A 111,016-nucleotide genomic window follows, 5' to 3' on the forward strand; every position below is an offset into this window, starting at 1 on the left:
TCCGCCAAAGTCTCGTTCGAACAACCTATCCCTGGCGGGATAAGAGGTTCAGCAGGACTCTGCCGCCCACGTTTCTCTTTCTTCAATATTCAATTTTCAAAGAACAGACACCGCAGACGCAGTGTCGTGGCCCGTTTCGCTTTTGGCTCCGGGGCCGTCCGAGTGTCGCTTACGCGGCTCTCTTGAATCTCACAACGGGCAGGCTTAGAAGCAAACTCCTTCGTCGCCAGCGGCGTGCCGCCCTCGTTGGTGAGGCGTATATAGTCGCCACCTTCAACAACTGTCAACAGCCATCTCAAAGTTTTTGAACTTTTTGCGACAGAAATCTCGGGCCCGGTCTGTTGATAGCCGGCTGCCCTTGGGGAACAGCGACAACGCCGGACGGGTGACCACGAAGGAGCCCTATTGCCGCCGCATTGCCGTTCGACACCGAAGCCAACGAAAGCGGCACCGCGCCGACGGCGCAGCGCCTCTTTCAAGAGCCTCATACAGGGGTGCGCGATGAGCCTTGCAGAGAAGGTGAACCGCCCCTCTTTATAGAGCGCCCTATACAAGAGAAGTGCGCGAGGGGAATTCGACCGGGGCGTAGGCTTCGTTGACTTCACCGGCCATGACAGGCAAATGTCACGGCCATAACAAAAGCGACAAGCCGTTCCGCCCGGGGAAGAAGCAGCCTTTCTGGATGCCAGACACGGAAGATGTCATAGCCGAACTCGGCAACGAGCCGCCGCTTATCGCGGACGGCCGCAGCGGCCCGCCCGACCGGCGCGAGGTTTCCGCACGCTGGCTGTCAGGCACCTTCCTCACCGGCGTGACCTCAAGCGTGCTGATGGGGGTGGCACTGTTCGCTGCCCTTGACGGACGTCAGCAATTGGCGACGCCACCCGAGATTGCGGAACTGATCAATCTTGCCGGCAATGGCGATTCCGGCGAGGTGGCCAAGACGACAAGGCTGGTGGCGCCGCGTCAGATCGCCAAGGCCAAGGACCGCCGTCGGATGGAAGTGTCGATGGTGACCAAGGTCGGCGACCGTGACGTCATCCACACCATGCCTTTCGTGCAGATCAAGATGGCGCTTGCCGCCGGCCACACCACCAGCCGCCCCTACCCGCCTTTCGACCCGATGCAGGTGTTCGGCAACGACGGCGACGACAGTGCTGCGCAGCCGGCGACAGCCTCGGCCGCTTCCGGCCAGATCTACGGCGCCAAGGTCGAAAGCGAAATGAGCCTGAAGACCGTCGATTTCCCGGTCGATACGGCGGCTTTCGACGAAAAGAGCGACCTCTCCGCCGACGAGGTGGAAAAGGTGGTGCGCGAAGCCGGCACCGACCTCAGCGATGGCGCCGTGCAGGTCGCGTCACTCCATTATGTCGACCCGCAGCGGTTCGGCGACGCCTTTGCCGAGAGCATGGCCGGCTCCTATGATGTCAAGATCGTGCCGGAGAACGTCTCGGTGGCGCCACGCGCCGCCGCCGACGATCAGGCGCCGGCTTTCGCCGAGGAAATCATTCCCTTCACCAAGGATCTCGACATTACCGAGGCCTTTGCCGATTCGGGCTATACGGGAGAAGACGCCACCGGCATGGCCGAAGCGATCGCCAAGCTGTTGAACGCGACGGCGCTCAAGGCCGGAACTGTGCTGCGTGTCGGTCTCGAGGTGCATGGCGACGCCGCCAAGGTCGTGCGCACCAGCGTCTACGACCGAACGCAGCACATCGTCACCATCGCGCTCGACGATCGCGGCCAGTATGTGCCGGCGCAGGAGCCGGATCCGAACCCCGAATTACTGACGGCGTTCGACGACTCACCGCCCGTGGTGGTGCGCGGAAATTTGCCGAACATCTATGACGGCATCTACCGCGCCGCTTATTCCTATGGCATGTCGAAAAAGATGACCCAGCAACTGGTCAAGCTGCTGGCATCCGGCGTCGACTTCCAGTCGCGACTCAATCCGGCGGATCGCCTCGAAGTCTTGTTCTCGCAGCCGGACGGCGACGACCAAGCGTCCGACGAGTCCGAACTGCTTTATGTCTCATCGACCTTCGGTGGGCAAACGCGCAACTTCTACCGGTTTCAGATGCAGGACGGTAGCGCGGACTATTTCGACGAGGACGGCAGCAGCGCCGAGCAGTTCCTACTGCGCAACCCACTGCCAAACGGGAGATTTACCTCCGGGTTTGGTGCGCGCAGGCATCCTATCCTCGGCTATGTCCGCATGCACACAGGTACGGACTGGGCCGCCCCGATCGGATCGCCGATCATCGCCGCCGGCAATGGCGTCGTCGAGAAGGCGGGCTGGGCCGGCGGCTATGGCAAACAGATCATCATTCGTCATGCCAATGGCTACGAGACGTCCTACAATCACCAGAGCGCCTTTGCCAAAGGTATCGAAGAAGGCGTGCGCGTTCGCCAGGGCCAGGTCATTGGTTATCTCGGCCAGACCGGCCTCTCCACCGGTCCGCATCTCCATTACGAGCTGATCGTCAACGGCACCAAAGTCGATTCGATGCGTGTCAGGCTGCCAGTCGGCAAAGTGCTGAAGGGCGATGATCTCGTCGCCTTCAAGCGCGAACGCGAGCGTATCGACGATCTGCTGAAGCAGGAAGACAGTGACTCGCTGAAGGTTGCGAGCGCCAAGATCGACGGCTGATTCGCTGATTTTCAGCCTTGCGGATTTTCCACACGCCGCGGCCATGGCAGCCACTGACCGGAAATGGTCGTCCACGCGATGACTGCCGAAAGCAGGCAGAGCAGCGCCGTCACCGAAGAGACGGCGGAAAACGCCGCGTCGCCGGCGGCGAGCCTCGCCGCATCGACTGCCGGCGCCAGCCCAGCCATCGCCGGTTCGCCAAAGCCTGGCACGCCGGGCGTCGCATTCCCATCGAGTGCTTTCGCGTAGACCCAGGCCGCAAGCGAGCCCATCGCTGCCACCGCGATCAGGCCGCCGATGCGCGAGACAGCATTGTTTATGCCGGAGGCAGCACCCGTATCCTTGTCTTCCACGGCCGTCATGATCGCGGTCGACAGTGGCGACACGACCAGCGCCATGCCAAGCCCCATCAGCCCCATCAGCGGAAATGTTCCCGTCCAGAAATTGTGGATGCCGGCATGGGTGAGCAAGGCAAGTCCTGCAAAGGCGAAAGCCACGACAAGGCTGCCGAAGGCGATCGGAAAGCGCGGCCCGATCCGGTCGGACAACTGGCCGACGGGCCTCGACAAAAGTGCCATCGATGCCGACAGCGGCAGGAAGATGAAGCCGACCTCGGCCGTGCTCAGTCCCCAGCCGGCGATCAGCAGCATCGGCAGATAGAAAAGATTGGCCGACAGCGCGAAATAGAGGAAGAACGTCGCGGCATTGGCGCCGGCGAAAGCGCCCACGCGAAACAGCGACAGATCGATCATCGGCTCGCGCTGCCAAAGCTCGAAGGCGATGAAGACAGCGAGCAGCACGGCGCCAACGGCAATGCTCGGCCCCGACAAATGGCCCTCGCCGCTGGCGCTCATCGAGGTCAGCCCGTAGGCGAGCGCGCCGAAGGCCAATGTCGCCAGTGCGGCACCGCCGAGATCCAGGCTGCGTTTTTCCGTCGGCGCATCGGCCGGGATCTTGGCCAGCAGTAGGTAGATCGAGATCAGGCCGAGCGGCAGGTTGACCGCGAAGATCGCCCGCCAGATGCCGTCACCGAATGCCGACAGCACGAAACCACCAAGCACCGGGCCAAGTGCCGTGGTCAGCGCCGAAGCCGCGGCCCAGATGCCGATGGCGCGGCCGCGCTCTTTTTTCGGATAGGCCTTGGCGATGATGGCGAGGCTGCCCGGCACCATGATCGCCGCACCAATGCCCTGCAGCGCGCGAAATGCGATCAGCACCACCGCATTCGGCGCCAGCGCACAGGCAAGCGAGGCGACAATGAACAGCGCAATGCCTGCCACGAAGGCGCGGCGCAGACCGAATCGATCGCCGGCGGCGCCCCCGGCAAGGATCAGTGCCGAGAGCGTCAAAGCATAGGCATTGGAAATCCACTGCGCCTGCGCCAGGTTGGCACCAAGGTTGACGCGAATCGCCGGCATGGCGATGGCCAGGATCGAACCGTCGATGAAACCGAGCGCCGAGGCCAGGATCGCCGCAATCAGCACGAATCGCCGTTGCGATGGCGGACAGAACGTGCCGTTGGTGGCCGGACTGGTCAGCGGAACGGCGGCGGCTTCGCTTGGTGAATGCATGGAACCTTGCTTAGACCGCAGGCGTGTTGGCAACAACCGGCCAGTGGCTTGCTGTCCTTGAAACCAGCCATATGGCCAGGACTGCGCCTGTCCGGATGCACAAGGCGGCAGTCATGCTAGGTTCTGGCTAGCTTTCTGGAAAATTGCAGAGGGGGGAAAAGTCGATGAAGCGGCCACTTGAAGCATCGGCGGAGGGACGCGGCCGTATCGTCGGTATCACCGACGGCGTGTTCGCCATCGCCCTCACTCTGATCGTCCTCGAAATCAGGGTGCCGGCGCACGAGGCGATCCATTCGGAGCGCGATCTGCTTGCCGCGATCGCGGCACTGGCACCACGCTTCCTGACCTATGCCTTGAGCTTCCTGACGCTGACCATCTTCTGGTTCGGCCAACAGGCGCAGCATGGGCTGATCGCCAAATCCGACCGGCGGCTTGCGACGCTGAACCTCTGCTTTCTCGCCTTCATTGCCTTGCTGCCGTTCTCGACCGATCTGTTGGCCGACTTCCTCGAGTTCAGAACCGCGATGCTGGTCTACTGGCTCAACCTGCTGATGCTCGGCGTCACGCTGTTCGCCAGCTGGCGCTATGCGGAGAAAAACGGCTTCCTGGCAGAGGATGTCGACGCGGAAACCAGCCGCACGGTCTATCTGCGCATCGTCAAGGCGCAGATCCTGTGGGCGGTCGGCGCGGCACTGTGCCTGATCACGCCGTTACTCAGCGTCGGATTTATCCTGGTGGTGCAACTGGTCTATGCGGTAACCCCTGGCGCGAAGTGGGTGCGCAGGATCATCGGCTGAGCGTTTCGGAGCGCTGCTTCAGCTTCAGTCGACGAACTCCACCGTCACGCCCGGCGAGACCAGCTTGGCCAGTTCGCGCGCATCCCAGTTGGTCAGGCGCACGCAGCCATGGCTTTCTGTTTTGCCGATCTTCGACGGATCCGGCGTGCCGTGGATGCCGTAGGTCGGCTTGTCCAGAGCGATCCACACCGAGCCGACCGGACCGTTCGGACCTGGCGGAATCGTCAGGACCTTGTCGTTTTGACCCTGCTTGAAATTGATGCTGGGGTTGTAGGTGTAGTTCGGATCGAGAGCGACGCGCGATACAGCGTGTATGCCGGACGGTGACGGTGTATCCGCAGACCCGATGGTTGCGGGATAGGCCGCCACCAGCTTGTCGCCCGCATCATACGCGAAGACCTCTTTCCTGCCCTTGTCGGCGACGATACGGGCAACCGGCGTCGAGACCAGTTTGCCGAAATTGGCGACCTTGATGGTCGTACCGGGACGATTGAAGTTGGCGTCCGGGTTGAGCGCCTTGAGGTAGTTCTCGTCCATGTGGAAGCGCTCCGCGAGCGCCTCGGTCACCGACGTATAGCCCATGCGGTCGAGCTGCGCCTTCTGGCTGTAGTCTTCCGGGATCGAGGCGACATAGGGACCGGCCGCATCCTCCGGGGTGATGGTGTAATTGGCGAAGGCATCGCCGCCAGACTGCGCAAGAGCCGCCTGGATGCCGACCGCATCGGTCGACCGCAGATTGCTGCCAGTGATCTGGTTGTAGGCGGCGAGCGCCTTGTCGACATTCGAACCGAAACGCCCATCGATGACGCCAGGCGAAGCGCCACCCCGGTCGAGCAGCACCTGCAGCGCCGCGACATCCTGACGTGCTCCCAGCGAAAGCGCCGGCTCGACGGTCGACTTGCCCCCAGTCGTTGGCGGCAGTCCCGCCTGCTCGGAGGGAGACGCCGGCTGGGCAGGGTCAATCGAGGCCTCGTTCAGCGGCTGGCGTTTGATCGTGCCCGGCTCTGTCGACTGCGGCGCATCGGGATAATTGTTGTCGTAGCTGCCGTCGTCCTGCGGTGGCGGCGGATAAGCTTCCACGGAATTGTCGCTGTTAGGATCATATTCGTCCGCCGGCGGCGGGATGACCCGGCCTTCTTCTTCCAACTGCTTGCGACGGAACCGCGCCATGTCTTGCGGATCGTCGAGATAGTAGCGGTCATTGTCATCGGGGACGCGGCCCAGTTCGCGCAGCCGTGTCTCGCGACGCAGCGCGCGCCGGTCGAGCCGCGTCTGCGGCGGCTGGATAGCGATGACCTTGCCGGTATCGGCATCGACGATGACGCGGTTGCCCCTGGCGTCGTAATAGATGTCGAGATTGCCGTCCTGGGCGACGAGGATGCCGCCATCGTCGGCAGCGCGGGCAACCCGTGGTGCGCTGTCCTGCGTCGGCGCGCCGAGCGCGCCAGAGGACAAAAGCCCGCCGGCGAGTACCGAAAGGGTGAAGATCGTGCGCAGCATGGTGGCCAAACTCTCCGGTCCGTAATTGCCGCCGCCCGGCAGTGTCCCTGTACGGCGAACCCCTTCGCCAGCAAACCAGTTCACCACCATATGGTTCCAATATGAACCGGGCATGAAGATGGCGGTTTCCCGGCGCCTCGATGAATATCAGCTAGCTTGCGGCAAGTCCCAGCTCCCTGCGCGCCTGCTTCGTCAGCTTCAGGGCAACAAGGCGATGGCTCTCGCGCAGATAGTCCTTCAGCGCGTCATCATCCATGCTCTGGCTTGTCTGACGCTGGATCCATTTCATGCCGCGCGAAGCAAGATAGGGTGCCGGCCGCAAGCCCGGCTGCTCCTTGAGCACGTCATAGGCGATGTCGGAACATTTGAAGGTGACGAAGAGCTGCTGGCCCTGGTCCCAGCCGCCGATCGCAAAGACTTTGGCCCCGACCTTCCAGACATGAGCGCCGCCCCATTGGACGACGTGGTTTGTCGAAGGCAGCGAAGCGCAGAAGCTGTTGTAGTCGTCCAGCGTCATCCGCGCCCCCGCTTGTATGAAAGGCCGCGCGTCCAGGCTGGACGCGCGGCGTTGGATCAGGCTGCCGCCTCGGCCGCCACAATCGTCGGCTTCGAGCGGAAGTTCAGCCGGTCGGAACCGGCTGTCACCTTGACGGTCGAGCCGTCGAGGATGTCGCCGAGCAGGATCTTCTCCGCCAGCGGGTCCTGCAGTTCCTTCTGCATCACCCGCTTCAGCGGCCGTGCGCCATAGGCCGGGTCGTAACCCTTGGCCGCCAGCCAGTCGATCGCCTCCTGGTCCAGCGACAGCGTGATCTTGCGATCGGTCAGCAGGCTTTCCAGCCGCTTGAGCTGGATCTCGACGATGCGGCCCATATCCTGCCGGCGCAGCCGGTGAAACAGGATCACCTCGTCGACGCGGTTGAGGAACTCCGGCCGGAACGAGGCCTTGACGACATTCATCACCTCGTCACGGACCTGATCGACATCCTGGTCCTCGCCGAGATTGACGAGATATTCCGCGCCAAGGTTCGACGTCATGATTATCAGCGTGTTGCGGAAGTCGACCGTGCGGCCCTGGCCGTCGGTCAGGCGGCCGTCGTCGAGCACCTGCAGCAGCACGTTGAACACGTCCGGATGCGCCTTCTCGATCTCGTCGAACAGCACAACCTGATAAGGCCTGCGCCGCACCGCTTCGGTCAGAGCGCCGCCCTCCTCATAGCCGACATAGCCGGGAGGTGCACCGATCAGCCGGGCGACCGAGTGCTTCTCCATGAACTCCGACATGTCGATGCGCACCATGGCGCTCTCGTCATCGAACAGGAAACTGGCAAGCGCCTTGGTCAGTTCGGTCTTGCCGACGCCTGTCGGTCCGAGGAACATGAACGAGCCGATCGGCCGGTTCGGATCCTGCAGGCCCGCACGCGCCCGCCGCACGGCCTTCGAGACAGCTTGCACCGCCTCGCCCTGGCCGACGACGCGCTTGCCGATCTCGTCTTCCATCCGCAACAGCTTGTCGCGCTCGCCCTGCAGCATCTTGTCGACCGGAATGCCGGTCCAGCGCGAGACGATATGGGCGACATGGTCGGGAGTGACGACCTCTTCGACCATGCCGGCCTTGCCGTCCTGGGCTTCGGCTTCCTTCAGCTTCTTTTCCAGTTCCGGGATCTTGCCATAGGCAAGCTCGCCGGCGCGCTGGAACTCACCCTTGCGCTGAGCAATGGCAAGCTCATTGCGCGCCTCGTCGAGCTGCTTCTTCAGATCGGCGGCAAGCCCGAGCTTCTGCTTCTCGGCCTGCCACTTTGTGGTGATCTCGGTCGATTCCTCCTCGAGCCCGGCGAGTTCCTTTTCCAGGCGGACGAGCCGATCCTTCGACGCATCGTCTGTCTCGACCTTCAGCGCCTCGCGTTCGATCTTGAGCTGCATGATGCGGCGATCGATCTCGTCGAGTGCCTCGGGCTTGGAATCGACCTGCATGCGCAGCCGCGAGGCGGCTTCGTCGACGAGATCGATCGCCTTGTCCGGCAGGAAGCGGTCGGCGATGTAGCGGTTGGACAGCGTCGCCGCCGCCACCAGCGCCGAATCCGAGATGCGCACCTTGTGGTGCTGTTCGTATTTTTCCTTCAGGCCACGCAGGATCGAGACGGTGTCTTCCACCGTCGGCTCATCGACGAACACCGGCTGGAAGCGGCGGGCAAGGGCCGCATCCTTCTCGACATGCTTGCGATATTCATCAAGCGTTGTGGCGCCAACGCAGTGCAGTTCACCGCGCGCCAATGCCGGCTTCAACAGGTTCGACGCATCCATGGCGCCATCCGCCTTGCCGGCACCGACCAGCGTGTGCATCTCGTCGATGAACAGGATGATGTTGCCGTCGGCCGAGGTGACTTCGGAGAGTACGGCCTTCAGCCGTTCCTCGAACTCGCCGCGGTATTTGGCGCCGGCAATCAGCGCGCCCATGTCGAGCGCCATCAATTGCTTGTCCTTCAACGATTCCGGCACGTCTCCATTGACGATGCGCAGCGCGAGGCCTTCGGCGATCGCCGTCTTGCCGACGCCCGGTTCGCCGATCAGCACCGGATTGTTCTTGGTGCGGCGCGACAGCACCTGGATGGTGCGGCGGATCTCGTCGTCACGGCCGATAACCGGATCGAGCTTGCCGGCGCGGGCATCCGCGGTCAGGTCACGTGCATATTTCTTCAACGCGTCGTAGCCCTGTTCGGCGCTCGCCGAATCGGCGGTGCGGCCTTTGCGGACATCGTTGATGACCTGGTTGAGCGCCTGCGCGGTGACCCCGGCCTTGGCCAGGATGTCGGCGGTCTTGGCCGATTTTTCCATGGCGAGCGCCTGCAAGAGCCGCTCGACGGTGACAAAGCTGTCGCCGGCCTTCTTGGCCAGCTCTTCGGCGGTCGAAAACACCTTGGCCAGCGGCTGCGCCAGATAGAGCTGGCCGTTGCCGCCTTCGACCTTGGGCATCGCTTCGAGCGCCGTTTCGACGCCAAGCTTGACGTCGCGGACGTTGCCGCCGGCACGTTCGATCAGCGACGCGGCAAGACCCTCGTCGTCGTCGACGAGCACTTTCAGGATGTGTTCGGGTGTGAACTGCTGGTGGTTGCGGGAGAGCGCCATGGTCTGCGCGGACTGGATGAAGCCGCGCACGCGCTCCGAGTATTTCTCAAGGTTCATATCTGTCTCCTTCCATCACCGGCCCGCTTTGCGGCACCGGATCCGATTGCGGTGACGGACCCGCCCATTCGAGCCGGGTCCAGTTCAGCCGAGATATGGTGCATAGGCCATGCTGTCTCAAGACGCCTTGATGTCGGTCAACGCACAATATTCCATCGCGGCACAAAACGAAAACAGCGGAGATTTCTCTCCGCCGTCCGATATCCTGAAATGTCGTTCGATCAGTTGTCGATGTCGACTTTGACCGGTTCGGCATTGCCGCCGTCGGCCGGGGCCACAGCCACCTCGCCGGCATCGGCACCGGAATTGACATTGTCGCTGCCGCTGTCGACCTGATCGGCACTGACGCGCGGACGGCGCGGGCGCCGCGGGCGACGGGCAGCACCGCTTTCGGCGGCCGCCTCATTGAGCTCGGCCTGGGCGGCAAGACCTGCCGGCGACAGGTTCTCGAACAGCGGAGCCGGCTCGGCTGTCACGACGGATTCGGTCGATTCGGCCGGCGAAGCGGCTTCGACCTGGGTCGGGGCCTCGTTGCGTTGCGGCTGGCCGCCTTGCTCGGCGGACGAGCCATAGTCGCGCTGGCCATTCTGGCCGTAGCCGCCATTGGGGCGACGATCGCGATGGCGCCCATTGTTGTCGCGGCCGCCATTGTTGCGCCCGCCATTGTCACGCCCGCTATTGCCATCACGATTGTCGCGGCCGTTTTCCCGGTTGAGCGCGACCTCGGCCGGCATGCCTTCGATGACCGGCTGCGGCCCGGCGCCATGGTTGATCACCGGTACCTGGGCATCGGAAATAGTGTTGCCGCTGTTGCCGGCATTGTCGAACTCGTCGCGATCCTCGTCGCCGTCATCGTCGAAATCATCGCGATTCTGTTGCGTGTTCTGGATCGGCATCTGCGCCTGCGCGGCTGCGATGATGCGATTGTAGTGTTCTGCGTGCTGGAGATAGTTCTCCGCCATGACCCGGTCGCCGGAGCTATGCGCATCACGGGCCAAGGTGGCATATTTTTCGGCGATCTGCTGAGCCGAACCGCGGATCTTCACGTCCGGGCCGTTGCTCTCGTAGTTGCGCGTCAGGGGATTTGGTCCCTTGCGGTTGTTGTTGTTATTGTTGTTATTGCCACCGCCGCCGCCATTATTGTTGCGACCGCGCATGCGCCTGTTCTGCTGTTGTGGCCTCATCAAACTCTCTTCATTTTGAAATTTTCGAAAACTCTTCACGAACGGAGGCGCTCATGCAGCCAGCCGCTTCGTTTCTTCACCGGCGTTCGCCCGCATCAATTGCGTTGGCGCCACGTGCCATCCTGTTCCGGTTACATCACTTGCCGGACGATTCCCGCACGAAGCTTGGGCATCGTTTGCGCAAGAAGGCAGCTATTTCCAAGGAAGACCGAATCGCTAAGAGCACTGCCTGCTTCGTCTCATCCGGTTAAGGCGACCCTAGCCGCATTCCCCGGCATTGCCAAGCGCTTTTTTTGCACTGCGTCAAGGCTTTGTCCTTTTAAAGACAAGAACCCTGTCGTTTCCGCCAAGGTCCTGAAATGCACCGCCCGGCAGGTAGCCGGCTACGACGAATATTTCCAAGACCTCGTTGTGCTGCGTGTGGCCGATCTCGACCGCAATCCTGCCTTCAGCTTCCAAAAACCTTGCCGCCTCCGCGGCGATGATCCTGTAGGGGTTCAGACCGTCCTCGCCACCATCCAAGGCCAGGCGCGGATCGAAATTGCGGACTTCGTCCTGCAGATTTCCAATGTCTTCAGACGGTATATAGGGAGGGTTTGCGGCAATTACATGGTACCGGCCGGAAACTTTTTCGAACCAGTCCGACTGGAGCGCCGTGAACCGACCTGCAAGGTCCAGTTGCCTTGCATTGCGGGTCGCCGTCGCCAGTGCGCCCGCGGACATATCGACCCCGGTGGCGATCGCTGCCGGCACTGCGCTGAGCAGCGCCAGCGCAATGGCGCCGGTGCCGGTGCCAAGATCGAGGATGCGGCATTCGCCTTCCCGCACGGCCACTGCCCTGACGAAAGGTAGCATCGCCTCGACCAGCGTTTCGGTATCCGGCCGCGGCTCCAGCGTTTCCGGCGACAGCGACAGGCGCAAACCATAGAATTCACGATAGCCGAGGATGCGATGCACCGGCTCGCCGCCGGCGCGCCGTCTCAAGGCATCAACAATTGCCGCAATGGCGCTTCCGTCGATCTTGCGGTTGGGATCGGCAATCGCCTGCGTGCGCGTCGTGCCGGAAAAATGTTCGACGATCAGCCTTGCATCGAGCGCCGGATCGTCGACGGCGGCAGCGGCGAGCCGAGCCTGCGCCTGCCGCAGCAGCGGCCCCAGCGCCTCGGGCAGTCGATCAGCCATCGATGCCGATGTCGGCGAGCAGCTTCGACTGGTGATCGGCGATCAGCGCGTCGATCACTTCATCGAGTTCGCCCATCATCACCCGGTCGAGCTTGTACAGCGTCAGGTTGATGCGGTGGTCGGTGACGCGGCCTTGCGGGAAATTATAGGTACGGATGCGCTCGGACCGGTCGCCGGAGCCGACCTGCGACTTGCGCGATTCGGAGCGCTCCTCATCCGCCTTGCTGCGCTCGAGGTCATAGAGGCGGGCGCGCAGGATCTGCATGGCCTTGGCGCGATTCTGGTGCTGCGACTTTTCCGCCTGCACCACCATGATACCGGTCGGCAGATGGGTGATGCGGACAGCCGAATCAGTGGTGTTGACGTGCTGGCCGCCCGAGCCGGAGGCGCGCATGGTGTCGATGCGGATGTCCTCTGCCCTGATGTCGATGTCGACCTCTTCGGCTTCCGGTAGCACGGCGACCGTAGCGGCCGAAGTGTGGATGCGCCCGCTCGCCTCGGTCGCCGGCACGCGCTGCACCCGGTGCACGCCGGATTCGAATTTCAGATGCGCAAAGACGCCCTTGCCCGAGATCGTGGCGATGATTTCCTTGTAGCCGCCGGCATCGCCATCGCTGGCCGACACCGTCTCGAAACGCCAGCCGCGTTCGGCGGCGTAGCGCTCATACATGCGAAACAGGTCGCCGGCGAAAAGCGCGGCTTCGTCGCCGCCGGTGCCGGCGCGGATTTCGAGAATGGCGTTCTTGTCGTCGGCGGCATCCTTGGGCAGCAACAGTATCTGGATGTCCTTCTGCAGCGCCTCGATGCGCTCCTCGACCTCCGGCAGGTCGGCCTCCGCCAGCGCCCGCATTTCGGCATCGGTACCCTTGTCGGCAAGCATGGCTTCAAGATCGGCCTGCTCATGCTCGGCCGAGCGCAGCGCCCTGACCTTGGCCACCATGTCCTGGATCTCGGCATACTCCGACGCCATCCGCACATAGGCTTCCGGCGCCGGGCCAGCCGACATCTGCGCTTCGAGCATCTCGAAACGCTTGACGACTTGATCCATACGATCGCGGGGCAAATTGACCATGATAAGGGTGCTACAATGGGATCGAACGGTCGTCGGCAAAGGCCTGCAGCAGCGCCCGCATCGGCAGCCCCTGCGCTGGCGCCATCAGATTGTCTTTGAAGAACGCCTCCAACTCATCCAGCGGCAGTTCCGTCAGCATCGCCTTGACCGGGCCGATCGAGGCCGGCGACATCGAGATCGAGCGGAAGCCAAGACCGATCAGCGCCATCGCCGAGATCGGCTTGCCAGCGAGTTCGCCGCACAGGGTTACCGGCGTGTGGTTGCGGATGCCGGCATCGGCGATCTGCTTCAGGACGCGCAGGAACGGCGCCGACAGCGTATCGAACCGGTTGGCCAATTGCGTGTTGCCGCGGTCGACGGCCATGACGAACTGGAACAGATCGTTCGAACCGACCGAGACGAAGTCGACCGCTTTCATCAATTCGTCGAGCTGGAACAGTAGCGACGGCACTTCCAGCATCGCGCCCAGCTTGAGGCTGGTCGGCAGGTGATGGGCAAAGCGCGACAGATGCCTGACCTCGCGGTCGATGATCTCGCGCGCCTGGGCGATCTCGCCAAGCTCGGTCACCATCGGCAGCATCAGCTTGAGTTCACGTCCGCCACTGGCCTTGAGCAAGGCGCGGATCTGGGTGCGCAGCAGGCCTGGCCGGTCAAGCGTCAGGCGGATCGCCCGCCATCCGAGCGCCGGGTTCTCCTCCTGGATCGCACCCTTGAAATAAGGCAGCACCTTGTCGCCGCCGATATCGATGGTTCGGAAGGTAACCGGCTTGCCGCGCGCCGCCTCGAGCACGTCGCGGTAAAGCTTTTCCTGGGCCTCGGCGCGGGGAAATGTCGAGGCGACCATGAACTGCAGTTCGGTCCGGAACAGGCCGATGCCGGCGGCACCTGCCTCGGCCAGCTGCGGCAGGTCGACGGCAAGACCGGCATTCATCAACAAGTCGACCTGGACACCGTCCCTGGTCGTCGACGGCTTCTTGCGCAGCTCGCGATAAACCTCTTGCCGGCGCGCCCGGAAACGCACCTTTTCGGCATAGGCGGCTTCGAGGTCGGACTGCGGCCGCAAATGGATCACGCCCTCTTCGCCGTCGACGATGATGGCATCGCCGTTTTCCGCCATGGAAACGGCGCCCTTCATCTGGCCGGCGACAGGTATGCCCATGGCGCGCGCGACGATGACGACGTGGCTGGTGGCAGCACCGTCCTCGAGCACCAGCCCGCGCATCTTGTCGCGGGGATAGTCGAGCAACTCCGCGGCACCCATCGAGCGGGCGACGATGATGGCGTCCTTCGGCAGCGACGCCGCGACATCTTCCGGCCCGCGCCCCATCAGCTGGCGCAGCAGCCGGTTGGCGAGGTCGTCGAAATCGCTCATCCGCTCGCGCAGATAGGGATCGGTCATGTGCAGCATGCGGGCACGCATGTCGCTCTGCACCTTTTCCACAGCCGCCTCCGCCGTCAGGCCGTTGCGGATCGCCTCTTCCAGCCGGCGCACCCAGCCGCGGTCGTTGGCAAACATGCGATAGGCTTCCAGAACCTGGCGATGCTCGCCCTCGAAGGCGACGTCGCGGCGCTCCAGCATGTCGTCGATGGAGAGCCGGAGCGAGCCGAGCGAGGTCTCGAGCCGGCGGACCTCTTCCTCGCTGTCCTCGTTGAACAAATTGGTGACGACGATGCGCGGCTCGTGCAGCACGACATGGCCAAGCCCGACGCCGTCGTTGAAGGACAGGCCGGTGAAACTGACCGGACGGCGCAAGTCGAGTTCGAGGCCCGGCCGGGTCAGCCGCGCCAGATCGCCGGTGGCGATCATCTCGGCGATGACCATCGCCGTGGTTTCCAGCGCCTCGACCTCGTCGTCTCGGTAATGGCGCATCGTCTTGTTCTGCACGACCAGCACGCCCAGCGTGCGCCCTGCCCGCAGCACCGGCACGCCAAGGAAGGAATTGTAGATCTCTTCCCCGGTCTCCGGCAGGTAGGCGAAGGCCGGGTGTTCCTGGGCGTTGGAAAGGTTGAGCGGCCGCGCGCTGGCCGCGATCGTGCCGACCAGGCCTTGCCCCAGCCGCAGTTGCGCCAGGTGGACGGCGTTCGGGTTCAAACCTTCGGTGGCGTAGAGTTCGAGCACCGAATCGGCGCGCAGCACGTAGAGCGAGCAGACTTCGGCGACCATGTTGGAGGCGATGTCGCGCACGATCCGGTCAAGCCGCTCCTGCGGCTCCAGCGGCTCCTGCATGAGCTCGCGGAGCCGTTTCAGCAAAACGCGCGGGCCACTGGCCTGATCACGCATCGCGGCTTCTTCTCCAATGGGCATTCTGCCCGCCGCAGTTTCCACTGCGACCGGCGCACACGCAACAACTCAAATCGTTCTCGCTACTGCTTATCCAGACCGTAGACGGAATGCAAAGTACGAACCGCAAGTTCAGTGTACGGACCGTCGATCAGTATCGAAATCTTGATTTCGGAGGTCGTGATGGCGCGAATATTGATCGAACGGTCGGCCAGCGCCTTGAAAGCGGTCGCGGCGACGCCGGCATGGCTCCTCATGCCGATGCCGATGACCGAAACCTTCGACATGCCGGCTTCCGATTGCACGACATCGTAGCCGATCGAGGCTTTCAGCCGCTCGAGCACGGCAAGCGCCTTGTCGACATCGCCTGACGGCACGGTGAAGGTCATGTCGGTGAACTTGCCGTCCTCGGAAATGTTCTGGACGATCATGTCGACGTTGATGTTGGCCTCGGCCAGCGGCCCGAAGATGCCGGCGGCGACGCCCGGCCGGTCGCCGACACGGCGCAGCGAAATCTGCGCTTCGTCCTTGGCATAGGCAATTCCGGTGACGACCTGCTGTTCCACGATCTCTTCCTCGTCGCAAATGAGCGTTCCGGGCGGATTGAGCAAATCCCCCATTCCGGGCGCATCGGGATCGTCGAAGGACGACCGCACGAAGGTACGCACCCTGTGCACCATGGCAAGCTCGACCGAACGCACCTGCAGAACCTTGGCGCCAAGCGAGGCCATTTCAAGCATTTCCTCGAACGAAATCTTGGCCAGCCGCCGCGCCTTCGGCTCGATGCGCGGATCGGTGGTGTAGACCCCGTCGACGTCGGTGTAGATGTCGCAACGATCGGCCTTGACCGCTGCAGCGATCGCCACCGCGCTGGTGTCGGAACCGCCGCGGCCAAGGGTGGCGATGCGATTGTCCGGGCCGATGCCCTGGAAGCCGGCGACCACTGCCACCTGGCCCTCGCCGAAACGCTTGATCAGGAAGGCGCCGTCGATGTCGAGGATGCGCGCCGCGCCGTGGGCATTGTCGGTCTTGATCGGGATCTGCCAGCCCTGCCAGGAACGGGCATGCACGCCCATGTTCTGCAAGGTGATCGCCAGAAGGCCGGCGGTGACCTGCTCGCCGGAAGCGACGACTGCATCATATTCGCGTGCGTCGTGCATCGGCGAGGCTTCACGCGTCCAGCCGACCAGTTCATTGGTCTTGCCGGCCATCGCCGAGACGACCACCGCCACCTCATGGCCGGCGTCGACTTCGCGTTTGACGTGACGCGCCACATTGCGGATGCGGGCGATGTCGGCGACGGAGGTTCCGCCGAATTTCATCACGATGCGCGCCATGGAAGCGAAATGCCTTTGACTGAAGCCGGACCCAACCCAAAAGCGGAATCCCGAAAAGCGGAAGGCCAGCTGATGCCGGCCGCTGAATGCGCGGCCTCCTTAGCCAAATGATGAAGCTTTCGCAAGGCTGGCGGCGGATTGCCTGCTTCAACAAGGTGGCATATTGCGTTCCGCCCCGCCGCCGCTTACGAAATGCTGCCCGCGGGAATTCCCATTTGGTTCGGCATAACAGATGATTGCTCGTCTTCGACGCGCCACCCGATGGCAATCGCTCCCGCTTTTCATCGGCTTCGCGATGCTGGCGCTGATCGTCGGCACGCGCGCCGTGCTGGTCGAGGGCCAGCGGGCCAATCGTGCCGCCGCGCGTGAGACAATCGAATATCAGGAACTGCTTTCCGGGCTGCTTACACTGGCGCAGGATGCCGAGGGCGGCCAGCGCGGCTACCTGCTGACCGGCGAGAAATCCTACCTCGAACCCTATCGGAAGGCCGTCGAGGCAATCCCGGGGCAACTCGCCCGCATCGACACCATGACAGCCTCGGACGACCAGCTCGCCCCGCAGGTCAGTCACATCAAGGATGCGCTTGCGCAAAAGCAGGCGGAGCTGTCCGAAACGATCGCCCTCTATGACAAGGGTGACGCGGCGAAGGCGCTGGAGATGGTCCGCAGCGGCCAGGGCAAGGCCGCCATGGACGAGATCCGGGCCAGCATGGATACGATCCGGCGCATCGGCGCCGCCGCCGTCGCCGAGCGTGACGAGCACACGGACCAGGTCGAGACCTGGCTGCGCATCGGCTCGCTGGCGGCGCTGCTGGCGATCTTTCTGCTCGGCACCTTCACCATTCGCGAATCCCGCCGCCGCTACCGCGAGGTGGCCGTCGCCCAGGATGAGCTGACGCGCAAGAACATCGCGCTCGGCAATGAGATCCAGACACGCGAAAAGGCTGAATCCCAGATCCGCCAGATGCAGAAGATGGAGGCAGTCGGTCAGCTGACAGGCGGTATCGCCCACGACTTCAACAATATGCTGGCGGTGATCATCAGCGCCATGAACCTCGCCCAGCGCAAGCTGGAGCGCGGCGAGCACGACATCGCGAAATTCATCGAAGCGGCGATCGACGCGGCAAACCGGGCGGCAAATCTGACGGCCAGGCTGCTCGCCTTCTCGCGCCAGCAGCCGCTGGCGCCGCAGATCGTCGATACCAACCGCCTGCTGACTGGAATGTCCGACCTGCTTCGGCGGGCGCTCGGCGAAACCATCCGCATCGAAACCGTGCTGGCGGGAGGCTTGTGGAAGACGCATGCCGACCCGAGCCAGATCGAGAACGCCATTCTCAACCTTGCCGTCAACGCGCGCGACGCCATGGCCGACGACGGCAAGCTGACCATCGAGACCGCCAACAGCCACCTCGACGACAGCTACGCAGCCACCCATGCCGAGGTCAAAGCCGGCCAGTATGTGATGGTCGCCGTCAGCGACACCGGGTCGGGCATGGCGCCCGACACCATGGCCAAGGCCTTCGAGCCCTTTTTCACCACCAAGCCGGTCAACAAGGGCACGGGCCTGGGGCTGAGCCAGGTGTACGGCTTCGTCAAACAGTCCGGCGGCCACGTCAAGATCTATTCCGAGCCCGGCGAAGGCACGACCATCAAGATCTATTTGCCGCGATTCTTCGGACAGGAGGAGGTTGCCATGCCCACGGGGCGAGGCGACAACCCCACGGCTCCGGTCACCGAAACCATCCTTGTCGTAGAGGACGATGCACGCGTGCGTGCTTCAACCACGGATGCCCTACGCGAACTCGGCTACACCGTCATCCATGTCGGCAGCGGCCAGGAAGCGCTGCAGGCGCTGGCCGAAAACCCCGGCATCGCCCTTCTGTTCACCGATATCGTCATGCCGGTGATGAACGGCCGCAAGCTTGCGGAGGAAGCGGTCGCCCGCATGCCGCAGCTGAAGGTGATCTTTACCACGGGCTTCACCAGGAACGCCGTGGTCCACAACGGCGTGCTCGACCACGACGTGCACTTCCTGGCCAAGCCGTTCACCATCGAGCAACTGGCGGCGAAACTACGCGACGTACTCGACACGAAGTGGCCCGGACCGGAATGATCCTGTCGTGATCGATGACGGCGACCTGTCCGGACGCAACCGCGTTTCTGGCTGGGTGCGGCAGCGGGACGCCGGACCTCAAGCCAGGGTTTTGCTCGCCTTGGCCTGGTGACGGTCGGCATGGGCCTTGCCCAGCCCGACGACGACGCGGTCGCGCCCGTCCGCCTTTGCCTGATAGAGCGCGCGGTCCGCGGCGTTGACGATCTCCGCCCAGGAGGCGCCAAGCTCCGGAAAGGCAGCCACCCCGAATGACGCGGTGATGGTGCCAAGCGTGCGGCCGCGATGAGCGAGGTGAAGCTGCTTGATCGCTTTTCGCAGCGCTTCCGCGCGCTCGGCGCCGTGCGCCAGCGACGTTGCCGGCATCATCAGGGCGAATTCCTCGCCGCCATAGCGCGACACCACGTCACTTTCCCTGGCGTGGTCGAGCAGCGTGGCGGCGACCTGCTTGAGGACGAGATCGCCGGCTTCGTGGCCGAACGTGTCGTTGAACTGCTTGAAATGATCGACATCGAGCATGATCATCGCCAGGGGCTGTTCTGCACGCTCCATGCGCCTCAGTTCGCGACTGCTTGTTTCCTCGAGATAGCGCCGGTTGTAGAGCCCGGTGTTGGGATCACGGATCGATTGTTGCCGCAGCGTTTCGCGCAGGCGCAAATTGGCGAGAGCCAAGGCCAGCGTATCGACGACGCCGCGCAGGATCTGCTGCCGCTCGGCCAGCCAATCCGGCTTGTCGGCGGCGTCTGGTTCGCACAGATGCACGATGCCGAGCGTCTCTCCCTGTGCCGCCAGAGGCATGCAGACATAACCGCGGCCGCCATTCTCGGTGATGTGGTTGCAGCGTGGTGTCAGCATGCCGGGGCCGGCAACATGCTCCTGGCCGCGCCGCAGCGCCCAGCAATCTTCCGGCGCAAATTGGCCAACGCTCGAACGGACCGCGCCCCAATGCGCCATCTCCTCGACCAGATTGCGCGAGGCGCTGGTGAGGTGAACGGTTCCGCTCAATCCGCCAAAGAAGTCGGGCATGGCCGACCCGACGACGGAGAACGCCTCCTGGAAGGTGACGCAAGCCTGAAGCAGCTCGCCGAGTTTGACCAGGCGGGTGGTTGCCTGCGACGTCTCCTTCAGTTCGCGGTTCAGCGTCGCCAGTTCCTCGGCGCGATCGCTGACCGCCCGCTCGGCGCTGCGCAACTCTGCGATGTCGCTCAACGTCAGCACGATGCCGCCATCGGCGCGATTGAGCGGATTGCAGCTCGCAATGACCGGCAGGTGCGATCCATCGGGCTTCGCCAGCCGCACCTCGGCCTGATGCCGGCGGCCCGTGGTCAGCGCCAGTTCGATCGGGGACGTACCCTGCGCCAGCCTGTTTCCCGACAATCCCCTTATGTCGAGGACCGACGGCCAGTCCTGCCCCTCGATCTTGTCGTTGCGCAACCCGATGATCTCAGCGGCTGCCGGATTGACCGAGACGATCCGGCCCTTGCCGTCGATGACAGCAATGCCCTCGGCAACGGTACGGACGATATCCTCGATATAGGCCTTCTGCTCGACGAGCTGCCCACGCGAGGCTTCGAGCTCGGATGCCATCTGGTCGAACCCTTGCGCCAATTGGCCGAACTCATCATTGGAGGTGTTGCCGATTCGCGCCCCGGCGTCGCCGCGCGCCAGCGATTCGATGCCGCGGTTGAGGCCGGACAGACCGGCGCCAAAGCCGCGCAGCAAAAGGAAGGCCGAGATCGCCGAGATCAGCACGGCGGCTGCGGTGCTCAGACCGACAAGCCAAAGCATGTTGTTGGTGCGCTGTTGGGCGGCGCGCAGCAGCGGCGTGTATTCGAACAGGACCGCGCCGACGATCTTGCCCGGGGCATCCTTGATCGGCACCGCGACAAGATTGATCGCCTCTGACACGTCGGCGCTGCTTTCAACGAAGTCGCGCGGCTCGCCGTCATCGAGCGTACGGCCGACTTCGTTGCCGCGATCATGCTCGAACACGGTTCCGACGTTTTGTTCCTCACCCGGGATATCGGCCAGGATGATCTTGCCGCGATCGACCACGACGAGGTCACGTTTCGAGCCGCTATGCTGCGAAGTGACGAATTCACGCAGTGCCTCGGGTCTCTCGAACAACGGACGTGGCGTATCGGCAGTCTTGAAGGCGATCGTCGCCGCCAGTTGCCGTGCAACACTTGTCGCCTCAGCCAATGCCGCGGATCTGGTCAGCGACATCTGGGAGACTATTGCAATACCGCCCACCAGGCCGATCAAGACCGCTGCGCTCAGCAAAGTAGCGATAATCTGGGTCTTGATCCGCACCAAGCCATCCGATTCTAGGAAAGGCAATCTATATGCCGAATCCCGCTCGTGCTTCAGGAAACCGCCAACCTCGTAAATTTCATGTTAAGGAAGCCCTATCAACCACCGTCGCTGGGACAGACACCCTGCACCCAGGGATGCTGGGTCAGCCTGGCTGTGCGACGGCTCTCCACAGGCCGGGATAATCGACAACGAAACCGTGCGGCGACACGTCGAGGACCTCGTCATAGCCGAACATGGGCGCGGCATAGGCATAGCGGACCGTGTCGAGACGCCAGTAGGTCTGATCGAGGCGCACCAGCCTGAGTTCGGGGAAGGTCAGTTAGGCGGCCGGGGCGGGCGTCGCCTCCCCAATGCCGAGGTCGAACCGACGGATCGCCAGCAGGTTCGATGCCGGCGTGAAGCCAAGATCGACGTCGACAAGCCCCGCGACGCCCTGCTGGACTTCGCCGTTCAGCATCCACCGGCCGCTGGACCCTCGTTCGATCGCGTAGTGCAGCTCGCGCGAGCCGAAAAGCCGTCGACCCGCGCCGATCGTGTGCGCCAGCCAGCCTCGCAAATCACCTCATAGGCAAGGCAGCATGGCTGGCCGTCATGGACGAAGATCGCCTGTCCTTGAGGCTCTGCCCGCCGTCGGTCGGCGAAAGCAGGCAGGCGTCGTGGCCTTCCACGTCCAGCCGGCGCCAAAGGATGGAAGCCGTCATCGGTGTAATCGTCCACTCCCTCGACGTCAAAACGATGCCACTCCTTCGCCTGCCCGGCCAATTGTGTTTCACCCGCGGCACCCGCAACTGACATGCCCTGACAGAATGCATCGCCCTGGCGGAAGGGGAAAATTGTTGCCTTGACATTCGCCGCCCCACGCCCGACTTCCTAGCACTTGAGGAGACAACCGATGCCAGAGCCCCGACGATCGACGATCGATGCCGGAGAAGTGGAACGCTTTTCCGCTCTTGCCGCCGAATGGTGGAACCCGAACGGCAAGTTTCGCCCGCTGCACAAGTTCAATCCGGTCCGGCTCTCCTATATCCGCGACCAGATAGCGACACGCTTCGGCCGCGACCCGCGCGCGGCACGGCCTTTCGAGGGCCTGCGCATTCTCGACATCGGCTGCGGCGGCGGGCTTTTGTGCGAGCCGATGGCGCGGCTTGGCGCCGAGGTGGTCGGAGCGGATGCCTCCGAAACGAACATCGAAGTGGCGAAGCTGCACGCGGCCGAGGGCAATGTGAGCGTCGATTATCGCGCAACGACGGCCGAGGACCTGGCCGATGCCGGTGAGAAATTCGACGTCATCCTCAACATGGAAGTGGTCGAGCACGTCGCCGACATCGACCTGTTCGTCGCCAAATGCGGCGAAATGGTCCGGCCCGGCGGCATCATGTTCGTGGCCACCATCAACCGCACGCTGAAGGCGCTCGGACTGGCCATCATCGGCGCCGAATATGTGCTGCGCTGGCTGCCGCGCGGCACCCACCAGTTCGGCAAGCTGGTGCGCCCGGAAGAACTCGAAAAGGCGCTTGGCGGCGCCGGCTTGAGCATCATCGACCGCACCGGCGTCACGTACAATCCGCTTGCCGACCGCTGGGCGCGCTCCAAGGACATGGACGTCAACTACATGGTGCTGGCGGAAAAAGGCTCGGTCTGATCCACCGGACGCGCAGGAACGTCGTTTGCAGGCCGGCATCACCTGAATATCAGCACATCCTAGGCGTCGAGCGGCCTGTAACCGCCCCGCCAGTAGATTAGCGCCTGCCCGGCATCGTGGGTGCGCACGGCCTCGACCGTGCCGATGACGATGGAATGCGTGCCGCGATCGATCATCTCGTCGAGGCTGCAGTCGAAGGCAGCCACCGCGTCGCAAAGCAATGAAGCTCCGGTCTTCAGCGTCATCCATTCAGCACCCTCGTAGCGGTCCTTGCCCTTGATGCCGCCAAAACCGGAAAACCGCTCGGCCACGCGCTGATGCTGGGGTCCGAGCGAATTGACGCCGAAATGCCGGTAGCGTTCGATCAACGGCCAGGTCGACGACGACCGGTTGACGCAGGCGATCACCTTGGGAGGCTCGGCCGACAGCGAGACGACCGAAATGACCACCAGGCCGGAGCGATCCTCGCCGACACCTGCAGTGATGACGCTGACATTGCCGACGATCAGCCGCATCGCGGCTCGAAAATCCGCAACGCCGACAGGAGTTCCCTCCGGAACCTTTGGTTCAGTCATGGCTGGCTCCTCGATGTCCCGGAAGCGGAAACGGCTTTCGGAAAAGACCACGCTCAAACAAGAAGATAAAGCGAATCCAGAGACAAATTCAGGTGAACCCGCGCCGGCGGCCATGGCGGCCGGCATGACCCATGCCACTCAGCCGAGGCCGCTTACGCTTTCTGGCTTTGTGCCTTGGTGGTGATGAAGACGCCGGCCGTGATGATGACCGCGCCAGCCCAGGTCAGCAGCTGATAATGTTCGCCAAGGAAGACCGTGCCGGCGAACAGCCCGACCGCCGCTGCCACATAGCCGATCTGGCTGAGATAGACGGGGCCACCGACCGACTGCAGGCGGAAGAAGAAGGCGAACATCGCCGACGCCGACGCGGCCTGGGCGACGACGACCAACGGCACGCCGCCGAGGAGTGCGAAGGTCCCGGCGCCGAACAGAGCGAGAATGCCAACAAACAGCATCGCCGCCGACGCCAGGTGGCTGCCAACTGCAAGCTCGATCGGACCGGTGCCTTCCGGCCAGTCCACCGTGCGGTAGATGTTGCCGGCGGCAAGGCTGACCGGGATGAGCAGGCCCATCACCACCCACAACAAATCGGCCGGCTGGCCGGCCTCGCCGCGCGTCACCGCCACCATGACCGCGCCGACGAAGCCGACGGCGATGCCGGCGATGCCCAGCATGTTGGGACGCCGGACACGCAACACGATCGAGAACACCAGCGTGATGACAGGCGACAGCGTGAACATGATGCCGGTGTAGCCGGCGCCGAGATGCGGAATGGCCGAGAACATCATCAGGTTCGGGACGGCATAGGACACCGCCGCGGTGATGAAGAAATAGCGCAATTTGTGCGCGGTGAGCCGGATGCGCTGGCCGCGCAGCAGCAGGGCGAACAGCAGCACGCCGCCGGCGCCGAGCGAGATGACGAAGGCCCAGACCATGGCCGGCACACCGGCAGCCGTGGCGAGCTTGCCGAACGGCAGCGTCAGGCCGAGCAGGCCACCGGTGATCACCAGCAGGCCGAGCGCCGAATCCCAGAGAAATTTCATCATCGAGCCCCGTCGTGCGCGGCCCTTGGCCGGCATTGCATCTTGAGGTAAGATAATGGAAAGATTCTTAACGTCAAGATATATGATGGTGAGGCAGTTGGACAGAGCAGCAAGAGCGATCGAGCAATGGAAGCGGGAGCGGCCGGATCTGGATGTCTCGCCGATGGCGGTGCTCGGGCGGCTGAACGAGGCCGCCTCGCTGATCGCCCGCGAGCGCCTCGCTCCGCTCTTTGCCCGGTACGGGCTGCAGTCCGGGGAGTTCGACGTGCTGGCGACGCTGCGCCGCGCGGGATCACCCTACGCGTTGACGCCGACCGCTCTCTATGAAGCGACGATGGTGACGTCGGGCGCCATGACCAACCGGCTCGACCGGCTCGAAACGTCCGGATTGATCCTGCGCGGGCCGCACCCCAACGATCGGCGCGGCATTGTCGTGCGGCTGACCGAAAAGGGTCTCGCGCTGATCGACGAGGCTGTCAGCGCCCACGTTGCCAACGAGCATCAGATCCTCGCGAGCCTGACGCCGTCGGAACGGGAAACGCTGTCACGGCTGCTTGAGAAATTGATCGGGAGCGTGAGCTAGAAGCTCAGTGGCGGTCGTCCGGAAACACCGGAATCGGCATGAACTCGACGCCGTCCTCGGCAAGGCTCTTGGCCTCGTCCAGCGTCGCCTCGCCATAGATGCCGCGCGCGTCGCTTTCGCCGAAATGGATCTTGCGCGCTTCCTCGGCAAACTTGTCGCCGACATAGTCGGCATTCTCGCGCACCTTCTCGGCCATCGCCTTGAGCTGCGCCAGGGCCTGCTTCTGCGCTTCGCCCATGGCGAGCGCTATCGTCTCCTGCTTGCGCGCCGTGGACACGGCCGGCGCCATCAGGGCCTTTTGCACCTTGTGCGAACCGCAGGTCGGGCAATCGACGAAACCGCGCTTCTTCTGGGTGTCGAAATCCTCGTTGCTCCGAAACCAGCCCTCGAATTCGTGGTCATGCTCGCAAATCAGGGCAAACCGGATCAAGAGGCCGCACCCCTGAGACGCGGCGCCTCGCCCACGCCGGCATTGACGGCGAAATCCCGCGCATTCTTGAGATTGGGGATCTTCTTGCGCGCCGCGGCCGACTGCGCCGGATCGATCTCGGCAACGATCACCGCCGGCTCGTCATGCGCGGCTTCGGCGATGATGCGGCCCCACGGGTCGACGATCAGCGAATGGCCATAGGTCTCGCGGCCGTCCTCATGCAGGCCGCCTTGCGCGGCGGCAACGACATAGGCGCCGTTCTCGATGGCGCGTGCCCTGAGCAGCACGTGCCAGTGCGCCTCGCCCGTCTGGCGGGTGAAGGCGGCGGGCACGGAAAGCAGGTCGGCGCCGGCCAGCGCCTCGGCGCGGAACAATTGCGGAAAGCGCAGATCGTAGCAAACGGCGAATCCCAGTTTCGCGCCTGCGATCTCGGTCACGACAGCCTCGGTGCCCGGCTCGTAGGCGGCGGATTCGCGCCAGCTCTCGCCATTGTCGAGATCGACGTCGAACATGTGGATCTTGTCATAGGTGGCGAGCGTGGCGCCGTCCGGGCCGAACAGCAGCGCCCTGTTGGCGAGCTTGCCGTCGGCGCGCAGGATGGCGGTCGAGCCGATATGCAGGAAGACGCCAAGCTCGCTTGCCAGTTTGCGCGCGGTCGCGACGACGATATCCTTGTCCTCGGAGGTGAAGGAGGCGGCACGCGCCTCCTTGTCGCGAATCAGCGCCCCTGTCATTTCCGGCGTCTGGATGTAGGTCGCACCTTGGCCGGCGGCTTCACGCACCAGCCGTTCGAGATCGACAGCGTTGCGGTCGGGGCTCTCGCCTGAACGCATCTGGATCGCAGCGGCCTTGAAAACACCCATCGTCATATCCCCTCAAATCGTTGCGCCGTTGGCGAGCATCTTATCGAGCCGGCCTTCGGCCTCCAGCTCGTGGAGGTCATCGCAGCCGCCGACATGCGTATCGCCGATGAAAATCTGCGGAAAGGTCGCGCGGCCGTGAGCGCGGGAAATCATTTCCTGGCGCAGTTCGGGCGAGAAGGAGGCGTCGTGCTCGGTAAAGGCGACGCCCTTGCGCTCGAGCAGCCGCTTGGCTGCCGTGCAATAGCCGCACATCATGCGGGTGTAGATGGTGACATCGGCCATGACGAATTTCCGCTGTTCGTTGCCGACTTATATAGTCGCGGACTCGTCCGCCCGAAAGTCCCCCGGCAACACACGGGCGAAGGTCAGCACGTCGACGGCACCGGCGCCACCTCTTTTCAGCGCCTTGGTTGCCGCCCGAACGGTGGCGCCCGTGGTGTAGACGTCGTCGATCAAAAGCACCCTGCGGCCGGCAATCTCGATCTCCGCCTCGGCAGGCACGCGAAAGGCGGCCCGCACATTCTCCTCGCGCTCCTGCCTCTCCAGCCCAACCTGCTGGCGGGTGAGTTTGACGCGCCGCACCGCCGAAGGCGCGAAGGGCAATTGGCTGAGCACGGAGACCGCCCTCGCCAGTTCCGCCGACTGGTTGAAGCGCCGCCTGAAAAAGCGCCGCCAGTGCAGCGGCACCGGCACCACCACATCCGCCTCGGCGATGAGGTCGGCGCCGGCGCGCACCATCCAGCGCGCCATCCATGGCGCGAGATCCGTGCGATCCTGGTATTTCAATCCTTGCACCATCTGGCGGGCGACGCCGGAATAGGCGACGGCGGCCCGCGCCCGCTCGAAGGGCGGCGGATCGGCGATCGCCTCGGCGGATAGAAAGCCCTCGCCCATATGGTGGGTGAACGGCGTGCCCATCACCGGACACCATGGCCGTTCCAGCAGCCGCAACTTCGGCCAGCAGCCGCCACACAGGACGCCGGGTTGCGAGACATGCCGGCGGCAGCCGGCGCAGACCGGCGGAAACAGGATGCGCGCCGGCCAGCCGAGGGCCGATCGGGCCAGGCTCTTGATCTCGATGGGCTTGATCTTGGGCATCGGATCGGCCACGTGGTTGGTCCTGCGCGCCACTATATGAACAATCTCAGAGCGTGGACAAACAAGGATTTGCCCGTTGCTGCCGATAATGGATATTTCGCTTTGGCTGGCGCACAAGCGGCGCGCGCTCGCCCATCCCGTTGACGGTGCCGATTTCCTCATGCGCCGCACGGCCGAGGACCTTGCCGATCGACTGGCTGCCGTCGAGCGCCGGTTCGGCAAGGCCGCGGTGCTGTTTTGCCAGACGGCGGCGGCAGCCGAAATGCTCGCCGAGAGCGGCAAGGTCGCCGACATTGTCCGCGTCGAGACGGACCCGGCTTTCCTGAATGGGAGCGCCGGCTTGATCGCACCACTCGAAACCGTGCCGTTCGAACCGGAAAGCCTCGATCTGGCGGTCTCCCTTCTGTCGCTGCAGGCGATGAACGACATCCCCGGCATGCTGATCCAGATCCGCCGCGCGCTGCGGCCGGACGGGCTTTTCCTCGGCGCCTTTGCAGGCGCCGGGACGCTTTTCGAGTTGCGCGAAAGCCTGCTTGCGGCCGAGACCGAGCTCTATGGCGGCGCCAGCCCGCGTGTCATCCCGTTCACCGACGTGCGCGATGCCGGTGCGCTTCTGCAGCGTGCCGGTCTCGCCCTGCCGGTCGCCGATGTCGAGACGGTGACGGTGCGTTATGCCAGCCTGTTCAGCCTGATTGCGGATCTGCGGGCCATGGGCGAAACCAGTGCGCTCACCGAGCGCAGCCGGCGGCCGGGCTCGCGCAAGCTGTTTGCCCGCGCGGCGGAAATCTACGCCGAGCGGTTTTCCGACCCCGATGGCCGCGTGAGGGCAAGTTTCTCGATCGTCTGGATGTCCGGCTGGGCGCCCGACGCATCGCAGCAAAAGCCGCTGAAGCCCGGGTCGGCCAAGGTCTCGCTGAAGACAATACTGGAGGCTCCCGACGGGCAGTGAACCGGCCCGCAGGCGCGGACGGCTACCTCAGGGCCCGAGGGCGTTGACAAGCCTGCTGGTATTGTCGCTGAACAGCCAGGTGATTGCGTTGAAAACCTGGCTGATGCCGCCAATGATGGTCAACGACAGTACACCGATGATCAGGGCATATTCGACAGCCGTGGCGCCGGTCTCGTCCTTCAGAAAACGAAGCAGCACTGCATTCATGACCTAAACCCCTCTGGCCAGAACCTTACCGCCGATCTGTTAAGAAAGGTTAACGGCAAAGGCTTAACAGGCGGTGAAACCGCCGCCCTTGTCGAATCTCTTAACCATGTCAGCAGTCGCCGCTGCTTCTGCCATTGGACCTGATGATGCAGACCGAACTGGGCTCCGGCTGCAGCACACTGCGGCGCACCGTATAGGTTTCGCGATGGCTGACCGAGCCGGTGGCCGTCATGTCGAGCCCGCTGGCAAAATCGTCGCGGGCCGACAGCGAGCGTGTCTGGCTGTCGAGGAAAGGCGCGGCGATCAGCGCCAGCGCCACCGCGGCCGAACCGAACAGAAGCGTGATGCGCAAGATGCCCATGCCCGCGTCGGCGGCGCGAAAGGCGCGATCGGGCCGGATCGAGTCCCAATCCCTGTCCAGGTTCATTCTATCGCTCCCCAGCGAATCGGCGGCACGGCCACGAAACGACCATGCTTCACTTTTTCACGGCGAGATAAATCTTCCATTAACGCTGACTGATACAGCGCTTCGACACGGCAGGCGGAAGGCGTCCCTAGAGGAGATCGATCAGGAACGGGATCAGCGGCGCGTCCGCCGGCGGCATCGGATAGTCGCGCATCTGCTTTGGCCGCACCCATTTCAGCGCCTGCCCCTCCCTGGGTTGGGCGATACCGCGGAAGCGGCGGCAGATGAACAGCGGCATAAGCAGGTGGAAATCGTCATAGGAATGACTGGCGAAGGTGAGCGGCGCAAGGCAGGGAATGTCGGTCTCGATGCCGATTTCCTCGTGCAGTTCGCGGATGATGCATTGTTCCGGCGTCTCGCTGGGCTCGACCTTGCCACCGGGAAATTCCCACAGGCCGGCAAGTTGCTTGCCCTCGGGGCGCTGTGCCAGCAGCACCCGGCCATCGGCATCGACCAGCGCACAGGCGGCGACCAGCAGCAGGCGCTTGCCGGCGATCGTCACATCACTCATGCCCAATTTCACTCCTGAACAGGCGGCCGGCGATAGTGGTAGCGATAGACCTCGTCGAAGCCGAGCGATCGATAGAGTGCCAGCGCGGGCACATTGCCGGCCTCGACCTGCAGCCAGGCTTCGCGAGCGCCACGCAGCCGCGCCCATTTCAGCGCCGACAGGATCAGGTTGCGGCCGTGGCCCTTGTTGCGCGCCGACTTGTCGGTGGCGATCTCGAACAGGCCGGCAAGATCGCCATCGTGCACGCAGATCAGCGTCGCCAGCGGCTCGGCTCCGTCTTCGAGCGCGAACAGCCCGGCCTCGGGCTGGATGGCGCCGATGATCTCCGATAGGCCGGGTCGCAGCGATACGTCCGAACCGCTGACCTTGAGCGACGCGCCGATGAAGCGGCTGATGTCCTTCAGCGGGATCTGGTCCATGGCGGCATCGAGTTGCGCGTCGGCCAGCGGCAGCCGCATCACCAGCGACTCGTCGAATCGGCTCCAGCCCTCGCGGTCGAGATGACTGGCGAGACTGGGACCCGACAGCGGCGACATGCGGAATGTCAGCGGCCTGCCATAGGCATCGAAACGGCGGCTGGCACGGCCGATGCGGTCGGCGATATGCTGGGTGTCACCGGGATCGAGAGGATTGACCGAATTCAACCGCTTGGCCGGATGGCCGGCGGTCAGCCGCACCACCCAGGTGCCGTCATAGTGGACGGCCGCTGCTGGCCAGGCGCGAAAGCCGGCCGCCTCGTAGCGGCGGACGATCGCGAGCATGCTTGCCGGATGCCTGGAAGCCAAAGCCATCAGCTCCGATAGTCGCCATTGATGGCGACATATTCCTTGGTGAGATCGCAGGTCCACACCGTCGCCTTGCCGCGGCCGATGCCGATGTCGGCGAGGATGCGGATGTCGTCGCGCCTCATATAGGCCGACGTCGCTTCCTCCGAATAGCCGGGGTCGCGCTCGCCCTCATGCGCCAGCCGGTTGTCGCCGAACCAGATCGACAGCCGGTCGCGGTCGGCGGGCTCGCCGGCCTTGCCGACCGCCATGACGACACGGCCCCAATTGGCGTCCTCGCCGGCGACCGCTGTCTTGACCAGCGGCGAATTGGCGATCGACAGCGCGATGCGCTTGGCCGACCGTGCCGATTTTGCGCCGGTGACCGTGACTTCGACCTGCTTGCGGGCGCCCTCGCCGTCGCGCACGACTTGCAGCGCCAGCGATTTCAGCACCTTGCCGAGCGCCCGGCGGAACGCGCCGAGGCGCGCATCCTTGGCGTCGGTTATCTCTGGCGCACCGCGCTTTGCGGCCTTGCCGGTGGCGAAGATCAGCAGCGTGTCGCTGGTCGAGGTGTCGCTGTCGACGGTGACCGCGTTGAAGGTCTTGGCCGTGCCGCGCGACAACAGGTCCTGCAGGACGGGTGCGGCGATCGGCGCGTCGGTGGCGATGAAGGACAGCATCGTTGCCATGTCGGGCGCGATCATGCCGGCGCCCTTGGAGATGCCGTTGATGGTGACGTCGGTGTCGCCGAGCTTGACGATTGCGGTCGCGACTTTCGGATAGGTATCCGTGGTCATGATCGCCTTTGCCGCTTCGGTCCACAAATCAGGCTTGCCGTTGCTGACCAGTCCGGCCAGCAGATGGCTGAACTTGCCGGTGTCGAGCGGCTCGCCGATGACGCCGGTCGAAGCCAGGAAAACCTCGCTCGCCTTGCAGCCGGCGGCTTTGGCCGCGGCTTCGCCCGTCAGCGCGGTGGACTCGCGGCCCTTCTTGCCGGTGAAGGCGTTGGCGTTGCCGGAATTGACGACCAGCACCCGCGCCTTGCCGGCGCCGAGATTCTGCCGGCAGAAATCGACCGGCGCCGAGGGACACTTCGATTTCGTGAACACGCCGGCGACCGCGGTGCCTTCATCGAACACCATGGTCAGCAGGTCGGTGCGGTTCTTGTATTTTATCCCCGCCTCGGCGGTGGCGATACGCACCCCCTCGATGGCCGGCATCTTGGGGTATTTCTTCGGCGCAAGCGGCGAAATCGTCGTGGACATGGGGACCTCGGGCGGGAAAATCGCAAGGGAAGGCCGGTTTGCCCGATACGACGCGCGGGCGCAAGGGCGTTTTCGCTTGTCGCCAGGGGCGGAAACCCAATCGGAATTAAGCCTGCATTTCAAATCCGTTGGCATCGCGCGGGCCGATGACGTTATGATCTCCCCAATGGGCAGGCTTGCGATCCTCGCATGGGCGTTTCTGGGACTTTTGCTGCTGAGCGCCGATGCCCAGCCGCAGCGGCGCGTGGCGCTTGTCATCGGCAACGGCACCTATGCCGAAGCCGGTACGCTGGCCAATCCGGTCAACGACGCACTCGACATCGCCGACAAGCTGCGCGCCATCGGCTTTGAGGTCATTGAAGGCAATGATCTCGGCAAGCGCGAGCTGGAACGCAGCATCGGCGCGTTCTCCGATGCGCTCGAAGGCGCCGGTGTCGGGCTTTTCTACTATGCCGGCCACGGCTTGCAGGTCGAGGGGCGCAATTACATCGTGCCGGTCGACGCCAGGCTCGACATGCCGGTCAAGCTCCAACTCGAGGCCGTGCCGATCGACGAGGTTCTCGACATCATGGAACAGCAGACCAAGGTCAGCCTGGTGTTTCTCGATGCCTGCCGCAACAATCCGTTTGCCCGCAGCCTGAGCCGCACCGCCACCACGCGCTCGGCGACGGCGCTGGCCGGGCTGGCGCAGTTCGATTCGACGCGCGGCTCGTTCATCGCCTTCTCGACAGCACCTGGTGCGGTCGCCATGGACGGAAGCGGCCGCAACTCGCCCTTCGCCGAGGCCTTGCTGCGGCACATCGCCGAGCCCGGCCAGAGCATCAACGACATGATGATCGCGGTGCGCCGCGACGTGGTGTCGCAAACGCGCGAGGCGCAACGCCCCTGGGAGCAGGGCTCGCTGCTCGAGCGCTTCGAATTCGTCCCCGATGGACAACCCGCCCAGCCGCAGAAGCCGGCCGCGGCTCCGGCCCCCCCGACGGAAGTTGCCGCGCTCGAACGATCCGTCGGCGACGACAAGGGCTCGATCGAGAAATTCCTGCGCCGCGATTATCTGGCGCCGGACACCAAGGCGATGAGCGAGACCGTCAAGCGGCTCTACGGCCCCTCCGCCACCATTTTCGGCACGCGCTACGACGCCGACGCCATCGCCAGGGTCAAGGCCGACTGGTTCGCGCAGTGGGCCTCCTGGTCGCTTGGCCTGGAGCCCGGCAGCCTGGAGGTCACCTCGCATGGCGAGGATCGCGCCGAGGCCGCCTTCGCGATGCGCTACGACTATCTGCCGAAGGACAAGTCGGCGGCGCGCCTGACCGGCAAGGCACGCGTCACGCTTGGCCTGGTCAAGGCAGACGGCGGTTGGCGCATCGAGTCCGAGACATCGCAAGTGATGCAGTAGAGATCGGCGCAAAGCATGGAGCAGTTGTGTGGCAATCCGTTGCCTTGTCAAAATTGAAAACGAAGCCTCGATGTGGACCTTCGCGTCAATGCCTGTGGTTGGCGACTGGGTGCACATGCCATCCGGCGAGAGTCTGGCCATCTACGCGGTAACCGAGATAACGCATGTACCGCAGCCAGCCACAGCAAGCGCCGAGGAAGTGCCGCTAGTGTTTATCACTTTGGAAGGCGCAGGGGAGTAACATGCAAACCGGACCTAAAGGCCAAGGCTAACGGATGTCGGCCGGACCGGGGCGGCGATGACGCGCGTTCGATTGTTTCAAACTGGAACTACCGCCCGTCGATAGGAATTTTTTCTTGAAACAGTGAGGGCAGCTATGCTAGATTTTTAGCTATCGTGCTATTTGCGCCAGTGACCCGCCGTAAGGCGGGTTTTGCATTTTGGTGCTTCGCCAACCAACGCGCGGCGAAGAAACCCGTTAACCCGGGATCGTTGCCCCTGCCGCCGCCACTGCCTCCAGCAGCTTGAAAACGGGGCGTTTCGTTTAATCGCCGGGTCGCGTATATTGCCGGCGAAATTGTTGGCGAGGACGACAGAAATGGGCGTAGACGTCGATCCGGCGCGCAAATCGATCGGCGCGCGGCGCAACCCAGACAGCGCCGATGCCATTCTCGAAGCCGCCGAGGCCGTGCTGGTCGAGGCCGGTTATGCCGGTTTCTCGATCGAGGCGGTGGCGCGGCGGGCTCGCGCCGGCAAGCCCACCATTTACCGCTGGTGGCCGAGCAAGGCCGCATTGCTGCTCGAAGTCTACCAGCGCCAGAAGCGCGTCGATGTTCCCGATACCGGGCGGCTGGAGGAGGATCTCGTCGGTTTCCTGAAAAACCTGTTCGCCCACTGGCGCGAGACATCGTCTGGCAGCGTGTTCCGGTCGCTGATCGCCGAGGCACAGTCGGATGACGCGGCGTCCACGGCACTTGCCGGCTACGCACTGGGCCGAACGTCGCATACCGGCCAGATAATCGAACGCGCCAAGACGAGGGGCGAAATCGGCGTCGACATCGATTCAGCGCTGGTCGCCGACCTGATCGCCTCTTTCGCCTGGAAGCATCTGTTGACCAACCGGCTCGACGAGGACGAAGCCACGATCCGCAAGACGGTCAGCTACGTGATGCGAGGCATAGCAGCGCCTGGAAAGTAAACGCGGCCCGCGCCGGCCGATAAAAGAGGGCGCGGCAACCCTTGGCTGCCGCGCCCTTTTCAGGCTTACTTCCTTCAGGCTTACTTGGCGCTTTCCAGCGTATCGACCGCCTTCTTCAGCTTCTCGTCGGGGATCTCGACCTTGGCGCCGCCGCGCAGCGACTTGACCAGCGCAAAATACTTGTCGCGGATGACCGCCTGCCTGGCCTGGTCCTTGACGTCGTCGAATGCCGGCGGCTGCTTGGTGCGCTTGTCCTCGAGCTTGATGACATGCCAGCCGAACTGCGACTGCACCGGCTGCTCGGTGTATTTGCCGACCTGGAGCGCGAAAGCCGCCTTGTCGAACTCCGGCACCATCTGGCCAGGTCCGAACCAGCCGAGATCGCCACCGCTGGTCTTGCCCGACGGATCGCTGGTGTGCTCGTTGGCGAGCTTCTGGAAGTCGGCGCCGCCGTCGAGCTGCTTGATGATGGCCTCGGCCTCTTCCTTCGTCTTCACGAGGATGTGACGGGCATGCACCTCGTTTGTGGGCGGTGTGTTGGCGATCTCCTGGTCGTAGCGGGCGCGAACCTCGGCGTCGGTGACCTTGTCGACGACGCCCTTCTCGACCATCTCGCCATGCAGCGCGCGCTGCTGCAGGAAGGCCATGCGGCGCTGGAAGTCGGGATCCTTGTCGAGGCCGGTGGTGACCGCCTGGGCGGCCATGACGCGGATTTCGATGGCCGCCGAGAGGGCCGCGGCGCGGCGCTGCTCGGGCGGCAGCTGGGCGAACTGCTGCGACAGCTCGCCTTCGGCAAGCACCAGGTCGGCTTCGGTCAAGGGCTGGCCGTTGATCGTGGCGATCACGGTGTTCGGATCGACCGGTGCCGCGGCAGGTGCTGCCGCATCCGCCGGGGCAGGTGCTGCCGCATCCGCCGGAGCGGGAGCGGTCTGCGCCATCAGCGGCGACAACGAAAGGGCCGACAAGCCGAAGGCCAGGCCAAGGCTGGCAAGCGACGCGCGGCGGAACAACAAGGACATAAGATGACTCCGGTAAGGATTATGAGGGCGGAAGGTTTCCAGATCAGCCGGATTGTGGCGGAATTTGGCGCGACCGGCAGGGCCAGCGCGGCGTTGACATCAGTTGAGCCCCCTCTTATCTGTCCAACGACTTTGCGTCCAGAACCGTTTTCCGGGCGCTTTTTGTGTTTGCCCGTGTTCAAGCGGTGCGTTCACGTGGATTTGATGGGGCCAGCCGGCGTCCGTCTCAAGATTGAGAATTCTATCGAAAGGACCATTGGATGGTCAGTCTCGGCGGTCTCGCCCGTAAGGTTTTCGGTTCCTCCAACGACCGTCGGGTCAAATCGACCCGGCCCCGTGTCGAGGCGATCAACGCCATGGAAAACGAGATGCGGGCACTCTCCGACGAGGAGTTGGTCGGCCGCACCGCGAAATTCCGCCAGGACATCGCCAACGGCGCCACGCTCGATGACCTTTTGGTTCCCGCCTTTGCCACCGCCCGCGAGGCGGCGCGCCGCGTGCTCGGCATGCGGCCCTTCGACGTCCAGCTGATCGGCGGCATGGTGCTGCACAATGGCGGCATTGCCGAGATGCGCACCGGCGAGGGCAAGACCCTGGTCGCGACGCTGCCGGTCTACCTCAACGCGCTCGCCGGCAACGGTGTCCACGTCGTCACCGTCAACGACTATCTCGCCAGCCGCGACTCCGAATGGATGGGTCGCGTGTACAAGTTCCTCGGCCTCTCGGTCGGCGTCATCGTCCATGGCCTGTCCGACGAGGAGCGCCGCGTCGCCTATGCCGCCGACGTCACCTACGCCACCAACAACGAGCTCGGCTTCGACTATCTGCGCGACAACATGAAATACGAGCGCGCCCAGATGGTGCAGCGCGGTCACAATTACGCGATCGTCGACGAAGTCGACTCGATCCTGGTCGACGAGGCGCGCACGCCGCTGATCATTTCCGGTCCGCTCGAGGACCGCTCGGAAATGTACAACACCATCGACACCTTCATCATCCAGCTGCAGCCGCAGGATTATGAGATCGACGAAAAGCAGAAGACCTCGATCTTCACCGAGGAAGGCACCGAGAAGCTGGAAAACCTGCTGCGCGATGCCGGCCTGCTCAAGGGCGAGTCGCTCTACGACGTCGAGAACGTCGCCATCGTCCACCATGTCAACAATGCGCTGAAGGCGCACCGGCTGTTCCAGAAGGACAAGGACTATATCGTCCGCAACGACGAGATCGTCATCATCGACGAATTCACCGGCCGCATGATGCCGGGCCGCCGCTATTCGGAAGGGCTTCACCAGGCGCTCGAAGCCAAGGAGCATGTGACGATCCAGCCGGAGAACCAGACGCTGGCCTCCGTCACCTTCCAGAACTACTTCCGCCTCTACAAGAAGCTTTCCGGCATGACCGGTACGGCGCTGACCGAGGCCGAGGAGTTCGGCAACATCTACAATCTCGACGTCACCGAGATCCCGACCAACCTGCCGGTCGTCCGCAAGGACGAGGACGACGAGGTCTACCGGACGGTCGAGGAGAAGTACAAGGCGATCGTCAAGGAGATCCGCGAAGCCAGCGCCAAGGGCCAGCCGACGCTGGTCGGCACCACCTCCATTGAAAAATCCGAGCAGCTGGCCGAGCGCCTGCGCAAGGAAGGCTTCAAGGATTTCGAGGTGTTGAACGCCCGCCACCACGAGCGCGAGGCGGCGATCGTCGCCCAGGCCGGCAAGCCGGGCGCTATCACCATCGCCACCAACATGGCCGGCCGCGGCACCGACATCAAGCTCGGCGGCAATGCCGAGATGCGCATCGCCGACGAGCTGGGCGACATGCCGGCCGGGCCCGAGCGCGAGGCGCGGGAAAAGGAAATCAATGACGACGTCGAGCGCCTGAAGGAAAAGGCGCTGGCCGCCGGCGGCCTCTATGTGCTCGCCACCGAACGCCATGAATCGCGCCGCATCGACAACCAGCTCAGGGGCCGCTCCGGCCGTCAGGGCGATCCCGGCCGCTCGAAATTCTTCCTGTCGCTGCAGGATGACCTGATGCGCATCTTCGGTTCCGAGCGCATGGACGGCATGCTACAGAAGCTCGGCCTCAAGGAAGACGAGGCGATCATCCATCCCTGGATCAACAAGGCGCTGGAAAAGGCGCAGAAGAAGGTCGAGGCGCGCAACTTCGACATCCGCAAGAACCTGCTGAAATACGACGACGTCTCCAACGACCAGCGCAAGGTGGTGTTCGAGCAGCGCATCGAACTGATGGACGGCGAAGGCCTCTCGGAAACCATTGCCGAGATGCGCGAGGGCGTCATCGACGAGATCGTCGCCAAGGCCATTCCCGAAAACGCCTATGCCGAGCAGTGGGACGTTGCCGGGCTGAAGGCCGAGGTCGCCGAATTCCTCAATCTCGACCTGCCGGTCGAAGACTGGGCCAAGGAAGAGGGCATCGCCGAGGACGATATCCGCGAGCGCATCGCGCGGGCCGCTGACGCCGCCGCCAAGGAGCGCTCCGAGCGCTTCGGCCCCGAGGTGATGAACTATGTCGAGCGCTCGGTGGTGCTGCAGACGCTCGACCATCTGTGGCGCGAGCACATCGTCAATCTCGACCATCTGCGTTCGGTCGTCGGCTTCCGTGGCTACGCCCAGCGCGATCCGCTGCAGGAGTACAAGGGCGAGGCGTTCGAGCTGTTCCAGGCGATGCTGGGCAATCTGCGCCAGGCCGTCACCGCGCAGCTGATGCGCGTCGAACTGGTGCGCCAGGCCGCCGAAGCACCGCCGCCCGAGGCGCCCGACATGTTCGGCATGCATATCGACGGCACCACCGGGGAGAATGATTTCGACGGCGGCGAGACCGCCCTCCTGGTCCGTCCGGAGACGACCGCGATTGTCGCTCCCGAGAACCGCGACCCGAACAACCAGGCGACCTGGGGCAAGGTCGGCCGCAACGAAGCCTGCCCCTGCGGCTCCGGCAAGAAGTACAAGCACTGCCACGGCGCATTCGCGTAAGCACGCTCTTTCCTTCTCCCCGTCACTATACGGGGAGAAGGTGCCCGAAGGGCGGATGAGGGGCGGCGCTGACGCTTGCGATTAGCCAATCTCCCCACCTGAGGGGGAGATGGCCGGCAGGCCAGAGGGGTACATTCTTCAATCCTTCGATGGCGACCCGCACTCGCCATGCCACCGGCGTGGAGAATGTGCGTGCTGCGCACCCCCTGCGCCTCCCGGCCCTTCGCTATGGCTCCGGGCGTTCGTCGCTCGAAAAGCCAAATCGTTGGCTTTTCGTCCGCTGCGCGGACCACTCCTCACCCAACCGTTTCTTAATGTGTCTTTGCTACACCACGGCCTGAAAAAGAGGCGGAAAACGGAGAGTAATCGGGGTGCGCTTTTCCGCGGCCACGACAGCCGGGCGGTTCTTGCCGCAGCGTTTGGCGCTGCGCATCGGGCCGTTGCTTGACCGCATCGACGCCGTGCTGTTCACCGCCGACGAGCGCGGCGAAGCCGGCCGCATGTCGGTCATCGCTTTCTCCATCCGCATCATCAGCGCCGTCATCGCCTTCGTCAGCCAGGTGCTGATGGCACGCTGGATGGGCTCGTTCGAATACGGCATCTTCGTCCTCGTCTGGGTGACGATGGTTATCGTCGGCAACCTCGCCTGCCTGGGCTTCCACACCTCGGTCATCCGCTTCATCCCCGAATACCGCGAGCGCGGCATGCTGGCCGAACTGCGCGGCATCGTGCTGGCCAGCCGTCTGTTCGTGCTGATCGCCTCCACGCTCATCGCCGGGCTCGGCGCGCTCGGCGTCTGGCTGGCCGCGCCATGGATCGAGAACTACTACGTGGTGCCGTTCATCCTCGGCGTCATCTGCCTGCCGATGATCGCCATGTCCGATTTGCTGCAAGGGCTGGCGCGCGCCAATTCATGGGCGCTGTTCGCGCTGTCGCCGACCTATCTGGTACGCCCGGTGCTGATCCTGCTGTTCATGGCGCTGATGCTGGCCGCCGGTTATGCGCCCGACGCCAGGACCGCCATCTTCGCTTCGATCGCCGCGACCTATGTCACCACGCTCGGTCAGCTCATCGGCGTTACCCAGCGCATGGAAAGGCGGATCCCGGCCGGGCCGATGAAAGTCCATTTCGCGCAATGGTTCCTCGTGTCGCTGCCGATCTTCCTGGTTGAAAGCTTCTTTTTCCTGCTCACCAACGCCGACGTGCTGATGGTCGGCGCCTATATGGATCCCAACGACGTCGCCGTCTATTTCGCCACCGTCAAGACACTGGCGCTGGTGCATTTCGTCTATTTCGCCGTGAAGGCCGGCGTTGCCCAGCGCTATGCGCAGTTCACCCATGGCGAGCCGCAAAAGCTCGCCGCCTTTGCCCGCGAGACCGTGTCGTGGACGTTCTGGCCCTCGCTGCTGATGGCGATGCTGGTGCTGGCGCTGGGTGAGCCGATGCTGGTGCTGTTCGGCCCTGAATTCAGCAGTGGCTATCCGCTGCTGTTCCTGCTCGTTTTCGGCGTCGTGGCGCGGGCCGCCGTCGGTCCGTGCGAAAGCCTGCTGACGATGAGCGGCAACCAGAACATCTGCGCCGCCGTCTATGCCATGACGCTGGCCTTCAACATCGGCCTCAACGTGATGCTGATCCCGCATTTCGGCCTGTGGGGCGCGGCCATGGCCACCGCCTTTGCCATGATCTTCGAAGCCTGTGCGCTGTCCTTCACCGTATGGCGCAAGCTCGGCATCGTCATGCTTATCTTCGTGCCTGCGAAAGGAGCCGCGTGATGGCCGCCATCCCGTTGCTTGAGGAAACCAGCGGCGGCACGGCCGGCGCCATGGTGTCCGGTCTTGCCGGGCTGACCCGCGACCCCGACCCCGCCCATATCGAGATCCTCGCCAACAACCGGCCGGAGCGCAAACTCGCCATCTACCCGGCATCGGCCGGCTTCGACCTGGTCGAGGAACTGGATTACCTCTGCACCCGCACGGTCGAGCCGAACGTCTTCTTCAACCCGCGCTTCCTGGCGCCGGCCATGCCGCGGCTGGAGGATCGCGAGGTGCGGCTGGCGGTGATCCGCGACGGCGACGAATACCGCAACCGGCTGCGCCTTCTGGTGCCGTTCTCGGTGGAACGACCGGGAATGCCGCTCGGCGTTCCAGTCATGCGCACATGGTCGAGCCCGTTCGGTCCGCTCGGCACGCCGCTGGTCGATCGCGACGACCCGGTCGGCGTCGTCGAGGACTTCTTCTCGATGCTGTCGCGCCCGCACTTGAAGCTGCCGAAAGTCTTCGTCCTGCCCGATATCCGGCTAGACGGCCCTGTGGCGAGCCTGTTTGCCACCGTGGCCGAGACGCGTGGCCTGATGCTGGTCACCACCGGCCAGACCCAGCGCCCCGCGCTGGAGAGCCAAGCCGACGGAGACGAGTATCTGAAGGCCTCGCTGCGCGCGCACCATTTTCGCGAGTTCCGCCGGCTGAAGCGGCGCCTCGGCGACCTCGGCAAACTGGAGCATGTCGTGGCGCGCGGCCCTGAAGAGATCCGCCACGCCATCGAAAGCTTCCTGACGCTGGAAGCGGCCGGCTGGAAAGGCCGCGAACGCACCGCCATGGCGATCGACCGCTACCGCGCTGCCTTCGCCCGCGAGGCGGTGCACCGGCTGGCCGAACAGGACATGTGCCGCATCCATTCGCTGACGCTGGACGGCCGCACCATTGCCTGCCTGATCGTGTACGTCGAAGCCGGCGTCGCCTACACCTGGAAGACGGCTTATGACGAGACGCTGGCCGCCTATTCGCCCGGCACATTGCTGATGATCGAGGTGACCAGGCAGCATCTCGACGATCCCAACATCATGATGACCGATTCCTGCGCCATGCCCGACCATCCGGTGATGAGCCGGCTATGGACCGAGCGTAAGCCGATGGGCACGCTGGTGATCGGCCTGACGCCGGATGCCGATCGCCTCACCCGCCAGGCCGCCTCGCAGCTGCATCTCTACCGCGAGACCCGCAACATGGCCCGCCTGCTGCGTATCCGCATGAAGAGCCTGCTGGGACGGCGGTAGACCAGAGCTTGGTGGTAACCGATGCCCAGGCTTCCCAGGTGGCCAGGCGACTAGAATAGGCCGGTTCGGCAACCGTCCCCTGGGAACAGGCGCAGCGGCCGCTCCGGCTCATCCACGACCGCCGGGATCGCCCGTGCGGTCGCCGAGGGATCACCCAGTTTCTGGCCTTCATCCTGTCGCGCCGCCGGGCATATTCGGGCATCGGCACGGCCGGGTTGGCCGAAGAGCCACGCCAATCAAGGGCGCACCTTGCTTACGTCACGAGATGTAACAGTAACGTACTTACCTAGCGTCATCGCCAGTCGCAGGGTGACATCATGTCGGGCCGCTAAAGACTGGCTTGGGTAGGCGTGCCCAAGGGAGCGAGCAATGGCCAAACAGCAGCAAGAACACGAAATCGATAGCAGTACCCTCAGCCGACGCAGCGTCCTGCTTGGAGGCACCGCACTTGCGGCGGCAGCCGCCACCCTCACATCGCGGCCGTCGATCCAGCCCGCGCAGGCGGCGGGTGGCAAGCCGAACATCCTCGTCATCTTTGGCGACGATATCGGCTTTTGGAACATCAGCGCCTACAACAGAGGCATGATGGGCTACCGCACGCCCAACATCGACCGCATCGCCAATGAGGGCGCAATCTTTACCGACCTCTACGCCCAGCAGTCCTGCACCGCGGGACGCGCGGCGTTCATCACCGGGCAGAGTTGCTTCCGCACCGGCTTGCTCAAAGTCGGTCTGCCGGCCGCCCCGGAAGGACTGTCGGGGAAGGACCCGACGCTCGCCGAGTTGCTCAAGCCGCAGGGCTACGCCACCGGCCAGTTCGGCAAGAACCACGTCGGCGACCGCAACGAGTTCTTGCCCACCGTCCACGGCTTCGACGAGTTCTTCGGCAATCTCTACCACCTCAATGCCGAGGAAGAGCCGGAGAATGTGGACTATCCGAAATCGCCAGAGTTCCGCGCGAAATTCGGCCCGCGCGGCGTGCTCAAATGCACCGCCACCGACACGGATGATCCCACCGAAGATCCCCGCTTCGGCCGGGTCGGCAAGCAGAAAATCGAGGACACAGGCCCGCTCACCAAAAAGCGCATGGAAACGGTCGATGAGGAATTCCTGGGCGCGGCCAAGGACTTCATCGATCGGCAGCACAAGGCCGGTAAGCCATTCTTCTGCTGGTTCAACACGACCCGCATGCATATTAACACCCATCTCAAGCCCGACTCGGAAGGCAAGACCGGCTTGGGACTGGAGGCTGACGGCATGGTCGAACTCGACGGCTATATCGGCCAGATTCTCAAGCAGCTGGACGATCTGGGTATTGCCGACAACACCATCGTGCTGTGGACCACCGACAACGGCGCCGAAGTTTTTTCATGGCCCGATGGCGGCACGACGCCGTTCCATGGCGAGAAAAACACCAGTTGGGAGGGCGGCTACCGCGTTCCCGGCATGATCCGCTGGCCGGGGGTCGTCAAGCCTGGCACAGAGATCAACGACATCGTCTCGCACGAGGATTGGGTTCCGACTCTGGTGGCGGCAGCCGGCGAGCCGGACGTCAAGGAGAAGCTCCTGACCGGTTACGAGGCTGCGGGCAAGACCTTCAAGGTCCACCTCGACGGTTACGACCAGCACGATCTGCTGGCCGGTACCGGCCCCGACCCTCGCAAGGAGTTCTTCTACTGGACCGACGACGGAAACCTCGCCGCCTTGCGCTATGACCGTTGGAAGATCCTTTTCCTGGAGCAGCGGGCGGAGGGCTTCGACGTGTGGCAGGAACCGTTCGTAGCCTTGCGGGTGCCCAAGATCTTCGACCTGCGAGCCGATCCGTTTGAACGCGCCCAGCATGAAGGGGCCGAATATATCAGGTGGCGCTTCGATCGGACGTATCTGCTCATGCCGGCGCAGGCCTTCGTAGGCCAGTACATTCAAAGCTTTGTCGCGTTCCCGCCGCGGCAGAAGCCGGGCAGCTTCTCGCTCGACCAGGTGCTGGCAAAACTCCAGGAAGCCGGCGGCGCTGGCAAGAACTGAAGCCAGCTGACGAAACCTTTCAGCGGGCCGCGCCGGTTCAACCGGCGTAGGCTCCGTTCGCGACTTGACGCATCATTTTTGACTCCTCTCCCTGCCGTCGCATATTCCGCGCCACGTCCCGCTTCGGAGGTAAGGCAACGTGTGGTCGCCAGTGGCTTTCTACCGCCAATAGGCGTAATTGCGCAGTTGCTAATATACCCATAAATTAATCAGTGCGGCAGTAACAAACCCACCGGAGTGGCCGGTACGCTGCATGACTTTGGCAATTGGCATTGGAGATCTGGTGGGGGTCACGGCCACTGTGCGCAGGCGGATTGACGATGAGCGCGTCAGCGTGTCGGTCCCGAACTATGATTGCCCGCAATCGATCCGAAGCTATGATTTTGCGCATTCGATCCGCACCGAGGTGCAGCGGGGAGATCAGATTGAGCTTGTTGGCGAGGTCACCCGGATCGATGACCAGACGGTGACAATCGACCTGGGGCCGCTGGTGACAGTCGAAATCGATATGGTCAGGCTCATCGAGAGACACCGGCCAAAGCAGCGCAGGACGACTCTCTGAGGCCCTCTCTTTCTAAGAATTCCTCAATCGATCCGCAACGCCAGCATCTTATGCACGATGGACCCGATTCTGCTTCGACCTCGCACGGTTATGGGTTTGAGCTATCCTTCGCCAAAGCGTTGAAAAGCAACGTGCACGCCACCAGCGATACGAGCCCGCCTAACAGGTCGTCCCCTGTCAGGCCGAAAAGATAGACCGTCTCAAACGCCAACGCTGCCACTGCTGTTCACCCAGGTGCGAATTGATCAGCCTTCCTGTCCATCACCAAGGCTACACCGCGAGCCGCAGCTATCTTCGCGACAAGAGCCTCTAGATCGGCATCCGATCGCATCGACCCGGTTTTCTGTCGGAGTCGGGAAACCGCCAGTGTGACAGAAAGGGGAACCTTCCCCTTCGCCTCGCTCACAATTTCGTCGGCCGCCGCCGCAACGTTACAGAGCTCTGGTGCAACTTTGATCCTCATGGCTAGCCACCTCCATACAAAGGTCGCGCGCCATAAACTCTCGAACCCAATCCAAGTTCCAACCAAACCGAGCTGGCTGGTGTCGCGCCTCGGAGCGGCGGCGGGCCAGTCATGGATGCTGGGGATCAAAACCAGCATAGGGTCAACGAGCGGCTGTGCGGTTGGTCGCGGACCGATCATTCTGGTAGTGGGTCAGTTTGAAATTTGACCGGATGCAATATGCATTCAAGCATGTCAGCACATCATTCGCGGAACGTCAGAACCTGACAATGCGGATGCACATGCGCCGCTTCACGCGTCTGACAAACGGCTTTTCCAAGAAGGTTGAAGCTGATGCAAACGCGGTGGTTTTGCACTATTGTTGCGCTGGTGGAAGCGGAAGAGGCGAAGATTGACCGCAAGCGTGTTACAAGAAGCTCGTTGCCGCCTAAACATTCGGGGGAAGCCAATGCAAATCACGGAAATATATGCTGACGAAGTTAGCGAGACGCACTTGCGCAATGTTGCGGTGAATCTTGCGGCACGCGACTTTGCCCCTCCATCTGCCCCCATAGGCGCGTCTGCCGAAACGCCGATGACGACCGGTGTATTTCTTGAATTGCCGCCCGGATGGGACCCGCAATACCATGCGACGCCGCGCAGGCAATTGGTGGTGTTGCTCCAAGGTCACCTCAAAATCACGACCACCGACGGAACTTCAGCCGACTTCCGGCGGGGTGATGTTCTCTTGCTCAATGACAAAGACAGCAAGGGCCACCGGTCGCTAGTCCAAGGTCAAGAGGCGGTTGGCCTGCTTCTCGTTGGCATCGCAGATTGATTCATCGACAAATTTCAGACTGACCCACTGCCGTCATTTTAGAGAAATTGAATATTCAAATAAACGGCCTATAATTTGCCAGCCGGCAAACCCACCCCTCTTTGCCGGTAAGGCCCGGCGGTCAAACCCCGAGCCACCGCTATGGCCGCCGGACCGCTGAAGACGGTCGGCAACGCTACGACGTTGTGCCGGGGTGAGGCGGGCACGAATCGGTGGCGGCGCCCAGCCAAGGGAGGTCATTCGCATGCACACGGCAGCACTGCAGCTTCGATCGCTCCGAGAAGCCTTATTGCCAATGATGGGGTTTACCGCCTGGCACGAAAGCGTCAGCGAACAAGGCACGCCCATTTGGACACGTTACATCGCGAAAACGGACTCGTGGGAGGTCCGTCCGATGACGCCTGAAGAGGAAGCCAAGGCTTTCTGGTGGTATTGTCCACCATTTATTTGAACCCCGTCCGAGGCGCCGCAGCTTCTGTCTGGCCTCAAAGCCCGCGCCACGGAGGGACCGCTGGCGCGGGCCGGCCGATGTGCCCACCAGCCTGCGACGGAGCCAAGCAGCGGCGTCCGAAGCATGAACTCAACAATTCAAGCCCGCTAATGTTCCAGCCTCTTTTGTCGGCGCGCATACCGGCCCGGTATTCCCTCACAGTCGCGGCGCTGGTCTCGTGCCTGATCTGTGTCGCAGGGTCCAGAACCAAGCCGTCGAGGAGGATGGTCACGCGGTCGTCAATCTGTACGCGCTCCCGTGGCGCGCGTCCGCGTGGGACCGACAGAACCGAGTGTCCAGCCCGTCCTCCGTGCCCGCTCTGGCCGGCTTGCTGCATCCAACCACGCGACTGCGGCTAAACATGCTGCTCGGCTCCTAAGCCCGCCTCTTCACCTCAGTCTTGCGTTCGCGCCTCGCCGCCCAATACGTCAATCCGGTATCCCTCAAGATGGCCACCCCGTATCATCGGGCAGGCAAGCGTCTAACAGCAGGGAGAGCGAACGACACCGGCAAAAGGCCGCGCCATGGTTACGCGGCGTTACCGTTACGTACTTGTGTGCGCCACCGATGGGCGAGACCCTTGCTGACGATTGCCGTCGTCAGAATGGAGGACTGGCAAATGATCCGTATGCCGCTTGCCGTGCTGTTAGCTGCCTCTCTGCCTGTGCCGACATCAGCTCAGATTGTGTCCGAGGAGCAGGCGTCCGAGATAGCAAGAGACGCCTATGTCTACGCCTATCCGCTGATGTTGATGGATGCCTTCACACAGGGCACCAACTATGCTGAACCAACTGGGATCGTCACCCAAGCACCGTACAATCAGTTCAGCCACGCGAAGGCGTTCCCTTCTTCGGACTTCAAGGCCGTTGTCCGTCCGAATGTCGATACCCTGTATTCCTCCGGGTAACGGTCAACTTGCGATCTGACTGGGGTACACCAGCGCTCCGGTTCGTCCTGACGCGAACGTGGAAAGAGTGTCGGAAAGGCTGGAACCGGCGATTGACAGCGTGGAGCGGCGACATGACCTTCATCGACATCTTCGCCTGGATCGTCCTCCTCGTCGTCATAGCGACACTTGTTGCGGTCGTCGTGGCGCTGGGAGCAATGCCGGGCCGTATTGCACGCAAGCGGGGCCATCCCTGGGCGCAAGCGGTGGCAGTTGGTAGCTGGGCAACCTTGATCTTCGGCTTCGTTTTCTGGCCGCTGGTGCTGATCTGGGCCTATGTCGACTTCCCGGAAAAGAGGGACGCGACCAAATGATCGTCGTCCTTCTCAATGGTTACATTGCGCTTCTCGCCCTCTTCGTCTGGCTGAGGTTCATCCCGTTCAACCTGTTTTGGAAGCTGTCCCCGGTCATCGTGCTGCTGGCTCTTCTCATCGGCCTGTTCATCCCGATGGGATGGGGAGCGCCGTCCGGGCCAGCCGCAGTGCAGCGCAACTCCGTACAGATCATTCCGTCCGTGGCGGGCGAAGTCATCGACGTCCCTGTGCTTGCTAACACGCCGCTCAAGGCAGGCGATGTTCTTTTCCGCATCGACCCGACGATCTACGAGGCACAGGTTCGCGGCATCGAGGCGCAGCTCAAGCTGGCGGAGCTGCGGCTTGGTCAGTTCTCACAGCTTCAGAAGAACGATGTCGGACGCGCCTTCGATGTCGAGCAGCGCCAGGCCGAGCGTGACCAGCTTCAGGCGGAGCTCGACGCGGCGAAATGGAACCTCGACAAGACGACCGTTCGTGCGCCAACCGACGGCTATGTGACGAACCTCGCCCTTCGCAAAGGAGCGCGCGTCAACGGCCAATCACCCGTCATGGCCTTCATCGACACATTCGACACCATCTTTGGCGCCGAGATAGCGCAGAACAATGCGCGCTACATCGAGGCTGGTCAGCCGGTCGAGGTCACGTTCAAGACGCTTCCCGGCGAGGTCTTTGAAGGCAAGGTCGAGACGGTAATTCAGGCGATTGCCACCGGGCAGTCGCAGCCGGGAGGCCTCGCAGTGGCGCCGTCGGAGGTGCTGGCGTCTCCCTTTGTAGTGCGCTTCAAACTCGACGATCCGTCGGTCGGGCACCGGCTACCAGCGGGAAGCACTGGCGTTGCCGCCATTTACACCGATCATGTCAAGGCGGCGCATGTGATAAGGCAAGTTGTACTCAGACAAAGCGCCATCCTGAACTACGTCAACCCGTTCTGAACCGGACCGCGCCGGCCAGAGGTGCAGCAACAGGTCAAGGCGCTCGCCTACTTGCGCCCGATTGGTTCGAGGCGCTTGGCCAGCCTCGCGAGCGTCGAGCGTGAGCAGTTAGTGGCCTTCACGATGGTGCTCCAGCTCTGGCGCTTGCGCAGCAAGTCCATGATGGCCTCGTTGCGTTCGGCGTCCGGAACCGCATGAAGGTCCTTGGCAACAATCGCACAACGGCAGAAACTCCATTTGGCAGGGGGCGCGAGCTTGGAGGAGAGCGCGCTATGCTCAATGAACGAAAGCGAGATCAGTCCGCAGCGCCGCCGACCATGTCTGTCAGCCGACGCAGCATCCTGCTTGGCGGCAGCGCACTTGCGGCTGCCTCAACTCTCATGGGTGAGACACGGGTTGCCCAGGCCCAGGACCAACCCACGGCGGCGGCCGACGGCAAGCCGAACATCCTGGTCATCTTCGGCGACGACATCGGGCAATCAAACATAAGCGCCTATACATTCGGCGTGATGGGCTATCGCACGCCGAACATCGACCGCCTCGCCCGCGAAGGCATGATGTTCACCGACTACTATGCCGAGCAGAGCTGCACGGCAGGGCGTTCGACATTCATCACCGGGCAGGCGACGCTCAGAACCGGCCTGTCCAAGGTCGGCCTTCCGGGGTCAACGCTCGGCCTGCAGCCGCAGGACATCACAATCGCCGAGGCGCTGAAGCCGCTCGGCTACGCCACCGGCCAGTTTGGCAAGAACCATCTCGGCGACCGCAACGAGTTCCTGCCGACGGTGCATGGCTTCGATGAGTTCTTCGGCAACCTCTATCATCTCAATGCCGAGGAGGAGCCGGAGAACCCCGACTACCCGAAGGACCCGGCCTTTAGAGCAAAGTTCGGACCGCGCGGCGTTCTGAAGTGTAAGGCCTCGGACACTGACGATCCGACCGAGGACCCACGCTTCGGGAAGATCGGCAAGCAGACTATCGAGGACACCGGACCGCTGACCAAGAAGCGCATGGAGACGATCGACGACGAAACAAGCGCGGCGGCAATCGACTTCATCCAGCGTCAGAAGCAAGCGGGTAAGCCGTTCTTCTGCTGGTTCAACTCAACCCGCATGCATTTCATCACTCACGTGCGGGCGTCAATGCGAGGCCAGAGCGGCATGCCGGACAATGAATATGCCGACGGCATGATCGAGCATGATGGCGACGTTGGCAAGCTGCTCAAGGCGCTCGACGATCTCGGTATCGCGAACGACACCATCCTAATCTACACCACTGATAATGGTCCGCATTTGAACGGATGGCCGGACGCGGGCATGACACCGTTCCGCAACGAGAAGGCCTCGAACTGGGAGGGCGCCTACCGCGTGCCCGCCTTTGTACGCTGGCCAGGTCACATCCAGGCCGGAAGCGTGTCGACCGACATCATATCGGGGCTGGACTGGTTCCCGACGCTACTCTCAGCGGTCGGCGATACCGACGTGAAGGATAGGCTGCTCAACGGCTGGGACATCGGCGGGAAGACCTACAAGGTGCATCTCGACGGCTACAACCAGCTTGCATATCTCACCGGGCAACAGGAGAAGTCGGCGCGAAAGGAGTTCTTCTACTTCAACGACGACGGCCAGTTGGTGGCGGTCCGCGTGGAGAGCTGGAAGATGCAGTTCTGCGAGCAGCGCGCCGAGGGGGGGCTGGCCGTCTGGCGCGAACCGTTTGTCTGCATGAGGGGACCGACGATGTACAACCTGCGTATGGACCCGTACGAGCGGGCGAGTATCACATCGAACACCTGGAACGACTGGATGCTGAAGCGCGCCTTCCTTGTTGTGCCGACACAGGTCGCGGTCGCGCAATTCATCGGGACGTTCAAAGCGTTTCCGCCACGCCAGCGGCCTGCGAGCTTCAGCGTCGACCAGATCATGGAGCAGTTGCAGGCGCCGCAAGGAGGCTGACACAATGAGACCGTAGCGTGGTGCCGACCACGTCACGCACGCTGTACACGAGGTACCTGGAGCCGCTTCGCCAACCTCGACAGGGTCGAGCGAGAGGCTCCTGTCGCCTTCACGATGGTGTTCCAGCTCTGCCCCTTCCGCAGCATGTCCATGATCGCCTCGTTACGGCCGGCGTCCTCTGGGCGACCCTTCATGCGCCCTTCAGCCTTTGCCTTGGCGATCCCCTGAGCCTGCCTGCGGCGTCGGTCGTCATAGTCCTTGCGGGCGATGGCGGCGAGCATGTCGAGCAGCATCCCGTTGAGCGCATCGAACATCCGCCCGGTGAAGGCGTCCTCGGTCTTCAGAATCATGTGCGAAGTCGGCAAGTCCACCGCCACGACCTTGACCTCTCGGTCCTTGATCTGACGGGTTGTCAGTGGTGCCCCTAGCCGGGATCGAACCAGCACTCCTTGCGGAACTCGATTTTGAGTCGAGCGCGTCTACCAATTCCGCCATAGGGGCTCAGGCCGGGCGGCCTGGATGGGCGCGGACTATACGGTTGGAGGCCTGTTCGTCAACTGGCCAATTGTCGATGGCCCGGATGCGACCAAACTTCACCTTTCGATTTCGTGGCGGCGCTGCCATTGTGCAGCGCGGAAAATCTTTCTAGACAGGCGGCGCATCAAAGCGAGGCGCGTCCCACTGGATGGATGGCGCGCGCTTTGGGTCTTTGTTTGTGCATGCCCTTTGGTTTGTGCATGCCAATTTCCCGATACCGCTGCGCACCGTTTGGGCGACACGCATAGGAGTGCCGATGCTTCGCGGACTTTACGACTGGACCTTGTCGCTGGCGGCAAGGAAATCCGCGGAATGGTGGCTTGCCATCATCGCCTTCATTGAGAGCTCGTTCTTCTTCGTACCGGCCGATGTGCTCTATCTGCCGATGGCGTTGGCACGCCCCGACCGCGCCTACCGCTATGCGCTGACCGCCACGGCCGCCTCGGTGCTGGGCGGCATCGCCGGCTGGATGATCGGCTATTTCGCCTTCGACGCCATCGCCCGTCCGATCCTGGAGCATTTCGGCGGCCTGTCGACCTTCGAGCGCTGGCAGAATTCTGGTACCGGCCTGATGCTGGTGCTGCTCGTTACGTCCGGTCTCGCGCACCTGCCGCCGATCAAGGTCGTCACCATCCTTGCCGGCGCCCTGCACGTCAATTTGCTGATCTTCATCATCTCGGCCATCGTCGCGCGCGGCGCCCGCTTTCTGCTCCTGGCCTGGCTGCTGCGCCGCTATGGCGAGCCGATCCGTGAGTTCATCGAAAAGCGTCTCGGACTAATCGCCGGCGCCGGGGCGGCTGCCCTGATTTTGCTCTATATCCTCGTCAAATACGCGTTCTAGTCCTGTCGCCCAAAGTGCCCGGCGCTGTTGGGACAAGGACAGGGACAAAGAGCGCGGCGAACTCAACGGACGAAGAACACGATGACAGCGACCATGAATGCCGACACCGGACGCCAGCGGACGCGCACCGCCTTGTTTCTCGCCGTCGCCATGGCCGCTACCGTGGGCTCGGCGCTGGGCTTCCAGTATCTCGGCGGCTACATCCCCTGCCACCTCTGCCTTGAACAGCGCACGCCCTACTACATCGGCGCGCCGCTGATGCTGCTGGCGGTGCTTACATCCATGCTGCACGCGCCAGCATGGCTGACGCGCGGCCTGCTGGCCATAGGCGGCCTGCTCATGCTCTACGGCCTCTATCTCGGTGTCTATCACTCCGGCGTCGAATGGCAGTGGTGGGCCGGCCCGACCGATTGCACCGCCGGCGCTGGACCGGTCGACACCGGCGGCAAGGGCGTGCTCGACGCGCTCGACAAATTCGTGCCGCCCTCGTGCGACAAGGCGGCGCTGCGCATCCTCGGCCTGTCGCTGGCCGGCTGGAACGCCATCGCCAGCCTCGTCCTGGCCGCCGTCGCCTTCCGCGGCGCCCTCACCCGCGATTGAGCAAATTCGTTTGGCCGGCGCGACGCAGAGTTCGCGCAAAAATTCGGCAGGCTGTGTCGGATGGCGCGGCTTTCGAGAACCGGAGCGGAGCGTACTCAGGTACGTGAGCACCGGAAGCGCAGAAAGCCGCGTCAGGCGGCCAGCATGGCGGATTTGTGCCGAACTCTACGGTTCGAGTTCGACATCCCAGTACAAATAATCCATCCAGCTTTCATGCAGATGGTTGGGCGGGAACAGGCGGCCGTTGTTGTGCAAATCGTGCACCGTCGGCTGGAAGGGTTTCTGCAGCGGCCACATCTTGGCATGCGCCGGCATCATGCCGCCCTTCCTGAGATTGCAGGGCGAACAGGCCGCGACGACATTCTCCCACGTCGTGGCGCCACCGCGATGGCGGGGGATGACGTGATCGAAGGTCAGATCCTCCGGCGTGCCGCAATACTGGCACTGGAAGCGGTCGCGCAGGAAGACGTTGAAGCGGGTGAAGGCCGGGTGCCTGGACGGCTTCACATAGGCCTTCAGGCTGACGACGCTCGGCAGCTTCATCGAGAAGGTCGGCGAGGAGACGGCGTGCTCGTATTCGGCGACGATGTTCACCCGGTCGAGGAACACCGCCTTGATGGCATCCTGCCAGGACCAGAGCGACAAAGGGTAATAGCTGAGCGGACGGTAATCCGCATTCAGCACCAGTGCTGGAAGCCCATCCGGAGATACGGCGACCGTCACGTGTTTACCTCCTTGGTTCTAGACCCGAACGGCGGGGATACTGTAAGCCTGACATGACAGGGATGTGAAGCGGATTGTCGCGCCGCTGAAGCGCCAAAAATGCGTGATTCTCATGCCTTTTTGCAGATTAAGCCGGCGGCGCGGCGTCCCGCCCTCTGGTTTCGCGATAATAGGACCAGAAAAGCCGCGATGCGACACCTCGCCACGGGCTCCATGATTCGGCCAGTGCCATCAGTGTTTTCTCCGGCGGACGCGGCTCGATGCCGAGCGCGTGACCGACCGCGCTCTGCAAGGCGACGTCGCGCGCCGGAAAAATGTCGGGGTGGCCGGCGGCAAACAAAAGATACACTTCCGCCGTCCACGGGCCGATCCCGGACACCGCCGTCATTGCCGTGATCGCCTCCTGGGCGTCGAGCGAACAGAGGTGATGGAGGTCGAGCCCGTCGGCCACCGCCTGGGCAATGGCGATCAGCCCACGCTGCTTCGGCCGCGACAGGCCGGCCTCGCGAAACATGTCTTCGCCGGCGGCAAGAATCGCCTGCGGCGTCAGCGGATCGACGAGTTTGGTCAGCCGGCCGAAGATCGCATCGGCGCTGGCGCGGGACACTTGCTGCGAGACGATGATCGAGGCCAGGCTTCGGAACCCGGGCTCGGAAAGCCGCAGCGGCACCTCGCCGGCCATGCCGCGCACCTTTTCCAGGCGCGGGTCGATCAGGCAAAGCGCATCGAGCCCCCGGGCAATGTCGTCTGATGTGGCAATGCGCTGCATGTTTCTTGTTCCTTGACCCTCGACAGGGTAGCAATTGGCGAAGCGCCGCAAAACCTGATTGCCGCCGGACAAATGACACTCCTGACATTCCGCTTCGCCCCCAGCCCAAACGGCGACTTGCATCTCGGCCACGCCTATTCGGCACTGCTCAATCAGAAATTGACTGACGCCACCGGCGGCCGCCTGCTGCTGCGCATCGAGGATATCGACACGACGCGCTGCACGCCGCAATTCGAGGCCGGCGTGCTTGCCGATCTGACGTGGCTGGGGCTTGGCTGGGAACAGCCGATGCGCCGCCAGTCCGAGCACTTCGCGGAATACGAGACGACGCTTGATCGGCTGATTCGGGACGAACTCGTCTATCCCGCCTTCATGAGCCGTGGCGAGATCCGGGCCTTCATCACCGAGAGCGAACAGCGCGGACGCGACTGGCCTCGCGATCCCGACGGCGTGCCGCTGTACCCCGCCGCCGACAAGGCGCTGCCGGCGAAGGAACGCAAGCGACGGATCGCCGAGAACGCGCCCTTCGCCTGGCGGCTGGATATCGATGCGGCCGTGGCGCGTGTCGGCAAGGACCTTGCATGGGCCGAATTCAGCGATGAGAGGCTCGTCGCGACACGCGCGATAGAAGCCCGGCCGCAGGACTGGGGCGACGTGATTGTGGCGCGCCGCGACATCCCGACCAGCTATCACCTCGCCGTCGTCATGGACGATGCCCTGCAAGGCGTCAGCCATGTCGTGCGCGGCCAGGACCTGTTTTCCGCCACCGGCGTGCAGCGCCTGCTGCAGGAACTCCTCGGACTGCCGCAGCCGGCCTATTTCCATCATCGCCTCATCCTCGGGCCGGATGGACGAAAGCTGTCGAAGAGCCTCGGCGATACCGGCCTTGCCGCCTTGCGCCATGCCGGCGCTTCGGTGGACGACATCAGGCGGATGGTCGGCCTTTGAGCCTGGCGGGCCAGAGAAACCGCGTGGCGAATTCGGGTCATGTCGGTTTGAAATTGCTCCCTCGTCAATCTCCATCAAACGATTGTCGCGTGACGGTCAAAACTTCTGTATGCTCGGCGCCAAGCGATGGAGGCTTCCATGAAGCGACATCTGACTGACCAAGAAAAGGCGCGCGTTCGCGACAGGCTGACGGCAATCGAGGGCGCCAAGTACCCGGACCACATCGTTTCGGTCATGGTGAACAACGAGACCGACGACAACGGCGATCCGGTATGGTCGGTGGTCAAATCATGTGACGACAGGGAAGCTGTCTATGGGCACAGCCCGCTTATCAAGTGGCCGGGGTGCACCTGGTAACAGAGATCAGTCTCCCGAAATTTCAAACTGAGCCGAATATCGGGTAGTGGGTCAGTTTGAATTAAAAGAAGTCGACGGCCTGACCGACCTGCACATAACCGAACACGCGAAAGCCGTCGGGAGTTTCCTCGCCTGGCACGTGTACCTCCTTGAGAGCCGCCCGGACACGTTCTCGCTGGGCTGGTGTTTCGACATGAATGTCTAAGTGAAGGATGGTTTCGTATCCGCCCTCCCTAAAGTGGTAGAACCATTCACGGTCGGGCTGTGAGCGGTAGCCGTTCATGGAAAGTGTGCTCCATGACGGGGGCGGAGTGAGCGCGTACATTTCCAGCCGGAGCTCATCCCACTTTGTGTTGTTCATCGCCGGATGGAGCATTTCATTCCTTTCAAAGCCCTCGCTTCTTGTACGTGCCGCGCACGGTAGGCTTTTCGGCTTCCTTCGCCTCGACCTGCGAAACGATGTCCGCGATTTCCCAAGCTTGTCGGTGACGCCAGCGGCCATCGCCGGAGTCATGCGCAGCGAAGCATGGATGCGAACAAAAAAGTACATGAAGTGTAGCGCAACCGCGTTGGCGTGAGCCTCGAATTCGCCGTCGGTTGAATTCCAGTGATGTATGGATCAATCGTTTCGTTTTGCGCGCCGCCTTGAACCGCATTAGAGCAGCGCCACGATCAACTCTCCCCAGTGCGGCGGTCTCCCGAACATGCACAGCATCAAGCGGTTCATCCCCGCCACCTTCGTTGTCCTGTGGGCAACCGGCTTCATCGGCGCGCGCTACGCCATGCCGTGGGCCGAGCCGTTCACCTTTCTTGCCGGGCGTTTCGTGCTGGCTGCGATCCTGCTGGCCGTCCTGATGGTCGTACTGGGATCGAAGAGAGCCACCCGCACTGAAGCGCTGCACGCCACCGGCGCCGGCATCCTGATGCATGGCGTCTATCTCGGCGCCGTCTTCTGGGCCATCCACCGGGGCATGCCAGCCGGATTTTCGGCCCTCATCGTCGGCCTGCAGCCGCTGATCACGGCCGTGCTTGCCGGCAAGTTTCTCGGCGAGGCGATCCTGCCGCGTCACTGGGCCGGGCTTGGCATCGGCCTCATCGGCATCGTCATCGTGCTGTGGCCGAAGCTCGGCGCGCTCGGCGGCGGCGTGACGGCGGCGACGCTGACCGCCTCGCTGGTCTCGGTGCTCGGCATGAGTGCAGGTACGATCTGGCAGAAGCGTTTTGCCTCCGGCGGCGACCTCGTCGCGGCGACCATGTGGCAATATGTCGGCGGCGCCTCTTTGATGATCCTGGCTTCGCTCGCCTTCGAGACACGCACCGTCGTCATCAACGGCGAATTGATCTTCGCCATGGCCTGGCTGGTGCTGGTGCTGTCGCTCGGCGCCATCTTCCTGCTGATGGTGATGATCCGTGACGGCGAGATGTCGAAAGTGGCCTCGCTGTTCTACCTGGTGCCGGCGGTGACGGCCATCATCGCCTGGGCCCTGTTCGACGAGCAGCTCAACGCGCTGCAGATTGTCGGCATGGCGATCACGACATTCGGCGTCGGCCTGGCAACGGCTCGACAGGCCAGGCCTCGGCCTTTCAATCAACCGACTCGGGCGCGCGCCTCCAGATAGCGGCTGATCGCGGCATTGAGTTCGCCGCCGAGGATGAAGATCGCCGAGAGCATATAAAGGAAGACCACCGCGATCATGATCGAGGCGAGGCCGGCATAGGTCGTCACATAAGACGAGAAGTGATCAAGATAGGTGGCGAAGACGGTCGAACCGACGAGCCATGCCGCCAGCGTGAAGATGATGCCCGGTATGATCGAGACAAAGCGGCGCCTGCCCGCCGGCAGCCAGAAATGCACGGCAAACAATCCGCCGACGATGACCACCGAGGCGATGACGTAGCGCCACAGCGTGATCGTGCCCATGTAGGGCTTGATCCCTTCGATATGGGCTTCGGCGAGCCGCGCCAGCAGTGGCGCGAACACCAGGAGCACGCTGATCGCCAGGAAACCGGCCGTCGCGATCAGAACGAAGATGATGCTCTGCACCCGGCGATAGATGATGCCGCGCGTTTCCGAGACGCGATAGGCGCGGTTGAGCGATGTGCGCAACGCCTCGATGCCGTTCGAGGCAAAGTAGGCGGCAAGCAGCACGCCGTAGGTCAACAGGTCGGTGCGCCTGACGGTCAGCACATTGAGCACCTCGCGCGCGATCGGCTTGGCGATCTGCTCGGGCCAGGTGTCGAAGACCAGATGCACCGCCGTGTCCGAGAACGCCTGCGCTCCGAGGAAGCTTGCCAGAGTCGTGGCGAAAATCAGGAACGGAAACAGCGCCATCAGCGAGGTGATGGCCAGATGGCTGGCCATTGCCCAGCCGTCATCGGTGTTGAAATGGCCGAGCGCGTCGTAGAGCACGCGGCGCAGGGCGACAATATTCCGCAGCAAGAACCCGCGCTCCCTTCGATTGTCTCGACGCCGCGAATATGGGAAGGGATTGCGGCAAATGGCAACCCTTGGCGAAACCACGAACAGTCAGGCGCAAGCGTTGCGCTCGATCATCGTTACCGGCGCCTCTTCGGGAATAGGCGCCTACTGCGCCCGCGCATTGAAGGCGGAAGGCTGGCGGGTGTTCGCGACGGCACGCAAGCCGGACGACATCGCTGCACTCGAAGCGGACGGCATCGAGGCCTTCTATCTCGACTACACTGAAGCCGCATCCATTGAAGCGCTGGTCGCATCGGTTCTGGATCGCACAGGCGGCCGGCTCGACGCCTTGTTCAACAACGGCGCCTACGCGCAAGCCGGCGCTGTCGAGGATCTGCCGGTGGCGGCGCTCAAGCAGCAATTCGAGGCGAATTTCTTCGGCTGGCACGACCTGACCCGGCGGCTGGTGCCGGTGATGCGACGCCAGGGCCATGGCCGCATCGTCCATTGCTCGTCGATCCTCGGCCTCGCGCCGGTGCGCTTTCGCGGCGCCTATTCGGCTTCGAAGCACGCGCTGGAGGGTCTGATGCTGTGCCTGCATCAGGAACTCAGGGGCAGCGGCATCCATGTCTCGCTGATCGAACCCGGGCCGGTAACGTCGAAAATCGCCAGCAATGCACTGCCATGGTTCCTGCAGAACGTCGATCACGAGAATTCGGTCCACCGCCTAGACTATGAGGCGCAACTGGCAAGGTTGCGGGCCGGCGGCAGCCAATCGGCATTGAAGCCGGGGCCGGAAGTGGTACATGCGGCGCTGCGCCATGCGCTTCTGTCGCGGCGCCCGCGCCCGCACTATGTGGTAACAGCGTCGGCTAAGATCGGTGCGGCGCTCAAACGCATCCTGCCCGCATCTATACTCTACCGCTTCCTTGCCAAACGCGCCTGAACCAACCGAACTGGGAACACACCATGGCAACCGTCTTCAACATCCTCGCCATTCTGGTCATGGTCGCCGTGGTGATCGTGCTCGTTCGCGGTCTCATCAACATGATGCGAGGCGGGTCCGGCGTCACCTCGAACAAGCTGATGCAGGCGCGTGTTCTGCTGCAGGCCGTGGCGCTGGCGCTGATCCTGCTGGCGGTGTATTTCACCCGCAAGTGAGGCCGTTCGGGAGGCGATGTGGTCAAGCTCAACAAGATCTACACCCGCACCGGCGATGATGGCACCACCGGTCTCGGCACCGGCGAACGGCGGCTGAAATCGGACCTGCGGGTGGACGCCTACGGCACGGTCGACGAAGCCAATGCCTGCATCGGCATCGCCCGGGTCCACACGACAGTCACCCACCCGGTGATCGACGCCATGCTTTCCCGCATCCAGAACGATCTCTTCGACCTCGGCGCCGATCTCGCCGTGCCCGACGACGGCAAGCCGCTCGGCTATGAGCCGCTGCGCATCATCGCCACGCAAACCGACCGGGTCGAAAAGGATATCGACCTGCTCAACAAGGATCTTCAGCCGCTCAGATCCTTCGTGCTGAACGGCGGCACGCCGGCCGCCGCCGCCCTGCATCTCGCCCGCACCGTGGCGCGGCGGGCCGAACGGCTGATGGTGGCCCTGGCCCAGGACCCCCGCGAGCACGTCAACCCCGACGGGCTGAAATACATCAACCGCGTCTCGGATTTCCTGTTTGTCGCCGCTCGGGCGATCAATGACAATGGAAATGCCGACGTGCTATGGGTTCCCGGCAAGAACCGCTGAACTGTCCGAAAGCGCGAGGGGGCCAGGGGACCGATGTTCATCCCGCTTTACGACACCAACAGGCTGCGGCACATCCGCCTGCAATATGTGACGATCGGGTTGATCGTGGTCAACGCCCTGGTCTACTTCGCCACCGCGCTCGGCGGCGAGAATTTCTCCAATGCCGCCGTGCTCGGCCTCGGCTTCATCCCGGCCGTCGTCCATGACACCGCTGAGCTTGATCCTCGCTTTGTCGTCGTCCCCGAAAGCCTGAGCTACCTCACCTATTCCTTCCTGCATGCCGACATCTTCCACCTCGGCGGCAACATGTTGTTCCTGTGGGTGTTCGGCGACAATGTCGAGGACGCCCTCGGCCACGTCCGCTACCTCATCTTCTATCTGTTGTGCGCGATCGCCGGAGCCGCCTTCCAGGGCCTCATCGCCTGGGATTCGCAGGTGCCGCTGATCGGTGCGTCCGGCGCCATCGCCGGCGTGGTCGTCGCCTATCTGATCCTTTATCCGCGCGTGAAGGTGTGGGTGCTGGCCTTTGCCCGCATCCCGCTGCGCATTCCGGCCTTCATCCCGCTGGTCCTGTGGGTGGCGTTCCAGGTGGTGATGTTTGCCGCAGGCGGTGAGGACCGGATTTCATGGGCCTGCCACATCGGCGGCATCATCGCCGGCGCCATTCTGGTGCTTGTCTTGCGCAGCCGTGGCGTGCCGCTGTTTGCCGGCCCCGACGAGGATGTCCCTGTCGCTCCCGCTGACCAGCCTGCGGCCGAACCGGTGACCCCCGACCCGCCTGCCGCGACGCCACGCTGGGGGCGGGGAAACGCTTCCGGTTCGGATTGAACCGATTTGAGCGCCTTGCGGCGTATTGACGTGCAGGGTTACCGCAACTACGGAAACGTCTCCGTCGCAGCCTAAGGCGGTCAAAGACCAGAATTTCCATCCGGAATGTCGGCTTTCGACAACTCAGAAAGGGCGCAGGCTGTTATAGCGCGCCTAATTATCTTGAAGAGGTGACAGGCAATGAAGATCCTTGTGCCCGTAAAGCGGGTTGTGGATGCGAACGTCAAGGTTCGCGTGAAGGCTGATGGTTCGGCGGTGGAACTCGCCAACGTCAAGATGGCGATGAACCCGTTCGACGAGATCGCGGTTGAAGAGGCGATCCGGCTGAAGGAGGCCGGCAAGGCCGAAGAGATCATCGTTGTTTCGATCGGTCCGCAGCAGGCGCAGGAAACCTTGCGCACCGCGCTTGCCATGGGTGCCGACCGCGCCATCCTGGTCAAGACCGACGAACAGACCGAGCCGCTCGGCGTCGCCAAGGTGCTGAAGGGCGTCGTCGACGCCGAACAGCCCGGCCTCGTCATCCTCGGCAAGCAGGCGATCGACGACGATTCCAACCAGACCGGCCAGATGCTGGCGGCCCTGCTTGGCTGGGCGCAGGGCACCTTCGCCTCCAAGGTGGTGCTCGACGGCGACAAGGCCAAGGTGACGCGCGAGGTCGACGGCGGCCTGCAGACGGTGGAGCTGAAGATGCCGGCGATCGTGACCGCCGACCTTCGCCTCAACCAGCCGCGCTACGCCTCGCTGCCCAACATCATGAAGGCCAAGAAGAAGCAGCTCGACGAGAAGAGCCCGGCCGACTACGGCGCCGACGTCAAGCCGCGGCTGAAGGTCATCAAGACCGAGGAGCCGAGCGGCCGCAAGGCAGGCGTCAAGGTCAAGAGCGTCGCCGAACTGGTCGACAAGCTCAAGAACGAAGCCGGCGTTTTGTAAGCGGTCGGGAAAGGAACACGAAAATGGCTATTCTTCTGATTGCTGAACACGACAACGCCACCCTTTCCGACCAGACCGCCAAGGCGCTCTCCGCGGCCCTGCAGATCGGTTCGGACGTGCATGTGCTGGTTGCCGGCAAGGGCGCCAAGGGTGCGGCCGACGCCGCAGCCAAGCTGAAGGGCGTGAGCAAGGTGCTGCTGGCCGAGGCCGAAGAGCTTGCCGAGCGCCTCGCCGAACCGACCGCAGCACTCGTTGTGTCGCTCGCGGGCGGTTACGACACCATCATCGCGCCGGCGACCTCGTCGGGCAAGAATGTCGCGCCGCGCGTGGCGGCCCTGCTCGATGTCGCGCAGGTCTCCGAGATCATCGAAGTCGTCTCGCCCGATACGTTCAAGCGGCCGATCTATGCCGGCAACGCCATCCAGACGGTGCAGTCGACGGACGCCAAGAAGGTGATCACTGTCCGCACCGCCTCCTTCCAGGCAGCCCCCGAGGGCGGATCGGCCGCGGTCGAGACCGTGAAGGCGGCGGCCAATCCCGACCTCTCCACCTTCGTCGAGAACAAGCTCTCGGAGACCGACCGTCCGGAACTGACCTCGGCCAAGATCATCATCTCGGGTGGTCGCGCGCTGGGCTCCTCGGAGAAGTTCCAGGAAGTCATCCTGCCGGTCGCCGACAAGCTTGGTGCCGCCGTCGGCGCTTCGCGCGCCGCGGTGGATGCCGGCTATGCGCCGAACGACTGGCAGGTCGGCCAGACCGGCAAGGTCGTTGCCCCCGATCTCTACATCGCGGTCGGCATCTCCGGCGCCATCCAGCACCTCGCCGGCATGAAGGATTCGAAGGTCATCGTCGCCATCAACAAGGACGAGGAAGCGCCGATTTTCCAGGTCGCCGACTACGGCCTCGTCGGCGATCTCTTCGTCATCCTGCCGGAACTGCAAAAGGCGCTTTGACGCTCTCTGCCAAAGCGTATTAAATAGTGAAGGGTGGGGTAGACGAAGTCGCCCCGCCCTTTTAGTTTGCACCGCACAAAAAGCAGGCCGCAAAGGCCTTTTGACGGGATCGGTGTAATGAGCAAGATCGAGACGATCGGCATCATCGGCGCGGGCCAGATGGGCGGCGGCATCGCCCATGTCTCCGCGCTTTCGGGCTACAAGGTGCTGATCTACGACATATCGCCCGACCGTATCGAGAAGGGCATCGCCACCATCAGCGGCAACATGGCCCGCCAGGTAGGGTCAGGCAAGCTCGACGAGAAGGTGCGCAACGAGGCGATGGCGCGTATAGCCTCCGCCCCGGCGATGGCCGATCTTGCCGGCGCCGATCTGGTGATCGAGGCGGCGACCGAGGACGAGACGGTCAAGCGCAAGATCTATGCGCAGCTCTGTCCGCAGCTCAATCCCGAAGCCATCCTGGCGACCAACACCTCGTCGATCTCGATCACGCGGCTTGCCGCGCAGACCGACCGGCCGGAGCGATTCATCGGCATACATTTCATGAACCCGGTGCCGCTGATGAAGCTGGTCGAACTGGTGCGCGGCATCGCCACCGAGGACCAGACCTTCGAGGCGGCGAAGACCTATGTGAAGCAGCTCGACAAGACGATCACGGTCTCGGAGGATTTCCCGGCCTTTATCGTCAACCGCATCCTGCTGCCGATGATCAACGAGGCGATCTACACGCTCTATGAGGGTGTCGGCTCGGTCGACGCCATCGACACCGCCATGCGGCTCGGCGCCAACCACCCAATGGGCCCGCTGCAGCTGGCCGATTTCATCGGGCTGGATACCTGCCTGTCGATCATGCAGGTGCTGCACGACGGCCTGTCGGATTCGAAATACCGCCCCTGCCCGCTGCTGGTCAAATACGTCGAGGCCGGCTGGCTCGGCCGCAAGACCGGACGCGGTTTCTACGACTATCGCGGCGAGCATCCCGTTCCGACGCGCTAATCAGGTCCGGGGGCTGATCGGCCGAGATCAGGAGGCCGCGGCAAGCGGCTCGGGCGGTTTCGTTCTGTCGTCCATGACCTCGCCGTCCGGCGCCACGCAAACGCAGCCGCGGCCGGCCGCCTTGGCCGCATAGCAAGCGGCGTCGGCCCTGGCGATGATCTCGTCGACTTCGCCGCAACTGGCGCCGATCGCAGCCAGGCCGATGCTGGCGCCGATCACGTGAGGACGGCCATCCCAGGCGAAGGCCAGTCCGCGTATCGCATCGATGATGGAACGCGCCGCGATTTTGGCGCCGGCAGCCGAACCCGATTTCAGGACGACCGCGAATTCGTCGCCGCCCAGGCGCGCGACCATGTCTTCGGGACCAAGCACACCGCGAACCGCCTCGGCAACCCGCTTGAGCAAGGCATCGCCGGCTGCATGACCGCCGGTGTCGTTGACCAGTTTGAAGTGGTCGAGGTCAATGAACATGAACTGATATCCGCTGCCTGTGCCCGAGATGCCGCCCTTGCGCGCCTGATCGACCAGGTCCTCCATGGCGCGGATGAAGCTCGAGCGATTGGCAAGGCCGGTCAGTGCGTCATGCGCGGCCGCATGGGCAAGCTGGCGCTGCAGCGCGCGCGCGTCGGTGAAGTCCTGGAAGACGATGACCAGTCCGCAGAATTCGTTTCGCTCGTTGATGATCGGCGACACCACCTGGCGGATGCTGCAGCGCGTATCGTCGCGCCGGATCAGGACGGCGCGGCTGTTCTGGTCGGCGGGCGCCTGGCCGCCGATGGTCGGCCGGGTGACGCCGATCCGGTGCCCCGTCTCCTCATCGACCGCCCAGTAGACATGGCCAAGCATCTTGCCGAGGGCCTCGCCACCGGCAACCCCGGTCAGCTTTTCGGCGACCGGGTTCATGAAGGTGACGCGGTTTGCGGCATCGGTGCAGATGACGGCATCGCCGATCGACTGCAGCGTCACCCTCAGCCGCTCCTTCTCATCGGCCAGCATCGCCGCCGATACGGTGAGGCGTGCTTCCGCCTCCTTGCGCTGGGTAATGTCGGTCAGGCTGCCGATGGCCCTGACCAGCCGCCCCTCCTCGTCACGCTCAATGGCCTTGCCGCGGTCGAGTATCCATATCCAGTGGCCATCCCTGTGGCGCATCCTGAATTCGGCTTCGAAGTAGGGTGTCTTGCCGTCGAGATGGGCGCGATCCGCCTCGGCGACGGTCTCGCGATCGTCGGGATGGATCATCGTCAGCCAGCAGTTGGGATCACCGTCGAGCTCGCCTTCGTCAAAGCCCAGCATCTTGCCCCAGGTCTCGGAGTACGTCGTCCCGCCCTTGCGCATGTCGAGATCCCAGACGCCTTGGCCGGCACCGGCAAGCGCGAAATTCCAGCGCGTTTCGGCTTCGGCAATGCGCGCCTCGGCCTGCTTGCGGGCGTCGATGTCCTCGATCTGCGAGACGAGATAGAGCGGACGGCCGCTCCTTTCGTCACGGATGACGGAGCCGGCAAGATGCGCCCAGACGGGTGTGCCATCCTTCCTGAGATAGCGTTTCTCGAAGTGGAAGGAATTGACCGTGCCCGCTTTCAGACCGGCCATCGTGTCCCGGCCGATCTGGATATCGTCGGGATGCGTGATCTGGAAGAAGGTCAGCGCCTCGATCTCCGCGCGGCTGTAGCCAAGCATGGCGGCGAAGGCCGGATTGGTCTGGAGAATGCGCCCGTCGAGGCCGACAACGGCGATACCGATCGCCGAATCCTCCATGGCGCGGCGGAAGCGCTGCTCGCTCTCCCCGATCTGCCGGCGATCCTCGCTGATCCGGCGGATGCACAGGGCGGCAAGGAAAAGCGCACCCGCCGCCACCGCCACCGAAACCTGCATGCAGAGCTTCAGCGCCTCGGTGCCGGGATCCAGTCGCGACAGCAGGATCGAGGCTGCCCCCACACCAAGGCCGGCCACGAGCAGCGCCAACCCTGCGTGCCCAAAAGATCTTCGGCCGGTCAATCCTCGCCCCATCACGATACGTGCCACCCCCGTGCGCAAACGCATGTTGTCGCGCCGACCTTGGCGGATCGATTTTAAGGAATGGTTGCGTGCGGCATGCCGGCGCGATTGGTACCCGACAAACAATTGCCGGCATGATTAAGGATCGGTGTGCATGGGGCGCGACTGAGCAATTCCAGGAAAAGTGTGAGACGGTTTTCCGTCCAGAGTTGCGTCAAACAAAAAAGATGGAGCGGTTCGGCGTTTCCGTGAACCGTTCCGGGCGCCGCACTACCAGCGCACGAAAAACCGCCCGCCGAGTGCGCCAAGCAGCGCGAGGAACGCAATCGCTATCGTGTACCAGGTGGCGACGAAAAGCGGCGAATCGTCGAAGCAGTGCGCGGCGTAGAAGGTCGCCGCCAGCCCGCCCGCAAGCAGGCCCGCGACCGCGCCGGCAAGCACCGGCCGTGTCGGCGCGCCGTAGCGTAGCATCCACAGGAAAATGGCAAGCGGGCCAATGCCGATCAGCGGAATGAAGCCCATGCAGATCATCATGTTGGAGCCGACCATCCTAGTGCCCCAGTCGGCCTCGGGCACGGCAAGCAGCTCAAGAACCACGGCCAAGGCTACCAACAGCGGCGCGGCGATCATCCCGGCCATTGCCCTGCTGGTTGGCGCACCGGGTGTCGACAAGGCGCGGATCAGGGCGAAAGCGCTGATCGCGAGCACGATGGTGAAGACGAATTTGGAGAGAAAGCGCATCGTGTGCGCGGCGACCATGAAATCGGGGCGCGGGCCGATCGTCAGCAGGAAAACGATAGCCGCGATAACCGCCGCCGCACCGGCGGCCATCCACCAGGCCGATTGCAGCGGCATCGCCTTGCTGCGGGCATCGGCGTCCAGCGCTTTGATGAGATCGTCCGTCCTCATGTCATTCCCGCCCGAATCGCCCCTGCCCGAATCGCTTGGCTATCGCGGCAAGTCCCCGATGCAGCGACACCCGCACCGCCGTCTCGCTGATGCCGAACTTTGCCGCCGTCTCGCCGATTGACTGCCCCTCCACCGACACGGCCGAAACCACCGAACGCTGTGCCGGCGACAGGCCGTCCAATGCCCGGTTGATGTCGCGTTCGCTGACGCTCTCCTGTTCCGGTTCGGCGAAGGTCTCGGCGATATCGTCGACATCGATCTCGATGCGCCGTCCGCGCCGCCGGAACGCGTCGATCAGCTTGAAGCGGGCGATCGCATAGACCCACGGCAACACTGGCGCATCCTGGCGCCAGGTATGTCGTTTCACATGAATGGCCAGCAAGGTTTCCTGCACGACATCCTCGGGATCGACCCCGCCCTGCACGATCTTGCGCCTGACAAAACCGCGAACCAGCGCGGCAATCCGGCGCAGAAAGTCGGCGTAGGCCTTTTCATCTCCCGCGATCGCGGCCCGCATCAGCCGGGAAAGCTCGGCCTCATCCTTGCCGGTCACAAGAGTTACTCCCCGATTTTCGCGTCTCGGCGGTGATTTGTTACGTGGCCGGCGAAATAATGTCCAAGCCAAATTACCGGCAAATCACGAAAGTTTGCGCCTCGGCGTTCGATCAAAATCGGCAAGTCAATGTTGACTATCCCTGTCAGGTATTGATAGGTGCAGCCGTCACAGACGCAAGACTCCGAAATCCGAGGAAAATGCCATGAAGTATGCTCTTTCCACCCTCGTCGGCGCCGCCGCGCTGGCAATCAACCTGATCGCCGGACCAGCGATGGCGGAAGATGATGGCATCATTGTCTACAATGCCCAACACGAGAACCTGACCAAGGCGTGGGCCGAAGGCTTCACCAAGGAAACCGGCATCAAGGTCACAGTCCGCAATGGCGGCGACAGCGACTTCTCCAACCAGATCGTCGCTGAAGGCGCGGCCTCGCCGGCCGACGTGTTCCTGACCGAAAACTCGCCGGCCATGGCGCTGGTCGAAAGTGCCGGCCTGTTCGCGCCGGTCGACGCCGACACGCTGGCCCAGGTTCCCAACGACTATCAGGCGGCCAGCGGCAAATGGGTCGGCGTCGCGGCACGCAGCACCGTCTTTGCCTACAACAAGACCAAGCTGACGGCCGACCAGCTGCCCAAGTCGATGCTCGATCTCACCGATCCGAGCTGGAAGGGCCGCTGGGCCGCCTCGCCGTCGGGCGCCGATTTCCAGGCCATAGTCAGTGCGCTGCTGCAGCTCAAGGGCGAAGCCGCCACCGCGGACTGGCTGAAGGCGATGAAGACGAATTTCACCGCCTACAAGGGCAACAGCACGGTGATGAAAGCGGTCAATGCCGGTGAGATCGAAGGCGGCGTGATCTACCACTATTACTATTTCGGCGATCAGGCCAAGACCGGCGAAAACAGCAAGAATGTCGAACTGCATTATTTCAAGAACCAGGATCCGGGCGCTTTCGTTTCGATCTCCGGCGGCGGCGTGCTGGCCTCGAGCAAGCATCCGAAGGAAGCCCAGGCGTTCCTGAAGTGGGTGACAGGCAAGGGCGGCCAGGAGATCTTGAAGACCGGCGATTCCTTCGAATACGCGGTCGGCAAGGGTGCAGAGTCCAACCCGAAGCTGGTGCCGCTGGCCGATCTGCAGGCACCCAAGGTCGATGCCACGACGCTGAACTCCAAGAAGGTCACCGACCTGATGACGGCAGCCGGCTTGCTTTAGTTGCCATTCCTCCTAAAAGGACAACCAACCACGCTCCCGCGGGAATTGGCCTTCCGCGGGAGTGATTTTGTTTTTCGAGATGGCATTCGTCGATGACGACACGCTGTGTTCCCGACCGCAATTGCGGTCCTTCAACTGCTGCCGCTGGACGGCACCGGCACGGCGTCTGACCTGATGCAGTCTGCGGTCGATCTCGCGCGCTCGGGCCTGCCTGCGGGCACAGGCCGAAGGGCTCGGCGACGCGCGGCACCCTGGCTGGTCATCGCCGCCCTCTTCGTTTCGCTGCTGGCGCTGCTGCCGCTTGCCTTCATCATCTGGACCGCGGTGCAGACCGGCTGGGAAACCGTCTCGGCACTGGTCTTCCGGCCGCGTGTCGGCGAGCTTCTTGTCAACACGGTCCTGTTGGTCTTGCTGGCCGTGCCGATCGCCGTCGTGTTGTCGGTGGCGCTGGCCTGGCTGACCGAGCGCAGCGACCTGCCTGGCGCCCGGCTCTGGGCCTGGCTGTGCGTGGCGCCGCTCGCCATTCCGGCTTTTGTGCACAGCTACGCCTGGATCACCATGGTGCCCAGGCTGCACGGTCTGGGAGCCGGCGTGCTGGTTTCCGTCATCGCCTATTTCCCGTTCCTCTATCTGCCGGTGTCGGCGGCATTGCGCCGTCTCGATCCCGCCCTCGAGGACGCCGCGGCAGCGCTCGGCCTTGGGCCATGGCGCGTATTCTGGCGCGTCGTGCTGCCGCAACTCAGGCTTGCCATCTGCGGGGGCTCGCTGCTGGTCGGGCTGCATCTGCTGGCCGAGTACGGGCTCTATGTCTTCATCCGCTTCGACACCTTCACCACGGCGATCGTCGACCAGTTCCAGTCGACCTTCAACGGACCGGCGGCCAACATGCTGGCCGGCGTGCTGGTGAGCTGCTGTTTCGTGCTTCTGGGCCTCGAAGTGCTGGTGCGCGGCGAGGAGCGCTATGCACGCGTTGGCTCCGGCGCCGCACGATACCAGCAGCGCGCGCGCCTCGGCCGCGCCACCATTCCGTGCCTGGCCTTGCTTGTCGCCACCACGCTGCTGGCGCTGGGCGTGCCATTCATCACCATCGGCGGCTGGCTTGCCGCCGGTGGCACCGCCGTCTGGCGCTTCGACGAGATCGGCCTTGCGCTCGGCCAGACGCTGTTCCTGGCGCTCGCCGGCGCGCTGCTCGCCACTGTCGCCGCCATGCCTATGGCCTGGATATCGATCCGCGCGCCCGGGCCATTGCAGCGCCTGCTGGAGGGCTGCAACTACATCGTCGGCTCGTTGCCGGGGGTCGTCATTGCGCTGGCGCTGGTCACCATCACGGTGCGCGTCGCCATGCCCCTCTACCAGACCCTGTTCACCATCCTGGTGGCCTATGCGCTGATGTTCCTGCCGCGGGCGCTGGTCAGCCTGCGCGCATCGATCGCGCAGGCGCCGGTCGAACTCGAACGCGCTGCTTCCAGTCTCGGCCGGCCGCCGCTGCAGGCGCTGTGGTCGACGACGATCCGCCTGTCGGCGCCAGGTGCCGCGGCCGGCATGGCGCTGGTGGCGCTCGGCATCATGAACGAACTGACCGCCACCCAGATGCTGGCGCCGAACGGCACCCGCACGCTGGCGATGGCGTTCTGGTCCTACAGCGGCGAGATCGATTATGCCTCGGCCGCCCCTTACGCCTTCATCATGGTGGCGATGTCGCTCCCCTTGACCTGGCTGCTCTATGTCCAGTCGAAACGGATGGCCGGACGATGAGCTTTCTCGAAATCAGTGGCCTGCACAAGCATTACGGCCCGGTGGCGGCACTTGCCGGCGTCGACCTGAGCGTCGTCAGCGGCAGCCGCACGGCGATCGTCGGCCCGTCCGGTTGTGGCAAGACGACCTTGCTGCGGCTGATCGCCGGCTTCGAGGCGCCGGACCAGGGTCGCATCACGCTCGATGGCGAGGTGCTGGCCAAGGACGGCAGCGCGGTGCCGGCGCATCGTCGAGGCATCGGCGTGGTGGCGCAGGACGGCGCGCTGTTCCCCCACCTGACCATTGGCGACAATATCGGTTTCGGCATGGGTCGCGGCGAGGACAAGCGCGCCGAGCGAATCGCCGAACTCGCCTACATTGTCGGGCTCGACAAGGCGATCCTCAAACGCCGCCCCCATCAACTCTCCGGCGGCCAGCAGCAGCGCGTGGCGCTGGCCCGCGCGATGGCGATGAAGCCGCGGCTGATGCTTCTCGACGAGCCGTTCTCGGCCCTGGATACCGGCCTGCGCGCCTCCATGCGCAAGGCCGTCGCCGAACTCCTGGAGGCAGCCGGCATCACCACCATCCTGGTGACGCACGACCAGGCCGAGGCGCTGTCCTTCGCCAGCCAGGTGGCGGTGATGCGCGACGGCAAGTTCTCGCAGGTCGGTACGCCGCGCGAGCTCTACCTCAAGCCGAAGGACAGGATGATCGCCGAGTTCCTCGGCGACGCCATCATCCTGCCGGCAAAGATATCGGGCGGCTTTGCCTATTCTCCGCTCGGCCGCATCGCCGTCGATACGTCGGACAGCCGCGATGTTGTCCGCATCATGCTGCGGCCGGAGCAGATTGCCTTGAAGCGCACATCGCGCGAGGGCATGTCGGGCACCCCTGACATGCTGTTCGGCGAAGTGACGGAATCCGAATTCGCCGGCTCGATGTGCACGGTCGCGGTACGGCTTCTGAACAGCGCCGATCCGCCCGACGCCGCCGCGATCGGCAACACGCCGCTGATCCTGCGCAAATCCGGCATGGACGCGCCGGCGGTCGGCGAGATCGTCCGGCTGACCGTATCAGGAACGGCACACGTGTTCGCCTGAACGGTCGAAGGCTGGCGACGTTGTGCCTCAACGCGGCGAGCAGGCTCACGCCGTGATGCGTTCGCCGGTTTCGCCGGAATAGATCGGCCATTGTTCAAGAAAATCGCAGCCATGTACGACCACGCGCCCGTTGGCGCTGTCGACGAGGATGACCGCGTAGGAGGGTGGCGCCTGCTCGACGATCTCGCTCGATCTGTCGAGGGCGAGCGCGAACCTTGCATGCAGGCCGCGCTGCGCCGAGAACGGAATGCCGGCGACCGTTCCGGCAATGTCGCGATGGACGTGACCGAAGAAGATGTGGCGGACGTTGCCGTGGCGCCGCAGCAGGCCGAGGAACCGTTCGGGCTGCTCGAGCGCCAGCGGATCGAGTTGCGGCAGGCCGAGCGCGACCGGCGGATGGTGCATGAAGACATAGGCGGGCCTGCCGGCTGTCTCCTCGAGCCGGGCGTCGAGCCAGGCAAGCCGCCTTTCGCACAATTCGCCTTTGATGCGTCCTTCCGCCAGACAGTCGAGGAACAGAAGCACCTCGTCGGCCATTTGATGAGCCGACTGCACGAAGCCGTTCTCATCGACCGGAACTTCAGGAAACGCCGCGGCAAGATTGGCTCGCCGGTCGTGATTCCCCGGCAGCAACCGCCAGGGCACCGACAGCGCATTCAGGGCTGTCCTGAGATCGGCATAGCTCTGGGGCGCTCCGGTCTCGGTCAGGTCGCCAGTAAAGACGCAAAGCGCCGCGTCGGCGTGATGCGCATTGATGTGCGCGATGCATGAAGCCAATCGCTGATGCAGGTCCACGCCATAGCGGCGCTCGCCCTGCCGGCCAAGATGGACATCGGTGACCTGGATTATTTTCATCGCACGACCGTTTTGCCAGTGCCGCCTGCCCCATCATCGGCGACAGTGACTGCCTTCAGAAATCAGAGTGCCGGCTCCGGCACCGAGGCCTTGAAGACCTCGAGACGGGTTCCCGTGTCTGACGAGAAGAAATGCAAGTCATCCGGCGAAAACCGCAGGCCGACAGTGCTCCCCGGCTCGGGGTGGACGGCCTCCGAAGTCATGACGGAGAACGACGCGCCGTCCAGATCGACATAGATGACCCGTCCAGCGCCCAGTTCCTCGACGAGGTCGACCGTGGCGTCGAGCGCGCCTGCCGTGCCGGGCGCCACCAGACGGACGGCCTCCGGCCGGATGCCTACGGCCACCTGCGTGCCGACAGCCAGACCGGCGCGTTGAACGGCAAGGCGCCGGCTGCCGCCGAGTAGCGAAAGCCCGTCGAGTTCGACCGTGCCTTCGAGCATGTTCATCGCCGGCGCACCGACGAAGGTGGCGACGAAACGGCTTGCCGGACGGCTGTAGACCTCACCGGGCGTGCCGACCTGTTCGACACGTCCGCCATTCATCACCACCAGCCGGTCGGCCAGTGTCATCGCCTCGACCTGGTCATGCGTGACGAACACGGAGGTGGCGTTCAAGCGGCGATGCAATTTGCGGATCTCCGAGCGCATCTGGACGCGCAGTTTGGCGTCGAGGTTGGACAGCGGCTCGTCGAACAGGAACACCTTGGGTTCGCGGATCATCGCGCGGCCCATGGCAACGCGCTGCCTCTGGCCTCCGGAAAGCGCCATCGGCTTGCGGTCGAGCAGATGTTCGAGCTCCAGCGTACGCGCAACCGTCTGGATGCGCTGCGTACGCTCGGCGGCCGGAACACCCGCGACCTTGAGCGAATAGCCGATGTTCTGCGCCACGCTCATATGCGGATAGAGCGCATAATTCTGGAACACCATGGCGCAGCCGCGCTCGCGCGGTTCCAGCTTGTTGACGACGGTGCCGTCAATCGCGATCGTGCCGCCGGAGATATCCTCCAGCCCGGCGATCATGCGAAGCAAAGTGGACTTGCCGCAACCGGACGGCCCGAGGATTACGACGAACTCGCCCGACGCGATGTCGAGGTCGACGCCGTGCACGACCTGCGACTTGGCGTAGCTCTTCTTGACGTCGCGAATGGTGATGGAGGCCATTGGCCGTCTCCTTGTTACTTTTCGGTGGCGATCAGGCCGCGCACGAACCAGCGCTGCATGGCGACCACGACAATCAGCGGCGGCAGCATGACGATAAGCGTTCCGGCCATGGCGATGTTCCATTCCGGGATGCCGCCGACATTGGGGATAAGCTGCTTCAACTCGGTGACCGCTGTCGCATGCGACTGGTCGGTGGTGATGAGCAGCGGCCACAGATACTGGTTCCATGCCCACAGGAACATTATGGTTCCAAGCGCCGCCATGTTGTTGCGCGACAGCGGCAGCAGGATGTCGATGAAAAAGCGCAGGGCACCTGCGCCGTCCATGCGCGCCGCCTCGGTCAGCTCATCGGGAACCGTCAGGAAGAACTGCCGGTAGAGGAAGGTGCCGGTTGCCGTCGCGATCAGCGGCAGGATAAGTCCGGAATAGGAGTTGAGCAGCCCGAGGCTGAGCGAGACCTGCACGCCCGAGACTTTCTCGATGAGCCAGCTCAGACCAGTCAAATCCAGGATGGTCTGATAGGGCGACAGAACGTTGGCGACCACTGCATAGGTCGGCACGATGCGCACCTCCAGCGGCAGCATCAGCGTGACGAAGATCAGCCAGAAGATGAAGGTGCGGCCGGGGTAGCGGAAATAGACGATCGAGAAGGCGGTGAGCGCCGAGATCATCACTTTGCCCGCCGCGACGCCGGCGGCCATGATGAAACTGTTCAGAAGCTTGGGGCCAAGGTCGGCGGTCGTCCAGGCCGTCTTGATGTTTAGCCAGAAGTCGCTGCCCGGCAGCAGCGACATCGGCACGTCGTTGACATCCTTGAGATTATGCGACGCGGCAATGGTGACGACCACGAACGGCGCGATGCAAAGCACGAAGCCGACGAACAAGATCACATGCGTGAAGAAATTGAGGAAAGGGGTGCGCTCTACCATATCGGCCTCACCTGTAGTGCACACGCCGCTCGATGAAGCGGAACTGGAAAATGGTCAGCACGATGATGAGCAGCATCAGGATGATGCTCTGCGCGGCGGCACCCGAGTAATCGAGCCCTTTGAAGCCGTCGGAATAGATCTTGTAGACCATCAGGTTGGTGGCGTTGGCCGGCCCGCCCGAGGTCATGATGTCGACGATGCCGAAGGAATCCTGGAAGCTTTCGGTGATGTTGATGACCAGCAGGAAGAAGATCGTCGGCGTGATCAACGGGAACTGGATGTCCCGGAAACGCCTCATTACGCCCGAGCCGTCCATCGCCGCCGCCTCGATCAGCGAACGCGGAATGGCTTGAAACGCGGCGAGGAAGAAGATGAAATTATAGCCGACATATTTCCAGGAGAAGGCGATGATGATCGAGGCCATGGCGTCGGCGCCATCAAGGCCAGGGTCCCAGAAGCCGGGCCAGACCTGGTTGACGACGGCCATGAAGCCCGCTTCCGGCGCCAGGATGAATCGGAACGCCATTGCCAGCGCCGGAGCGGCGATGCCGTAGGGCCAGATCAGCACCACGCGATAGAAGCGCGAGCCGGCAAGCTGCCGGTCGGTCAGCGCCGCGAGCACGAGCGCGATGAACATGGCAAGCCCGGTGCTGATCCCTGCAAAGACCAGGCTGGCGGTGATCGAGTTCCAGTAATCGGCGTTGGATAGGATCGAACGGAAATTGTCGAGCCCGACCCAGATGTTGCCGCCGCCCCAAGGCTGTTGCAGCGTCAGCGACCAGTAGACCGCCTGACCGGCCGGCCAGTAGAAGAACGTGAAGATCAAGAGGAGCTGCGGCACCGCGAAAAGGATGCCGATTGTCCAACTGCTGAAGGTAACGCGTTTTTCCATCGGTCCGCCGACGCCGCTTAACAGCTGGCCTAGAGCAAAGGGAGACTAGTCTACGAAATGGCCGCCCGTCGACCCAAGCATGATCCCGAAAGTGGAAACCGGTTTTCGGAAGAGATCATGCCTGGACAAGACCGGCGGGCGGCCGCGTAGATCCGAGATCAGGGCAGGGTCTTGCCCGGATAGGTCTGCTGGAAGCGGTCGAGGATGGCATCGCCATTCTTGACCAGCGTGTCGAGGCCTTCCTGGACGCTGACCTTGTTGGCGAAGATCGCCTGCATCTGCGTGCCGAACTCGGCGCGGATCTGGGTGAAATTGCCCAACCGGATACCACGGGTGATTTCGGTCGGTTCGGACGCGGTCAGGCTGGCGATCGCGGTTTCACGGCCCTTGAAGGGCGCCTTGTCGTAGAAGCCACTGGACTTCATGTAGTCGAAGCCCGACTTGGTCACCGGGATGTAGCCGGTGTTGGTCGACCAGAACAGTGCGGTCTTGGGATCGTGGATGAAATTGAGGAACGCGGCCGCGCCCTTGTATTCCGCATCCGACTTGCCCGAGAGCACCCACAGCGAGGCGCCGCCGACCAGCGAATTCTTGCGCTCGGTACCGGCGTAGGCCGGCAGTTCGGCGACATCCCAGTTCATGCCTTCCTTCTGGGTCTTGCCGACGGTGCCGTGGTCGCCGACCGAGGTCATGATGACCTGGCAGGTGCCCGAAGCGAAAGCCTGGACCATGTCCTGGCCAAGGTCCTTCGACTTGATCTTGATCAGGCCGGCGTCATACCACTTCTTGAGGTCGGTGACGTACTGGACGAACTTGGTCTTGTTGACTTCCAGGCGCGCGTCGAGGCCGTCATAGCCGTTGTTCTTGGTGGCGATCGGCTGGTTGTGGATGGCCGAGAACTGCTCCATCAACTGCCAGCTTTCATTGGCCGAGATGTTGATCGCCATCGGGCATTCGTAGCCAGCGTCCTTCATGGCCTGCAGGTCGGCGCCGACATCTTCCCAGGTCTTCGGCGCTTCGGTCTTGCCGATCTTGGCGAAGGCGTCCTTGTTCCAGTATAGGAGCGCCGTCGAGGAATTGAACGGGAACGACAGCATCTCGCCCTTCGACGTCGCGTAGTAGCGCGCGATACCGGGGAAATAATCGGCGTAGTCGATCTTGTAGCCGTTTTCTTCCATCAGCTTGTCGGCCGGCTTGTAGGCGCCCGACAGCATCATCGTAGCGGTACCGACATCATAGACCTGGACGATGGCGGGCTGTTTGCCGGCGCGGAAGGCGGCGATGGTGTTCTGCAGCGTGGCGTCGTAGTTGCCCTGGCTGGTGCAGACGACTTCATAGTCGGACTGCGAGGCGTTGAAGTTCTTGCACAGCGTATCGACGACACGTGCGAGGTCGCCCGAAAGGCCGAACCAGAAATCGAACTTGGTGGGCGCGGCGGCCGCTGGCAGCGCCATGGAAACGCTGATTGCACCGGCGGCAAGAGCCGCCAGGCCATTTTTGATCATCGACATGAATCTCATTCCCTGTTGAGTGGCTCGTTTCAAGGATCGTTGCGCAGGTCCCGGGCCGTCTCATAGAGAAAGTATGTGACAGTTCTGCTGTGCCTTTTCGGGCCTGTGGACAGCCAATCTCTCCTCCCTCGACGGCTTGCGCCGGCATGAAATGAAAACGTCATATCGGCGCCCTAGGTACCTAGGGCGTCGAAAACTGGCGTAAAGGCCCAGGTCGTTAACCGGCTAAAAATGGGTAGACGAAATGCTTGTCTCGCAGCTGACACATGTGCTGATCGCCGACCGCGAGGCCATGCGCGACGGGCCGCGTGATAGCGCCACCCATCTGCGCCTCGCTGCCGCCACTCCCGCGCTCGGTCAGATCGAGATCGGCGGCAGGGCCTCGCGCGAAAGCGCCGGCGAGACGCTCACCGTGGTGGCATGGAACGTCGAGCGGCTCCGCCACGGCGATGCCGTCGCGGCCACGCTTATCGGCCAGTCTCCCGACGTTGTGCTGCTGTCCGAAGTCGACGAAGGCATGGCGCGCTCCGGCATCCGACGCGCGGCGACGTGCCCCCGACCATATTCATCCCGATCGCCGAAGACAGTGGAGCCATTGGCCAGATTGGCGAATGGGTGCTGACGGCGGCCTGCGAGGAAGCCGCCCGCTGGGAAAATCCGCTGACGGTGGCCGTCAACGTTTCGGCGGTGCAGCTTCACAATCCGAATTTCAGCCGCAAGGTCCACGAAACACTGCTGAATTCCGGTCTTGCGCCCGGCAGGCTCGAACTTGAGATCACCGAGACGGCGCTTGTGAAGGACATGCCGCGCGCGCTGGCGACCTTGCGGCAGGTCAAGGCGCTGGGCGTGCGGGTGGCCATGGACGATTTCGGAACCGGCTATTCCTCGCTCTCCAACCTTCGCGCCTTTCCCTTCGACAAGATCAAGATCGACGGCTCCTTCATCAAATCCGTCGACAAGAACGGCCAGGTCGCGGCAATCGTGCGCGCCGTACTGGGGCTCGGGCGCGGCCTCGGCCTGCCGGTCCTGGCGGAGGGTGTCGAGACGCTCGGCGAGCTGAAATTCCTGGATGCCGAAGCCTGCGAGATCGGCCAGGGTTACTATATCGGCAGGGCTGGCCTCATCGAGGAGTTCGGCGAACTAACCGGTGTCGACGCACCCCGCGTCAGCAACGACACGGCTGGCCAGCGCAACAGAAGCGTCCTGGCCTTCGCACCCGCGCCTGCCCTGAGTGTGGACAGAGCCTAGCTTTCGGGCTGGAGCGCGGCCTCGACCAGCCGCTTTGCGTCCGGCCCCGACCATTCGGCAGGGCCGTTCATATGGGCGATCAGGCAACCTTCGCCATCGATCAGCATGGTGGCGGGAAGGCCGAGCGCCAGCCCGCGCGTCTTGAGGTCGTTGAACACGGCCATCGTCGAATCCCGGTAGTAGCCGAGCGTCTTGACGCCTGTCTCGCTGAGGAACTTCTTCGGCTTAACATCGTCGCCGGCATCGACATTGACGGCGACCACCTGAAAGGCGTCGCTGCCCTTTTCCTTCTGCAGCGCATCGAGAGCCGGCATTTCGGCACGGCACGGCGCGCACCATGTCGCCCACAGATTGAGCAGCACCGTCTTGCCGGCATGGTCGGCGAGCGTCATCGGCTTGCCGTCTGGCCCATTGAACGCAAGGCTCTTCAACGATTGCGGCGGATCGGCCGGCAACAATGCCGCGACCTCGCCGGTGGCCGCTGCCGCCACCTTCTTGGCGCGCTCGCCCTTGGCGGCGCAGGCGACATCGTCCTTGCTGTCGCCGACAGCCACTTGGTGCTCGGCGTTGTTGCCAGACCGGCTCTCGCTGACATATACCGCGACCGCGCCGGCCAGCGCGCCCGCCACCAAAGCGGCGAGGATCAGGCGCGGGGCCGGGAAGAATCTATTGCCGTCTGCCATTTTCTCAAAACTGCTCCGAAGCACGGGTTATAGCCATGAGCGACAAGAAGACCAGCAACCAGATGTGGGGCGGACGTTTTGCCTCGGGTCCGGCCGCGATCATGGAAGCGATCAACGCGTCGATCTCGTTCGACCGCAAGCTCTATGCGCAAGACATCCGAGGTTCGATCGCGCATAGCGAGATGCTGGCGCAAACGGGCATTATTTCGGCGGCCGATCAAGAAAAAATCGCTCACGGGCTGAACACGATTCAGAAAGAGATCGAGGCCGGCACATTCGAGTTCTCGACCCGGCTGGAAGACATCCACATGAATGTCGAGGCTCGCCTCGCCGACCTGATCGGACCGGCGGCCGGCCGCCTGCACACCGCCCGCTCGCGCAATGACCAGGTCGCGGTCGACCTGAGGCTGTGGGTCAAGGACGAGTGCCTCCGCGTCGCCGGGGCATTGAAAGGGCTGATCGAGGCGCTTCTGGCACGGGCCGACGAGCATGCGGCGACGGTGATGCCGGGCTTCACCCATATGCAGGCGGCGCAGCCGGTAACCTTCGGCCATCACTGCATGGCCTATGTCGAGATGTTTGCGCGTGACCTTTCGCGGGTTCGCGACGCGATCGAACGGATGGACGAGAGCCCGCTCGGCGCCGCAGCCCTTGCCGGCACCAGCTTCCCGATCGACCGCCACAAAACCGCCAAGGCACTCGGCTTCCGCGAGCCGATGCGCAATTCGCTGGACAGCGTTTCGGATCGCGATTTCGCGCTTGAGTTCCTCGCCTTGGCGGCGATCTGCGCCACGCATTTGTCGCGGCTCGCCGAGGAGATCATCATCTGGTCGACGCCGCAGTTCGGCTTCGTCAGGCTGTCGGACAGCTTTTCCACCGGCTCGTCGATCATGCCGCAGAAGAAGAACCCCGACGCCGCCGAACTGGTGCGCGGCAAGACCGGCCGCGTCACCGGCCATCTGGTCGGCCTGCTGACGGTGATGAAGGGCATGCCGCTGACCTATGGCAAGGACATGCAGGAAGACAAGGAATCGGTGTTCGATGCCGCCGAGACGCTCGACCTGATGCTGGCGGCGATGACCGGCATGGTCTCGGACATGACGATCAACGCAGCGGCGATGAAAAAGGCCGCCGGCTCGGGCTACGCGACCGCCACCGATCTTGCCGACTGGCTGGTGCGCACGCTCGGCTTGCCATTCCGCGAGGCGCATCATGTCACCGGCCGGGCGGTGGCGCTGGCCGAAGACAAGAAAGTGGGGCTGGAGAAGCTTTCGCTGGAAGACCTGCAGTCGATCAATCCAGGTATCACGGCAGATATTTTTTCGGTGCTGGCGGTGCAGAACTCGGTGAAGAGCCGCACCAGTTTCGGCGGCACCGCGCCGTCGGAAGTCAGAAGGCAGATTCGCGGCTGGAAAAAGCGCATCGCCAAGGCGTGATCCCAGCTATTGCGACCAGCAATATCCGGGGTGCAATGCTCTGAGAACTCGGCTAAAAGCGGCGGCTGGAAAAAGTTTCGGACGGATGGATCGATGACCGGAAGCAGGATTTTGGTGACGCTGACGCTGCTGGTGGCGATTGCGGCCGTCTCGGCCTGCGGCAGGAGGGGCGGTCTCGACACGCCCTACGAAGCAGCCGTCCAGGCGCGCAAGGATGCCTCAAAGGCGCATCAGCCCGTGCCGCCCGAGCCGGAAAAACCGGTCAAGGACAAGAAGTTCTTCCTCGACCCGCTGATCTAGTGCCGATGACACCGGGTTGGTCTTTTGAACCCGGTCTCATCGTGCTCCAACTTCCGGAACCACTCTCGTGAACCATTTCGACTACCGCGACGGCGTGCTGCATGCCGAAGACGTGGCGATCCCTGATATCGCTGCACAGGTCGGCACGCCGTTCTATTGCTATTCGACGGCCACCTTGACCAGGCACTACCGGGTGTTTGCCCAGGCCTTTGCCGGGCTCGACGCGCTGGTCTGCTATGCCATGAAGGCCAATTCCAACCAGGCGGTGCTGCGGACGCTGGCAAGGCTCGGGGCCGGCGCCGACGTGGTGTCGGAAGGCGAATTGCGGCGGGCGTTGGCGGCCGGCATCCCCGCGAGCAAGATCCTGTTTTCGGGTGTCGGCAAGACCCCGCGCGAAATGGACTTTGCCCTTGCGGCCGGCATCCTTTGCTTCAACGTCGAATCCGAGCCGGAACTGGAGCTGTTGTCGGCCCGTGCCGCCGCCCTTGGCAAGGTGGCGCCGATCTCGCTGCGCATCAATCCGGATGTCGACGCCAAGACCCACAAGAAGATTTCCACCGGCAAGGCCGAGAACAAATTCGGCATTCCGTGGCAGCGGGCGCGTCAAGTCTATGCCCGTGCTGCACAGCTGCCGGGCCTCAAGGTCACCGGCATCGACACCCATATCGGCAGCCAGATCACCGAGCTGCAGCCCTTCGACGACGCCTTCGCCCTGCTTGTCGATCTTGTCGGCGCGCTGCGCGCCGACGGCCATGCCATCGAGCATATCGATCTCGGCGGCGGCCTCGGCATCCCCTACCGCATCGACAACAACCCGCCGCCCTTGCCCGACGCCTATGCCCAGATCGTTAGGAAGCATGTCACCAAGCTCGGGCTCAAGGTGATGTTCGAACCCGGCCGGCTGATCGTCGGCAATGCCGGCATCCTCGTCTCGGAAGTGATCTTCGTGAAGGAAGGCGACGCCAAGAATTTCCTGGTCGTCGACGCCGCCATGAACGACCTGATCCGGCCGACGCTCTACGATGCCTTCCACGACATAAGGCCGGTGGTGCAGCCGCCGGCCGACACGCCGCGCATGATGGTCGATGTCGTGGGCCCGGTCTGCGAGACCGGCGACTATCTCGGCCTCGACCGTGACCTGCCCAGGCTGAAGGCTGGCGACCTGATTGCCGTTTCCACCGCCGGCGCCTACGGCGCGGTGCAGGCCGGCACCTACAACACCCGCCTGCTGGTGCCCGAGGTGCTGGTCGACGGCGACCGTTTCCACATCGTGCGCCCGCGCCTGACCTATGACGACCTGATCGGGCTGGATTCGGTACCCGACTGGCTAAGGTAGACGCTGCCCCGTCCGCTGCGCCGGCGCTACAGCCGGTTCTGGATGAGCGCCCTTGTGTCGGCGATCCTGTCCTCGTCGCGTCGGTAGAACGTCCATTGCTTGATGCGCTTGGCCCGCAGCAGGCCGGCCTGGGTGAGCACGCGCATGTGTTCGCTGAGCGTCGCCTGCGTGATGCCGAGCTTCTCGGCGATCAGCAGCGCGCAGACACCGTCCTCGACCAGATCGCCGTCGGCTTGGCGTGGGAAATGCGCACGCGGATCCTTCAGCCAGTCGAGAATCTGCAGCCTGCGTTCGTTGGCGATCGCCTTGAAGACATCAACCTCTTGCATTTAGCCATTTTGCCAAGTTACTAATTGCTGTCAATCCCAAGGAGACGTCCATGAGCAATGTCAACACCGTCACACGCGAACGCATTGCCGCGATGGAACCGCGCATCCGGCCCTATGTGCGCCACACGCCGGTGCTGCGCGTCGACATGGCCGACTTCGACCGCCCGCCGCTGACCGTCGACCTGAAGCTCGAGTGCCTGCAGCATTCCGGCTCGTTCAAGGCGCGCGGCGCCTTCACCAACCTCCTGGAGAGAACGGTTCCCAAGGCCGGCGTCGTCGCCGCGTCGGGCGGCAATCATGGCGCGGCGGTCGCCTACGCCGCCATGCGGCTTGGGCACAAGGCGACCATCTTCGTTCCAGAGGTGAGCCCGCCGGCCAAGCTGGAGCGGATCCGCAGCTACGGCGCTGAGCTCATCGTCGGCGGCGCCCGCTACGCCGAGGCGCTGGCCGCCAGCGAACGCTTCGCCGAGGAAACCGGTGCCTTGCAGATCCATGCCTTCAACCAGGAGGAGACGCTGGTCGGCCAAGGCACGCTCGGGCTGGAAATAGAGAGCGATTTGCCTGAGATCGACACGTTGCTGGTCGCCGTCGGCGGCGGCGGCCTGATTGGCGGCATCGCCGCCTGGTTCGCCGGCCGCATCCGCATCATCGCCATCGAGCCGGAAGGGGCGCCAACGCTTTACCGCGCCTTCGAGGCCGGCCGCCCCGTCGACGCGCCGGCCGAGGGCATCGCCGCGGATTCGCTGGCGCCCAAGCGCGTCGGCGAAATGATGTTCCCGATCGCCGAGGCCTTTGTCGAGCGTTCGATCCTGGTCAGCGACGACGACATCGTCGCTGCCCAGAAGGCGCTGTGGGACCGGGTGCGCATCATCTCGGAACCGGGCGGTGCCGCCGCCTTCGCGGCCGTGCTGTCCGGGCGGTATGAGCCCGCGCCCGGCGAAAGGGTCGCCATACTGGTCTGCGGTGCCAACGCCAACCCCGCCACGTTCTGACAGCAACCAGTCCGGCAGCTTCACGTTTTCTCAAACTGCCTCGCCTTTGCCGTGTTTGCTGGTATTCTTCGAGTCGTGAGGATCGGGCTATCCTGCCCGCCCATGGAAGGGCCGATGACGCAACGACCCACCTTCAGCAGCCATCGCGGCCTGGCCCGGCGCCTTGCCTTGAGCCGGCTGGCGACGCGGGTCTCGATGATGGTCGAGCGTGGCTGGCCGTTGCTGCTTCCGCTCGTCATCGTCGCCAGCTTGTTCCTCAGCGTCTCCTGGCTCGGCATCTTCTCGCGCCTGCCGGACGTGGCGCGCATCGGCCTGCTCGCCGCATTCGGTGTGGCAGCACTTGCGGCACTCTATCCGCTGCGTTTCTTCCGCTTGCCCGCCGCCGCCGAAATCGACCGCAGGATCGAAGCGGCCAATCAATTGCTGCACAGCCCCGTGCTGGTGCAGACCGATCGGCCGAGCGGCAGGGAAAGCAGCTTCTCGCAGGCACTGTGGCGCGAACACCAGAAGCGAATGGCCGGAAAGCTCGACAGCCTTGGCGCCGATCTGCCGCGAACGCGCGTGCCGGAGCGCGACCGCTGGGGTCTGCGCGCGGTGGCCGCACTTTTGCTGGTGACCGCCTTTGCCTTCTCCTTTGGACCGAGCGGCGGCAGGATTGTCGACGGATTCAGTGCCCATGGCGTCCACGATGCCATACCACCGCGCATCGACGCCTGGGTGACGCCGCCGGCCTATACCGGCAAGCCGCCGATCTTCCTGACCGCCGACGTCAACCAGGCGACGCCGACCTTCATCATTCCCGAAGGCAGCGACGTCTCGCTGCGCGTCACCGGCGGCTCGGGCGAGGAAACGCTCGCCTATGCCGACAAGAACGGCAATTCCCGGGCCATCGACCCGGCTGGCCCGCAGGCCGCCGCCACGGCCAAGCCGGCGGCAAGCCCGGCGACGCCATCCAAGGTGCGCCAGTTCACCGGCAAGCTGACCGGCGACGGCACCCTGACGCTGACGTCGGGCGAGGATCAGCTCGGCCGCTGGGCCTTCGCGGTCATGCCGGACAAGCCGCCGCAGATCCGTTTCGTCGGCGAGCCGAAGCGCGCCGCCAACGGCGCCTTCGAGCTCAACTACCAGATCGACGACGACTATGGCGCCGCCAATGCCAAGGCGGTTTTCGCGCTCGCCGATCCGCAGGCGCCCAATGCACATCCGCTCTATGGTCCGCCTGAAATGCCGCTGTCGCTGCCGCGTCGCGGCGGCAAGTCGAATGCCGCCCGGACGACGAAGGACCTGACCGAGCATGTCTGGGCGGGCAGCAGCATCAAGCTGACGCTGGTCGCCACCGACGATGCCGGGCACGCCGCGTCGAGCGAGACCAAGACGCTGGTTATGCCGCAGCGGCCATTCGCCAACCCGCTGGCGCGCGCGGTGCTCGAGCAGCGCCGCCTGCTGGCGCTCGACGCCAACGCCAAGCCGCACGTGCTCGACCTGATGGACGCGATCACGCTGCGGCCCGAGGACACGTTCGACAACATGTCCCACTACCTCGCCATCATGAGCGCCCGCAGCCGGCTGAAGCTGGCCGTCAATGACGACCAGCTGCGCAGCGAGGTGTCCTATCTCTGGGAAATCGCGCTTGGCATCGAGGAAGGCAATCTCTCGGCCGCCGAAAAGCGGCTGCGCCAGGCGCAGCAGGCGCTGCAGGACGCCATCAAGAACGGCGCCAGCGACGCGGAAATCGAAAAGGCGATGAAGGAACTGCGCGAGGCGATGAACCAGTTCCTGCAGGAATTCGCCGAACGCGCCAAGCAGAATCCCAACGCGCCGCAGATGCAGCAGAACGGCCAGGAACTGCGCCAGAGCGATATCGACCGCATGATGGACCAGATCGAGAACCTGGCGAAGTCGGGTGATCGCGACAAGGCGCAGCAATTGCTGTCGCAACTGCAGGATATGATGAACAATCTCCAGGCCGGCCGTCAGCAGCAAGGCGGCCAGCAGGACAGCGAGATGCGCCAGCAGATGGACAAGCTCGGCGAAATCCTGCGGCGCCAGCAGGAGATGATGAACGACACCTTCCGCATGGACCAGATGCAGCGCGGCGAGCGCCAGCGCGGGCAGAACCGCGAAGAGCAGCTCGGCCAGGACGGTGAGCAAGGTCAGTCGGGCGAAAACGGCAAGCCCGGCGCGGATGGCCAGCAGAAGCCGATGACACCGCAGGAATTCGCCGATGCGCTGAAGCAGCTGCAGCAGGGCCAGGGCCAGCTGAAAAGCGACCTCGAGCAGCTGAAGAAGGGGCTCGAAGGCATGGGCATGGAGCCCAATGAGGGATTTGGCGAGGCCGGCAAATCCATGGGCAATGCCGAACAGGCGCTCGGCGAAGGCGACGGCGACCAGGCGGTCGGCCACCAGGGCCGGGCGCTGGAAGCGCTGCGCAAGGGCGCCAAGGACATGATGAAGCAGATGCAGGCCATGCAGGGCGATCAGGGCGGCAGCGAGGAAGGTGGCCGCCAGCAGAACGCCGACCGTGACCCGCTGGGCCGTCCGCGCGCCAGCCAGGGCCCTGATTTCGGCGATTCGGTGAAAGTGCCCGACGAGATCGACGTGCAGCGCGCCCGCCAGATTCTGGAAGCGATCCGCAAGCGGCTCGGCAATGCGCTCAGCCCCGACATCGAACGCAGCTATCTGGAACGGCTGCTCGAGCTGAAATAGGGATCGCCGCCCCGCTTCCAACCTCACCCGAAGACACTCGAACGGTTGCAACACCATGCCGAAACTTGGCGCCGTCACCCCCATCCTGCGCATCTTCGACATTGCCAAGGCGCGTGAATTCTATGTCGGCTTTCTGGGCTTCGAGGTGCAATGGGAGCATCGCTTCGACGACAACGCGCCGCTCTACATGGCGGTCGGCCGCGACGGCTGCGTATTGCATCTGAGCGAACATCACGGCGACGGCGCGCCTGGCATTGCCGTGCGCATCAAGGTCGAGGACATCGCGGCACTTCATCGCGAGCTGATCGGCAAAAATTACCGCTTCGCCAGGCCGGGTCTGGAGGAAACGCCGTGGAAATCCCGCGAAATATCGGTCGCCGATCCGTTCGGCAACCGGCTGCATTTCCACGAGGAAGCGGCCGCTTGAGTCTTTGTTTTGTGCATGTCGTTATCCCAAGACCGCTGCACAGGTTGGACGACAGGCACTAGATCTGCCTGTTGACGAACGCTTCGCGGATTGCCTCCTGCATGCCGTCGATCGCCTCACCCGAGGCATTCGGGTTGCGGTGCATCACCACATTCGAGGAATCGATGTCGCCGAACCCGTCCGCCGACGTCAGTTCGCGGCAGCCGGGCGGAATGTTGCTGCGCGAGATCGGCGCGATCGCCAGCCCGGAGGTGACGGCGAGCTTTAGGCCGCCAGTCGTGTCACTGGTATAGGCGACGCGATAGGCAAGACCGCGCTGCTCCAGTGATTTGACGGCAAAATCCTTGCACCAGCCGGCCCGGTTGTAGAGCGCGATCGGCACCGGCCGCTCCTCATGCATGTGATGCAGGGTCGATGTCACCCACACGGTCGGATCGTGCATCAGCACTTCGCCGCCGGCAGGATCCTGCCATTCGAAAACCACGCACAGATCGAGTTCGCCGGCGGCGAGCGCCGCCACCTGCGCCCCCGAATGCGCATAGCGCACGGTGACCTCGACCTGGGTGTGGCGCTTCGAAAAGGCGCCGAGCGCGCGCGATAGGATCGCGTGGCCATACTCCTCCGGAATGCCGATGCGGACCGGCCCGCCAAGCGGCGCCGCCGCCATCGACGCCGCCGTCTCGTCGAGCAGCGAAACGATGCGGCGAGCATTGACGATGAGTTCGCCGCCGCGCCGCGTCAACACGACGCCGCGCGAACCGCGCTCGAACAGGCTGTCGCCGATCAGGTCCTCGAGCTTCTTCATCTGCATCGACACCGCCGACTGGGTGCGGCCGGCCTGCTCCGCCGCTCTGGTGAAATTGCCGGCTTCGGCAATAGCCACGAAGGTGCGCAGAAGGTCGCTGTCGAGGGTCGGCCGCATGAAATCCGCCATAAGGAATTTTGATCACTGATATCATTCCAATTCGTTTGCAACATGTCAAACGCCGAACGATAGTCGCCTCACCCATTGGATATGCGGCTGCGAAATCGGCCGCGGACCAATTCGAAGAGTCCTCACTCATGCCCGCTGCCCGAAACGGTGGCGGGTTCTTTTTCGCTTGCAGGGAGCCCCGAGGCACATGCAGAACCGGATGGTCCTTGGCATCCTGAGCCTGTGCCTTGGCGTGCTGGTCTTCTCGCTGCAAGACCCGCTGGTCAAAGCCGTGTCGAGCGGTTATCCGGTGACCGAGGTGATGGCGATCCGCTCGATCGTCGCCTTGCCGATCCTGATTGTTCTCGTCCATGTCGATGTCGGCTTGCCTGCGATCCTGTCGAGGCGATTCGGCATGCTGACGATGCGCGCCTTCATCCAGTTCACCTCCTATACGGTGTACTATCTGGCTATCGCCGCCTTGCCGCTGGCCGACGCCGTGGCGCTCTATTTCATGGCGCCGCTGTTCATCATGGTGCTGGCCGGGCCTTATCTTGGCGAGCGCGTCTCCTGGCAGACGCTGGCGACCGTGCTGATCGGGCTGTTCGGCGTCGTCGTCATGCTGCGCCCGGGCGCCGGTCTGTTCGACTGGGCGGCGCTGCTGTCGCTGGGCTCGGCGGCGCTCTACGGCTTTTCGCAGTTGATGGCCCGCAAGATCGGCGATACCGAATCGTCCACCGTCATGGCCTTCTACCAGAACGGCGCCTATCTGGTCGGCGCGGCCGTGGTTGCCGGTACGTTTCACCTGGCCGGTATCACCCACGCCGTCCACCCGAGCCTCGAATTCCTGGTGCGGCCCTGGCTCTCGCCGACATTGCCTGATTTTCTCAAGATGGCGGCCTGCGGTTTCGTCGCCTCCGCCGGCATGGTCCTGCTGTCGCAGGCCTACCGGATGGCACCGGCCAACCGCGTTGCCACCTTCGAATACACCGGCATCCTGTGGTCGCCGCTGTGGGGTTTTCTGTTCTTCGCCGAGGTGCCACGGTCGACGACGGTGATCGGCGCGACGCTCATCATCGGCGCCGGCCTGCTGGCGCTCAACTTCGAACGCCGCAAGAGCGCTCCGCCCGTGCTCGCTGCAGCCGATCCAGCCTGATCAGGCGAAGCAGATCAGCGCCCGTTCCACGCGGGAGCGGATTTCGGCCAGCGTAAACGGCTTCTGCACGACATCGAGGATCACGCCGTTCAACTCCTCGGCGCGCTCGCGCTGGTCGGCATAGCCCGTCATCAGCATGATCTTCATCGACGGGAAGAGCGCTGCCGCCGCAATCGCCATCTCGATGCCGTCCATCTCCGGCATGCGGATGTCGGAGACGACGAGATCATAGCCACCATTTGCGGCTCGGATCAGCGAAAGGCCTTGCGCGCCGTCCGCGGCGATATCGATTGTGTGTCCGGCGCGTTCAAGCGCACGGGCGGCCAGGGTGCGGACGGACTCATCGTCCTCGACGATCAGAAGCTTTGCCATGGCGGCCATGTTTGGCTGCGAAAAGTTGACTTTTTCTGAAGGCGCAGGAGACCAACAAGCCTTTTTGAACGTCGCTTACACGTCGCCTTTGACGACACCGACAAACGGCAATTCGCGAAAGGCATGCGCAACGTCCATGCCGTAGCCGACGACGAAATAGTCGGGACAGTCGAAGCCGACATAGTCGGCGTTGAGTGAGGTCTGGCGGCGCATGCGCTTGTCGAGCAGCACGGCGATGGCGCAGCTCTTGGCGCCGCGCGACAGCATCAGGTCGCGGGTGAAGCTCAGCGTCTTGCCCGATTCGAGAATGTCGTCGATCAACAGCACGTCACGGCCGGCCACCTCATTGTCGATATCGCGCAGCACCCTCACCTCGCCGCTTGTGGTGCCGGCGCCGTAGCTGGAAATGAAGATGAATTCGACCTCCGGCGACAGCCCGACATCATGCATGGCGCGGATCAGGTCGGCGGCGAAGATGAACGAGCCCTTCAGCACCGAAATCACCAGCAGATCGTGATAATCGTGGCCGGCGATCTCCTTGGCGAGTTCAAGATTGCGCCGTGCGATCGCCGATGCCGAAAACAGGACCTCGATGTCCTTGCCGCGTACGTTTGGCATTGGTGGTCTTCCTCGGTGATCGCCTATTGGGCGAAAGTGACCAAAACGGTTCTTACGCCGTTCTTAGGCACGTCGAGCCGGCTGGCAAAGCCGAATCTTTCGCCCGACGCCAGCGAACGACCGGATGTCCCCAACGAATAGCGGGTCGTGCGCCCGTCATTGCCGGTCACCCGGATTTCGAGCGGCGGCAGCGGCGCCGGTTTCGCGCCGTCATTGGCGGCCTCGCCATCGACGAACAGCACGGGGTTCGGCCCGGAGGCGTCGACGCGTGACGTGACGCCTGAAATGCTCAGCGCCGACGCCTGCGCACTGGACAGGAACGGCGCCTGGCGCACCAGCGCATGCCCTCCGGAGACCCAGAAAGCGGCGAACGCGGCGCCAATGCCGGCGATCCAGAAGATCGGCCCGCCGCGTGAAGGCGGTGGCCGCTCCGCCGGGGCCTCGGGCTTGCGCAGCATGTCCATGCCCTCGATGGGCGGCGTGACGATCGCGCGTGGCAGCGGCGAAACGCTTTCCGCGGCGGGGACAAGGGGCGGCATCACGACATAGTCGGCATCGACGATGTCGGAGGCTGGAGCGCGCATGAACCGGTCCGTTGCGGCAATTGCCGCCGGATCGGTCATGATTTCGCCGGAAACCGGGCGCGCGGTTCTATCGTCAGCCATCATGGCCCCAGCATTGCAGCACGTGTTCGCTTTTCGTTTCTTTTGAGTAAACACAAATGGTTAACGCTTCCCCACCGGAGCCCGAGTGAAGAGTCGAAAAAGCCCAAGAATTAACCGCCGGTTAACCATGCCGGCCGATGGTCATTACCCAGAACAGGCTGGCTCGCTGCCGCCGCGAATTTCAGGTCGCCGAAATTGATTCGCTTCGAAAATGTCGGCCTCCGCTATGGCATGGGTCCGGAAATCCTCCGTGACATCTCCCTGCACATTCCGGAGCGCTCCTTCCAGTTCCTGAGCGGGCCTTCGGGTGCCGGCAAGACGACGTTGCTGCGCCTGCTGTTCATGTCGTTGAAGCCGACGCGCGGGCTGATCACCATTTTCGGCAAGGACCGCTCGCGCATCTCGCGCGCCGAACTGCCGCATCTGAGGCGTCGTATCGGCGTGGTGTTCCAGGACTTTCGCTTGCTCGACCATATGACCACCTACGAGAACGTGGCCTTGCCGCTGCGCGTGCGCGGGCGCGAGGAGGCGAGCTACCGCACCGATGTCACCGAGCTGTTGAAATGGGTCGGGCTGGGCGAGCGCATGCATGTGCTGCCGCCGGTTCTGTCCGGCGGCGAGAAGCAGCGCGCGGCGATCGCCCGTGCGCTGATCGAGCAGCCGGAGATCCTGCTGGCCGACGAGCCGACCGGCAATGTCGATCCGCCGCTGGCGCGACGCCTGCTGCGGCTGTTTATCGAGCTCAATCGTCTTGGCACCGCCGTCGTGATCGCGACCCATGACCTTGGCCTGATGGAACAGGTCGACGCGCGCCGCATGATCCTGGCCGGCGGAAGGCTGGACATCTATGACTGAGCTGTCCGCCGAACATCTTGAACAGCAGGAGCAGGACGCCGAGGCGGCCGAGGCGAGGCCGCGTGCCCAGCGCCGGATGGCGCCGATCGTGCCGGCGCAGAACATCGCCGGCCGGGCACTGGTGCTGGTCATTGCCATCATGACCTTCCTGTCCTGCCTGACCTTCGGCGCGGTGACGCTGGTGCGTGACACCGCCTCGGTCTGGGAGAACCAGATCTCGCGCGAGGCGACGATCCAGATCAAACCTGTCGACGGCCTAGACATGGAGGCCGCCCTTGTGGAGGCCTCGCAAATGGCCAGCGAGTTTCCCGGCGTGAAGGCGACCCGGATCATCGATCGCGACGCGACCGCGAGGCTCCTGGAGCCGTGGCTGGGCTCCGGCCTCAACATCGACGAGCTGCCGGTGCCGCGCCTGATCATCGTCACCATCGACGAGAGCAGCCCGCCCGATTTCGCCGCCATGCGCGCCGCGATCACGCCGAAATTGCCAAGCGCATCGCTCGACGATCACCGCACCTGGGTCGACCGGCTGGTGGCCATGGCCCGCACCACGGTGACCATCGGCATCGCCGTGCTGGCGCTGATGCTGTCGGCGACCGTGCTGACCGTGGTGTTCGCGACGCGCGGCGCCATGGCGGGCAATGGCCACATCATCGAGGTTCTGCATTTTGTCGGCGCCGAGGCGAGCTTCATCGCGCGTGAATTCCGCCGGCATTTCCTGGTTACCGGCATGAAGGGTGCCGCCGCCGGCGGAGCCGCGGCTGTGCTCGTGTTCATCGTCTTTTCATGGTGGTCGTCGCGCAACATGGCGACGCCGCAGGCCGACCAGGCGACCGCGCTGTTCGGCAATTTCGCCATCGGTTCGGCGGGCTATCTCGGGGTCGTTCTCATGGTGCTGGTGATCGGTGGGCTGACGGCGGCAACCTCGCACGCCACTGTCGTCGCCTATCTCAGCGACATCGAGGTCCGCCAGCCGGATGCCGGCTAATTTACGTCGCTTGGAAGCAGGGACAAGTTCGGGACAATGACATCGATAGAAACAGGATGATCACGGATGGAGAATTGGCGTAACGCAAAGTGCGTCTTTCTACTACCCAAAGCCACATTTGGGGATTAACCATATGGCGATGGACGCGGGGCAAACGACCGGGACGGCTGGGCAGATGCCAGTGGTGGTTGCCCATTCGCGCGACCTCGGCAAGGTCAGCCGCCTAAAAGCCGCTCTGCGCCTGTCCGGGCTTTCCCTCCTCATCCTCGCAACTCTGTTTGCCGGCGGCTTTGGCTGGTTCGCCAACAAGGTCAGCCACCTGACGACGCCCGCCAATCCGGCTAAGGCCGACGCAATCATCGTTTTGACCGGCGGCCAGTCACGCCTTGACGCCGCAATGGATCTGCTGGCGTCCGGCAAGGGCGAGCGGCTGCTGATCAGCGGCGTGCATCCTTCCGCCAGCCGCCGCCAGCTGCAGGCGGCGATTGGTGGCGACAAGCGCTTGTTCTCCTGTTGCGTCGATATCGACCGCGCCGCGCTGGACACGATCGGCAATGCCGAGGAGAGCGCCAAATGGGTGGAGAGCCACGCCTATGGCACGGTGATCCTGGTCACCAACAACTATCATATGCCGCGCAGCCTGCTGGAAATGGGCCGGCTGCTGCATGGCGCCAAGCTCGAACCGTATCCGGTGGTCAACACCAACCTCGACAATGGCAGCTGGCTGACCAAGCCGCGCGCATTGCGCGTGCTGTTCACCGAATACAATAAATATCTGCTGGCGTTGGCGCGCGGCATCGTGCCGATGAAGCCGACGCCGGACGGCATCGCGCTGGCCGAGACTGCGGCCGGCGGCTGAACCTCATTCCCAGGCTGCAGCGCCTGAAATCCCCTTGAGGCGCGCTATCTCCTGTTCGAGGCCCTCGATACGCTTGTCCCGTTCGCCAAGCGCCGCTGCCACGTCAGCCGCCTCGAACCGCTGCGGGATGTGTTGCGGGCAATTGGAGTCCCAAGCCGAGACCGTGAACAGGATGACCTGCTCGGGACGCGCTTTGTAGTCCTGCGGCATCAACCTCGCCATCAGCTCGGCATCGTTCTCGACGACGCGGGCCGTGCCCCAGATCTTGATGCGCTGCCGGTGGGCATAATCGATCAGGAACAGGAAGGCCTGCGGATTGTCGGCCAGGTTGCCCTGCGTGATGAACTGCCTGTTGCCGGCAAAATCCGCAAAGCCGATCGTGTGTTGATCCAGCACCTTGAGAAACCCGGCGGGTCCACCGCGATGCTGGATGTAGGGCTGGCCATCGCCATTGGCCGTCGACAGGAAGACGCTGGTCTGCATCTCGATGAAGGCGGCAAGGTCGGGCGTGATATCGGCCTGCCAGCCGCCACGCTCCTCGACGCGGGCATAGGACTGGCGTGAGCCCTTGCGGGCCTGGATCGCCTTGACGGTCGGCGTGAAGGCGACGTCGCTGGTGAAAGCATGAGCATTCATGAAAGCCTCCTTGCCCCGGCGACCCTAGAGCCCAAGCTCCGACAATGACGGGTGGTCGTCCGGGCGCCGGCCGAGCGGCCAGTGATATTTGCGATCGGCCGCACCGATCGGCAGGTCGTTGATGCTGGCGATGCGCACGCGCATCAGCCCATGTTCGTCGAATTCCCAGTTCTCGTTGCCATAGCTGCGGAACCATGAGCCGCTGTCGTCGTGCCATTCATAGGCGAAGCGCACGGCGATGCGGTTGCCGTGGAAGGCCCAGACCTCTTTGATCAGCCGGTAGTCGAGTTCGCGGCTCCACTTGCGCGTCAGGAACGCCTGGATGGCATCGCGGCCTTGTAGGAATTCGGCGCGATTGCGCCAGCGGCTATCCGTCGTGTAGGCAAGCGCCACTCGGGCCGGATCGCGCGAATTCCAGGCATCCTCGGCCATGCGCGCCTTCTGCGCGGCGGTCTCGGCTGTGAACGGCGGCAGCGGCGGCCGGCCTTCAGACATGGTAGCTCCTTGTTTGTAGAGGCCCTGCTGCAGGCAGGCCAGGAATTGTCATATAAAGCCTTCCATCCTTCAAATGCAGATGACATATTCGCAATCCGTCCTTCCATTTTCTGGAAGAAGCTATGGATCGTCTCGAAGCCATGTCGCTCTTTGTCGCCGCGGTGGAGGCCGGCAGCCTTTCCGCCGCGGCCCGCCGTTTCGGCATTCCGCTGGCGACGGTCAGCCGCAAGGTTTCCGATCTCGAACGACATCTGAACACACGCCTGTTGAACCGCTCGACGCGCCGGCTGACGCCGACCGACGCCGGCCAGGCCTATCTTGCCGCCTGCCGCCGCATCCTCGACGACGTCGGTGAGGCCGAACGCACGGCAGCCGGCGAATACAGCGCTCCGACCGGCGAATTGGCCATCACCGCGCCGGTCGTTTTTGGCCGCCTGCACGTGCTGCCGGTCGTCACCGGTTTTCTCGCGGCCTATCCCGACGTGAACATTCGCTTGACGCTAGCCGACCGCATAACCCAGCTGGTTGAGGACCATTTCGATCTCGCCATTCGCATCGGCCAGTTGCCTGATTCGAGCCTGGTCGCCATTGCTGTCGGCTCGATCCGCCGCGTCGCTTGTGCGAGCCCGGCCTATCTGGCCGAGTATGGCACGCCGATGACCCCGCAGGATTTGGAAACACACAGTTGCATCACCTTCGAGGGACTTGCTTCCGCCGCCACCTGGAGCTTCGCCCAGGGCAGGACGGAAGTCCCGGTTCAGGTCCGCTCGCGGCTTCAGGTCAACACCGCCGAGGCGGCCATCGACGCCGCGATTGCCGGCATCGGGGTGACAAAAGTGCTTTCCTACCAGATCGAAGCCGCACTGCGGTCAGGCGCGCTGCGCATCCTGCTGCAGGAGTTCGAGCCTGAACCATGGCCGGTAAGCCTGGTGCATGCCGGCCACGGCCTGCTGCCGGTCAAGCTGCGGGCCTTTCTCGATTTCGCTGCCCCGCGTCTGAAGGAGCGGCTAGCGCGATTGACGTAGCTGAAACGGGCCGCCCGACCATCGTTCTCCTTTGCTCGTCAGAGCGGCTCGCGGCCATTTCCTTTTTCGCCGCGCTTGGTGTAACCAACGCACACCTCTCACCGGGCCTCCCTCCATGCTGTATGTCCGATCGCTGGCGTTCAATTTCGTCTTCTACGTCAATCTGATCGTCCAGATGATCCTCTGGACCCCCTACTATTTCCTGTCGCCCCGTCACCGCGCCTGGTTCGTGCCGAAATTCTGGTCACGCACGTGCATGTGGCTCTATGACAAGATTGCCGGGACCAAGAGCGACATCACCGGCCTGGAAAACCTGCCCGATGGTTCCTTCATCCTGGCGCCCAAGCATCAATCGTTCTGGGACGCGATCGCCTTCTTCCCGTTCCTCCAGGATCCGCTCTACATCCTCAAGCGCGAGCTGACCTGGATCCCGTTCTTCGGCTGGTACATCATGAAGATGCGCATGATCCCGGTCGACCGCGGCAGCCGCTCGAAAGCGTTGAAGGCGGTGGTCGCCGCCACCAGGCAGGAAATGGCGCGCAACCCACGCCAGCTGATCATCTATCCCGAGGGGACGCGCCGCGCGCCGGGTGACGAGCCGGCCTACAAATACGGCATCGTCGAAATCTATTCGCAGCTTGGCGTTCCGGTGGTGCCGGTCGCCCATGTCGCCGGTCTCTACTGGCCGCGCCGCAAATTCCTGCGCTACCCCGGCACGATCAAGGCGCGGTTCCTGCCGCCGATTCCGCCGGGCTTGGGCAAGGACGAATTCATGGCCCGGCTGATCGGTGAAACCGAGGCTGCCTGTGACCAGCTTCTCATCGAGGCATCCCGCACTCCCAACCCGCCGGCATTGCCCTCAACCGCGGTGAAGCGGTTGCGGGAACTCGGCGCGAAAGCCTGAAAAGCTCCGAGCCAACACTCAGCCGAACACGGCCAGCGCGGTGGTCAACACCAGCGTCGCGGCAAAGACCAGATTGATGGTCCGCGAAGCGGCCGGCCTGCGGAGGAACCGGGCGAACGCCGCTCCCGCAACGAGCCACACAGCATGAATAGCGACGATCATCAGCGCCAGAACGGTCAGCTTAAGCCATATGCCGATATCGCCGGCGCTTTGGCTCGACGAAGCGCCGGCGAACACGGCGGCGATCGCCACATAGGCTTTTGGGTTGGCGACAGCCAGCAGAAACCCGGCCAGCCATGTCGGGCGCGAAGCCTCGGCCGCGCGCGCCGCCAATGGCGGAGCCGTGGCGATCTTGAACGCGAGATAGAGGATATAGGCACCGGACGCGAAAGCCAGCAGCGGTGCCAGCTTCGGCATCGACGTGAGCACCGCCATGACCCCGGTAGCTACCACCAGCAGCACTGCAATCGTGCCCAGGGCGATCCCCCAGGCGTACCGCAATGAATCTCGCAAGCCGAAGGCAGCTCCGACGGCGGTGACGCTTATCGTTGCCGGCCCTGGGCTGCCCATGACGACGGTGGCGGCAAGCACCAGCGCGACCAACTGGCGCCAAAGATCCGGTTGCGAAAGAAGCGGCTCAGTCATCTCACCCTCTGCCTTGCCCCGTGCGAAGGACGGTATGGCAAGACAGGTGCGTGGTCTTGGACGTTCGTGCGTGCGGCGCCGCCGGAAGTTTCAGCCGCTTGCCTTGTCGAGCTCGGCCATGTCGTCGGCGGTCAATTTCAGCGACCCGGCCTTGATCAGGCTGTCCATCTGCTCAGGCCTGGTGGCGCTGGCGATCGGCGCAGTGACGCCTGGCCGTGCGATAACCCAGGCAAGCGCCACTTCCGCCTGCTTGGCCGAATGCCTGGCCGACACCGCATCGAGTGCCGCGAGAATGCGCGTGCCGCGCGCGTTGAGGTAGTCTTTCACCCCGCCGCCACGCGGGCTTTGGCCAAGATCGGCCTCGCTGCGGTATTTGCCGCTGAGGAAGCCCTTGGCCAGGCTGAAATAGGTGATGACGCCGATATCCTCGGCCACACACAGATCGCGCAACGGCCCATCGAACGAGGATCGGTCGTAGAGATTGTACTCCGGCTGCAGCACCTCGTAGCGCGGCAGGCCGCGCAGGCTCGCCACATCGAGTGCCGCGCGCAACTGGCCGGCGTCGAGGTTCGAGCAGCCGGCATAGCGGATCTTGCCCTTGGCGAGCAGCTTCTCGTAGGCGCCGAGGGTTTCCTCGTAGGGCGTGGTCGGATCCGGCCAGTGCGACAGATAGAGGTCGATGACGTCGGTCTGCAGCCGCTTCAGCGACGCGTCGACGGCCTTTTCGATATAGGCGGCGGACAGGTCCTTGTGGCCTTGTCCCATATCCGAACCAACCTTGGTGACCACCACGACATGATCGCGATTGCCGCGGTCCTTCATCCACTTGCCGATGATGGTTTCCGATTCGCCGCCCTTGTGGCCGGGCACCCAGCGCGAATAGGCGTCCGCCGTGTCGATGGCATTGAGACCGGCCCCGACGAAGCGGTCTAGCAGATCGAACGAGGTTTTCTCGTCGGCGGTCCAGCCGAAGACATTGCCGCCCAGAACCAGCGGCGCGATGGAAAGGTCGGTGCGACCAAGGCGGCGTTTCTGCAAGGCGTATCTCCGGGATGATTGGGGGCCAGTGAATGCAGCCCTGGCTGAGGTTCGGAACCTAAACTAGGTCTTCCATCATCGAGGTCAAAGGCCTGGCGGCCTTTTCCGCAGAGCCAGCGCTTCACAAAGGTGCTACCCGGCGCGCGACATCCTCCAGCCAGTGGTCGCTTATGCCCAGCGCCTCAAGGTGTTCCAGCGTGCTGATCACATAGTCCTCATTGTTGCCGGACTGGCCGACCGCGCCGCGCACCACGGCGGCTGCGTGCGCCGCGTCGAGCGCGCCGGCATATTGCTCGTGCTGGCGGTCGACGATGTAGGCTACGGCTTCGACCGTCCGGCCGCCGTCAAGGCGAATCCTGAGCGTCCGTTCGAGATAGACGTTGGTGACCAGCTCGCGCTCGCGCAGATAGGCGATGACCTCATCACGCAATTCGCCGGGCACGCGGAACGCCAATCCGACGCAGGAGCCACCACGGTCGAGACCGAGCACCAGCCCCGGCCGCTGACGTGTGCCGCGATGCACGAAGGAATAGACGCACAGCGAGCGCCGGTAGCCGTGCAGGCGCGCGCGCTGCGTCTCGACATGCGCGAAACCCGGCCGCCAGATCAGCGACCCATAGCCAAACACCCAAAAATCGCCCATATCGCCGCGCCTGATTGTAAAGAATGGCAGCACCACACCGGAATCGGTGTTTTTTCCGTCCGCCTCTGTCTACCTGTTGTTGTCGGAATCGCGAGTCCGCCTGCAACACCCATGCGTTAACGAGAGCCAAAGCATGACGTCAAGTGACGAACGCCAACCGAAGCGCCGACGCCGCCTGTTCTGGCTTGCCGCGTTCATCCTCGTGTTGTTCGCCATCTACAGCGCTGGCTGGTTCTACCTGGCTGACCGGGTCCGAAGTGAAGCCGACAAGGCGGTTGCCTCGCTCAACAAGAGTGGCGTCGAGGCCGGCTGTGCCAATCTCCAGGTCAGCGGCTATCCGCTGAGTTTTGCCGTCTCCTGCGACAATCTCGCTTATGAGGACGATGCCAGGAACATCGCCGCCTCGGCCGGCAGCTTCAATGCCGTCGCCCAGATCATCCAGCCGCTGTCGCCGGTGGCCGATCTGCGCGGTCCGCTCAGGACCTCCGTTCCAGGCATGATGCCGCTGTGGATCGACTGGGACAACCTGCAAGCCAACGTCAAACTGTCATGGCCGCTGCCACGGCGGATTTCAGTGCAAGCCGAGGGCCTGTCCGGCCAGACCGATCCCGCTGATGACACCGATCCAGTCGAACTGTTCAGTGCCGGCAAGGCGGACAGCCAATTGCAGCCTAACGGCGGGGATATCAACTATCTCGGCAATTTCACCGATCTCGAGATCGATGCCGAGGCGATCGGCGGACGGGTGCTGCCGGCGCTCGATGCCAGCGGCGACGTGACGCTGAAGAATGGCGTCGCGCTGATCGGCAGGCAAGTGAAGAGCCTGCGCGGCCAGGCGATCGAGATCCGCAACCTCGACCTGTCGTCAGGCACGGCGCGCGTCACTGTTTCCGGACCATTGTCGGTCGATGCTGATGGTCTCATCGACGCCGACCTGTCGATCACGCTGAAGGACCCGAAAGCCGTGGCGGCGATCCTCGGCGGTGCCATCCCCGAGCAAAAAACGCAGATCGAGCAGGGCTTTGCTGGCCTGGCGCTGCTCGGCAACCAGCCGTCGATGCCGCTCAAGGTGGTCAAGGGCAAGGCCTCGCTCGGCTTCATTCCGCTGGGCAAGATCAAGCCGGTGGAATAGCGCATCGATGGCAAAAACCGTGAGACTGCTGAGTGTCGGCGCGCTGACGCTGGATACGATCCTGCGTGTCGAGACGCTGCCCGACCACCAAGGCAAGTTCATCGCCTCCGACGGCGTCCAGATCGCCTCGGGCATGGCGACGAGCGCGGCCTGCGCTGCACATCGCCTGGGCGCCGACGTATCGCTGTGGGCGAGCGCGGGCGACGATTCTGTCGGCGATCAGCTGATCGCCGGGATCCAAGCAGAAGGCATCGATTGCAGCTTCGTGCGCCGCGTCAACGGCGCTCGCTCGGCGCTGGCCTCGATCCTGGTCGACGCGCATGGCGAGCGCATCATCGTGCCCTTCTACGACAGCCAGGCCCAGGCCGATCCCGAGGCTCTGCCGCTCGCAGACCTCTCAGCATTCGATGCCGTGCTGGTCGACGTCCGCTGGCCCGGTGCCGCAGCGCTTGCCCTGGAGGCGGCGCACGCCATCGGCCGGCCGGCGATCCTTGATGCCGATACCGCGCCGAGGGACGTGCTGGAACTGCTGCTGCCGCTGGCTTCCCATATCGTGGCTTCCGAGCCGGCGGCGCGTATATTGTGCGGCAAGGAACTGGATTCGCGCCAGGCCTGTGAGGCACTTGCCCGTCGCGGCGATGCGTTTGTCGCGGTTACCGGCGGCGCGGCTGGAACCTGGTGGTTCGATCGCGCGACGGGATCATCACGCCATGTCGCGGCGCCAAAAATCAAGGCGGTCGACACGCTGGCCGCCGGCGATGTCTTTCACGGCGCCTTCGCCATCGGACTGGCGGAAGCCATGCCGGTCGAGCAGGCCTTGCGCTTTGCCAGTGCGGCCGCCGCGCTCAAATGCCTGCGCTTCGGCGGCAGGCTAGGCGCGCCGGACCGGGCCGAGACGCTGGCGATGATGAAAAGCCACTGGCCAGCAGGTTGAAGAACCGATCTACGCCTTCGCCGGGTGCTCGACCGCCTGACGACCGAAATCGGGCACGTCGATGTCCTGGCCCGCCTCGATGATAGAGCGGCGCACCGCGCGGGTGCGGGTGAACAGATCGAACAGCTTTTCGCCGTCGCCCCAGCGGATCGCCCGCTGCAGCGACGCCAGATCTTCCGAGAACCGTGCCAGCATTTCGAGGATGGCGTCCTTGTTGTGCAGGCAGACGTCGCGCCACATGGTCGGATCCGAGGCGGCGAGACGGGTGAAATCGCGAAAACCCGAAGCTGAATATTTGATGACTTCGGACTTGGTCACCGACTGCAGATCGTCGGCGGTGCCGACGATGTTGTAGGCGATGATGTGCGGCAGGTGCGAGACGATGGCCAGCGTCATGTCGTGATGCTGCGGATCCATCGTGTCGATGTTGGCGCCGCAACGGCGCCAGAATTCCGACAGCCTCTCCAGCGCCTCCGGGTCGGTGTCGGGCAGCGGGGTGAAGATGCACCAGCGATTGTCGAACAGGTCGGCGAAGCCGGCATCGGGGCCGGATTTTTCCGTGCCCGCCAGTGGGTGGCCGGGAATGAAATGCACGCCATCGGGCACATAGGGCTGCATCTGGGCGATGACCGATGCCTTGGTCGAGCCGACATCTGTGAGGATTGCGCCCTGCTTCAGTGCCGGCGCGATTTCCTCGGCCACAGCGCCGGACGAGCCGACCGGCACCGAGACGATGACCAGATCGGCATCGCGGACCGCTTCCTTCGCATCGGTGGAGTAGGAGGAGCCGAGCCCAAGCTCTTGCGCACGCGCCAATGTCGCGGCACTGCGGGTCGAGATGGCGACGTGGCGGGCGAGGCCCTCGCGGCGGATGACGCGGGCCAGCGACGAGCCGATCAGGCCGATGCCGACCAGCGCGATCTTTTCAAACATCGGTGATGTCATGGTGTTCTAGCTTTTCAGGAATGTCGTGAGAGCAGCGACAACGCCGCGATTGGCATCTTCGGTGCCGACGGTCATGCGCAGCGCGTTGGGAAAGCCGTAGCCGGAAACACGCCGCAGGATATAGCCGCGCGCCGTCAGATAATCGTCCGCCGCGGCAGCCGAATGGTTCTGGTCGTCGGGAAAATGGATCAGGATGAAATTGCCGACGCTTGGCGTCACCCGCAGCCCGAGCTTGCCAAGCTCCCCGCTCAGCCATGTCAGCCAGGTTTCGTTGTGCCTCACGCTGCGTTGGACGTGGTCGCGGTCACGGATCGCGGCGATGCCGGCCTCGATCGCCGTCGCATTGACGTTGAAAGGGCCACGCACACGGTTGATGGCATCGACGATGTGCATCGGCGCGTACATCCAGCCGATCCGCGCTCCGCCGAGACCGATCTTGGAGAAGGTGCGGGTCATCACCACGTTCTCGGCGCCGCCGACCAGTTCGATGCCGGCTTCATAGTCGTTGCGGCGAACATATTCGGCGTAAGCCGCGTCGAGCACCAGAAGCACATTTCCGGGCAGGCCGGCATGCAGGCGGCGCACTTCCTGGAACGGCACATAGGTGCCGGTCGGGTTATTGGGATTGGCGAGGAATACGATTTTGGTGCGCGGCGTGACGGCGGCCAGCATCGCATCGATGTCTGCACGCTCATCGGTCTCCTTGACCGCGACCGGAGTTGCACCGGCCGACTGGATGTAGATCTTGTAGACCATGAAGGCGTGTTCGGTGAAAATCGCTTCGTCGCCGGGAGCGAGATACGTCTGCGCCAGAAGGCCGAGAATTTCGTCGGAGCCGTTGGAACAGATGATGTTCTGCGCGTTGAGACCATGCACCTCGGCGATCGCCTCACGCAGCCGCCTGGCGGTGCCATCGGGATAGACGTCGAGCTTCGCAGCAATCTCCCGCGCGGCCTCGATCGCCTTCGGCGACGGACCCAGCGGATTCTCGTTCGACGACAGCTTGTAGACCTTGGCGACGCCGGCGGGCGCCGTGCTCTTGCCCGGCACATAGGCGTCGATGTCCATGATGCCCGCGCGCGGGGTTGGACGTGCCTTGTCCGGTGTCTGGCTCATGTCGCAAAATCCGTCGAGAACGCTTCCGTCTGGAAGCCGCAGCGGAAATACAAGCCACGGCCCGCAATGTCGAGAGGTGGCAACCTCCGGACCGCGGCTGGCCGTTGACGCGGGCGCGCCACAGTCCTAGAAGAGGTACGAGATTCCGTGGTGATTTGGCCGGTCGGCTTGCAGCCACGTTAAACAACTTGCTAAAGGGCCGTTTGCATCCTGTAACCGGCTTTGCGGCGGCAATGCCGGTTTTTTGTTGTCCGCGCCGGCCGGACACCGCATCGGCCTCGAATTTCGAAAGCGCCGTGCGGATTCAAAGTGTGAGATGGATGCAATGGCCGCTCTGCGCGCTGGAAAAACCAACAACGAGGCTGATCAGCCGTCGAGCCCGGTGCTACGCTTTGGGCCCGACAAGCCGCTAAAGCTCGATGCCGGCACCCTGCTGTCGCCGTTCCAGATCGCCTACCAGACCTACGGCACGCTGAACGACGCCCGTTCCAACGCCATCCTCGTCTGCCATGCGCTAACCGGCGACCAGCATGTCGGCAGCACCAATCCGGTGACCGGCAAGCCGGGCTGGTGGGAAGTGCTGATCGGCCCCGGCAAGATCATCGATACCAACCGTTTCTTCGTCATCTGCTCCAACGTCATCGGCGGTTGTCTGGGCTCCACCGGCCCGGCCTCGACCAATCCCGCCACCGGCAAGCCCTATGGGCTCGACCTGCCGATCATCACCATTCGAGACATGGTGCGCGCCCAGCAGATGCTGATCGACCATTTCGGCATCGAAAAACTGTTTTGCGTCCTCGGCGGCTCGATGGGCGGCATGCAGGTGTTGGAATGGGCGTCCAGCTATCCGGAGCGCGTCTTCTCGGCTCTGCCGATTGCCACCGGCGCGCGCCATTCCTCGCAGAACATCGCCTTCCATGAGGTCGGCCGGCAGGCCGTGATGGCGGATCCGGACTGGCATGGCGGCAAATATTTCGAGCACGGCAAGCGCCCGGAAAAGGGCTTGGCGGTGGCGCGCATGGCCGCCCACATCACCTATCTGTCGGAGGCTGCCCTGCATCGGAAGTTCGGCCGCAATCTGCAGGATCGCGAGGCACTCACCTTCGGCTTCGACGCCGACTTCCAGATCGAGAGCTATCTGCGCCACCAGGGCATGACCTTCGTCGATCGCTTCGATGCCAATTCCTATCTCTACATGACGCGGTCGATGGATTATTTCGACCTCGCCGCCGACCATGGCGGCCGGCTGGCGGATGCGTTCGCCGGCACGAAAACCCGCTTCTGCCTGGTGTCCTTCACCTCGGATTGGCTGTTCCCGACCGAAGAGAGCCGCTCGATCGTTCATGCGCTCAACGCCGCCGGCGCGTCGGTATCCTTTGTCGAGATCGAGACCGATCGCGGCCACGACGCCTTCCTGCTCGACGAGCCGGAATTGTTTGCCGCGATCAATGGCTTCATCGGCTCCGCAGCACGGGCGCGAGGGCTCGCATCGTGAACGTCACCCGCAACCAGCGCGTCGACCTCGAAGTCGTCGCCAACCTCATCCCGCCACAATCGCGCGTGCTCGACGTCGGTTCAGGCGATGGATCGCTGCTCGAATTGCTGCAGGACACCAAGCAGGTCGACGGACGCGGCCTTGAACTGTCGCAGCGTGGCGTCAACGAATGCGTGGCGCGCGGCTTGAGCGTCATCCAGGGCGATGCCGACAAGGATCTCGAATTCTATCCCGACAAGGGCTTTGACTTCGTCGTCCTGTCGCAGACCCTGCAGGCCACCCGCAACCCGAAGCTGGTTCTCAACGAACTGCTCAGGATCGGCAATCGCGCCATCGTGTCCTTCCCCAATTTCGGCCATTGGCGGGTTCGTATGTCGCTGTTTCTCAATGGCCGCATGCCGGTGACCACGGACCTGCCCTATTCCTGGTACGACACGCCCAACATCCATTTCTGCACCATCCGCGACTTCGTCAATCTGTGCGACGAGCTTGGCGCTACCGTGGAAAAAGCAACTGCGCTCGACGCCAATGGCCAGAAGATCGGCCTGTCGATGCCATGGTGGTTCTGGAACTTCTTCGGCCAGCAGGCGGTGTTCTTGCTGAAACGGTGATCCCGCCGCGCCATTGTCGACTTCACGCCTGGTCAAGGACATCCGTGGCCTTATGCGGATGCTCAACGCCATCAACGAAGATCACGTCGGCTTCCGAGTTGTCGGTCCGCAACGTCAGTATCGCCTGATAGGCGGCCGAATTGTACCATCCGCGCACGTGTTGCCTGTCGGGAAATTCGATGATGATCAGGTGGCCCTGCCATTTGTTTTCGATGACCTCGACATCGCCGCCATGGACCAGAAAACGACCGCCGAAAGGGGCCAGCGTGGCATCGATCTTCTGCAGATATTCGACGAGCTGCGGACCCATCCGGGCTTGGCGCATATGGGCAACGGCGTAAGCAGTCATGACAGTACTCCCTCTGGGACCGAAGCCGACCAGCCGGCCTCGCGACGGCAATCTGCCCAAACACCGGCCGCGATGCGATTACGTCCGACGTAGTAGAATGCATTCGGATCATAGACGCGTCATTCATCGCAAGGGCGATTCGCAAGCATAGCGCGCGGCAATAGTGTTGCAGTTGAAGCGCTAGATACTGGAATTCGTCGTTTCACGCGCATTGAGCAGCATCCCGGTGGGGTGACAGGTACGTCTGTTTTTTGTAGCGTCGTGGCCAATACGGGGGATATGGAAGGGGGAGTCCGATCCATTTGACCGTCCTGAAGATCGAAAGACCTGGCAGGAAGCGTATTTTTTCGATGGAAATGGCTGACGCAGTATGACCGGGAAGACAGAACACGCTCCTCTCATCACGGTCATCACGCCGACTCACAACAGGCGTGAGGCGGTATTGCGCGCCATGGAAAGTGTACTTTCCCAGAGCATGCCGAGGTTCGAGCATATTGTCGTCGACGATGGCTCGACGGACGGAACCGCGGCGGCACTGGCCGGCATTCGTGATCCGCGACTGATCTATGTCGGCGCGAAATGGCGAGGCGCCAATGCCGCCCGCAATGCAGGCATCGAGCGCGCGCGGGCACCCGTCGTGACGTTCCTCGATTCCGACGACGTCTATCTGCCGCACAGGCTCGAACGGACCCTGACCTGGTTCGATGCCAATCCGGCGCTCGAAGTGCTGATCAGCTCCTATGTCTCCCTGAAGGGCGGACGCGCCACCGATTGCATCAATCGCGATGCATTCCTAAACTCTGCCACGCTGGAGCGAACGCTGGTCGCGGAGACAATCTTGATCGCGGGATCGGCGATAACAGCGCGCCGCGAGGCGTTGCTGGCCATCGGCGGCTACGACAGCGACATCGCCAGGATGCAGGATCGGGAATTGCTGCTGCGCCTTGCCCGGCGCTTCGGCGCGCAATTGTCTCAGGACATCGACTGGACGAAGCACAATTCGGAGAATTCGATTTCGCGACGTCGCCACGGCTATGTCGAAGCCTATGCGAACCTGATGCGCAAACACCCGAATATTGCCCGCTCGTACCCACATATTCCGCCCTACATGATTACGCGGCAGATCATTTCCGATATTCTGAAGTGCCGGATTCCTGAAGCCTTGTCGGGCTACATGACCAACCGGTCGTCGAAAGATCTCGGCTATTCGCTGCCCGAACTGATCAAAGGCTATGTCTCTGGCCGGCGCTGGCGCCGCGACCTTCACGACGAGTTTCGCCAGAAGTTCGGCGTCCGTCCGGCCTGACCCTGTCACTACGACGAAGCTATCGGTCGAGCTCCGGAAAATACGGGTCCGAAAAAAACCGTCTGTCCCGCTCGCCTTTCAGGCAGTCGACAGGCGCACCAGTGTCGACGGGGATGACCCTCGTCCTATCTTGAATGCCGCTCACTTCGAGGATCAGCTTGCGCCGGATGGCCGTAGAAAATTCGGCGGCAGCGTAAATCGGCAGCACAAAGGAACCAGGCCCTCCGGTCACGCACTGCGCATAGTACTGGTCGAGATGGCTGAAGGTTGGTGACGGATTGATCAGGATCGGCAGGCCGTTGATGACGATGCCTTTGGCTGTTGCCGCATCGCGCGTCGCGGTGACCGGCGGCCCGATATTGTTGGGACCATCGCCTGATATATCGATGACGCTGCGTTCGCCCTCGAAAGAAGTGCGATCGAAAATCTCGGTGCCGAAAGCCAGTGCACTGGAAATCGAAGTGCCGCGGAAGCTGCGGAACGGCCGGGCCGCGACTTTGTCGGCAAAGCTGTTGGCGCTCTCGGCGCTGTCGATGATTTGCCAGTCGATGATCGCGTCGTCGCGCACCGTGCCGGCCCATTCGAAATAGGCGAGCGCGATGCGGCCCGTCTTGCCGGCGCGGACAGCCTGGATGAAATCGGGATGCCGCAGCGCCTCGACATAACCGGCGCGCTGCAGGGCAAACTCCTTCTCGTCCATCGACAGCGAAATGTCGACCGCCAGCACCAGCTCGACATCGACCGCCAGCGCATCCGGCGGCGGGGCGGTCGGAGCAGCCTGGGAATAGGCAAGACAGGCAAGCAGGCGTAAAGCATCAAGCATGGCCGACGCCAGAGTTGTTTCTTCGCGAAATCTTCCTTCGCGATCGCGGCAAAATAAAGCTTGGAGCCCGTAACCGGGGAAAACAGCCTATTTCTTGCGGCGGGCGGCCGCCGGCGGCGGGTCGATCGCACCAGCCCTGACGCGGACAGGTTTCAGCGCCTGCGCACCGGTATCCTTGACGATCGTCAGCGCGCGCGGAAAGAACTGATTGTTGTGCAGCCCACGTCCGATGTTGAGGATCGCTGTCTCGGGCAAGCGCTTCTCCAGTGTCGACAGCACTCGTCGCAGCGAGGGTCCGTCGAACGCGTCAAGGGCTTCGTCGATGATCACCCACTTCGGCTGCCGCAGGGCGAGCCTGGCGAAGGCCAGCGAACGCTGTTCGTCATCGCCCAGCTCATGTTCCCAGCGCGCGCTGCGGTCGAGTGAGGATGACAGCCGTCCAAGCCCGACTTCGGCAAGCACCGCCGAAATGTCGGCGTCGCTCGCCGGCGCAGGTCCGTTCGGGTGATCGAGGACCTCGCGCAGAGTGCCGGCCGGGAAATACGGGACGCGCGGCACGAATATGGGGTTTTCTCCCGCAGGCAGGCCGATCCGCCCACTCCCCCATGGCCACAGGCCGGCAATGGCACGGAAGAACAACGTCTTGCCGGCGCCGGGGTCGCCGGTGATCATGACGCGCTCGCCGGGACGGATTTCGACATGCTGGTCGGCAAGCTTGGTGCAGCCGTCCCGCGAGGCCACTTCGAGCTTTTCGAAAGTCAGGCTGCCATTGGCGTTCTCGCCGAAGGCAATGCGCCTTTCCTTGTCGTGCAGCACATCGGTCTCATTGAGCGCGATGCGGAAGTCGGCGACGCGCATCAACGTGGCGCGCCAGTCGGCGATGCTGCCGATATTGTTGATGAACCAGCGCAACGACGAGTGAACCTGGTTGAAGGCGCCGACCGCCATCATCAGCCCGCCAAAGCTGATATCGCCGGAGAAATAGACCGGTGAGGCGACCAGGATGGGTGCCACGACGGTGATCCAGCCATAGGTGTCGGTCACCCAGGACAGGTTGATCTGGGCGGTGTAGATGCGGCGCATGGCGCCCAGGACCGTACCGAGGTCGAGTCCGAGCCGTCGCCTGGCGTCGGCCTCGCCATGGTACAGCGCGATGGCATCGACATTCTCGTTGACGCGCACCATCGACGAGCGAAGCTCGGCTTCGCGTGTGTAACGGTCGCTGTTGAGGCGGATCAGCGGTCGCCCGACCAGCCAGCTCAGCCAGGAGGCGGTGCCGGCATAGAGGATGGCGGCCCAGACCATGTAGCCCGGTATGGCCAGCGCGGTGCCGCCGATATGAAACACGAAGCCCGCGGACAGTTCCCACAACACGCCGACGAAGGATACGAGCAGGATACACGACTGCAGCAGGCCGACGCCGAGGTCGGTCGACAGGTCGGACAGATGAGCGGCGTCCTGCTGCATGCGCTGGTCGGGATTGACGCCGATGGCGCCGGCATTGGCCAGCCGGAAGGCCCGCGCCGGCCGCATCCACTGGTCGATCAGATCCAGCGTCAGCGCCTCGCGCAGCTTCAGCCTGATCATCTGGTTGAGCCAGGTCTGGCCGATGTTGAGCACCAGAAGCCCGCCGGCGATTGCCGCAAAGACGAGAAGCTGGTGCAGGAAGGCCGCCATGTCGCGGCGTGCAAGCGCATCGTAGAAAGGCTGGTTCCAGCGGTTGAGCAGGACCTGGCCGATCGACGTTGCGATGATGACGGCCATGATGCCGACCGATGTCCAGAGCAACCAGCTGCGAACCGGCGATCCCGTCAGCGCTTGCCTGATCGTCGCCACCTGATCGCCCAGGCTGCTGGCTTCGACCGCCACGGCAGCCGGCTGAACGGTGGCTGCATTGTCCAGTTGATCAGCCATAGCTGAGGTCCTTGCGTTCAGTGCTGAAACCGGATGGAGAGACTTGACCGCATCCGTCGTTCAAATGGGCTGCGAGCCCCCTTGCGACAGATAGGGTGGGACAAGGCTCCAGGCGTTCTTGTCGCGATCACGAAGCCGTCACCCCCGCAGCCGATGGCTTGGCGTCCCCGGCCTCCTTCTGACGCCCGAGCCGCGTGGCGCCATGCGGCGACAGCACCGGCACGAAGACGCGACGCGAGGCGCGCTGGGCGACCGGAACGCCTTGATAGAGCCGCTTCTGCGCCTCGACGACGATGACGCCGGAAAAGATCGGCCACAGCCGCCGGCCGGCGCGTTCCAGCACGTTCTGGAAGCGCATCATGAAGCGACGCCGCGATGGCGGGAAGAACAGCGCATCGGACCAGGCGGCCGGCGTGAAATTCGTCTCGCGCAGCAGTTCGGTAAGCTGGCCGCGCGAGAAAGGCCGGCCATTGCCGAACGGCGTGTGCTCGAAGCGCGCCCAGACGCCGCGCCGGTTGGGCACGACGATGACGACGCGGCCAGCCGGCGACAGCACCCGCCAGATCTCGTTCAGCGTTTCGCGCGGATTTTCGACATGTTCGAGCGAATGGACGAGCAGCATGCGGTCGATGCAGGAATCGACCAGCGGCAGCTCCTCGTCGAAGACCAATGCCGTCGCCGTCGGCCCCGTCGCCGGCCACACCACGGCGCCTTGCGTTGCCGGCATGAAGGCGAAGACCCGCTCGGCATCGGCGCCGAAGCGCTCCAGCCACGGCAAGGTATAGCCGAGGCCGACCAGCCGCTCATTGGGCACGGCCGCCCAGATCGACGACAGCGCCATGGTGATCGAGCGCTCGGCGAACCGGCCGAGCGTTGTCGAATAGAAGGAGCGAAGATCGACGATGTCGGAATGCATGCGAGGGATGTAGCCGTGATATCGGCGGGTTTCAACAAAAGGCCTCGACGAGGTCGACATTCCCGAGTGACACTTGTCATCTCCCTGGAAATGTCATTCGACATTCCGGGATGACATCGGCGCCTTGGCGCCCTATGTCTGCGGCGACAATGGAGAGATGCGATGCCGGTCGAAATCGAACAGTTCATGTGCCGCAGCGACAATTTCGGCGTGCTGGTGCATGACCCCAAAAGCGGCCAGACCGCGATCATCGATGCGCCCGAGGAAGCGCCGATCCTGGCCGCACTCAAGCGCACCGGCTGGACGCCGACGATGATCCTGACCACGCATCACCATGTCGATCATGTCGAGGCCAATCTGGCGCTGAAGGAGCGCTTCAAGCTGCGCATCATCGGCCCGGAAGCGGAAAAGGCGAAGATTCCCGGCATCGACGAAACCGTCGAAGAAGGTTCCGTCGTTCATCTCGGCGATGAACGGATCGAGGTGATCGCCACGCCTGGCCATACCGCCGGCCACGTCTCCTATCACTTGCCGGCATCGAAGGTGGCGTTCACCGCCGACACGCTGTTTGCGCTGGGTTGCGGGCGGCTATTCGAATGCAAGCCGCCGGTGATGTACGAGTCGCTGAAAAAGCTTGCAGCGCTGCCCGCCGCGACCGTCATCTATTGCGGCCATGAATACACGCTCTCCAACGCGCGTTTCGCGCTGACCGTCGACCCGACCAATTCGGCCTTGAAGGAGCGTGCCGCCAAGATCGAGGCGTTGCGGGCCGAAAACAAGCCGACGCTGCCGACGACGATCGGCGAGGAACTGTCGACCACTCAGTTCCTGCGCTGGCACGACCCAGCGATCCGCAAGCATCTTGGGCTGGAGAAAGCTTCGGACGCCGAGGTGTTCGCAGAAATCCGCAAGCGCAAGGATAATTTCTAAACAAAGACAGGATGGTCTGGAACCCATGACCAGCGCAGCCGAAATCACCGCGATCCTCGGTCTGAAGCCACATCCGGAGGGCGGCTGGTATGCGGAGACCTTTCGCGACGGCGCCGGCGGCGCGCGCGGCCATTCGACCGCGATCTATTTCCTTTTGGAGCAGCACCAGGTTTCGGCCTGGCACCGGGTCAAGGACGCCACCGAGGTCTGGCATTTCCACGCCGGCGCCCCGCTGGCGTTGTCGATGAGTGAGGAAGATGGCGCCGTGTTCGAGCAGGTGCTCGGCATCGATCTGGCGGCGGGCGAGCGGCCGCAGATCGTCGTGCCGGCAGGCTGGTGGCAATCGGCGCGCAGCCTGGGCGAATGGACCCTGGTCGGCTGCACCGTCGCACCGGGCTTTGAGTTTGCCACCTTCGAGCTGGCCGAGCCCGGCTGGCAGCCGAAACAACCCCAACTCAGCAAGAACCGCTAGCTCAGCAGGAATCCTAGGGTGATCGCCAGTTGGGCGGCGTAGTATAGACCCCAGACGGCCAAACGCATCCAGACGCGGTGCGGCGAGATGGCAGCCACCAGGAATTTTTCAGCGGCGAGCAGCCCGTCCGATGCCATGAACAACAGCGCGCCGCCGACAATCGAGACGCTGCCTGTCGTCAGCGCCGAAACGCCCATGGCGAGGATGGCCGCGATATAGACGACGATCGGAACGCGCAGGCCTGGACCGACACGCCGCCAGAGCGCCGCCAGCATGACGATCGCGAACACCGCCATTGCCAGTGCGATCGCCCCGCGCCACGACTCGGCGCCAAGCAACTCCAGGCCGCCGCCACCGCGCAGGAACAACGCGACATAGACGATGTGCGCGACGAGAAAACTGACCAGCCCGCCGAGAAAGGCCCTTTCGCCGTCGCGCGACAGGAAGGCGTCGCCAACCGCGCTGAGCGTGAGCGCCGCGACCAGCAGCGGCGGGCCGCCTTGCAGCGCCGCCAGCACGGCAAGCATCGCCACGGCGAGTGTCTTTACCGCCGAGCGGGCGAGCGTCGGCGGCATGTCTGATATGAAGGCGTAGATCACCGCCGCCACCAGCGAAAAGATCAACGTAGCATTGGCATTGGCGTCGATGCCGCCTGCAAACGGCATCGTCATGCCTTGGCTCCGCTTTCGGTCACGACCGGCTTGCGCAGAAACAGCGATTTTGCCGCCAGCGCCGCCCCGCCGGTGATGAGCACGCAGGCGGCGAGGATGCGCAGCGACGGCTCGGCGACGCCGGCCGCGATCAGCACCAGCGTCGACAACAGCGGCGCCGCATAGCTTGCCGCGCCGAGCACCTGGATGTTGCCGCGCTTGACGCCGATATCCCAGGCGTAGAAGGCCGCGCCGACCGGCATCAGGCCGAGCCCGAGCACGGCCAGCCACTGGCCGGCACCGTTCGGCAGCACGGTTTGTTCCAGCGCCAGGTGGCAAGCGAGCGACAGCATCGCGGTGGCGGCGCAGAACCAGGTGACGATGCTGGTCGGCACCGACGGGAAGCGCCGCGACAAAAGCGAATAGGACGACCACAGAACCGCACAGACGGCGGCCATGGCATAGCCGAAGGCGTAGCGGGCATCGAAGGCGAGGCCGCCGCCCTTGGTGACGATCAGCACGGTGCCGGCAAGGCCAAGCAGCGCGCCGACGACATGGTTCCAGGCCAGGCGCTCGCCCGGCATCAGCGCCGAACCCAGCACGATCAGCAGCGGCCACAGATAGGCGATCAGGCTCGCCTCCACCGCCGGCGCATTGCGCAGCGCGGTGAAGTAGAAGAAGTGGTAGCCGAACAGGCCGGCAATGCCGATCAGCCAAACCTGCGGCGGTATCTTCTGGCTCTTGTCGGGGGCCCGCATAACCAGCCGCGCGACAAGCCCGACCCCGGTGCCGATCGAAAAGGTGATTGCCGACAGCAGGAACGGCGGCACCTGGCCGGATGCATCCGTAAGCAGCGCCAGCAGCGCCCACATGGCGACCGCCGAAAAGCCGATGAGTGTA

The 111,016-nt window shown here is 63.6% G+C and carries 108 protein-coding genes, 1 tRNA gene, 4 pseudogenes and 1 riboswitch (1 of these 114 cut by a window edge); of the genes and pseudogenes, 55 read left to right on the forward strand and 58 right to left on the reverse strand.

Annotation, left to right across the window (positions count from 1 at the left end; translation table 11 throughout):
* Nucleotides 1-682: 682 nt before the first annotated feature.
* Nucleotides 683-2,650 carry a M23 family metallopeptidase gene (locus AC1DZP_RS00005; protein ID WP_477228450.1) on the forward strand — a complete coding sequence of 656 codons (1,968 nt, stop codon included), beginning with the start codon at nt 683-685 and terminating at the stop codon, nt 2,648-2,650.
* A gap of 11 nt (nt 2,651-2,661) precedes the next feature.
* Here AC1DZP_RS00005 and AC1DZP_RS00010 read toward each other — a convergent pair whose 3' ends face one another.
* Nucleotides 2,662-4,221 (reverse strand): MFS transporter, encoded by a 1,560-nt coding sequence (locus AC1DZP_RS00010; protein ID WP_477299731.1) that lies wholly within the window; start codon nt 4,219-4,221, stop codon nt 2,662-2,664.
* 164 nt (nt 4,222-4,385) lie between these two features.
* On the opposite strand from AC1DZP_RS00010, the gene AC1DZP_RS00015 reads away from it, so the two are divergent.
* Nucleotides 4,386-5,018, forward strand: coding sequence for a TMEM175 family protein (locus AC1DZP_RS00015; protein WP_477299732.1), 633 nt, complete (start codon nt 4,386-4,388; stop codon nt 5,016-5,018).
* Between the two features lie 24 nt (nt 5,019-5,042).
* Here the strand turns inward: AC1DZP_RS00015 and AC1DZP_RS00020 are convergent, their stop codons facing one another.
* The 8 genes from AC1DZP_RS00020 to AC1DZP_RS00055 form a co-directional block, all read right to left on the reverse strand.
* Nucleotides 5,043-6,518, reverse strand: coding sequence for a L,D-transpeptidase family protein (locus tag AC1DZP_RS00020; protein ID WP_477300169.1), 1,476 nt, complete (start codon nt 6,516-6,518; stop codon nt 5,043-5,045).
* A 151-nt stretch (nt 6,519-6,669) separates the two neighbouring features.
* The gene (locus AC1DZP_RS00025) at nt 6,670-7,035 is read right to left on the reverse strand and encodes an MmcQ/YjbR family DNA-binding protein (RefSeq protein WP_457152869.1); all 366 of its coding nucleotides are present in this window, start codon (nt 7,033-7,035) and stop codon (nt 6,670-6,672) included.
* 56 nt (nt 7,036-7,091) lie between these two features.
* Complete coding sequence (gene clpB / locus AC1DZP_RS00030) at nt 7,092-9,698, reverse strand: ATP-dependent chaperone ClpB (protein WP_477299733.1); 2,607 nt, start codon at nt 9,696-9,698, stop codon at nt 7,092-7,094.
* Nucleotides 9,699-9,919: 221 nt separating this feature from the next.
* A complete protein-coding gene (locus AC1DZP_RS00035; protein ID WP_477299734.1) occupies nt 9,920-10,882 on the reverse strand; it encodes a DUF4167 domain-containing protein in 963 nt (320 codons plus the stop codon).
* 303 nt (nt 10,883-11,185) lie between these two features.
* Complete coding sequence (prmC, locus tag AC1DZP_RS00040; RefSeq protein WP_477299735.1) at nt 11,186-12,064, reverse strand: peptide chain release factor N(5)-glutamine methyltransferase; 879 nt, start codon at nt 12,062-12,064, stop codon at nt 11,186-11,188.
* Nucleotides 12,057-13,136 carry a peptide chain release factor 1 gene (gene prfA, locus AC1DZP_RS00045; RefSeq protein WP_477299736.1) on the reverse strand — a complete coding sequence of 360 codons (1,080 nt, stop codon included), beginning with the start codon at nt 13,134-13,136 and terminating at the stop codon, nt 12,057-12,059. Before prfA ends, prmC begins: the two co-directional genes overlap by 8 nt.
* A gap of 10 nt (nt 13,137-13,146) precedes the next feature.
* Nucleotides 13,147-15,417, reverse strand: coding sequence for a phosphoenolpyruvate--protein phosphotransferase (gene ptsP, locus AC1DZP_RS00050; RefSeq protein WP_477299737.1), 2,271 nt, complete (start codon nt 15,415-15,417; stop codon nt 13,147-13,149).
* A gap of 83 nt (nt 15,418-15,500) precedes the next feature.
* Nucleotides 15,501-16,754 (reverse strand): aspartate kinase, encoded by a 1,254-nt coding sequence (locus tag AC1DZP_RS00055; protein ID WP_457150474.1) that lies wholly within the window; start codon nt 16,752-16,754, stop codon nt 15,501-15,503.
* A 232-nt stretch (nt 16,755-16,986) separates the two neighbouring features.
* Here AC1DZP_RS00055 and AC1DZP_RS00060 point away from each other — a divergent pair, with 232 nt between their 5' ends.
* Complete coding sequence (locus AC1DZP_RS00060) at nt 16,987-18,867, forward strand: CHASE3 domain-containing protein (protein WP_477299738.1); 1,881 nt, start codon at nt 16,987-16,989, stop codon at nt 18,865-18,867.
* Between the two features lie 78 nt (nt 18,868-18,945).
* Here the strand turns inward: AC1DZP_RS00060 and AC1DZP_RS00065 are convergent, their stop codons facing one another.
* Together AC1DZP_RS00065 and AC1DZP_RS00070 are read right to left on the reverse strand one after the other, a co-directional pair.
* Nucleotides 18,946-21,177, reverse strand: a complete 2,232-nt coding sequence (locus AC1DZP_RS00065; protein ID WP_477299739.1) for a diguanylate cyclase — start codon at nt 21,175-21,177, stop codon at nt 18,946-18,948.
* Between the two features lie 145 nt (nt 21,178-21,322).
* Nucleotides 21,323-21,637: pseudogene (locus tag AC1DZP_RS00070) on the reverse strand (putative glycolipid-binding domain-containing protein).
* Nucleotides 21,638-22,072: 435 nt separating this feature from the next.
* Between AC1DZP_RS00070 and ubiG the strand changes: the two are divergent.
* Complete coding sequence (ubiG, locus tag AC1DZP_RS00075) at nt 22,073-22,822, forward strand: bifunctional 2-polyprenyl-6-hydroxyphenol methylase/3-demethylubiquinol 3-O-methyltransferase UbiG (protein ID WP_111548894.1); 750 nt, start codon at nt 22,073-22,075, stop codon at nt 22,820-22,822.
* A 59-nt stretch (nt 22,823-22,881) separates the two neighbouring features.
* Here the strand turns inward: ubiG and AC1DZP_RS00080 are convergent, their stop codons facing one another.
* Together AC1DZP_RS00080 and AC1DZP_RS00085 are read right to left on the reverse strand one after the other, a co-directional pair.
* Complete coding sequence (locus AC1DZP_RS00080) at nt 22,882-23,397, reverse strand: flavin reductase family protein (RefSeq protein WP_477299740.1); 516 nt, start codon at nt 23,395-23,397, stop codon at nt 22,882-22,884.
* A gap of 152 nt (nt 23,398-23,549) precedes the next feature.
* Entirely contained in the window at nt 23,550-24,440 is an 891-nt protein-coding gene (locus AC1DZP_RS00085; protein WP_477300170.1) for a DMT family transporter, read from the reverse strand.
* 97 nt (nt 24,441-24,537) lie between these two features.
* On the opposite strand from AC1DZP_RS00085, the gene AC1DZP_RS00090 reads away from it, so the two are divergent.
* Entirely contained in the window at nt 24,538-25,023 is a 486-nt protein-coding gene (locus AC1DZP_RS00090) for a MarR family winged helix-turn-helix transcriptional regulator (protein WP_477228461.1), read from the forward strand.
* A 4-nt stretch (nt 25,024-25,027) separates the two neighbouring features.
* Here the strand turns inward: AC1DZP_RS00090 and AC1DZP_RS00095 are convergent, their stop codons facing one another.
* The 4 genes from AC1DZP_RS00095 to AC1DZP_RS00110 are packed head-to-tail and all read right to left on the reverse strand — an operon-like array spanning nt 25,028 to nt 27,426.
* Nucleotides 25,028-25,453: a DUF1178 family protein gene (locus AC1DZP_RS00095; RefSeq protein WP_477228439.1), complete on the reverse strand. Its 426-nt coding sequence runs from the start codon at nt 25,451-25,453 to the stop codon at nt 25,028-25,030.
* Complete coding sequence (locus AC1DZP_RS00100) at nt 25,450-26,316, reverse strand: carbon-nitrogen hydrolase family protein (RefSeq protein WP_477299741.1); 867 nt, start codon at nt 26,314-26,316, stop codon at nt 25,450-25,452. Before AC1DZP_RS00100 ends, AC1DZP_RS00095 begins: the two co-directional genes overlap by 4 nt.
* Nucleotides 26,317-26,328: 12 nt before the next feature.
* Complete coding sequence (gene grxC, locus AC1DZP_RS00105; RefSeq protein WP_457150483.1) at nt 26,329-26,598, reverse strand: glutaredoxin 3; 270 nt, start codon at nt 26,596-26,598, stop codon at nt 26,329-26,331.
* Nucleotides 26,599-26,625: 27 nt separating this feature from the next.
* Nucleotides 26,626-27,426 carry a ComF family protein gene (locus tag AC1DZP_RS00110; protein ID WP_457150484.1) on the reverse strand — a complete coding sequence of 267 codons (801 nt, stop codon included), beginning with the start codon at nt 27,424-27,426 and terminating at the stop codon, nt 26,626-26,628.
* A gap of 64 nt (nt 27,427-27,490) precedes the next feature.
* On the opposite strand from AC1DZP_RS00110, the gene AC1DZP_RS00115 reads away from it, so the two are divergent.
* Nucleotides 27,491-28,363: a methyltransferase domain-containing protein gene (locus AC1DZP_RS00115; RefSeq protein ID WP_477299742.1), complete on the forward strand. Its 873-nt coding sequence runs from the start codon at nt 27,491-27,493 to the stop codon at nt 28,361-28,363.
* 27 nt (nt 28,364-28,390) lie between these two features.
* Here the strand turns inward: AC1DZP_RS00115 and AC1DZP_RS00120 are convergent, their stop codons facing one another.
* From AC1DZP_RS00120 to argJ, 5 genes are all read right to left on the reverse strand, one after another.
* Nucleotides 28,391-28,570 (reverse strand): Flp family type IVb pilin, encoded by a 180-nt coding sequence (locus AC1DZP_RS00120; protein ID WP_457150486.1) that lies wholly within the window; start codon nt 28,568-28,570, stop codon nt 28,391-28,393.
* 109 nt (nt 28,571-28,679) lie between these two features.
* Entirely contained in the window at nt 28,680-28,997 is a 318-nt protein-coding gene (locus tag AC1DZP_RS00125; RefSeq protein WP_477299743.1) for a hypothetical protein, read from the reverse strand.
* A gap of 127 nt (nt 28,998-29,124) precedes the next feature.
* Nucleotides 29,125-29,547, reverse strand: a complete 423-nt coding sequence (locus AC1DZP_RS00130; protein ID WP_477299744.1) for a (deoxy)nucleoside triphosphate pyrophosphohydrolase — start codon at nt 29,545-29,547, stop codon at nt 29,125-29,127.
* Between the two features lie 8 nt (nt 29,548-29,555).
* Complete coding sequence (locus AC1DZP_RS00135; protein ID WP_477228434.1) at nt 29,556-30,308, reverse strand: GNAT family N-acetyltransferase; 753 nt, start codon at nt 30,306-30,308, stop codon at nt 29,556-29,558.
* A gap of 29 nt (nt 30,309-30,337) precedes the next feature.
* Nucleotides 30,338-31,579, reverse strand: a complete 1,242-nt coding sequence (gene argJ / locus AC1DZP_RS00140) for a bifunctional glutamate N-acetyltransferase/amino-acid acetyltransferase ArgJ (protein WP_477299745.1) — start codon at nt 31,577-31,579, stop codon at nt 30,338-30,340.
* Between the two features lie 166 nt (nt 31,580-31,745).
* Here argJ and AC1DZP_RS00145 point away from each other — a divergent pair, with 166 nt between their 5' ends.
* Entirely contained in the window at nt 31,746-32,975 is a 1,230-nt protein-coding gene (locus AC1DZP_RS00145) for a caspase family protein (protein ID WP_477299746.1), read from the forward strand.
* 598 nt (nt 32,976-33,573) lie between these two features.
* The gene (locus tag AC1DZP_RS00150; protein ID WP_477299747.1) at nt 33,574-34,173 is read left to right on the forward strand and encodes a TetR/AcrR family transcriptional regulator; all 600 of its coding nucleotides are present in this window, start codon (nt 33,574-33,576) and stop codon (nt 34,171-34,173) included.
* An 80-nt stretch (nt 34,174-34,253) separates the two neighbouring features.
* Here AC1DZP_RS00150 and AC1DZP_RS00155 read toward each other — a convergent pair whose 3' ends face one another.
* Entirely contained in the window at nt 34,254-35,192 is a 939-nt protein-coding gene (locus tag AC1DZP_RS00155) for a peptidylprolyl isomerase (protein ID WP_095084836.1), read from the reverse strand.
* Between the two features lie 260 nt (nt 35,193-35,452).
* Between AC1DZP_RS00155 and secA the strand changes: the two genes are divergently transcribed.
* From secA to AC1DZP_RS00180, 5 genes are all read left to right on the forward strand, one after another.
* Entirely contained in the window at nt 35,453-38,185 is a 2,733-nt protein-coding gene (gene secA, locus AC1DZP_RS00160) for a preprotein translocase subunit SecA (protein ID WP_477299748.1), read from the forward strand.
* Between the two features lie 371 nt (nt 38,186-38,556).
* A complete protein-coding gene (locus tag AC1DZP_RS00165) occupies nt 38,557-39,957 on the forward strand; it encodes an oligosaccharide flippase family protein (protein WP_477299749.1) in 1,401 nt (466 codons plus the stop codon).
* Nucleotides 39,957-41,237, forward strand: a complete 1,281-nt coding sequence (locus AC1DZP_RS00170) for a GNAT family N-acetyltransferase (RefSeq protein WP_457153513.1) — start codon at nt 39,957-39,959, stop codon at nt 41,235-41,237. Before AC1DZP_RS00165 ends, AC1DZP_RS00170 begins: the two co-directional genes overlap by 1 nt.
* Nucleotides 41,238-41,606: 369 nt before the next feature.
* Nucleotides 41,607-43,262: an arylsulfatase gene (locus AC1DZP_RS00175; RefSeq protein WP_477228426.1), complete on the forward strand. Its 1,656-nt coding sequence runs from the start codon at nt 41,607-41,609 to the stop codon at nt 43,260-43,262.
* Between the two features lie 253 nt (nt 43,263-43,515).
* Nucleotides 43,516-43,824: a hypothetical protein gene (locus AC1DZP_RS00180; protein WP_477299750.1), complete on the forward strand. Its 309-nt coding sequence runs from the start codon at nt 43,516-43,518 to the stop codon at nt 43,822-43,824.
* A 226-nt stretch (nt 43,825-44,050) separates the two neighbouring features.
* Here AC1DZP_RS00180 and AC1DZP_RS00185 read toward each other — a convergent pair whose 3' ends face one another.
* The gene (locus AC1DZP_RS00185) at nt 44,051-44,287 is read right to left on the reverse strand and encodes a hypothetical protein (RefSeq protein ID WP_477299751.1); all 237 of its coding nucleotides are present in this window, start codon (nt 44,285-44,287) and stop codon (nt 44,051-44,053) included.
* A 227-nt stretch (nt 44,288-44,514) separates the two neighbouring features.
* Here AC1DZP_RS00185 and AC1DZP_RS00190 point away from each other — a divergent pair.
* The 7 genes and pseudogenes from AC1DZP_RS00190 to AC1DZP_RS00220 form a co-directional block, all read left to right on the forward strand.
* A pseudogene (locus AC1DZP_RS00190) lies at nt 44,515-44,646 on the forward strand (IS1 family transposase); the annotation flags it as partial.
* Between the two features lie 89 nt (nt 44,647-44,735).
* Nucleotides 44,736-45,104 (forward strand): cupin domain-containing protein, encoded by a 369-nt coding sequence (locus tag AC1DZP_RS00195; RefSeq protein WP_477299752.1) that lies wholly within the window; start codon nt 44,736-44,738, stop codon nt 45,102-45,104.
* A gap of 244 nt (nt 45,105-45,348) precedes the next feature.
* Nucleotides 45,349-45,555, forward strand: a complete 207-nt coding sequence (locus tag AC1DZP_RS00200; RefSeq protein ID WP_477299753.1) for a hypothetical protein — start codon at nt 45,349-45,351, stop codon at nt 45,553-45,555.
* Between the two features lie 619 nt (nt 45,556-46,174).
* Complete coding sequence (locus AC1DZP_RS00205; RefSeq protein WP_477299754.1) at nt 46,175-46,501, forward strand: DUF1254 domain-containing protein; 327 nt, start codon at nt 46,175-46,177, stop codon at nt 46,499-46,501.
* 113 nt (nt 46,502-46,614) lie between these two features.
* Nucleotides 46,615-46,854, forward strand: a complete 240-nt coding sequence (locus AC1DZP_RS00210) for a DUF3302 domain-containing protein (protein WP_095084844.1) — start codon at nt 46,615-46,617, stop codon at nt 46,852-46,854.
* Entirely contained in the window at nt 46,851-47,786 is a 936-nt protein-coding gene (locus AC1DZP_RS00215) for an HlyD family secretion protein (RefSeq protein WP_477299755.1), read from the forward strand. Before AC1DZP_RS00210 ends, AC1DZP_RS00215 begins: the two co-directional genes overlap by 4 nt.
* Before the next feature lie 272 nt (nt 47,787-48,058).
* A complete protein-coding gene (locus tag AC1DZP_RS00220; RefSeq protein WP_477299756.1) occupies nt 48,059-49,738 on the forward strand; it encodes an arylsulfatase in 1,680 nt (559 codons plus the stop codon).
* Nucleotides 49,739-49,770: 32 nt separating this feature from the next.
* Here AC1DZP_RS00220 and AC1DZP_RS00225 read toward each other — a convergent pair whose 3' ends face one another.
* Both AC1DZP_RS00225 and AC1DZP_RS00230 read right to left on the reverse strand, forming a co-directional pair.
* Nucleotides 49,771-50,088: a helix-turn-helix domain-containing protein gene (locus tag AC1DZP_RS00225; RefSeq protein ID WP_477299757.1), complete on the reverse strand. Its 318-nt coding sequence runs from the start codon at nt 50,086-50,088 to the stop codon at nt 49,771-49,773.
* Nucleotides 50,089-50,154: 66 nt separating this feature from the next.
* Nucleotides 50,155-50,239: transfer RNA gene (locus tag AC1DZP_RS00230), tRNA-Leu, on the reverse strand.
* Nucleotides 50,240-50,531: 292 nt separating this feature from the next.
* On the opposite strand from AC1DZP_RS00230, the gene AC1DZP_RS00235 reads away from it, so the two are divergent.
* Both AC1DZP_RS00235 and AC1DZP_RS00240 read left to right on the forward strand, forming a co-directional pair.
* Nucleotides 50,532-51,116 carry a YqaA family protein gene (locus AC1DZP_RS00235; protein ID WP_477228421.1) on the forward strand — a complete coding sequence of 195 codons (585 nt, stop codon included), beginning with the start codon at nt 50,532-50,534 and terminating at the stop codon, nt 51,114-51,116.
* A gap of 81 nt (nt 51,117-51,197) precedes the next feature.
* Nucleotides 51,198-51,716: a disulfide bond formation protein B gene (locus AC1DZP_RS00240; RefSeq protein WP_477299758.1), complete on the forward strand. Its 519-nt coding sequence runs from the start codon at nt 51,198-51,200 to the stop codon at nt 51,714-51,716.
* Nucleotides 51,717-51,881: 165 nt separating this feature from the next.
* Here AC1DZP_RS00240 and AC1DZP_RS00245 read toward each other — a convergent pair whose 3' ends face one another.
* Nucleotides 51,882-52,439 carry an HNH endonuclease gene (locus AC1DZP_RS00245; RefSeq protein ID WP_006328497.1) on the reverse strand — a complete coding sequence of 186 codons (558 nt, stop codon included), beginning with the start codon at nt 52,437-52,439 and terminating at the stop codon, nt 51,882-51,884.
* A gap of 127 nt (nt 52,440-52,566) precedes the next feature.
* A complete protein-coding gene (locus AC1DZP_RS00250) occupies nt 52,567-53,208 on the reverse strand; it encodes a DNA-3-methyladenine glycosylase family protein (RefSeq protein ID WP_477299759.1) in 642 nt (213 codons plus the stop codon).
* A 72-nt stretch (nt 53,209-53,280) separates the two neighbouring features.
* On the opposite strand from AC1DZP_RS00250, the gene gluQRS reads away from it, so the two are divergent.
* Both gluQRS and AC1DZP_RS00260 read left to right on the forward strand, forming a co-directional pair.
* Nucleotides 53,281-54,156 (forward strand): tRNA glutamyl-Q(34) synthetase GluQRS, encoded by an 876-nt coding sequence (gene gluQRS, locus AC1DZP_RS00255; protein ID WP_477299760.1) that lies wholly within the window; start codon nt 53,281-53,283, stop codon nt 54,154-54,156.
* A gap of 138 nt (nt 54,157-54,294) precedes the next feature.
* On the forward strand, nt 54,295-54,513 hold the full coding sequence (locus AC1DZP_RS00260; protein WP_477299761.1) for a hypothetical protein: 219 nt from the start codon (nt 54,295-54,297) through the stop codon (nt 54,511-54,513).
* Between the two features lie 61 nt (nt 54,514-54,574).
* Here the strand turns inward: AC1DZP_RS00260 and AC1DZP_RS00265 are convergent, their stop codons facing one another.
* Both AC1DZP_RS00265 and AC1DZP_RS00270 read right to left on the reverse strand, forming a co-directional pair.
* The gene (locus tag AC1DZP_RS00265; protein ID WP_477299762.1) at nt 54,575-54,889 is read right to left on the reverse strand and encodes a DUF6678 family protein; all 315 of its coding nucleotides are present in this window, start codon (nt 54,887-54,889) and stop codon (nt 54,575-54,577) included.
* Between the two features lie 10 nt (nt 54,890-54,899).
* Nucleotides 54,900-55,096: pseudogene (locus AC1DZP_RS00270) on the reverse strand (IS1 family transposase); the annotation flags it as partial.
* Between the two features lie 121 nt (nt 55,097-55,217).
* Here AC1DZP_RS00270 and AC1DZP_RS00275 point away from each other — a divergent pair.
* Nucleotides 55,218-56,132, forward strand: coding sequence for a DMT family transporter (locus AC1DZP_RS00275; protein ID WP_477299763.1), 915 nt, complete (start codon nt 55,218-55,220; stop codon nt 56,130-56,132).
* Here the strand turns inward: AC1DZP_RS00275 and AC1DZP_RS00280 are convergent.
* Complete coding sequence (locus tag AC1DZP_RS00280; protein ID WP_095084852.1) at nt 56,102-56,953, reverse strand: YihY/virulence factor BrkB family protein; 852 nt, start codon at nt 56,951-56,953, stop codon at nt 56,102-56,104. The genes AC1DZP_RS00275 and AC1DZP_RS00280 overlap by 31 nt on opposite strands.
* Before the next feature lie 58 nt (nt 56,954-57,011).
* Here AC1DZP_RS00280 and AC1DZP_RS00285 point away from each other — a divergent pair, with 58 nt between their 5' ends.
* The 7 genes from AC1DZP_RS00285 (at nt 57,012) to AC1DZP_RS00315 (ending at nt 62,400) form a co-directional block, all read left to right on the forward strand.
* Nucleotides 57,012-57,878, forward strand: a complete 867-nt coding sequence (locus tag AC1DZP_RS00285; protein ID WP_477299764.1) for an SDR family oxidoreductase — start codon at nt 57,012-57,014, stop codon at nt 57,876-57,878.
* 23 nt (nt 57,879-57,901) lie between these two features.
* Nucleotides 57,902-58,093: a twin transmembrane helix small protein gene (locus AC1DZP_RS00290; RefSeq protein ID WP_095084854.1), complete on the forward strand. Its 192-nt coding sequence runs from the start codon at nt 57,902-57,904 to the stop codon at nt 58,091-58,093.
* A gap of 18 nt (nt 58,094-58,111) precedes the next feature.
* Nucleotides 58,112-58,693: a cob(I)yrinic acid a,c-diamide adenosyltransferase gene (locus AC1DZP_RS00295; RefSeq protein ID WP_477299765.1), complete on the forward strand. Its 582-nt coding sequence runs from the start codon at nt 58,112-58,114 to the stop codon at nt 58,691-58,693.
* A gap of 33 nt (nt 58,694-58,726) precedes the next feature.
* Nucleotides 58,727-59,521, forward strand: a complete 795-nt coding sequence (locus AC1DZP_RS00300) for a rhomboid family intramembrane serine protease (RefSeq protein ID WP_095084856.1) — start codon at nt 58,727-58,729, stop codon at nt 59,519-59,521.
* Nucleotides 59,522-59,701: 180 nt separating this feature from the next.
* Nucleotides 59,702-60,451: an electron transfer flavoprotein subunit beta/FixA family protein gene (locus AC1DZP_RS00305; RefSeq protein ID WP_115140588.1), complete on the forward strand. Its 750-nt coding sequence runs from the start codon at nt 59,702-59,704 to the stop codon at nt 60,449-60,451.
* 23 nt (nt 60,452-60,474) lie between these two features.
* The gene (locus AC1DZP_RS00310; RefSeq protein WP_477299766.1) at nt 60,475-61,404 is read left to right on the forward strand and encodes an electron transfer flavoprotein subunit alpha/FixB family protein; all 930 of its coding nucleotides are present in this window, start codon (nt 60,475-60,477) and stop codon (nt 61,402-61,404) included.
* Nucleotides 61,405-61,521: 117 nt separating this feature from the next.
* Nucleotides 61,522-62,400 (forward strand): 3-hydroxybutyryl-CoA dehydrogenase, encoded by an 879-nt coding sequence (locus AC1DZP_RS00315; protein ID WP_095084859.1) that lies wholly within the window; start codon nt 61,522-61,524, stop codon nt 62,398-62,400.
* 27 nt (nt 62,401-62,427) lie between these two features.
* Here the strand turns inward: AC1DZP_RS00315 and AC1DZP_RS00320 are convergent, their stop codons facing one another.
* The 3 genes from AC1DZP_RS00320 to AC1DZP_RS00330 form a co-directional block, all read right to left on the reverse strand.
* Complete coding sequence (locus AC1DZP_RS00320) at nt 62,428-64,407, reverse strand: PAS domain S-box protein (RefSeq protein WP_477300171.1); 1,980 nt, start codon at nt 64,405-64,407, stop codon at nt 62,428-62,430.
* 258 nt (nt 64,408-64,665) lie between these two features.
* Nucleotides 64,666-65,304: an NrsF family protein gene (locus tag AC1DZP_RS00325; protein WP_477299767.1), complete on the reverse strand. Its 639-nt coding sequence runs from the start codon at nt 65,302-65,304 to the stop codon at nt 64,666-64,668.
* A gap of 1 nt (nt 65,305) precedes the next feature.
* Nucleotides 65,306-65,857, reverse strand: coding sequence for a sigma-70 family RNA polymerase sigma factor (locus AC1DZP_RS00330; protein ID WP_095084862.1), 552 nt, complete (start codon nt 65,855-65,857; stop codon nt 65,306-65,308).
* A gap of 205 nt (nt 65,858-66,062) precedes the next feature.
* Between AC1DZP_RS00330 and AC1DZP_RS00335 the strand changes: the two genes are divergently transcribed.
* The 3 genes from AC1DZP_RS00335 to AC1DZP_RS00345 all read left to right on the forward strand — a co-directional run bounded on the left by AC1DZP_RS00335 (nt 66,063) and on the right by AC1DZP_RS00345 (nt 69,904).
* Nucleotides 66,063-67,070, forward strand: coding sequence for an iron ABC transporter substrate-binding protein (locus AC1DZP_RS00335; RefSeq protein ID WP_477299768.1), 1,008 nt, complete (start codon nt 66,063-66,065; stop codon nt 67,068-67,070).
* A gap of 174 nt (nt 67,071-67,244) precedes the next feature.
* Nucleotides 67,245-68,825 (forward strand): ABC transporter permease, encoded by a 1,581-nt coding sequence (locus tag AC1DZP_RS00340; protein ID WP_477300172.1) that lies wholly within the window; start codon nt 67,245-67,247, stop codon nt 68,823-68,825.
* Nucleotides 68,822-69,904 (forward strand): ABC transporter ATP-binding protein, encoded by a 1,083-nt coding sequence (locus AC1DZP_RS00345; protein WP_095084865.1) that lies wholly within the window; start codon nt 68,822-68,824, stop codon nt 69,902-69,904. Before AC1DZP_RS00340 ends, AC1DZP_RS00345 begins: the two co-directional genes overlap by 4 nt.
* Before the next feature lie 45 nt (nt 69,905-69,949).
* Here AC1DZP_RS00345 and AC1DZP_RS00350 read toward each other — a convergent pair whose 3' ends face one another.
* The 5 genes from AC1DZP_RS00350 to AC1DZP_RS00370 form a co-directional block, all read right to left on the reverse strand.
* Nucleotides 69,950-70,759, reverse strand: a complete 810-nt coding sequence (locus tag AC1DZP_RS00350; RefSeq protein ID WP_457150778.1) for a phosphodiesterase — start codon at nt 70,757-70,759, stop codon at nt 69,950-69,952.
* 62 nt (nt 70,760-70,821) lie between these two features.
* Nucleotides 70,822-71,922, reverse strand: coding sequence for a sn-glycerol-3-phosphate import ATP-binding protein UgpC (locus AC1DZP_RS00355; protein WP_477299769.1), 1,101 nt, complete (start codon nt 71,920-71,922; stop codon nt 70,822-70,824).
* A 14-nt stretch (nt 71,923-71,936) separates the two neighbouring features.
* The gene (locus AC1DZP_RS00360; protein WP_095084868.1) at nt 71,937-72,851 is read right to left on the reverse strand and encodes an ABC transporter permease subunit; all 915 of its coding nucleotides are present in this window, start codon (nt 72,849-72,851) and stop codon (nt 71,937-71,939) included.
* A gap of 7 nt (nt 72,852-72,858) precedes the next feature.
* Nucleotides 72,859-73,743 (reverse strand): carbohydrate ABC transporter permease, encoded by an 885-nt coding sequence (locus AC1DZP_RS00365; RefSeq protein ID WP_095084869.1) that lies wholly within the window; start codon nt 73,741-73,743, stop codon nt 72,859-72,861.
* Nucleotides 73,744-73,901: 158 nt separating this feature from the next.
* Nucleotides 73,902-75,254, reverse strand: coding sequence for an extracellular solute-binding protein (locus tag AC1DZP_RS00370; RefSeq protein WP_477228404.1), 1,353 nt, complete (start codon nt 75,252-75,254; stop codon nt 73,902-73,904).
* 363 nt (nt 75,255-75,617) lie between these two features.
* Here AC1DZP_RS00370 and AC1DZP_RS00375 point away from each other — a divergent pair.
* A pseudogene (locus AC1DZP_RS00375) lies at nt 75,618-76,502 on the forward strand (EAL domain-containing protein); the annotation flags it as partial.
* Here AC1DZP_RS00375 and tlpA read toward each other — a convergent pair.
* On the reverse strand, nt 76,499-77,185 hold the full coding sequence (gene tlpA, locus AC1DZP_RS00380; protein ID WP_095084871.1) for a thiol:disulfide interchange protein TlpA: 687 nt from the start codon (nt 77,183-77,185) through the stop codon (nt 76,499-76,501). The pseudogene AC1DZP_RS00375 and the gene tlpA sit on opposite strands and share 4 nt — an antisense overlap.
* Nucleotides 77,186-77,220: 35 nt before the next feature.
* On the opposite strand from tlpA, the gene argH reads away from it, so the two are divergent.
* From argH to lysA, 3 genes are all read left to right on the forward strand, one after another.
* Nucleotides 77,221-78,621 (forward strand): argininosuccinate lyase, encoded by a 1,401-nt coding sequence (gene argH / locus AC1DZP_RS00385; RefSeq protein ID WP_477299770.1) that lies wholly within the window; start codon nt 77,221-77,223, stop codon nt 78,619-78,621.
* Between the two features lie 93 nt (nt 78,622-78,714).
* Nucleotides 78,715-78,921, forward strand: coding sequence for a lipoprotein (locus AC1DZP_RS00390; protein ID WP_095084873.1), 207 nt, complete (start codon nt 78,715-78,717; stop codon nt 78,919-78,921).
* Between the two features lie 67 nt (nt 78,922-78,988).
* Complete coding sequence (gene lysA, locus AC1DZP_RS00395) at nt 78,989-80,257, forward strand: diaminopimelate decarboxylase (protein ID WP_477299771.1); 1,269 nt, start codon at nt 78,989-78,991, stop codon at nt 80,255-80,257.
* Between the two features lie 26 nt (nt 80,258-80,283).
* On the opposite strand, the gene AC1DZP_RS00400 is transcribed toward lysA, so the two are convergent.
* Nucleotides 80,284-80,586 carry an ArsR/SmtB family transcription factor gene (locus AC1DZP_RS00400; RefSeq protein WP_095084875.1) on the reverse strand — a complete coding sequence of 101 codons (303 nt, stop codon included), beginning with the start codon at nt 80,584-80,586 and terminating at the stop codon, nt 80,284-80,286.
* A gap of 50 nt (nt 80,587-80,636) precedes the next feature.
* Between AC1DZP_RS00400 and AC1DZP_RS00405 the strand changes: the two genes are divergently transcribed.
* The 3 genes from AC1DZP_RS00405 to AC1DZP_RS00415 all read left to right on the forward strand — a co-directional run bounded on the left by AC1DZP_RS00405 (nt 80,637) and on the right by AC1DZP_RS00415 (nt 84,711).
* Nucleotides 80,637-81,578, forward strand: coding sequence for a threonine/serine dehydratase (locus AC1DZP_RS00405; RefSeq protein ID WP_477299772.1), 942 nt, complete (start codon nt 80,637-80,639; stop codon nt 81,576-81,578).
* A gap of 114 nt (nt 81,579-81,692) precedes the next feature.
* A complete protein-coding gene (locus AC1DZP_RS00410) occupies nt 81,693-84,284 on the forward strand; it encodes a TIGR02302 family protein (protein ID WP_477299773.1) in 2,592 nt (863 codons plus the stop codon).
* Between the two features lie 55 nt (nt 84,285-84,339).
* Nucleotides 84,340-84,711, forward strand: coding sequence for a glyoxalase superfamily protein (locus tag AC1DZP_RS00415; protein WP_095084877.1), 372 nt, complete (start codon nt 84,340-84,342; stop codon nt 84,709-84,711).
* A 58-nt stretch (nt 84,712-84,769) separates the two neighbouring features.
* Here the strand turns inward: AC1DZP_RS00415 and AC1DZP_RS00420 are convergent, their stop codons facing one another.
* Nucleotides 84,770-85,633: a LysR family transcriptional regulator gene (locus AC1DZP_RS00420; protein ID WP_477299774.1), complete on the reverse strand. Its 864-nt coding sequence runs from the start codon at nt 85,631-85,633 to the stop codon at nt 84,770-84,772.
* 199 nt (nt 85,634-85,832) lie between these two features.
* Between AC1DZP_RS00420 and AC1DZP_RS00425 the strand changes: the two genes are divergently transcribed.
* Entirely contained in the window at nt 85,833-86,780 is a 948-nt protein-coding gene (locus tag AC1DZP_RS00425) for a DMT family transporter (RefSeq protein WP_477299775.1), read from the forward strand.
* Here AC1DZP_RS00425 and AC1DZP_RS00430 read toward each other — a convergent pair whose 3' ends face one another.
* The 3 genes from AC1DZP_RS00430 to AC1DZP_RS00440 form a co-directional block, all read right to left on the reverse strand.
* Complete coding sequence (locus AC1DZP_RS00430) at nt 86,781-87,152, reverse strand: response regulator (protein WP_477228458.1); 372 nt, start codon at nt 87,150-87,152, stop codon at nt 86,781-86,783. It lies immediately after the preceding gene.
* A 75-nt stretch (nt 87,153-87,227) separates the two neighbouring features.
* A complete protein-coding gene (gene hpt, locus AC1DZP_RS00435; protein ID WP_477228397.1) occupies nt 87,228-87,770 on the reverse strand; it encodes a hypoxanthine phosphoribosyltransferase in 543 nt (180 codons plus the stop codon).
* Nucleotides 87,771-87,793: 23 nt separating this feature from the next.
* The gene (locus AC1DZP_RS00440) at nt 87,794-88,438 is read right to left on the reverse strand and encodes a hypothetical protein (protein WP_477299776.1); all 645 of its coding nucleotides are present in this window, start codon (nt 88,436-88,438) and stop codon (nt 87,794-87,796) included.
* A gap of 192 nt (nt 88,439-88,630) precedes the next feature.
* Between AC1DZP_RS00440 and ftsE the strand changes: the two genes are divergently transcribed.
* From ftsE to AC1DZP_RS00455, 3 genes are all read left to right on the forward strand, one after another.
* Complete coding sequence (ftsE, locus tag AC1DZP_RS00445) at nt 88,631-89,290, forward strand: cell division ATP-binding protein FtsE (protein WP_027023302.1); 660 nt, start codon at nt 88,631-88,633, stop codon at nt 89,288-89,290.
* Nucleotides 89,283-90,278 carry a cell division protein FtsX gene (locus AC1DZP_RS00450; protein ID WP_477299777.1) on the forward strand — a complete coding sequence of 332 codons (996 nt, stop codon included), beginning with the start codon at nt 89,283-89,285 and terminating at the stop codon, nt 90,276-90,278. Before ftsE ends, AC1DZP_RS00450 begins: the two co-directional genes overlap by 8 nt.
* Before the next feature lie 133 nt (nt 90,279-90,411).
* Nucleotides 90,412-91,137, forward strand: a complete 726-nt coding sequence (locus tag AC1DZP_RS00455; protein WP_477299778.1) for a YdcF family protein — start codon at nt 90,412-90,414, stop codon at nt 91,135-91,137.
* Nucleotides 91,138-91,140: 3 nt separating this feature from the next.
* Here AC1DZP_RS00455 and AC1DZP_RS00460 read toward each other — a convergent pair whose 3' ends face one another.
* Together AC1DZP_RS00460 and AC1DZP_RS00465 are read right to left on the reverse strand one after the other, a co-directional pair.
* Nucleotides 91,141-91,773, reverse strand: a complete 633-nt coding sequence (locus tag AC1DZP_RS00460; protein WP_477299779.1) for a pyridoxamine 5'-phosphate oxidase family protein — start codon at nt 91,771-91,773, stop codon at nt 91,141-91,143.
* A 24-nt stretch (nt 91,774-91,797) separates the two neighbouring features.
* Entirely contained in the window at nt 91,798-92,268 is a 471-nt protein-coding gene (locus tag AC1DZP_RS00465) for a nuclear transport factor 2 family protein (RefSeq protein WP_477299780.1), read from the reverse strand.
* A gap of 122 nt (nt 92,269-92,390) precedes the next feature.
* On the opposite strand from AC1DZP_RS00465, the gene AC1DZP_RS00470 reads away from it, so the two are divergent.
* Together AC1DZP_RS00470 and AC1DZP_RS00475 are read left to right on the forward strand one after the other, a co-directional pair.
* Nucleotides 92,391-93,293 (forward strand): LysR family transcriptional regulator, encoded by a 903-nt coding sequence (locus AC1DZP_RS00470; protein ID WP_477299781.1) that lies wholly within the window; start codon nt 92,391-92,393, stop codon nt 93,291-93,293.
* A 115-nt stretch (nt 93,294-93,408) separates the two neighbouring features.
* Entirely contained in the window at nt 93,409-94,197 is a 789-nt protein-coding gene (locus tag AC1DZP_RS00475) for a lysophospholipid acyltransferase family protein (protein WP_477299782.1), read from the forward strand.
* Between the two features lie 18 nt (nt 94,198-94,215).
* Here the strand turns inward: AC1DZP_RS00475 and AC1DZP_RS00480 are convergent, their stop codons facing one another.
* From AC1DZP_RS00480 to AC1DZP_RS00490, 3 genes are all read right to left on the reverse strand, one after another.
* Nucleotides 94,216-94,842 carry a LysE family translocator gene (locus tag AC1DZP_RS00480; protein ID WP_477299783.1) on the reverse strand — a complete coding sequence of 209 codons (627 nt, stop codon included), beginning with the start codon at nt 94,840-94,842 and terminating at the stop codon, nt 94,216-94,218.
* Nucleotides 94,843-94,932: 90 nt separating this feature from the next.
* Nucleotides 94,933-95,880, reverse strand: coding sequence for an aldo/keto reductase (locus AC1DZP_RS00485; protein WP_477299784.1), 948 nt, complete (start codon nt 95,878-95,880; stop codon nt 94,933-94,935).
* 121 nt (nt 95,881-96,001) lie between these two features.
* Nucleotides 96,002-96,523 (reverse strand): gamma-glutamylcyclotransferase, encoded by a 522-nt coding sequence (locus AC1DZP_RS00490; protein ID WP_477299785.1) that lies wholly within the window; start codon nt 96,521-96,523, stop codon nt 96,002-96,004.
* A gap of 133 nt (nt 96,524-96,656) precedes the next feature.
* Between AC1DZP_RS00490 and AC1DZP_RS00495 the strand changes: the two genes are divergently transcribed.
* Entirely contained in the window at nt 96,657-97,655 is a 999-nt protein-coding gene (locus tag AC1DZP_RS00495) for a DUF2125 domain-containing protein (RefSeq protein WP_477299786.1), read from the forward strand.
* 7 nt (nt 97,656-97,662) lie between these two features.
* Nucleotides 97,663-98,589, forward strand: a complete 927-nt coding sequence (locus AC1DZP_RS00500; RefSeq protein ID WP_477299787.1) for a sugar kinase — start codon at nt 97,663-97,665, stop codon at nt 98,587-98,589.
* Nucleotides 98,590-98,598: 9 nt separating this feature from the next.
* Here AC1DZP_RS00500 and AC1DZP_RS00505 read toward each other — a convergent pair whose 3' ends face one another.
* Together AC1DZP_RS00505 and hisC are read right to left on the reverse strand one after the other, a co-directional pair.
* Nucleotides 98,599-99,534, reverse strand: a complete 936-nt coding sequence (locus tag AC1DZP_RS00505) for a prephenate/arogenate dehydrogenase family protein (RefSeq protein WP_477299788.1) — start codon at nt 99,532-99,534, stop codon at nt 98,599-98,601.
* Nucleotides 99,535-99,540: 6 nt separating this feature from the next.
* Nucleotides 99,541-100,650: a histidinol-phosphate transaminase gene (hisC, locus tag AC1DZP_RS00510; RefSeq protein WP_477299789.1), complete on the reverse strand. Its 1,110-nt coding sequence runs from the start codon at nt 100,648-100,650 to the stop codon at nt 99,541-99,543.
* A 137-nt stretch (nt 100,651-100,787) separates the two neighbouring features.
* Nucleotides 100,788-100,865, forward strand: a riboswitch (SAM riboswitch).
* A 110-nt stretch (nt 100,866-100,975) separates the two neighbouring features.
* Here hisC and metX point away from each other — a divergent pair.
* A complete protein-coding gene (gene metX / locus AC1DZP_RS00515) occupies nt 100,976-102,145 on the forward strand; it encodes a homoserine O-acetyltransferase MetX (RefSeq protein ID WP_457153179.1) in 1,170 nt (389 codons plus the stop codon).
* On the forward strand, nt 102,142-102,756 hold the full coding sequence (metW, locus tag AC1DZP_RS00520) for a methionine biosynthesis protein MetW (RefSeq protein WP_477299790.1): 615 nt from the start codon (nt 102,142-102,144) through the stop codon (nt 102,754-102,756). The genes metX and metW overlap by 4 nt, the downstream gene beginning before the upstream one ends.
* A gap of 22 nt (nt 102,757-102,778) precedes the next feature.
* Here the strand turns inward: metW and AC1DZP_RS00525 are convergent, their stop codons facing one another.
* Entirely contained in the window at nt 102,779-103,105 is a 327-nt protein-coding gene (locus AC1DZP_RS00525) for a DUF1330 domain-containing protein (RefSeq protein WP_477299791.1), read from the reverse strand.
* Between the two features lie 370 nt (nt 103,106-103,475).
* Between AC1DZP_RS00525 and AC1DZP_RS00530 the strand changes: the two genes are divergently transcribed.
* Complete coding sequence (locus tag AC1DZP_RS00530; protein ID WP_477299792.1) at nt 103,476-104,411, forward strand: glycosyltransferase family 2 protein; 936 nt, start codon at nt 103,476-103,478, stop codon at nt 104,409-104,411.
* Between the two features lie 19 nt (nt 104,412-104,430).
* Here the strand turns inward: AC1DZP_RS00530 and AC1DZP_RS00535 are convergent, their stop codons facing one another.
* The 3 genes from AC1DZP_RS00535 to AC1DZP_RS00545 all read right to left on the reverse strand — a co-directional run bounded on the left by AC1DZP_RS00535 (nt 104,431) and on the right by AC1DZP_RS00545 (nt 108,064).
* Nucleotides 104,431-105,234 (reverse strand): DUF1194 domain-containing protein, encoded by an 804-nt coding sequence (locus tag AC1DZP_RS00535; protein WP_477299793.1) that lies wholly within the window; start codon nt 105,232-105,234, stop codon nt 104,431-104,433.
* A gap of 87 nt (nt 105,235-105,321) precedes the next feature.
* Nucleotides 105,322-107,148 carry an ABC transporter ATP-binding protein/permease gene (locus AC1DZP_RS00540; RefSeq protein WP_477299794.1) on the reverse strand — a complete coding sequence of 609 codons (1,827 nt, stop codon included), beginning with the start codon at nt 107,146-107,148 and terminating at the stop codon, nt 105,322-105,324.
* 127 nt (nt 107,149-107,275) lie between these two features.
* Nucleotides 107,276-108,064 carry a class I SAM-dependent methyltransferase gene (locus AC1DZP_RS00545; RefSeq protein WP_457152069.1) on the reverse strand — a complete coding sequence of 263 codons (789 nt, stop codon included), beginning with the start codon at nt 108,062-108,064 and terminating at the stop codon, nt 107,276-107,278.
* 162 nt (nt 108,065-108,226) lie between these two features.
* Between AC1DZP_RS00545 and gloB the strand changes: the two genes are divergently transcribed.
* Together gloB and AC1DZP_RS00555 are read left to right on the forward strand one after the other, a co-directional pair.
* Nucleotides 108,227-108,994 (forward strand): hydroxyacylglutathione hydrolase, encoded by a 768-nt coding sequence (gene gloB, locus AC1DZP_RS00550; RefSeq protein ID WP_477299795.1) that lies wholly within the window; start codon nt 108,227-108,229, stop codon nt 108,992-108,994.
* A gap of 25 nt (nt 108,995-109,019) precedes the next feature.
* A complete protein-coding gene (locus tag AC1DZP_RS00555; protein WP_477299796.1) occupies nt 109,020-109,466 on the forward strand; it encodes a cupin domain-containing protein in 447 nt (148 codons plus the stop codon).
* Here AC1DZP_RS00555 and AC1DZP_RS00560 read toward each other — a convergent pair.
* Nucleotides 109,463-110,137 carry a lysoplasmalogenase gene (locus AC1DZP_RS00560; RefSeq protein ID WP_477299797.1) on the reverse strand — a complete coding sequence of 225 codons (675 nt, stop codon included), beginning with the start codon at nt 110,135-110,137 and terminating at the stop codon, nt 109,463-109,465. The two genes, AC1DZP_RS00555 and AC1DZP_RS00560, sit on opposite strands and share 4 nt — an antisense overlap.
* Nucleotides 110,134-111,016, reverse strand: partial view of an aromatic amino acid exporter YddG gene (gene yddG, locus AC1DZP_RS00565; RefSeq protein WP_477299798.1) — the 3' portion only. The gene runs 11 nt beyond the window's last position; 883 of the gene's 894 nt are visible here — the last part of the coding sequence; its start codon lies off the right edge, out of view; it ends in the stop codon at nt 110,134-110,136. The genes AC1DZP_RS00560 and yddG overlap by 4 nt, the downstream gene beginning before the upstream one ends.

The organism is Mesorhizobium sp. P2_F8 (assembly GCF_056403655.1).

Bases quoted from the DNA above. Each gene is read 5' to 3' on its own strand.
- AC1DZP_RS00005 (WP_477228450.1), top strand. From the start codon at position 683: ATGCCAGACACGGAAGATGTCATAGCCGAACTCGGCAACGAGCCGCCG.
- AC1DZP_RS00010 (WP_477299731.1), bottom strand. From the start codon at position 4,221: ATGCATTCACCAAGCGAAGCCGCCGCCGTTCCGCTGACCAGTCCGGCC.
- AC1DZP_RS00015 (WP_477299732.1), top strand. From the start codon at position 4,386: ATGAAGCGGCCACTTGAAGCATCGGCGGAGGGACGCGGCCGTATCGTC.
- AC1DZP_RS00020 (WP_477300169.1), bottom strand. From the start codon at position 6,518: ATGCTGCGCACGATCTTCACCCTTTCGGTACTCGCCGGCGGGCTTTTG.
- AC1DZP_RS00025 (WP_457152869.1), bottom strand. From the start codon at position 7,035: ATGACGCTGGACGACTACAACAGCTTCTGCGCTTCGCTGCCTTCGACA.
- clpB (WP_477299733.1), bottom strand. From the start codon at position 9,698: ATGAACCTTGAGAAATACTCGGAGCGCGTGCGCGGCTTCATCCAGTCC.
- AC1DZP_RS00035 (WP_477299734.1), bottom strand. From the start codon at position 10,882: ATGAGGCCACAACAGCAGAACAGGCGCATGCGCGGTCGCAACAATAAT.
- prmC (WP_477299735.1), bottom strand. From the start codon at position 12,064: ATGGCTGATCGACTGCCCGAGGCGCTGGGGCCGCTGCTGCGGCAGGCG.
- prfA (WP_477299736.1), bottom strand. From the start codon at position 13,136: ATGGTCAATTTGCCCCGCGATCGTATGGATCAAGTCGTCAAGCGTTTC.
- ptsP (WP_477299737.1), bottom strand. From the start codon at position 15,417: ATGCGTGATCAGGCCAGTGGCCCGCGCGTTTTGCTGAAACGGCTCCGC.
- AC1DZP_RS00055 (WP_457150474.1), bottom strand. From the start codon at position 16,754: ATGGCGCGCATCGTGATGAAATTCGGCGGAACCTCCGTCGCCGACATC.
- AC1DZP_RS00060 (WP_477299738.1), top strand. From the start codon at position 16,987: ATGATTGCTCGTCTTCGACGCGCCACCCGATGGCAATCGCTCCCGCTT.
- ubiG (WP_111548894.1), top strand. From the start codon at position 22,073: ATGCCAGAGCCCCGACGATCGACGATCGATGCCGGAGAAGTGGAACGC.
- AC1DZP_RS00080 (WP_477299740.1), bottom strand. From the start codon at position 23,397: ATGACTGAACCAAAGGTTCCGGAGGGAACTCCTGTCGGCGTTGCGGAT.
- AC1DZP_RS00085 (WP_477300170.1), bottom strand. From the start codon at position 24,440: ATGAAATTTCTCTGGGATTCGGCGCTCGGCCTGCTGGTGATCACCGGT.
- AC1DZP_RS00100 (WP_477299741.1), bottom strand. From the start codon at position 26,316: ATGGGTGTTTTCAAGGCCGCTGCGATCCAGATGCGTTCAGGCGAGAGC.
- grxC (WP_457150483.1), bottom strand. From the start codon at position 26,598: ATGGCCGATGTCACCATCTACACCCGCATGATGTGCGGCTATTGCACG.
- AC1DZP_RS00120 (WP_457150486.1), bottom strand. From the start codon at position 28,570: ATGAATGCAGTGCTGCTTCGTTTTCTGAAGGACGAGACCGGCGCCACG.
- AC1DZP_RS00125 (WP_477299743.1), bottom strand. From the start codon at position 28,997: ATGAACCTGGACAGGGATTGGGACTCGATCCGGCCCGATCGCGCCTTT.
- AC1DZP_RS00130 (WP_477299744.1), bottom strand. From the start codon at position 29,547: ATGAGTGATGTGACGATCGCCGGCAAGCGCCTGCTGCTGGTCGCCGCC.
- AC1DZP_RS00135 (WP_477228434.1), bottom strand. From the start codon at position 30,308: ATGCTCGCGATCGTCCGCCGCTACGAGGCGGCCGGCTTTCGCGCCTGG.
- argJ (WP_477299745.1), bottom strand. From the start codon at position 31,579: ATGTCCACGACGATTTCGCCGCTTGCGCCGAAGAAATACCCCAAGATG.
- AC1DZP_RS00145 (WP_477299746.1), top strand. From the start codon at position 31,746: ATGGGCAGGCTTGCGATCCTCGCATGGGCGTTTCTGGGACTTTTGCTG.
- AC1DZP_RS00150 (WP_477299747.1), top strand. From the start codon at position 33,574: ATGGGCGTAGACGTCGATCCGGCGCGCAAATCGATCGGCGCGCGGCGC.
- AC1DZP_RS00155 (WP_095084836.1), bottom strand. From the start codon at position 35,192: ATGTCCTTGTTGTTCCGCCGCGCGTCGCTTGCCAGCCTTGGCCTGGCC.
- secA (WP_477299748.1), top strand. From the start codon at position 35,453: ATGGTCAGTCTCGGCGGTCTCGCCCGTAAGGTTTTCGGTTCCTCCAAC.
- AC1DZP_RS00170 (WP_457153513.1), top strand. From the start codon at position 39,957: ATGGCCGCCATCCCGTTGCTTGAGGAAACCAGCGGCGGCACGGCCGGC.
- AC1DZP_RS00175 (WP_477228426.1), top strand. From the start codon at position 41,607: ATGGCCAAACAGCAGCAAGAACACGAAATCGATAGCAGTACCCTCAGC.
- AC1DZP_RS00180 (WP_477299750.1), top strand. From the start codon at position 43,516: ATGACTTTGGCAATTGGCATTGGAGATCTGGTGGGGGTCACGGCCACT.
- AC1DZP_RS00185 (WP_477299751.1), bottom strand. From the start codon at position 44,287: ATGAGGATCAAAGTTGCACCAGAGCTCTGTAACGTTGCGGCGGCGGCC.
- AC1DZP_RS00195 (WP_477299752.1), top strand. From the start codon at position 44,736: ATGCAAATCACGGAAATATATGCTGACGAAGTTAGCGAGACGCACTTG.
- AC1DZP_RS00200 (WP_477299753.1), top strand. From the start codon at position 45,349: ATGCACACGGCAGCACTGCAGCTTCGATCGCTCCGAGAAGCCTTATTG.
- AC1DZP_RS00210 (WP_095084844.1), top strand. From the start codon at position 46,615: ATGACCTTCATCGACATCTTCGCCTGGATCGTCCTCCTCGTCGTCATA.
- AC1DZP_RS00215 (WP_477299755.1), top strand. From the start codon at position 46,851: ATGATCGTCGTCCTTCTCAATGGTTACATTGCGCTTCTCGCCCTCTTC.
- AC1DZP_RS00220 (WP_477299756.1), top strand. From the start codon at position 48,059: ATGCTCAATGAACGAAAGCGAGATCAGTCCGCAGCGCCGCCGACCATG.
- AC1DZP_RS00225 (WP_477299757.1), bottom strand. From the start codon at position 50,088: ATGATTCTGAAGACCGAGGACGCCTTCACCGGGCGGATGTTCGATGCG.
- AC1DZP_RS00235 (WP_477228421.1), top strand. From the start codon at position 50,532: ATGCTTCGCGGACTTTACGACTGGACCTTGTCGCTGGCGGCAAGGAAA.
- AC1DZP_RS00240 (WP_477299758.1), top strand. From the start codon at position 51,198: ATGACAGCGACCATGAATGCCGACACCGGACGCCAGCGGACGCGCACC.
- AC1DZP_RS00250 (WP_477299759.1), bottom strand. From the start codon at position 53,208: ATGCAGCGCATTGCCACATCAGACGACATTGCCCGGGGGCTCGATGCG.
- gluQRS (WP_477299760.1), top strand. From the start codon at position 53,281: ATGACACTCCTGACATTCCGCTTCGCCCCCAGCCCAAACGGCGACTTG.
- AC1DZP_RS00260 (WP_477299761.1), top strand. From the start codon at position 54,295: ATGAAGCGACATCTGACTGACCAAGAAAAGGCGCGCGTTCGCGACAGG.
- AC1DZP_RS00265 (WP_477299762.1), bottom strand. From the start codon at position 54,889: ATGCTCCATCCGGCGATGAACAACACAAAGTGGGATGAGCTCCGGCTG.
- AC1DZP_RS00275 (WP_477299763.1), top strand. From the start codon at position 55,218: ATGCACAGCATCAAGCGGTTCATCCCCGCCACCTTCGTTGTCCTGTGG.
- AC1DZP_RS00285 (WP_477299764.1), top strand. From the start codon at position 57,012: ATGGCAACCCTTGGCGAAACCACGAACAGTCAGGCGCAAGCGTTGCGC.
- AC1DZP_RS00290 (WP_095084854.1), top strand. From the start codon at position 57,902: ATGGCAACCGTCTTCAACATCCTCGCCATTCTGGTCATGGTCGCCGTG.
- AC1DZP_RS00300 (WP_095084856.1), top strand. From the start codon at position 58,727: ATGTTCATCCCGCTTTACGACACCAACAGGCTGCGGCACATCCGCCTG.
- AC1DZP_RS00305 (WP_115140588.1), top strand. From the start codon at position 59,702: ATGAAGATCCTTGTGCCCGTAAAGCGGGTTGTGGATGCGAACGTCAAG.
- AC1DZP_RS00310 (WP_477299766.1), top strand. From the start codon at position 60,475: ATGGCTATTCTTCTGATTGCTGAACACGACAACGCCACCCTTTCCGAC.
- AC1DZP_RS00315 (WP_095084859.1), top strand. From the start codon at position 61,522: ATGAGCAAGATCGAGACGATCGGCATCATCGGCGCGGGCCAGATGGGC.
- AC1DZP_RS00320 (WP_477300171.1), bottom strand. From the start codon at position 64,407: ATGGGGCGAGGATTGACCGGCCGAAGATCTTTTGGGCACGCAGGGTTG.
- AC1DZP_RS00325 (WP_477299767.1), bottom strand. From the start codon at position 65,304: ATGAGGACGGACGATCTCATCAAAGCGCTGGACGCCGATGCCCGCAGC.
- AC1DZP_RS00335 (WP_477299768.1), top strand. From the start codon at position 66,063: ATGAAGTATGCTCTTTCCACCCTCGTCGGCGCCGCCGCGCTGGCAATC.
- AC1DZP_RS00340 (WP_477300172.1), top strand. From the start codon at position 67,245: ATGCAGTCTGCGGTCGATCTCGCGCGCTCGGGCCTGCCTGCGGGCACA.
- AC1DZP_RS00345 (WP_095084865.1), top strand. From the start codon at position 68,822: ATGAGCTTTCTCGAAATCAGTGGCCTGCACAAGCATTACGGCCCGGTG.
- AC1DZP_RS00350 (WP_457150778.1), bottom strand. From the start codon at position 70,759: ATGAAAATAATCCAGGTCACCGATGTCCATCTTGGCCGGCAGGGCGAG.
- AC1DZP_RS00355 (WP_477299769.1), bottom strand. From the start codon at position 71,922: ATGGCCTCCATCACCATTCGCGACGTCAAGAAGAGCTACGCCAAGTCG.
- AC1DZP_RS00360 (WP_095084868.1), bottom strand. From the start codon at position 72,851: ATGGTAGAGCGCACCCCTTTCCTCAATTTCTTCACGCATGTGATCTTG.
- AC1DZP_RS00365 (WP_095084869.1), bottom strand. From the start codon at position 73,743: ATGGAAAAACGCGTTACCTTCAGCAGTTGGACAATCGGCATCCTTTTC.
- AC1DZP_RS00370 (WP_477228404.1), bottom strand. From the start codon at position 75,254: ATGTCGATGATCAAAAATGGCCTGGCGGCTCTTGCCGCCGGTGCAATC.
- tlpA (WP_095084871.1), bottom strand. From the start codon at position 77,185: ATGGCAGACGGCAATAGATTCTTCCCGGCCCCGCGCCTGATCCTCGCC.
- argH (WP_477299770.1), top strand. From the start codon at position 77,221: ATGAGCGACAAGAAGACCAGCAACCAGATGTGGGGCGGACGTTTTGCC.
- AC1DZP_RS00390 (WP_095084873.1), top strand. From the start codon at position 78,715: ATGACCGGAAGCAGGATTTTGGTGACGCTGACGCTGCTGGTGGCGATT.
- AC1DZP_RS00400 (WP_095084875.1), bottom strand. From the start codon at position 80,586: ATGCAAGAGGTTGATGTCTTCAAGGCGATCGCCAACGAACGCAGGCTG.
- AC1DZP_RS00405 (WP_477299772.1), top strand. From the start codon at position 80,637: ATGAGCAATGTCAACACCGTCACACGCGAACGCATTGCCGCGATGGAA.
- AC1DZP_RS00410 (WP_477299773.1), top strand. From the start codon at position 81,693: ATGACGCAACGACCCACCTTCAGCAGCCATCGCGGCCTGGCCCGGCGC.
- AC1DZP_RS00415 (WP_095084877.1), top strand. From the start codon at position 84,340: ATGCCGAAACTTGGCGCCGTCACCCCCATCCTGCGCATCTTCGACATT.
- AC1DZP_RS00420 (WP_477299774.1), bottom strand. From the start codon at position 85,633: ATGCGGCCGACCCTCGACAGCGACCTTCTGCGCACCTTCGTGGCTATT.
- AC1DZP_RS00425 (WP_477299775.1), top strand. From the start codon at position 85,833: ATGCAGAACCGGATGGTCCTTGGCATCCTGAGCCTGTGCCTTGGCGTG.
- AC1DZP_RS00430 (WP_477228458.1), bottom strand. From the start codon at position 87,152: ATGGCAAAGCTTCTGATCGTCGAGGACGATGAGTCCGTCCGCACCCTG.
- hpt (WP_477228397.1), bottom strand. From the start codon at position 87,770: ATGCCAAACGTACGCGGCAAGGACATCGAGGTCCTGTTTTCGGCATCG.
- AC1DZP_RS00440 (WP_477299776.1), bottom strand. From the start codon at position 88,438: ATGATGGCTGACGATAGAACCGCGCGCCCGGTTTCCGGCGAAATCATG.
- AC1DZP_RS00450 (WP_477299777.1), top strand. From the start codon at position 89,283: ATGACTGAGCTGTCCGCCGAACATCTTGAACAGCAGGAGCAGGACGCC.
- AC1DZP_RS00455 (WP_477299778.1), top strand. From the start codon at position 90,412: ATGGCGATGGACGCGGGGCAAACGACCGGGACGGCTGGGCAGATGCCA.
- AC1DZP_RS00460 (WP_477299779.1), bottom strand. From the start codon at position 91,773: ATGAATGCTCATGCTTTCACCAGCGACGTCGCCTTCACGCCGACCGTC.
- AC1DZP_RS00465 (WP_477299780.1), bottom strand. From the start codon at position 92,268: ATGTCTGAAGGCCGGCCGCCGCTGCCGCCGTTCACAGCCGAGACCGCC.
- AC1DZP_RS00470 (WP_477299781.1), top strand. From the start codon at position 92,391: ATGGATCGTCTCGAAGCCATGTCGCTCTTTGTCGCCGCGGTGGAGGCC.
- AC1DZP_RS00475 (WP_477299782.1), top strand. From the start codon at position 93,409: ATGCTGTATGTCCGATCGCTGGCGTTCAATTTCGTCTTCTACGTCAAT.
- AC1DZP_RS00480 (WP_477299783.1), bottom strand. From the start codon at position 94,842: ATGACTGAGCCGCTTCTTTCGCAACCGGATCTTTGGCGCCAGTTGGTC.
- AC1DZP_RS00490 (WP_477299785.1), bottom strand. From the start codon at position 96,523: ATGGGCGATTTTTGGGTGTTTGGCTATGGGTCGCTGATCTGGCGGCCG.
- AC1DZP_RS00495 (WP_477299786.1), top strand. From the start codon at position 96,657: ATGACGTCAAGTGACGAACGCCAACCGAAGCGCCGACGCCGCCTGTTC.
- AC1DZP_RS00500 (WP_477299787.1), top strand. From the start codon at position 97,663: ATGGCAAAAACCGTGAGACTGCTGAGTGTCGGCGCGCTGACGCTGGAT.
- AC1DZP_RS00505 (WP_477299788.1), bottom strand. From the start codon at position 99,534: ATGACATCACCGATGTTTGAAAAGATCGCGCTGGTCGGCATCGGCCTG.
- hisC (WP_477299789.1), bottom strand. From the start codon at position 100,650: ATGAGCCAGACACCGGACAAGGCACGTCCAACCCCGCGCGCGGGCATC.
- metX (WP_457153179.1), top strand. From the start codon at position 100,976: ATGGCCGCTCTGCGCGCTGGAAAAACCAACAACGAGGCTGATCAGCCG.
- AC1DZP_RS00525 (WP_477299791.1), bottom strand. From the start codon at position 103,105: ATGACTGCTTACGCCGTTGCCCATATGCGCCAAGCCCGGATGGGTCCG.
- AC1DZP_RS00530 (WP_477299792.1), top strand. From the start codon at position 103,476: ATGACCGGGAAGACAGAACACGCTCCTCTCATCACGGTCATCACGCCG.
- AC1DZP_RS00535 (WP_477299793.1), bottom strand. From the start codon at position 105,234: ATGCTTGATGCTTTACGCCTGCTTGCCTGTCTTGCCTATTCCCAGGCT.
- AC1DZP_RS00540 (WP_477299794.1), bottom strand. From the start codon at position 107,148: ATGGCTGATCAACTGGACAATGCAGCCACCGTTCAGCCGGCTGCCGTG.
- AC1DZP_RS00545 (WP_457152069.1), bottom strand. From the start codon at position 108,064: ATGCATTCCGACATCGTCGATCTTCGCTCCTTCTATTCGACAACGCTC.
- gloB (WP_477299795.1), top strand. From the start codon at position 108,227: ATGCCGGTCGAAATCGAACAGTTCATGTGCCGCAGCGACAATTTCGGC.
- AC1DZP_RS00555 (WP_477299796.1), top strand. From the start codon at position 109,020: ATGACCAGCGCAGCCGAAATCACCGCGATCCTCGGTCTGAAGCCACAT.
- AC1DZP_RS00560 (WP_477299797.1), bottom strand. From the start codon at position 110,137: ATGACGATGCCGTTTGCAGGCGGCATCGACGCCAATGCCAATGCTACG.